101 protein-coding genes and 3 tRNA genes are annotated in these 115,343 nt (G+C 61.4%); 47 read left to right on the top strand and 57 right to left on the bottom strand.

Annotation, left to right across the window (positions count from 1 at the left end; translation table 11 throughout):
- Positions 1-386 precede the first annotated feature (386 nt).
- On the top strand, positions 387-2,456 hold the full coding sequence (locus AADW18_RS04195; protein ID WP_337342120.1) for a hypothetical protein: 2,070 nt from the start codon (positions 387-389) through the stop codon (positions 2,454-2,456).
- Between the two features lie 106 nt (positions 2,457-2,562).
- Here the strand turns inward: AADW18_RS04195 and AADW18_RS04200 are convergent, their stop codons facing one another.
- Genes AADW18_RS04200 through AADW18_RS04210 form a run of 3 tightly spaced genes read right to left on the bottom strand, consistent with a single transcriptional unit; the run spans position 2,563 to position 5,485 of the window.
- Entirely contained in the window at positions 2,563-3,567 is a 1,005-nt protein-coding gene (locus AADW18_RS04200; RefSeq protein ID WP_337342121.1) for a glycosyltransferase family A protein, read from the bottom strand.
- Positions 3,492-4,310 carry a glycosyltransferase family 2 protein gene (locus AADW18_RS04205; protein WP_337342122.1) on the bottom strand — a complete coding sequence of 273 codons (819 nt, stop codon included), beginning with the start codon at positions 4,308-4,310 and terminating at the stop codon, positions 3,492-3,494. The genes AADW18_RS04200 and AADW18_RS04205 overlap by 76 nt, the downstream gene beginning before the upstream one ends.
- Complete coding sequence (locus tag AADW18_RS04210; protein WP_337342123.1) at positions 4,307-5,485, bottom strand: hypothetical protein; 1,179 nt, start codon at positions 5,483-5,485, stop codon at positions 4,307-4,309. Before AADW18_RS04210 ends, AADW18_RS04205 begins: the two co-directional genes overlap by 4 nt.
- Here AADW18_RS04210 and AADW18_RS04215 point away from each other — a divergent pair.
- A complete protein-coding gene (locus AADW18_RS04215) occupies positions 5,466-5,768 on the top strand; it encodes a hypothetical protein (protein WP_337342124.1) in 303 nt (100 codons plus the stop codon). The genes AADW18_RS04210 and AADW18_RS04215 overlap by 20 nt on opposite strands.
- A gap of 784 nt (positions 5,769-6,552) precedes the next feature.
- Here AADW18_RS04215 and AADW18_RS04220 read toward each other — a convergent pair.
- The 6 genes from AADW18_RS04220 to AADW18_RS04245 are packed head-to-tail and all read right to left on the bottom strand — an operon-like array spanning position 6,553 to position 13,570.
- A complete protein-coding gene (locus tag AADW18_RS04220) occupies positions 6,553-7,191 on the bottom strand; it encodes a polysaccharide deacetylase family protein (protein ID WP_337342125.1) in 639 nt (212 codons plus the stop codon).
- Entirely contained in the window at positions 7,188-8,348 is a 1,161-nt protein-coding gene (locus AADW18_RS04225) for a glycosyltransferase (RefSeq protein ID WP_337342126.1), read from the bottom strand. The genes AADW18_RS04220 and AADW18_RS04225 overlap by 4 nt, the downstream gene beginning before the upstream one ends.
- A gap of 13 nt (positions 8,349-8,361) precedes the next feature.
- The gene (locus AADW18_RS04230; RefSeq protein ID WP_337342127.1) at positions 8,362-9,720 is read right to left on the bottom strand and encodes a phenylacetate--CoA ligase family protein; all 1,359 of its coding nucleotides are present in this window, start codon (positions 9,718-9,720) and stop codon (positions 8,362-8,364) included.
- Positions 9,717-11,273, bottom strand: a complete 1,557-nt coding sequence (locus AADW18_RS04235) for a polysaccharide biosynthesis C-terminal domain-containing protein (protein ID WP_337342128.1) — start codon at positions 11,271-11,273, stop codon at positions 9,717-9,719. Before AADW18_RS04235 ends, AADW18_RS04230 begins: the two co-directional genes overlap by 4 nt.
- On the bottom strand, positions 11,270-12,565 hold the full coding sequence (locus AADW18_RS04240; RefSeq protein ID WP_337342129.1) for an O-antigen ligase family protein: 1,296 nt from the start codon (positions 12,563-12,565) through the stop codon (positions 11,270-11,272). Before AADW18_RS04240 ends, AADW18_RS04235 begins: the two co-directional genes overlap by 4 nt.
- Before the next feature lie 18 nt (positions 12,566-12,583).
- Positions 12,584-13,570 (bottom strand): polysaccharide deacetylase family protein, encoded by a 987-nt coding sequence (locus tag AADW18_RS04245; RefSeq protein ID WP_337342130.1) that lies wholly within the window; start codon positions 13,568-13,570, stop codon positions 12,584-12,586.
- Between the two features lie 517 nt (positions 13,571-14,087).
- Here AADW18_RS04245 and bamE point away from each other — a divergent pair.
- From bamE to AADW18_RS04275, 6 genes are all read left to right on the top strand, one after another.
- Complete coding sequence (gene bamE / locus AADW18_RS04250) at positions 14,088-14,843, top strand: outer membrane protein assembly factor BamE (protein WP_337342131.1); 756 nt, start codon at positions 14,088-14,090, stop codon at positions 14,841-14,843.
- An 83-nt stretch (positions 14,844-14,926) separates the two neighbouring features.
- The gene (locus tag AADW18_RS04255) at positions 14,927-15,538 is read left to right on the top strand and encodes a class I SAM-dependent methyltransferase (RefSeq protein ID WP_337342132.1); all 612 of its coding nucleotides are present in this window, start codon (positions 14,927-14,929) and stop codon (positions 15,536-15,538) included.
- Positions 15,531-16,757, top strand: coding sequence for a glycosyltransferase (locus AADW18_RS04260; protein WP_337342133.1), 1,227 nt, complete (start codon positions 15,531-15,533; stop codon positions 16,755-16,757). Before AADW18_RS04255 ends, AADW18_RS04260 begins: the two co-directional genes overlap by 8 nt.
- The gene (locus tag AADW18_RS04265) at positions 16,747-18,807 is read left to right on the top strand and encodes an NAD-dependent epimerase/dehydratase family protein (RefSeq protein ID WP_337342134.1); all 2,061 of its coding nucleotides are present in this window, start codon (positions 16,747-16,749) and stop codon (positions 18,805-18,807) included. The genes AADW18_RS04260 and AADW18_RS04265 overlap by 11 nt, the downstream gene beginning before the upstream one ends.
- Positions 18,791-20,017: a GNAT family N-acetyltransferase gene (locus AADW18_RS04270; RefSeq protein ID WP_337342135.1), complete on the top strand. Its 1,227-nt coding sequence runs from the start codon at positions 18,791-18,793 to the stop codon at positions 20,015-20,017. Before AADW18_RS04265 ends, AADW18_RS04270 begins: the two co-directional genes overlap by 17 nt.
- 2 nt (positions 20,018-20,019) lie before the next feature.
- Positions 20,020-21,123, top strand: coding sequence for a GNAT family N-acetyltransferase (locus tag AADW18_RS04275; protein ID WP_337342136.1), 1,104 nt, complete (start codon positions 20,020-20,022; stop codon positions 21,121-21,123).
- Positions 21,124-21,303: 180 nt separating this feature from the next.
- On the opposite strand, the gene AADW18_RS04280 is transcribed toward AADW18_RS04275, so the two are convergent.
- The 9 genes from AADW18_RS04280 to AADW18_RS04320 all read right to left on the bottom strand — a co-directional run bounded on the left by AADW18_RS04280 (position 21,304) and on the right by AADW18_RS04320 (position 28,146).
- On the bottom strand, positions 21,304-21,663 hold the full coding sequence (locus AADW18_RS04280; protein ID WP_337342137.1) for a hypothetical protein: 360 nt from the start codon (positions 21,661-21,663) through the stop codon (positions 21,304-21,306).
- An 87-nt stretch (positions 21,664-21,750) separates the two neighbouring features.
- Entirely contained in the window at positions 21,751-22,122 is a 372-nt protein-coding gene (locus AADW18_RS04285; RefSeq protein WP_337342138.1) for a hypothetical protein, read from the bottom strand.
- 82 nt (positions 22,123-22,204) lie between these two features.
- Complete coding sequence (locus AADW18_RS04290; protein ID WP_337342139.1) at positions 22,205-22,522, bottom strand: hypothetical protein; 318 nt, start codon at positions 22,520-22,522, stop codon at positions 22,205-22,207.
- A 2-nt stretch (positions 22,523-22,524) separates the two neighbouring features.
- Entirely contained in the window at positions 22,525-23,448 is a 924-nt protein-coding gene (locus tag AADW18_RS04295) for an RHS repeat-associated core domain-containing protein (protein WP_337342140.1), read from the bottom strand.
- 353 nt (positions 23,449-23,801) lie between these two features.
- Positions 23,802-24,281: a hypothetical protein gene (locus AADW18_RS04300; RefSeq protein WP_337342141.1), complete on the bottom strand. Its 480-nt coding sequence runs from the start codon at positions 24,279-24,281 to the stop codon at positions 23,802-23,804.
- Complete coding sequence (locus AADW18_RS04305) at positions 24,271-24,720, bottom strand: hypothetical protein (RefSeq protein WP_337342142.1); 450 nt, start codon at positions 24,718-24,720, stop codon at positions 24,271-24,273. Before AADW18_RS04305 ends, AADW18_RS04300 begins: the two co-directional genes overlap by 11 nt.
- A gap of 217 nt (positions 24,721-24,937) precedes the next feature.
- Positions 24,938-25,567, bottom strand: coding sequence for a GNAT family N-acetyltransferase (locus AADW18_RS04310; protein WP_337342143.1), 630 nt, complete (start codon positions 25,565-25,567; stop codon positions 24,938-24,940).
- The gene (locus AADW18_RS04315; protein WP_337342144.1) at positions 25,560-27,059 is read right to left on the bottom strand and encodes an oligosaccharide flippase family protein; all 1,500 of its coding nucleotides are present in this window, start codon (positions 27,057-27,059) and stop codon (positions 25,560-25,562) included. The genes AADW18_RS04310 and AADW18_RS04315 overlap by 8 nt, the downstream gene beginning before the upstream one ends.
- A complete protein-coding gene (locus AADW18_RS04320) occupies positions 27,049-28,146 on the bottom strand; it encodes an acyltransferase (protein ID WP_337342145.1) in 1,098 nt (365 codons plus the stop codon). Before AADW18_RS04320 ends, AADW18_RS04315 begins: the two co-directional genes overlap by 11 nt.
- A gap of 82 nt (positions 28,147-28,228) precedes the next feature.
- Between AADW18_RS04320 and AADW18_RS04325 the strand changes: the two genes are divergently transcribed.
- The 3 genes from AADW18_RS04325 (at position 28,229) to AADW18_RS04335 (ending at position 32,506) form a co-directional block, all read left to right on the top strand.
- Entirely contained in the window at positions 28,229-29,407 is a 1,179-nt protein-coding gene (locus AADW18_RS04325) for a glycosyltransferase (protein ID WP_337342146.1), read from the top strand.
- 119 nt (positions 29,408-29,526) lie between these two features.
- A complete protein-coding gene (gene asnB / locus AADW18_RS04330) occupies positions 29,527-31,521 on the top strand; it encodes an asparagine synthase (glutamine-hydrolyzing) (protein WP_337342147.1) in 1,995 nt (664 codons plus the stop codon).
- A 34-nt stretch (positions 31,522-31,555) separates the two neighbouring features.
- On the top strand, positions 31,556-32,506 hold the full coding sequence (locus tag AADW18_RS04335) for a class I SAM-dependent methyltransferase (protein WP_337342148.1): 951 nt from the start codon (positions 31,556-31,558) through the stop codon (positions 32,504-32,506).
- 192 nt (positions 32,507-32,698) lie between these two features.
- On the opposite strand, the gene AADW18_RS04340 is transcribed toward AADW18_RS04335, so the two are convergent.
- The gene (locus AADW18_RS04340) at positions 32,699-33,901 is read right to left on the bottom strand and encodes a PQQ-dependent sugar dehydrogenase (protein WP_337342149.1); all 1,203 of its coding nucleotides are present in this window, start codon (positions 33,899-33,901) and stop codon (positions 32,699-32,701) included.
- Positions 33,902-34,099: 198 nt separating this feature from the next.
- Here AADW18_RS04340 and AADW18_RS04345 point away from each other — a divergent pair, with 198 nt between their 5' ends.
- From AADW18_RS04345 to AADW18_RS04360, 4 genes are read left to right on the top strand one after another with little or no spacing between them, the layout of a single operon-like run.
- Complete coding sequence (locus AADW18_RS04345) at positions 34,100-34,348, top strand: acyl carrier protein (RefSeq protein WP_337342150.1); 249 nt, start codon at positions 34,100-34,102, stop codon at positions 34,346-34,348.
- A gap of 13 nt (positions 34,349-34,361) precedes the next feature.
- A complete protein-coding gene (locus AADW18_RS04350) occupies positions 34,362-35,909 on the top strand; it encodes a class I adenylate-forming enzyme family protein (protein ID WP_337342151.1) in 1,548 nt (515 codons plus the stop codon).
- Positions 35,906-36,886: an NAD(+) synthase gene (gene nadE, locus AADW18_RS04355; RefSeq protein WP_337342152.1), complete on the top strand. Its 981-nt coding sequence runs from the start codon at positions 35,906-35,908 to the stop codon at positions 36,884-36,886. The genes AADW18_RS04350 and nadE overlap by 4 nt, the downstream gene beginning before the upstream one ends.
- 4 nt (positions 36,887-36,890) lie before the next feature.
- Positions 36,891-37,937, top strand: a complete 1,047-nt coding sequence (locus AADW18_RS04360; protein WP_337342153.1) for a hypothetical protein — start codon at positions 36,891-36,893, stop codon at positions 37,935-37,937.
- A gap of 162 nt (positions 37,938-38,099) precedes the next feature.
- On the opposite strand, the gene AADW18_RS04365 is transcribed toward AADW18_RS04360, so the two are convergent.
- Positions 38,100-39,119 (bottom strand): polysaccharide deacetylase family protein, encoded by a 1,020-nt coding sequence (locus AADW18_RS04365; protein WP_337342154.1) that lies wholly within the window; start codon positions 39,117-39,119, stop codon positions 38,100-38,102.
- On the opposite strand from AADW18_RS04365, the gene AADW18_RS04370 reads away from it, so the two are divergent.
- Positions 39,118-40,032 (top strand): glycosyltransferase family A protein, encoded by a 915-nt coding sequence (locus AADW18_RS04370; RefSeq protein ID WP_337342155.1) that lies wholly within the window; start codon positions 39,118-39,120, stop codon positions 40,030-40,032. The two genes, AADW18_RS04365 and AADW18_RS04370, sit on opposite strands and share 2 nt — an antisense overlap.
- A 24-nt stretch (positions 40,033-40,056) precedes the next feature.
- Here AADW18_RS04370 and AADW18_RS04375 read toward each other — a convergent pair whose 3' ends face one another.
- Both AADW18_RS04375 and AADW18_RS04380 read right to left on the bottom strand, forming a co-directional pair.
- On the bottom strand, positions 40,057-41,451 hold the full coding sequence (locus AADW18_RS04375; protein ID WP_337342156.1) for a TIGR03013 family XrtA/PEP-CTERM system glycosyltransferase: 1,395 nt from the start codon (positions 41,449-41,451) through the stop codon (positions 40,057-40,059).
- Positions 41,452-41,912: 461 nt separating this feature from the next.
- Complete coding sequence (locus AADW18_RS04380; RefSeq protein WP_337342157.1) at positions 41,913-43,472, bottom strand: NosD domain-containing protein; 1,560 nt, start codon at positions 43,470-43,472, stop codon at positions 41,913-41,915.
- 294 nt (positions 43,473-43,766) lie between these two features.
- Between AADW18_RS04380 and AADW18_RS04385 the strand changes: the two genes are divergently transcribed.
- Both AADW18_RS04385 and AADW18_RS04390 read left to right on the top strand, forming a co-directional pair.
- Positions 43,767-43,843, top strand: a tRNA-Arg gene (locus AADW18_RS04385).
- A 115-nt stretch (positions 43,844-43,958) separates the two neighbouring features.
- Entirely contained in the window at positions 43,959-44,165 is a 207-nt protein-coding gene (locus AADW18_RS04390) for a hypothetical protein (RefSeq protein ID WP_337342158.1), read from the top strand.
- A 181-nt stretch (positions 44,166-44,346) separates the two neighbouring features.
- On the opposite strand, the gene AADW18_RS04395 is transcribed toward AADW18_RS04390, so the two are convergent.
- From AADW18_RS04395 to AADW18_RS04430, 8 genes are all read right to left on the bottom strand, one after another.
- Positions 44,347-44,439: transfer RNA gene (locus AADW18_RS04395), tRNA-Ser, on the bottom strand.
- Between the two features lie 75 nt (positions 44,440-44,514).
- Entirely contained in the window at positions 44,515-44,721 is a 207-nt protein-coding gene (gene csrA, locus AADW18_RS04400) for a carbon storage regulator CsrA (RefSeq protein ID WP_337342159.1), read from the bottom strand.
- 146 nt (positions 44,722-44,867) lie between these two features.
- Positions 44,868-47,516, bottom strand: a complete 2,649-nt coding sequence (alaS, locus tag AADW18_RS04405) for an alanine--tRNA ligase (protein WP_337342720.1) — start codon at positions 47,514-47,516, stop codon at positions 44,868-44,870.
- A 93-nt stretch (positions 47,517-47,609) separates the two neighbouring features.
- Positions 47,610-48,122 (bottom strand): recombination regulator RecX, encoded by a 513-nt coding sequence (gene recX / locus AADW18_RS04410; RefSeq protein ID WP_337342160.1) that lies wholly within the window; start codon positions 48,120-48,122, stop codon positions 47,610-47,612.
- Between the two features lie 69 nt (positions 48,123-48,191).
- Positions 48,192-49,226 (bottom strand): recombinase RecA, encoded by a 1,035-nt coding sequence (gene recA, locus AADW18_RS04415; RefSeq protein WP_337342161.1) that lies wholly within the window; start codon positions 49,224-49,226, stop codon positions 48,192-48,194.
- A gap of 184 nt (positions 49,227-49,410) precedes the next feature.
- Positions 49,411-50,046, bottom strand: coding sequence for a transcriptional repressor LexA (gene lexA, locus AADW18_RS04420; RefSeq protein WP_337342162.1), 636 nt, complete (start codon positions 50,044-50,046; stop codon positions 49,411-49,413).
- A gap of 82 nt (positions 50,047-50,128) precedes the next feature.
- A complete protein-coding gene (locus tag AADW18_RS04425) occupies positions 50,129-50,626 on the bottom strand; it encodes a CinA family protein (protein ID WP_337342163.1) in 498 nt (165 codons plus the stop codon).
- 134 nt (positions 50,627-50,760) lie between these two features.
- On the bottom strand, positions 50,761-53,328 hold the full coding sequence (locus AADW18_RS04430; protein ID WP_337342164.1) for a TonB-dependent receptor: 2,568 nt from the start codon (positions 53,326-53,328) through the stop codon (positions 50,761-50,763).
- Between the two features lie 428 nt (positions 53,329-53,756).
- Between AADW18_RS04430 and mutS the strand changes: the two genes are divergently transcribed.
- The 3 genes from mutS to AADW18_RS04445 all read left to right on the top strand — a co-directional run bounded on the left by mutS (position 53,757) and on the right by AADW18_RS04445 (position 59,979).
- Complete coding sequence (gene mutS, locus AADW18_RS04435) at positions 53,757-56,348, top strand: DNA mismatch repair protein MutS (RefSeq protein WP_337342165.1); 2,592 nt, start codon at positions 53,757-53,759, stop codon at positions 56,346-56,348.
- Positions 56,349-56,904: 556 nt separating this feature from the next.
- Entirely contained in the window at positions 56,905-59,157 is a 2,253-nt protein-coding gene (katG, locus tag AADW18_RS04440) for a catalase/peroxidase HPI (protein ID WP_337342166.1), read from the top strand.
- Positions 59,158-59,367: 210 nt separating this feature from the next.
- On the top strand, positions 59,368-59,979 hold the full coding sequence (locus tag AADW18_RS04445) for a DUF937 domain-containing protein (protein ID WP_337342167.1): 612 nt from the start codon (positions 59,368-59,370) through the stop codon (positions 59,977-59,979).
- A gap of 53 nt (positions 59,980-60,032) precedes the next feature.
- Here the strand turns inward: AADW18_RS04445 and AADW18_RS04450 are convergent, their stop codons facing one another.
- From AADW18_RS04450 to ffh, 7 genes are all read right to left on the bottom strand, one after another.
- Complete coding sequence (locus AADW18_RS04450; protein WP_337342168.1) at positions 60,033-60,440, bottom strand: RNA-binding S4 domain-containing protein; 408 nt, start codon at positions 60,438-60,440, stop codon at positions 60,033-60,035.
- Between the two features lie 415 nt (positions 60,441-60,855).
- Complete coding sequence (gene rplS, locus AADW18_RS04455; protein WP_337342170.1) at positions 60,856-61,254, bottom strand: 50S ribosomal protein L19; 399 nt, start codon at positions 61,252-61,254, stop codon at positions 60,856-60,858.
- A gap of 173 nt (positions 61,255-61,427) precedes the next feature.
- Positions 61,428-62,183 carry a tRNA (guanosine(37)-N1)-methyltransferase TrmD gene (trmD, locus tag AADW18_RS04460; protein WP_337342171.1) on the bottom strand — a complete coding sequence of 252 codons (756 nt, stop codon included), beginning with the start codon at positions 62,181-62,183 and terminating at the stop codon, positions 61,428-61,430.
- Positions 62,184-62,292: 109 nt separating this feature from the next.
- A complete protein-coding gene (gene rimM, locus AADW18_RS04465) occupies positions 62,293-62,820 on the bottom strand; it encodes a ribosome maturation factor RimM (RefSeq protein WP_337342172.1) in 528 nt (175 codons plus the stop codon).
- 38 nt (positions 62,821-62,858) lie between these two features.
- Positions 62,859-63,116 (bottom strand): 30S ribosomal protein S16, encoded by a 258-nt coding sequence (gene rpsP / locus AADW18_RS04470; RefSeq protein WP_337342173.1) that lies wholly within the window; start codon positions 63,114-63,116, stop codon positions 62,859-62,861.
- Positions 63,117-63,215: 99 nt separating this feature from the next.
- Positions 63,216-64,013, bottom strand: coding sequence for an aminotransferase class IV family protein (locus AADW18_RS04475; RefSeq protein WP_337342174.1), 798 nt, complete (start codon positions 64,011-64,013; stop codon positions 63,216-63,218).
- Positions 64,014-64,148: 135 nt separating this feature from the next.
- Positions 64,149-65,522: a signal recognition particle protein gene (gene ffh, locus AADW18_RS04480; protein ID WP_337342175.1), complete on the bottom strand. Its 1,374-nt coding sequence runs from the start codon at positions 65,520-65,522 to the stop codon at positions 64,149-64,151.
- Positions 65,523-65,680: 158 nt separating this feature from the next.
- On the opposite strand from ffh, the gene ccsA reads away from it, so the two are divergent.
- Complete coding sequence (gene ccsA / locus AADW18_RS04485; protein WP_337342176.1) at positions 65,681-66,472, top strand: cytochrome c biogenesis protein CcsA; 792 nt, start codon at positions 65,681-65,683, stop codon at positions 66,470-66,472.
- A complete protein-coding gene (locus tag AADW18_RS04490; protein WP_337342177.1) occupies positions 66,469-66,984 on the top strand; it encodes a demethoxyubiquinone hydroxylase family protein in 516 nt (171 codons plus the stop codon). The genes ccsA and AADW18_RS04490 overlap by 4 nt, the downstream gene beginning before the upstream one ends.
- Before the next feature lie 194 nt (positions 66,985-67,178).
- Here AADW18_RS04490 and radA read toward each other — a convergent pair whose 3' ends face one another.
- Positions 67,179-68,570 (bottom strand): DNA repair protein RadA, encoded by a 1,392-nt coding sequence (gene radA, locus AADW18_RS04495; RefSeq protein ID WP_337342178.1) that lies wholly within the window; start codon positions 68,568-68,570, stop codon positions 67,179-67,181.
- Positions 68,571-68,720: 150 nt separating this feature from the next.
- Complete coding sequence (locus AADW18_RS04500; RefSeq protein ID WP_337342179.1) at positions 68,721-71,222, bottom strand: XVIPCD domain-containing protein; 2,502 nt, start codon at positions 71,220-71,222, stop codon at positions 68,721-68,723.
- A gap of 36 nt (positions 71,223-71,258) precedes the next feature.
- Between AADW18_RS04500 and AADW18_RS04505 the strand changes: the two genes are divergently transcribed.
- Entirely contained in the window at positions 71,259-72,230 is a 972-nt protein-coding gene (locus AADW18_RS04505; RefSeq protein ID WP_337342180.1) for an ankyrin repeat domain-containing protein, read from the top strand.
- On the opposite strand, the gene AADW18_RS04510 is transcribed toward AADW18_RS04505, so the two are convergent.
- Positions 72,225-74,936: a bifunctional acetate--CoA ligase family protein/GNAT family N-acetyltransferase gene (locus AADW18_RS04510; protein WP_337342181.1), complete on the bottom strand. Its 2,712-nt coding sequence runs from the start codon at positions 74,934-74,936 to the stop codon at positions 72,225-72,227. The two genes, AADW18_RS04505 and AADW18_RS04510, sit on opposite strands and share 6 nt — an antisense overlap.
- A 142-nt stretch (positions 74,937-75,078) precedes the next feature.
- Between AADW18_RS04510 and AADW18_RS04515 the strand changes: the two genes are divergently transcribed.
- A complete protein-coding gene (locus tag AADW18_RS04515; protein WP_337342182.1) occupies positions 75,079-75,477 on the top strand; it encodes a VOC family protein in 399 nt (132 codons plus the stop codon).
- 155 nt (positions 75,478-75,632) lie between these two features.
- Here AADW18_RS04515 and AADW18_RS04520 read toward each other — a convergent pair whose 3' ends face one another.
- A complete protein-coding gene (locus tag AADW18_RS04520) occupies positions 75,633-77,453 on the bottom strand; it encodes a diguanylate cyclase (protein WP_337342183.1) in 1,821 nt (606 codons plus the stop codon).
- Positions 77,454-77,895: 442 nt separating this feature from the next.
- Entirely contained in the window at positions 77,896-78,240 is a 345-nt protein-coding gene (locus tag AADW18_RS04525; RefSeq protein ID WP_337342184.1) for a DUF6678 family protein, read from the bottom strand.
- A gap of 98 nt (positions 78,241-78,338) precedes the next feature.
- On the opposite strand from AADW18_RS04525, the gene AADW18_RS04530 reads away from it, so the two are divergent.
- Positions 78,339-78,812, top strand: coding sequence for a DUF6265 family protein (locus tag AADW18_RS04530; protein WP_337342185.1), 474 nt, complete (start codon positions 78,339-78,341; stop codon positions 78,810-78,812).
- Between the two features lie 126 nt (positions 78,813-78,938).
- Here AADW18_RS04530 and AADW18_RS04535 read toward each other — a convergent pair.
- Positions 78,939-79,014: transfer RNA gene (locus AADW18_RS04535), tRNA-Thr, on the bottom strand.
- 341 nt (positions 79,015-79,355) lie between these two features.
- Between AADW18_RS04535 and AADW18_RS04540 the strand changes: the two genes are divergently transcribed.
- Both AADW18_RS04540 and AADW18_RS04545 read left to right on the top strand, forming a co-directional pair.
- Positions 79,356-79,850: a hypothetical protein gene (locus AADW18_RS04540; RefSeq protein WP_337342186.1), complete on the top strand. Its 495-nt coding sequence runs from the start codon at positions 79,356-79,358 to the stop codon at positions 79,848-79,850.
- A gap of 3 nt (positions 79,851-79,853) precedes the next feature.
- On the top strand, positions 79,854-80,507 hold the full coding sequence (locus AADW18_RS04545) for an MltR family transcriptional regulator (RefSeq protein ID WP_337342187.1): 654 nt from the start codon (positions 79,854-79,856) through the stop codon (positions 80,505-80,507).
- Positions 80,508-80,576: 69 nt separating this feature from the next.
- Here the strand turns inward: AADW18_RS04545 and AADW18_RS04550 are convergent, their stop codons facing one another.
- Positions 80,577-81,167 carry a hypothetical protein gene (locus AADW18_RS04550; protein ID WP_337342188.1) on the bottom strand — a complete coding sequence of 197 codons (591 nt, stop codon included), beginning with the start codon at positions 81,165-81,167 and terminating at the stop codon, positions 80,577-80,579.
- 224 nt (positions 81,168-81,391) lie between these two features.
- On the opposite strand from AADW18_RS04550, the gene AADW18_RS04555 reads away from it, so the two are divergent.
- From AADW18_RS04555 to AADW18_RS04570, 4 genes are all read left to right on the top strand, one after another.
- On the top strand, positions 81,392-82,510 hold the full coding sequence (locus AADW18_RS04555) for a hypothetical protein (protein WP_337342189.1): 1,119 nt from the start codon (positions 81,392-81,394) through the stop codon (positions 82,508-82,510).
- Between the two features lie 22 nt (positions 82,511-82,532).
- Entirely contained in the window at positions 82,533-82,979 is a 447-nt protein-coding gene (locus AADW18_RS04560; protein ID WP_337342190.1) for a hypothetical protein, read from the top strand.
- Between the two features lie 173 nt (positions 82,980-83,152).
- Positions 83,153-83,299: a hypothetical protein gene (locus AADW18_RS04565; protein WP_337342191.1), complete on the top strand. Its 147-nt coding sequence runs from the start codon at positions 83,153-83,155 to the stop codon at positions 83,297-83,299.
- Between the two features lie 146 nt (positions 83,300-83,445).
- Positions 83,446-85,269, top strand: a complete 1,824-nt coding sequence (locus AADW18_RS04570) for a hypothetical protein (protein WP_337342192.1) — start codon at positions 83,446-83,448, stop codon at positions 85,267-85,269.
- A 537-nt stretch (positions 85,270-85,806) separates the two neighbouring features.
- On the opposite strand, the gene AADW18_RS04575 is transcribed toward AADW18_RS04570, so the two are convergent.
- The 6 genes from AADW18_RS04575 to murJ all read right to left on the bottom strand — a co-directional run bounded on the left by AADW18_RS04575 (position 85,807) and on the right by murJ (position 94,988).
- Positions 85,807-87,405 (bottom strand): GMC oxidoreductase, encoded by a 1,599-nt coding sequence (locus AADW18_RS04575; RefSeq protein ID WP_337342193.1) that lies wholly within the window; start codon positions 87,403-87,405, stop codon positions 85,807-85,809.
- A 192-nt stretch (positions 87,406-87,597) separates the two neighbouring features.
- On the bottom strand, positions 87,598-88,548 hold the full coding sequence (gene ispH / locus AADW18_RS04580; RefSeq protein WP_337342194.1) for a 4-hydroxy-3-methylbut-2-enyl diphosphate reductase: 951 nt from the start codon (positions 88,546-88,548) through the stop codon (positions 87,598-87,600).
- A gap of 51 nt (positions 88,549-88,599) precedes the next feature.
- Positions 88,600-89,103, bottom strand: a complete 504-nt coding sequence (lspA, locus tag AADW18_RS04585) for a signal peptidase II (protein WP_337342195.1) — start codon at positions 89,101-89,103, stop codon at positions 88,600-88,602.
- Positions 89,104-89,237: 134 nt separating this feature from the next.
- Positions 89,238-92,069 (bottom strand): isoleucine--tRNA ligase, encoded by a 2,832-nt coding sequence (ileS, locus tag AADW18_RS04590; RefSeq protein ID WP_337342196.1) that lies wholly within the window; start codon positions 92,067-92,069, stop codon positions 89,238-89,240.
- Complete coding sequence (locus AADW18_RS04595) at positions 92,066-93,013, bottom strand: bifunctional riboflavin kinase/FAD synthetase (RefSeq protein ID WP_337342197.1); 948 nt, start codon at positions 93,011-93,013, stop codon at positions 92,066-92,068. Before AADW18_RS04595 ends, ileS begins: the two co-directional genes overlap by 4 nt.
- A 355-nt stretch (positions 93,014-93,368) precedes the next feature.
- The gene (gene murJ, locus AADW18_RS04600) at positions 93,369-94,988 is read right to left on the bottom strand and encodes a murein biosynthesis integral membrane protein MurJ (protein ID WP_337342198.1); all 1,620 of its coding nucleotides are present in this window, start codon (positions 94,986-94,988) and stop codon (positions 93,369-93,371) included.
- 113 nt (positions 94,989-95,101) lie between these two features.
- Between murJ and rpsT the strand changes: the two genes are divergently transcribed.
- On the top strand, positions 95,102-95,374 hold the full coding sequence (gene rpsT / locus AADW18_RS04605; protein WP_337342199.1) for a 30S ribosomal protein S20: 273 nt from the start codon (positions 95,102-95,104) through the stop codon (positions 95,372-95,374).
- A 184-nt stretch (positions 95,375-95,558) separates the two neighbouring features.
- On the opposite strand, the gene obgE is transcribed toward rpsT, so the two are convergent.
- The 3 genes from obgE to rplU all read right to left on the bottom strand — a co-directional run bounded on the left by obgE (position 95,559) and on the right by rplU (position 97,428).
- The gene (gene obgE, locus AADW18_RS04610; RefSeq protein WP_337342200.1) at positions 95,559-96,626 is read right to left on the bottom strand and encodes a GTPase ObgE; all 1,068 of its coding nucleotides are present in this window, start codon (positions 96,624-96,626) and stop codon (positions 95,559-95,561) included.
- A 208-nt stretch (positions 96,627-96,834) separates the two neighbouring features.
- Positions 96,835-97,095 carry a 50S ribosomal protein L27 gene (rpmA, locus tag AADW18_RS04615; RefSeq protein ID WP_337342201.1) on the bottom strand — a complete coding sequence of 87 codons (261 nt, stop codon included), beginning with the start codon at positions 97,093-97,095 and terminating at the stop codon, positions 96,835-96,837.
- A 12-nt stretch (positions 97,096-97,107) separates the two neighbouring features.
- Positions 97,108-97,428 carry a 50S ribosomal protein L21 gene (rplU, locus tag AADW18_RS04620; protein ID WP_337342202.1) on the bottom strand — a complete coding sequence of 107 codons (321 nt, stop codon included), beginning with the start codon at positions 97,426-97,428 and terminating at the stop codon, positions 97,108-97,110.
- 379 nt (positions 97,429-97,807) lie between these two features.
- Between rplU and uvrA the strand changes: the two genes are divergently transcribed.
- A complete protein-coding gene (gene uvrA, locus AADW18_RS04625) occupies positions 97,808-100,732 on the top strand; it encodes an excinuclease ABC subunit UvrA (protein WP_337342203.1) in 2,925 nt (974 codons plus the stop codon).
- 20 nt (positions 100,733-100,752) lie between these two features.
- Positions 100,753-101,157 carry a thioesterase family protein gene (locus AADW18_RS04630; protein WP_337342721.1) on the top strand — a complete coding sequence of 135 codons (405 nt, stop codon included), beginning with the start codon at positions 100,753-100,755 and terminating at the stop codon, positions 101,155-101,157.
- Between the two features lie 160 nt (positions 101,158-101,317).
- On the opposite strand, the gene AADW18_RS04635 is transcribed toward AADW18_RS04630, so the two are convergent.
- Entirely contained in the window at positions 101,318-101,857 is a 540-nt protein-coding gene (locus AADW18_RS04635; protein ID WP_337342204.1) for a copper chaperone PCu(A)C, read from the bottom strand.
- Here AADW18_RS04635 and AADW18_RS04640 point away from each other — a divergent pair.
- On the top strand, positions 101,828-102,604 hold the full coding sequence (locus AADW18_RS04640; protein WP_337342205.1) for an enoyl-CoA hydratase/isomerase family protein: 777 nt from the start codon (positions 101,828-101,830) through the stop codon (positions 102,602-102,604). The genes AADW18_RS04635 and AADW18_RS04640 overlap by 30 nt on opposite strands.
- Before the next feature lie 50 nt (positions 102,605-102,654).
- Positions 102,655-102,960, top strand: coding sequence for a YciI-like protein (locus AADW18_RS04645; protein WP_337342206.1), 306 nt, complete (start codon positions 102,655-102,657; stop codon positions 102,958-102,960).
- A gap of 61 nt (positions 102,961-103,021) precedes the next feature.
- Here AADW18_RS04645 and AADW18_RS04650 read toward each other — a convergent pair whose 3' ends face one another.
- The 3 genes from AADW18_RS04650 to AADW18_RS04660 form a co-directional block, all read right to left on the bottom strand.
- Positions 103,022-103,888 (bottom strand): sulfurtransferase, encoded by an 867-nt coding sequence (locus tag AADW18_RS04650; protein ID WP_337342207.1) that lies wholly within the window; start codon positions 103,886-103,888, stop codon positions 103,022-103,024.
- A complete protein-coding gene (locus tag AADW18_RS04655) occupies positions 103,885-104,685 on the bottom strand; it encodes a CoA pyrophosphatase (protein ID WP_337342208.1) in 801 nt (266 codons plus the stop codon). The genes AADW18_RS04650 and AADW18_RS04655 overlap by 4 nt, the downstream gene beginning before the upstream one ends.
- A gap of 323 nt (positions 104,686-105,008) precedes the next feature.
- Complete coding sequence (locus AADW18_RS04660; RefSeq protein WP_337342209.1) at positions 105,009-105,710, bottom strand: FKBP-type peptidyl-prolyl cis-trans isomerase N-terminal domain-containing protein; 702 nt, start codon at positions 105,708-105,710, stop codon at positions 105,009-105,011.
- A 162-nt stretch (positions 105,711-105,872) separates the two neighbouring features.
- Between AADW18_RS04660 and AADW18_RS04665 the strand changes: the two genes are divergently transcribed.
- The 10 genes from AADW18_RS04665 (at position 105,873) to phoU (ending at position 115,264) form a co-directional block, all read left to right on the top strand.
- A complete protein-coding gene (locus AADW18_RS04665) occupies positions 105,873-106,655 on the top strand; it encodes an enoyl-CoA hydratase-related protein (RefSeq protein WP_337342210.1) in 783 nt (260 codons plus the stop codon).
- A gap of 41 nt (positions 106,656-106,696) precedes the next feature.
- A complete protein-coding gene (locus AADW18_RS04670; protein ID WP_337342211.1) occupies positions 106,697-107,059 on the top strand; it encodes a hypothetical protein in 363 nt (120 codons plus the stop codon).
- Positions 107,056-107,721 (top strand): endonuclease III, encoded by a 666-nt coding sequence (nth, locus tag AADW18_RS04675; RefSeq protein ID WP_337342212.1) that lies wholly within the window; start codon positions 107,056-107,058, stop codon positions 107,719-107,721. The genes AADW18_RS04670 and nth overlap by 4 nt, the downstream gene beginning before the upstream one ends.
- A gap of 233 nt (positions 107,722-107,954) precedes the next feature.
- Positions 107,955-109,157, top strand: coding sequence for a porin (locus tag AADW18_RS04680; RefSeq protein WP_337342213.1), 1,203 nt, complete (start codon positions 107,955-107,957; stop codon positions 109,155-109,157).
- Positions 109,158-109,352: 195 nt separating this feature from the next.
- Positions 109,353-110,372 (top strand): phosphate ABC transporter substrate-binding protein PstS, encoded by a 1,020-nt coding sequence (gene pstS / locus AADW18_RS04685; protein WP_337342214.1) that lies wholly within the window; start codon positions 109,353-109,355, stop codon positions 110,370-110,372.
- A gap of 215 nt (positions 110,373-110,587) precedes the next feature.
- Positions 110,588-111,682 (top strand): phosphate ABC transporter substrate-binding protein PstS, encoded by a 1,095-nt coding sequence (pstS, locus tag AADW18_RS04690; protein WP_337342215.1) that lies wholly within the window; start codon positions 110,588-110,590, stop codon positions 111,680-111,682.
- Positions 111,683-111,782: 100 nt separating this feature from the next.
- Positions 111,783-112,754, top strand: a complete 972-nt coding sequence (pstC, locus tag AADW18_RS04695; RefSeq protein WP_337342216.1) for a phosphate ABC transporter permease subunit PstC — start codon at positions 111,783-111,785, stop codon at positions 112,752-112,754.
- Positions 112,754-113,605 (top strand): phosphate ABC transporter permease PstA, encoded by an 852-nt coding sequence (gene pstA, locus AADW18_RS04700; protein ID WP_337342217.1) that lies wholly within the window; start codon positions 112,754-112,756, stop codon positions 113,603-113,605. Before pstC ends, pstA begins: the two co-directional genes overlap by 1 nt.
- Positions 113,606-113,639: 34 nt before the next feature.
- Positions 113,640-114,452: a phosphate ABC transporter ATP-binding protein PstB gene (gene pstB / locus AADW18_RS04705; protein ID WP_337342218.1), complete on the top strand. Its 813-nt coding sequence runs from the start codon at positions 113,640-113,642 to the stop codon at positions 114,450-114,452.
- A gap of 101 nt (positions 114,453-114,553) precedes the next feature.
- Complete coding sequence (phoU, locus tag AADW18_RS04710; RefSeq protein WP_337342219.1) at positions 114,554-115,264, top strand: phosphate signaling complex protein PhoU; 711 nt, start codon at positions 114,554-114,556, stop codon at positions 115,262-115,264.
- Positions 115,265-115,343 lie beyond the last annotated feature (79 nt).

Below are 115,343 nucleotides of genomic sequence, written 5' to 3' on the forward strand. Positions count from 1 at the left end.
CTGCTACATCAACCTGAGCCTTGAATGTGTTACCCATGTCCCCGCACACCCGTTACCCAGGTCTCCGGTCCGTACACTCGTGCAAAGAAAAGTAACGCCCGCGGCAAGCGCGTAGATCGTCAACTCCGATGAGCTATCCGCGCCAGCGCCCAAGAATTAGACCTGGCGCACAAAACCCATAGCCATGGCAGTACGACCAGCCGGCCAATGCCGCAAAACATGCCTGATACAAGCTGAACAAGCTGAATTCAGGCCGGCCGGTAACGTCAAAACCTCACGTTATGATGCCGGCGCCAAAGCGCGTATCTGGCCTGGGGGGAGCCGTGGCGGGACGACAACTATCGTGTTTGTCGCCTGCCGCGCGGGGCGTTATCAGGAGAGAGTCCGTGTCGCGCAAGACCATTCCGGCTACAGCCGTCACTGCGCGTGCCTTTGCACGCGTCAAGCGCCTATCGGCGGCCCTGCTGATCGGCAGTGCAGCGTTGGCCACTATCACGGTTGCCAGCGCCGCCGGCGCCTTCGGCGACACTTGGCAGTCCCGCTCAATGCGGACCTGGCAGCAGGCACAGTTGCTCGCCGAGCGTTACGAAGACCTCGCCCGCGTGCAGCCGATCTTTTATTGGGTCATCACGCGCAAGCGGACCAGCGCGGCTGCAGTCGCTTCGGCCACGGCCCGCAAAACACCGGCCAACCGCACGGACTCCACCGCAAAACCCGGCAACCCAGCCGCTTCAGGCACCCGCCCGGTAAGCAGCACTGTCCCCTCTTCCGTTCCGTCCTACACACCCGTCGCGAGTGGCGGCGGCATGACATCCGCGAATTCTTCGCGGGCTCGCCTGGTCCGGTTGCCCACTACGCTGCCTTATGTCGACCGCAATTCCGCGGCTTATTCCCGCTTCAAGAGCTGGGTGGACAGCGCGGTAAATGGCAGCCCCGGCTACGGTTTCGCCGCCATCGAAGCAGCGCTGATGTACCAGCTGTCGCCTGAAGCCAAGTACTGCACGCTGGCCGTGCGCATGGTCGAGCAACAGGTAGCCGACGCCGAAGCGGTGATCGCCGGCGGTGGCCGACCCGCCATTTCAGGCGATTCCTATCTGGAAGTCGGCCCGATGATCGCCGACCTGGCAATGACGATGCAGACCTGCTCGGCGATGGTCACCGCCAGCCAGCGCACCCGCTGGTCGGCCTACGCGCAGCAGGCGGTCTGGAACCTCTGGAATCATGAAGCCGCGCAATGGGGCGGGCGTTCGTTTCCCTGGTCCGGCTGGTCGGTCAACAACCCCGGCAACAACTACTACTACAGCTTCGTCGAAGCGACCATGTACTGGGCGCTGGCCAGCAACAACGCCACCTGGATGAACGAGTTGCGTGGCCGCTTGCTGCCGGCGTTGGAAGCGTACTTCGCCAGACTGCCGGGGGGCGGCAGCAGCGAAGGCACCGGCTATGGCACCTCGCACATGCGCTTGTTCTCGATCTACCACCTGTGGCGCGAAGCCACCGGCGTGGATCTTGCCAACAGCAATCCGCATGCGACCGACAGCATCTACTACTGGATCCATGCCACCGTGCCGACGCGCGATCGCTTCGCGCCTATTGGCGACCAGGCGCGCAACTCGATGCCCGAGTTGTACGACTATCACCGCCGGCTGATGTTGCAAGCCCGTCTGAATACCTATAACGAAAGCGCGCAGCGTGAGGCCACCTGGTGGCTGGCGAACATCTCCGTGCCCCGCATGACCTCCGGGTTCAACTACCGGCACGACCTGATGCCCGCCGGCGCTGTCGCCACGCAACCCGCCGGATTGATCCACTACGCCCAAGGTACGGGACACCTGTTCGCGCGCACCGACTGGAGCACCTCGGCGATGTGGCTGGCCATCGTGGCCGGCCCGTACAACGAAAGTCACGCGCATCAGGACCAGGGATCTTTCACCTTGTTCGCGCAGGATTGGTTGGCGGTAACCGCCAATGTGTGGAGTGCGAGCGGCATCAATCAGGGCACCGACGTGCATAACCTGGTGCGCTTCGTCCGCAACGGCACCGTAGCGCGCCAGTGCGAATCCACCACGCGCAAATCCACGCTGGCCGTGACGCCAGGTTCCGGTGGCGCTTTCACTGCAGCGGCCAACCTGACGCCGGCGTTCTGCGACAACACCGCGGTGACGTCATGGCAGCGCCAGTTCACCTTCGGCAGCCGCAAGCTGACGGTACGTGATCAGTTCGCCATCACCAGCGGCACCACCGCGACCTTCCAGGTCAACGTGCCCGTGCAGCCGGTACTGGTCAACAGCCGCGAAGCCACCGCCGGCCGCCTGCGCGTCCGCGTGCTGGAACCGGCCAATGCCACCATCAATTCCAACTTCAGCACCGGCAAATATGTCGAAGGCGGCGGTCGGTTCCGGATTGATGTGACCGGCGGTACCACCGGTTATCTGGTCGAATTGACGGAAATCTGATCGAGCTGCTTGAGTTGATCGCGTTGGCGGAGTGCTGAGGGAAGAGCTCGCGGCGGGACGCCGCTCCTACCCGATTGCTTCCGCTTCGCCAAACGTCAAAGTTGTGTCAATGGCGCCTGCTGGCCAGCAGGCGCCGCCGCAAATTCATCACGCTGATCGGCACGAAGGTGGCCGACCAAAGACTGAATCTCTCCAGGTTCGGTTTGCGCCATAGCGGCTGCATCAGCATCCTGCGTGCCGCACGCGGCTGCCGTACATAAAGCAGATGGCGGCCGAAATCGGTGCGGATCGACAGGACCTTGCCGCGGATGATGCGCGGCTCCAAGCCGAGCGCCTTGCCCAGCGTCAAAGCGTTGTGCAGTTCCGCATGGGCGCAGCGTTCTATCCGGCTGGTGACGCTGCCCGCCGCTGGCGTGTAATGACCCAGAAGCTCCGGTCGCGCCAACACCGACCACCCCGCCCGCGCGATCCGCAACCATAGGTTGTAATCCTCCGCGCCCAGCAACGCGAGGTCTTCGTCGAAGCCACCGACCTGCTCGAAGGCGGTGCGCCGCACCACCGCCATCGATGTGCAGATGCGGTTTTGCCGCCATAAAGTGTCGAAATCCAGACGTGCCGGCAGCGGCGCCCGCCCCAGCAAGGCGCAACCATGCAACAGTCCTGCACGGGAATCGCTACTGAGTTCCATCTGGCGCTGCATCTTCTCCGGCAACCAGGCATCGTCCGCGTCCAGGAACGCGATCCATGGTGACGATGACGCACGAACGCCATCGTTGCGGGCGGCTGCCGGGCCACCGTTCCTGCGTTGCAGCAGGCAAACCCGTTGGCCGTAACGGGCGACGATGGCTTCGATCGCCACGCGATCCGGCGACCCGTCGTCGACCACTATCACTTCAGCGGGAAGCAGCGTCTGCGCGAACACACTCTCCAGCGCGCGCGCCAACGTGGCCGCGGCGTTGTAAGCAGGAATGACGACCGCATAATCGCCTGCATGTGGATGTGAAGCACGCGTTCTTGCATCGCCGGTGGTGTACATCAGGTCGCCACCGGCTTTCGCTTCCAAAGCGCATGGCGAATGTAATGCAGCATGTACCAGACCGAGCTCAGCCATGGCAGACGTTCCACCTGCCGATAGATGCGCCATTGCCAACCCGCCGCGCGTAGCTTGTTGGCCGAGATCGAGCCGGCGCGCACCAGGTAATAGGCCAGAGGACGATCATGTTGAACGCGAATCGCGCCGCCCGCGCTGCGCACTCGTTCCAACCAGAAAACGTAGTCCTCATGCCCGACGCGCTGGAATGCCACATCGCCCAGACGGCGATCGTAGACGCCGGTCAGATTGCCGATGTGATTGCTCTTGAGCATGTCGGTGTAAGTCAGCTGCGCGGGAGGATCAACCCGTGACAGTGGGCGGTCATCCTCGGCAACCCGCTGATACGCCGTGTACGACACCATCGCCCCGCTATCGCTCATCTGCGCAATCTGCAGTTCCAGCTTTCGGCTATCCCACCAATCGTCACTGTCCAGGAAGGCGATATGGCTGCCACGTGCGGCGCGCATGCCGGCATTGCGTGCTTCGGCAACGCCAGCATTGGCAGGCTGGCGCAGCGCTTTTACTCGCGCATCGGACTGCGCGTATTCGGCAATGATCGCAGGCGACTCGTCGGTCGATCCATCGTCTACCAGGATCAACTCCAGCGCGGGGAACGTCTGCTGCAGCACCGATTCGATCGAGCGCCGCATGGTCCGGCTGGCGTTGAATACGGGCATGACAACGCTGACCAGCACTTCGTCCGCGGCGTCACCCAACGGGGCCGCCGGCGCCGCCTCGGTTGGCAGAACAGCGGCGATCATGCCGCCTTCTGGCCAGCCCCGGCCCACGACGACAACGGCGGCGGCAGCACGTAGTCGCGATAGTCGTTGGGGTTGCCCACGCGGCCCGCTTCCGCCGCCTTGATGATGTTGTATACCTCGCGCGAGGTGACGTAATGCAGCACGTAGCGCTTGCCATCGTTATAGGTGCGCTCCAGATGGTCGTGCATCGCGTCGGTCGCCGGTCCCAGCAGCGTGTCCATGTCCGACTCCTGCGTGCCATGGGTGTGCACTTTGACGAACACCCAATCCGGTCGCCCTTCGACGTGTACGCCGGTACGCACCCACGCATCGACGCGTTCGGGCGTGGGCGGGCAGCCACGGCGCACGTCGGCATTCTCGATACGCGGCACCAGACCCATCCGACGCTCGCGCCAGTTGAGGCCCAGCGGCCCCTGCACGATCATCAGGTCGCCGGTGGGATGGCCGCCTACATGGACGGCTACACCGTCGTCGTGCGACTTGGGATGGCGCGGATCGTCGGTGGCGTAGTAGATCGAATTGATGGTCTTGGTCTGAGTGTCGCTGGGCGCGGACGGCAGGGTGAAGTCGGCATAGCAACCCAGCTCGCGCAGCAGGATCAGTTCGTTGTTGATGCCACACCAGCGACCGTCGCCGCGCGAGTTGTCCAGGCACCAGTTGCCGTGAATGAAGCCAAAGCGCAGCTCGCCTGTTTTCGGATCGCGGGACAGCGCGCCATGGCGCTGATGCAGCGTGCGGCAGAAACGCGAGATGCTTTCGCGGAAATTGTCTTCGGTGTCGTTGTCGTGGTGCAGATGGATCTCGATCTCGCCGAAACCATCCGCGCATAGCGACGCCAGCTTATCCAGATGCTCCTCGGCGTACTCTTCTTCCGGGTAGAAAAAACTGTGCTGCGGCGGACGCCCATCGGCATCGCGGTGCTGGGACGCCAATGCGCGGTAGTCGCGGCACCAACGGTCCACGCGTGCACGTTGCGTGGGCAGGTCGGCGCCATGCCACATGGGCTCGAAATGATCGACGAAGCAGAACATCACGTGCACCGGGCGGTCTTCCACCTTGGGCACGCGGCGGCGCAGATAGCTGCCGATCCAGATTTCCATATTGCGCGCACGCAGCAACCGCCAGACCACGAACGCCGCGGCTGCCGGCAACACCATGACGGCGATCAGCGCCATTTGCCAAAAACTGTCCAAGCCATCCCCTTTTGATCTTGCCCACGCGATGGGCTACGTCATTGATAACGCGGGGAGGAGGTGTGACCGGCCAGTGGGTGTTCCTTTCGTGTTGACCATGACAAATCGTCATCCCGGTCCAGGCGTCGGGTTTTCGCTCTTTAGCTACGGCGCTGGCGCGGCGAGTTCGCCTGGGCTGGTGATCTACGCGCCTGCCGCGGGCGTCACTTTGACCAGCCATTCGGCTGTTGAGAAGCGCTTCTTTGCTCGTGCAAAGAACAAGTAACCAAAAGAGGTGCTCTTCAACAGCCGAATGGCTGGTCAAGCACGCCCCTGGCGGCGCGTCCTTCGGGTGCGTGTCGCCGGTGGGAATTTTCGGAAGGCACATCCATGTGCCTGCCGAAAACGCCGCGCGTCCTGCGCGGCGCCCCAACGGGTTGTACCCACCGGCGCCACCGCGCCTTAAAGGGGACCCCAAAGCCAGAAGCAACCGCTAGAGCAAGAGCGAAAGGCAAGGCCTCTGCTTTGGTGCTCGCTATCGCTTGGCTTTGGCTTTGGCTGTGGCTTTTGATTCTTCGGGGCCCCGTTTAGGCGTGGCAAGCGGGACGGGTAAAACCCCGCAGGGGCGGCGCACAGGATGTGCGTCGTTTTTGGCAGGCACATGGATGTGCCTTCCAAAAATTCCCGGCCCGATTGCGAACCCCGAAGGGGCGCGCCGCCTGGGGCGTGTTTCTTTTGGTTACTTGTTCTTTGCACGAGCAAAGAAGCGCTTCTCAACAGCCGAATGGCTGGTCAAAGTGACGCCCGCGGCAGGCGCGTAGATCATCAACTCCGACGAGCCACCCGCGTCAGCGCCAAGAGCCACGAGCCACGAGCCACGAGCACGAAGTATCCGCTTGTAACGAAGCAGATGGCGAGTCACTGCCATTCCCTCATCCGCCCTCCGGGCACCTCGCTTCGCGCCCCAGCCCTGCGCAGCACGCAGGGCGTTCAGGCAAGCACGAGCCAATGGCTCGTAAGCCGCATGCCTTCACCCCGAGGGGAGAAGGAAAGCGCCCCGAGGGAACGAATCAACCTTCCTGCGGCAACGCCAACAACGAAAACCCTTCCGCCTTCCAAGCCGGAATCAACGACTCCAACATCTCCAGCGAAATAGTGCTGTCATCGTGCATCAGCACGATATCGCCCGCGCGCACCGGGTGCCGTTTGATGATGTCCACCAGCTCCGGCGCAGGCCGGCGACTGTAGTCCAGGCTGTCGTAGGACCAGTACGCGATCCGGCGGCGCTGGCGGATGAAGCGCAGCATCAACGGCAGTGGCAGCACTCCGCGCGGCGGGCGGAAGCCATGCTTGACGTGTCCGCTGACGGACGCCAACGCCCGGTCGGTCCGTTCAATCTCGTCGAACTGCGCATCCAGCGGCAGCGTATCGAACTGCGGATGGGTAAACGAATGATTGCCCAGCGTATGTCCTTCCTCGACGATCCGTCGCGCCAACGCCGAATGCCGATCGATCTGTTCCCCGATCAGGAAGAAAGTCGCCTTGGCGCCGTGCCGCGCCAGCAGGTCCAGCAGTGGGGGCGTGTGCTCCGGGTGCGGGCCATCGTCGAACGTCAGGTACAAGCCTTTTCGCGCGCGCGGTCCCGCCGTCTGGATCCAGGCGGCGGGCAGCCAGCGCAGTACGTTCAATCTTCTGGGTCTGGGATTCATAGGTTGGGCATGGCACGGTGCGGTGTGGACGAAACCGTTTGGCCCTCGCCGCTCGGCTGAGCATAAAGCCGCAGGTACCGTTCGGCCATGGTTCGCAGCGAGCCTTCCGCGAGCACCCATTTCCGGCCGGCGCGGCCCATTGTGCTGGTCAGTTCCGGGGCTTGCAGCAACCGCTCCAATGCCGCGGCCAGCGCATCGGGATCGGCGGCGGGAACCAGCAGGCCATTATTCTGGTCGCGGACGATTTCGCGGTTACCGCCCACATCGGTCGCCACGATCGGCAGGCCCGCCGCGCAGGCCTCAAGCAGCGCCACGGAATAGCCTTCGCTCAACGAAGACAGCGCGAAGATATCCAGTCCTCGCAACAACCGGTCCACGTCGCTGCGATCGCCAAGGAAACGCACTGCGTCGCCAAGTTTCAGTTCGGCGGCCAGCTGTTCCAGTTCGATGCGCAGCGTGCCGTCGCCGACCAGCAACAGGACGGCTTCAGGCACCCTCTCCCGCACACGTGCGAACGCATGCAGCAGGTTGGCCTGGTCCTTGACGGGCTGCATTCGTCCCACCGTGCCGATGACACGGCTACCCGGCGGCCATCCCAGTTCCGCGATCAGCGCTTCGCGTGCACGCACGCTGGCAGGCGCGAAGCGTTCGACACGAATGCCGTTGGGAACCGTCAGCAATCCCGCGCGCGGACGCACGCCGTCGCGGTCGAAGTGATCGCGCGCGGCTTCACACACGGCGGCGACGAAATCAGTGGCCGGCATCGCACGACGGTACAGCCATTCGCGGCGGCGGCTGGGCCCCATCACTCCCATGCCATGCCGGGTATTGACGATGCAGCGCAACGGCAGGCCGGCGGCCGCCAACACCGCGTGGTAGTGCGCCGCCGCGTTGTGAGTGTGCAGCACTCCGCCCGGCGGAGCTTCCTTCAGAAAGCGCCGCGCGCGCAGGACGGCGCCCAGGTCCGCGCCATTGCGCTTGCCGCAAGCCAATACCGGCACCTTGCGCGCATCCAACTCTTCGGCCAGCGCACCGCGCTCGAACAGGCAGATCACACGGCACGCATGGCCGGCGTCACGCTGCGCACCGATCAGGTCGATGACGGTACGCTCCAAACCTCCGCGTTCCAGGTTTTCAACAAAATGCGTGATGTTCACGCGTTCTCCTGATTCATGACAACTCCGAAATAGTGACGCGCAACTTTCCAGTAGCGGTTAATGGAATATCGTCCGCGTAACGGAAATCCAGCTGCACGCTGTCACCGACCACCTTGGCCAGCTCGCGCCGGATCAGATCGACTACCGACGGATCGAAGTCGGCATCGCGCACCAGTGAAATATCGAACGCATCCAGGCGCTTCTGCACCACTTGATAGCGCTTGATGCCGGTGGCGTGCAGAAAAGCGTAGACGATGTACTCGCCAGGTACGTAGCGGCCGTCCGGCGTCCGCAACGCATCCAGCTTGCGGCCGTTCACGCGGGTCAGCAGCGGCAGTCCGCGGCCGCAGGCGCAGGTTCCCGAACCGGCCGTAGCAAGATCGCCATTGATGTAGCGCAGCAGCGGCATGCCGTAGTTATGCAGATCGGTGACGATGATTTCGCGCGGCGTGTCCATGCTCGCATCCGCGCCGGCAGTGCCGACCGAGTCGCCCAGTTCCACGCACAGATGGTCGGCATTGACGTGCAGCCCTTTGTGCTCTTCGCACTCGGCGGCAATCAGCATGAACTCGCGGCAGCCATAGGTGTTGTATACCGGGCAGCCGAATGCTTCGCCAATGAGCTTGCGTTGCCCGTCATGCAGCGCCTCGGCCGCGCTCAGGATGCGCATCGGCCGATGGATGCGGCGGCCATTGGCGGTCAGCCATTCCGCCATCTTCATGATCGGCGCCACGTAGGAAACAATGGTTTCCGGGCGATAGCGGTCTATCGCATCGGCGTACTCGGCCATCCGCGCTTCGCTCATCTCGAACGCATTGAGCATGTGCCGGTTGAAGATGGCGTGATACATGCGGTCCTTGCGTTTTTGCGCACCGACCGGCGTTCCCCACAAGTACAGCGTGCGCTGGCCCAGCCGTGCGCCGCCCCAACCGTAGCCGCGCCACATGATCGCCAGACGGCGTTCGTAGCTCTCTCGGGTGTAGCCGAAACGCAGCGGCTCGCCGGTGGAGCCACCGGTGGTTTTGTACAACAGGCCATCGCGGTGATTGTCGGCAATCAGTTGATCGAAATGCGCGCGGATCTCCGGCTTGTCGATGACTGGCAGGCGTGCGTAATCTTCCGGGCCGCGGATATCTTCCGGACTGGCGATACCCAGCGGCTGCCAGCGTTGGCGGTAGTACGGCACGTGGTCCCAGCAATGGCGGATCAGCCGCTGGAGCTTCTCCCACTGCAAGCGCTGGATCTGTTCCGGCGCCAACCACTGGCTGCTTTCGTAATCACGCAGATGAGCCAATGTCTTGCGCCGCCGCAGCCCCGACTCGTAAGCCGGAAACAGCACGCGGCGGAACAGCGATTCATAGAGATCTTTCATGGCATCCCCTCCCCCTGTGCACGTCGCTCGGCCCAGGCCAGGAAACGTGCGCCGAAACGCGGCCGGCCTGCTGCGAAACGCTGGTGCAGCTGCTGCAGGTGGGCGATGTCCTCCCGACACCAACAGCCCAGCAACAGCGTCAGCGGCGCATACGCCAATACAAACACCATTCCACCCACCAGCACCGCCGCCAACGGCGCCAGCTGACCGCGCAACGGCCATGCGATCACTACCGCCAACAACGCGCTGGCCCAGATCCGCGCCAGCTTGTTCCAATCCGGCGAAGCGTGGCTGACTCGGATCGTCAGCCACATGTAAGCAATGGCGTTGATCAGCGCCACCGTGACGTAGGCGATCGCCGCGCCTGTCAAACCAAAATTCGCGATCAACACCGCATCCAGCACAACCTTCAATATTGCGCCACCCACCACCATTACCAGGATGCTGCGCTGACGATCGGCGCTGACCAGCAGGCTGGAGGCGCCCTGCGTCATGGCGACAAGACAGGTGCCGAGCAAGCAGGCGGCGAACACCGGACCGGCGGCGTCATAGGCCGGTCCATACATGACGTGGATGATGTCGCCACCGAACGCCAGCCCGAACGCGAACAGCGGCGCGGCCAGCAGCGTGAGATAGCCGGTGGTGGCGACGAAGCGGCGCGCCGCGACCTCGCGGCCCTGGCTCAGCGCGCCGGCCATCATCGGCAGCAGCAATGCACCGAATACGCCGGGCACCAGCGCTGCCGCGCCGACCGCCAATTGGTACGCCACCTTGAACTGACCCGCCGCGTGGCTATCGGCATACAGATTGAGGAACATCACCTCGACTTCGCTGGCTATCAGAAAGCCCACCGACACCGTCAGCGCGGTCCAGCCCATGTGGCGTTTCACACGTGCCATCAGAATTGGTGGCAAAAGGATGCCGGCTTGGCGCGGCGGTACCAACGGTGCGATCTGACGGAACGACATGCCGTAGAAGACCACCCCGGATGCCACGAATACCGCCAGCAACCATTCCACCGGCGCATCGAACTGCCAGGCCAGCACCACCAGCACCAGGTTGATGGGGGTGGAGACCAGCGCGATGATGGCGGTGGCGCGGAAGTTCTCGAAGCCCTTGGCAACGCCGATGTTGAACATGTAGGACGATCGCAACACTACCGCCACCACCAGAAAGCCGAGCAGCAGCTTGTGGTTCATGCCCGGCGCGATGTGGTCGCCGGCAAAGATGAAAACCGCGGCACCGGCCAGCAAAACGACCAATAGGAAGAGCCGCTGGGCACGGCGCAGATAGTCCAGCAGATGGGGCACCATTTCCGTTTGCCCGCTTCCGCGCAGTTCGGCCACGAATTTGATCGCTGCGCTGGCGGTACCGGAATTGGTGGTCGCCACGCCCATCGCCACCAGCCAGATCACCAGGCTGTAGGCGCCGAAACCATCGGGCCCCAGATGCCGGGCAATGATGATGGACGTGAGCATGCCAAGCACGTACTCGGTGTACAGGCCCACCGAGGAAAAGAACGTATTGTTGAGCGTGCGAGACCGACTACTCATGCCATTGCCAACAGAACCTTGACGGTGATGTACAACCCGATAACGCCGATTACGGCGTAAATCGGCCACCGGATAAGGTCGTTGGCCAGGCTGAAACGCGGCAGGCTGGGATAGGTTTCCTGCAGGCGCGTGTAGTGCGCGACCACCAGCGCCACCAGCAGATAGAGAATGACCACGTAGCTGCGGCTCAGAAAGAACGCCGCTGTGAAGAATCCGGTCAGCGACATCAGCAACGTCAGGGCGATGGCCCGGTCGGTACGCCAATCCTTCAGCGCCACCTCATCGGACACATCCATCGGCACGTCGTCGATGATGCCGTCGTTGCGCTTGAGGATCGTCAGCATCATCTTGAAGCAGTAGCCCACGATGGCCAGCCACAGCGTGAAACCGATGATTCCCATCTCCGCCAGCACCAGCACGAAGGAGTTATGCGCGGTCAGTTCGTGCCGGTCCGAATAGCCGCCGGCACCGATGCCGAACAATGGGCTGCCCATGAACATCTGGATCCCTTCGTACCACGAGTCCACCCGGCCCATCGCCGAGGCTTCCGATACGTCCATCTCCTGCATGCGCGAGGGCAGCATCATCAGTCCGCCCAGGGCCACCGCGCCCATGATGCCCGCGGTGAACATGCCGCGCTTCTGCCAGACATACACGCCCAGTACCGCGACCAGCGCCAGCAGCGTGCCGCGTGAATTGGTCAGATAGCAGCCCCAGACCAACACCACCATCACTGCCCACCAGAACAACCGATTGAAGCCCAGCAGGCCGCCTCGAGTACTCAGGTACAGCGCCATCGGCAGGCACATCACGAACAGCATGCCCAGGTCGTTGGGGTCATTGAAGATACCGACGTACTGGATGCGCGTACCCTGCGACATCTCCACGCCCGTCCAGCCAATGCCGGTATTGGCCTGGTCGATGCCATGTATCGCCAGCACCGCCGAACAGACCGCCAGCACGCCCATCACCACCTGCATGCGTTCGCGCGTGTGTGTCGCGTTGGCCAGCAGCACATAGGCCAACAGTACCGGCGCGAATATGAAGAAGACGAACAGCGCGCCGCCGGTCCAGCCGTTGACCACCTTGGAGAACATCGCCACCAGCAGGAACATCGGGATCAGCAGGTATTGCGGCGCCGCGAACGACTTGCGCGCGGACATCAGCCAAAGGCCACCGGCCAGCACCAGTGCGATGGATTGCATGGGCGGCCCGGGAGATTCGGCCACCGCGGGATAGTCCTGCGGCCGGATCAGCACCAGCGCCAGGTAGATCAGCATGAAAACAAACATCAGTACCCGCTACTCCGATCAGACACGTAATTTGGACGCATAACAAAACACTTCAGGCACCGTCACCATGGCTTCGAACCAGGCACGGTCCATCTCCCGCTCCACCGGCAAGCGCGGCAGCGCGTAGCGCGTGGCGGGCATCACATTGCCGGTGCCGGCCATGTAGCTGCAGGCCAGACGGAAACCAGCGGTACGCACCGTATCGACGGTTTCCTGATCGAAGGCATCCGGACCGCCGACCGGATACGAAAGCACGCCAGGAGCAACGCCCAACTCGCGCTCCAGCGCCTGCTTGGAACCGACCACTTCTTCGGCCATCTGTTCCAGCGGCAACTTGGCCAACATGCGGTGACCCACGCCATGGGAACCGACCTCCATGCCGGCGTGGTGCATCTCGCGCAACTGGTCCCATGTCATCGGACGGCAATCCGGATGACCGTTCTCGCGGGGCATCCGCCATTCCTCTTCGAGCCGCGCGATCAACCGTGCCTGGCCTGCATCGTCCAGCGTCTTGATCCGGTCCAGCAACTCGGAGGCACGCGCGCGTCGTTCTTCCAGTGTCGCGCCGAGAGTCCAGTCCAGGCCCAGTTCCGGCGCCAGCAGCCGCTCCACCGGCGCCGTGCACACCATGTGCACCAGCCAATCGTAGGCATAGGGCAGCCCGGAATCGATGTGCCCGGTGGAAACGAAGAACATCGCCGACATTTCCAGCTCGCGCAGGATGGGAAATGCGACGCGATAGTTGTCGTCATAGCCGTCATCGAACGTGACCAGCACCGCGCCCTTGGGCAATGGCCGGCCCGCATCGACACAAGCCAGCACCTCGTCAAAGCGCATCGGGTGGAAGTGCTTGCGCAGGAACAGCATCTGTTGGCGGAAGCCTTCCGCTGAAGCACTGATCAGTTCCGTATCGAAACTGAAGCCTGCCGGCTCCGCCGATTCCAGCACACGGTGATAAGCCAGCACGCGCAAATCATGCCGCGATACCGAACGCAGCCGCTTCATCAACGGCAACATCCCCGCCCGGTGGCACCAGCGCGCCAGGGTTTTCCGGCGGCCCGTCGTTTCCATCGTTTGTATAGACACTCCCCTGCCCGCCATGTCCGTAACCGGCCACCTTGCCTGATGCCTTTAGTACGGAGAATCCAGCAGCATCCGGCCATTGGTGGCGGTGCCCCGCAATGCCGATGGCCGGATGTGCCTGGAATCCTCGTCTTGCAATGTGGGGAGTTGTTGGCGGGAAGCGGGAGCGGCTGCTCTTTCCCTTCTCCCTCCGGGGTGAAGGCATGCGGCTTACGAGCCATTGGCTCGTGCATGCCTGAACGCGCTGCGTGCTGCGCAGGGCTGGGGCGCGCAGTGAGATGCCCGAAGGGGTGATGAGGAAATGGCAATGACTCGCCATTAGGTTTCCCGACAAGCGGACGCTCCATTCCCTCATCCGTCGCTGCGCGCCACCTTCTCCCGGAAGGAGAAGGAAAAGAACCTCCGAACCTAAAAAAAAGCCACCAGGAGCCACAAATCCATGTCGGACGACACCGACTTCGTCGCGCTTTACGATGAGCTGGGCCTGGATGCCGAATGCAGCATGGCGAGCTTCAAGCACGCCTATCGCCGCCGCATCGCCAAGCTGCATCCCGATCATTTCGGCGCGCCGTCCGACATCTCCCGGCTGCAACGCCTCAACCGGCTTTACTCGGCCGCACTGGAGTTCCACCGCCTGCATGGCCGCCTGCCGGGCGCCTCGCGACCCGTTCGCGTTGTCGGCGCCGCTCCCGTGCGAAATATCTACCCGGGCGACGGCCGCAACACCCACGGCGCACGCAATGAACGGCATGTCCAGCATGCCGCCAACGCCTCATCAGGATCCGCCTCGACAAGCACCGCGGAAGCAAATCCGGTGGCCGGTTTTCCCCGTCGTCGGCGTTATTTGCTGATGTTGGGACTGCTTGCGCTGTTGCTTTATTGGCTGGGTGCGCAGCGGACCTCGGTGCCCACATTGGATCCGGAAGGACCTGGCGATGCGGTGCAACCGGGTTTGCGTGCGCCCGATGCCGGCAAACGGATAGCCGTCGGCATGGATCGCGAGCAGGTCCGGCGCATTCTGGGAACCCCGCTAACCGAGCACGAACAACGCTGGGAATACGGGCCATCCTGGATTGAGTTCCGTTGCGGCAAGGTGACCAGCTGGTACGCCTCACCGCTATATCCGTTGCGGGTGGAAGACGACAGCGCTGCCGCCCAAGCGGAGGCGGCGCTGAAGGAGCCGCCGAGCTGCTAAAAAAGAATGCTGCTGAACAATAACGCCATTGAAACAGACGCAGTTGAGAACGTACGACGTTGGAAAATACAGGGGAAATCGCGATGTTCTCTGGCACCGCCAGGCTGCTGAAAAAAGCGCAAAGACGTTTATGGATGAAGTATGCGTTGCGCGGCGTCGGCGGTAGCGACAACCACTCGCGCCTGGACCTCGCCTACAGCCTCGAAGATCCCTGGAACATGGAATCGCAGCTGGAACAGGCGCGCTTCGAAGCCACCAATCGCATCATCGAGCAAGCATTCGGCCGGGTTGGATCGCTGCTGGAGATCGGTTGCGGCGAAGGCCATCAGACCCGCTATCTCGCCCGCGTCAGCGATCAGCAATTCGGCATCGACGTCAGTGCGCAGGCCGTCGAACGCGCACGTCTTCGGCTGCCTTCAGCCCAGTTCGCCGCAGCCGATCTCTTCCAGCAGCCCTGGGGCGAGCAGCGCCATCGTTTCGATCTGGTCACCGCATGCGAAGTGCTCTATTACCTGAGCGATCCCGCCGCCACCATCGAACGCATGCGCCACCTCGGCCGCAATGGCCTGGTGACCTTCTTCGCACCCGCCTGCGGCCGCATCGGCCCGCACCTGGATCGCATTCCCGGGCTGCACAAGGATTGGATCTATCACGGCGGTACGTCGTGGTTGATCGGGTGGTGGAAGGATGCTTGACGCGCGCGACACGCAGAAGGAAGAAGTACTGAAAGACGTCGGCGTCGTCTACTTCGGCAACGATTGGCATGCGGAGAACCGTACCAGCAGCCATCACGTGGCATCGCGCCTGGTCCGGACCATGCCGCTGCTGTACGTCGATTCGCCCGGCATGCGCGCGCCCAGTGCATCCGGCCGCGACTTCAAGCGGGCGTTCCGCAAGATCTTCGCTGCGCTGAAGCCGCCAGTGAAAGTCGCCGATAACTTCTGGCATTGCACGGTGCCGCAGCTGCCGTTCCGCCGCGTACCCGGCGTGGAGACCTTCAACCGCGTATTCAGTCGCTGGGCGGTGCGCCGCGCATTGCGACATGCCGGCATCACCCGGCGGATCTCGTGGTTCGTGGTGCCGCACCCGGGCTTCATGGCCAAGCACCTGGGCGAAGAGCTGTGCGTCTTCTACTGCATCGACGACTACGCCGCACATCCAGGCGTGGATGCCACCATGATTGCGCAGCGCGATGAAGCGCTCAGCCGCGACGCGGATCTGCTGTTCGTCGCGCCCCCCGCGCTGCTGGAAACCAAGCGCGCCTTGAATCCATCCACTACCTTCGCGCCGCATGGCGTGGACGTGGAACTGTTCCGCCGCGCCTGCGATCCGCAGACCGAAGTGCCCGCCGCCGCCCGCGGGCTTTCCGCGCCGGTGATCGGCTATATCGGCTCGGTGCACGAATGGATCGACCTGGAACTGATCGCCTGGCTGGCTACCGAACGTCCGCAGTGGTCGTTCCTGCTGGTGGGCCACGCCGCCGCCGATGTTTCCGCCTTGCGCGCCCTGCCCAACGTACACCTGGTCGGCGCGCAGCCTTACGTGACGTTGCCGGCATGGGCGAAGGCATTCGATGCCGCCATCATTCCGTACCGCCTGAATCGCCAGGTCGCCAACGCCAATCCGCTGAAACTGCGCGAATACCTGGCGACCGGAAAACCCGTCGTCAGTGTGCGCAACGCCGAGATCGAAAAGTTCGCGCGCTGGGTGCGCATCGCTGACGACCATGCCGGCTTTCTGGCCGCGCTGGATGCTGCCATCCACGATCAAGGCGAAGAAGCCACCGCCGCACGCATCGCCGCCGTCGCCGACCAGACCTGGGACCGCCGGGTCGAGGACGTGCTCGAAACGGTCGCGCAAGCGATGGCCCTACAGAATTCACCCCTCTCCTATCCGGTTACCCATGGCAACTGATTCCCTCCCCAAATTGCGCGTGGCCGTTGTCGGCGCGGGCTATGTCGCCACGCACCACCTTGCCGCATTGAAGGCGCTGGACTTCGTCGAGATCGTCGGCATTTGCGACACCCAGTTGCCTGCCGCGCAGGCGCTGGCGCAGCGGTTCGGCGTGCCGCTGGCCGCCGCGTCGCTGGCAGAACTGGCACCCGCGCGCCCGCAGGCGGTACATGTACTGACTCCTCCCTCCTCGCACGCAGCCATCGCGCTTGCGGCGATGGAAATGGGATGCCATGTGCTGGTCGAAAAGCCGATGGCCGATTCGGTCGCCGATTGCGAAGCCATGATTGCCCGTGCGCGCGAAAAGCGCCTGACCCTGGGCGTCAATCATTCCGACTTGTTCGACCCGGTGCTGCTGCAAGCACTGGATGCCGTGCGCAACGGTCGCATCGGCGAGGTGTTGTCGGTCGATATCGTGCGCAACTCGGAATATCCCGCTTACGCGGGTGGTCCGCTGCCGGGTTCGGTGACGCAAGGCTCGTATCCGTTTCGGGACCTGGGCGTGCATGGCCTCTACACCATCGAGGCATTCCTAGGGGAAGTGAAGCAACTGGACATCGCCTATCAGGCGCGCGGCACCGACCCCAATCTGCATTTCGACGAATGGCAGGCGCATGCCCACACCGCACGCGGCGTTGGCCGCCTGCTGTTGTCGTGGAACGCGCGCCCGATGGAAAACCGGCTTTTCGTCCGCGGCACGCGCGGCACCATCGAGGTGGATCGCTTCCTGCAGACCTGCCGCATCCATCGCGTGCTGCCCGGGCCGAAATTCATCGGCATCGTGATGAATTCGTTCTTCAGCGCCATCAAGGATGTCTTTCGTATTCCGTGGAATGTGGTTCGCTTCGCCACTGGCATGCTGCAGCCATCGCCCGGCATCCGTCGCGGTGCGCAAGAGTTCGCAAAAGCCGTTCGTCATCAGACGCAGCCGCCGTTCGGTGGCGAAGACGCTTTGCGTATCGCCAAGTTGCTGGAACCCGCATGTGCGGAGCCCGATCGCTTGCGCCTCAAGATGCTGGAAAGCAGCTACACGCCGCTTGAACCGGCCGATGCGCTGGTGACGGGCGCGGGCGGATTCCTGGGCCGTCGGCTGGTGGCTCGCCTGCGCAAGCGCGGACAGCGCGTGCGTGTGCTGGTGCGTCGCCCGGTGACCGAATACGCCAACGATTCCGGCATACAGATGGTGATCGGCGACCTGGGCGATCCGCGCATCGTGGCGCACGCGGTGGAAGGTGCGTGCGTGGTGTATCACGTGGGCGCCGCCATGCGCGGCAGCGTGCGCGACTTCGAAGCCGGCACGGTCTGGGGCACGCGCAACGTCATCGCCGCCTGCGTGAAGAGCAAACCCAAGCGTCTGGTTTATGTCAGCTCCATGAGCGTGTTCGACCACGCCGGCCGCGATCCGCAAGGCACGATGGTGGAAGCATCAGCATTCGAACCGCATCCCGAATGGCGCGGTGCCTATACGCAAACCAAGCTCAGCGCGGAACGCGATGTGCACGCTGCCATTCGCGACCATGGCGTGCCGGCGGTGATCCTGCGCCCCGGCCAGATTTTCGGACCGGGCGCGGAACGGGTGACGCCCAATGGCGTGATCGGACTGGCCGGGCGCTGGGTGGCGGTCGGCAGCGGCGCCATGACGCTTCCGTTGATCTATATCGAAGACGTCATCGACGCATTGTTGCAGGCAGCCGAAGCGCCCGATGCGGTGGGGCGCGTGTTCAATGTGGTCGACCCACACCCTGTCACGCAGCAGGCCTATCTGGACCGTTGTCGCCGCAAGTTGGGCGATGAGATCAAGGTCGTGCGCACGCCAGCGTGGGTGTTCATGATGTTGGGATTCGGCGTGGAGATACTCGGCAAGCTGCTGCGCCGCGACGTGCCCTTGACGCGCTACCGCGTGCGTTCGTTGCGGCCGCTGGCCAACTTCGACGTATCGGCCGCACGCGACGGTTTGGGCTGGACACCACGGATCGGTGTGGAAAAAGGCCTCGATGCTACCTTCGACTGAATCTCGCCATTCGCTAACGCTTGCTCTGCCACCGGAAGGCGATACACCGTGGTCTGGCGCCGTCGCCACTCCCGTGACGCTCGGACTTTCGTCCGCGGGCGGCGACTACTACGTCCGCTTGGAACGGCTGCCTGATCTTGACCGGCTGGAACTCAAGTGGCGTGAGCTGGAGCGCCAGGCGGACGTCAGTTATTTCGTCAGCTGGCATTGGATAGGGGCATGGCTGGCGCTGATCTGCCCGCGGCAGATCGCGCGCTTGGCCACGGTGTACCAGAACGGGCGCCGCGTGGCCTTTGGTGTGTTCACCGTGCGCCGCCGCTGGTTCGGCCTGGGCCCCATGCATTTGCTCCTGCATGAAGTCGGCGACCGGGTGCTGGATAATCTGACGATCGAATACAACGGCCTGCTGTGCGAACGCGGGCACGAACGCGAAGCGCTGGCGGCGGTGATCCGCTACCTCACTCGCGCCAATTCGCGTTGGCTGACGTTCTATCTGCCCGGCGTAGACGCCGACAGCGTGCCGTTCGACCGCATTCGGTCCGATGCGGTCGATACCCGCATCATGAAACGCTCCACGCATTATGTGGATCTGGCGGCATTGCGCGAAAGCGGCAGCGATTATCTTTCCACCGTGCTCAGCAGCAATGCGCGCAGCGCGGTGCGCCGTACTGCGCGCAAGCTGGAAAGCCAATTCGGTGAATTGTCGGTAACCGTCGCTGATACGCAGGAACAAAAGCTGGCGTTCTTCCATGAAATGGTGCGACTGCACCAAGCGCACTGGAGCGGCGAGCAGGATGAACACGGCGCCTTCGGCGACCCTCGCATTCTGCACTTCCACGAGAGTCTTATCGCTGACGCCACCATTGGCGAAGGCGAAGGCGCGCAGCTGGTGCGTCTCGATGCGGGCGGCCAAGTAGTGGGCTACGTGTACAACCTGGTGTGGCGCGGTGTGGTTTATTTCTATCAGGCTGGTATCGACTATCCCCGCTTCGGTGATTTCGGCAGCCCGGGCCTGCTGCTACTGAGCCGCACCATAGAACGCACATTGGCGGATGGCCACGCGCGTTTTGAGCTGATGGCCGGCGATTCCGAATACAAGCGCAAGCTCGGCATGGCCGAAGGCAAGATGATCTGGCTGTCACTCGACCGCATCGGCTGGACATCGCGGCTGCGGCGCGCGTGGTGGTCGTTGGCACGCAGGGATAGCTGAGCGTGAGCCTTAGCCTGAAGTGGCAGCCACTTGCCGATCTGGACGAAGCCGCCATCGCGTCCTGGAGCGAACTCGCGCGCAAGGCCGAAAAGCCTAATCCGTTCTCCGCGCCGGAGTTCGTATTACCCGCCGCGCGCTGGCTGACGCCCGAGCACACGCCGTGGATCGCATCGATATACCGGTCAGGCGAACTCATCGGCGTGGGCTGCTTTACCCCGGAGCGTGCGAACCTCTTCATACCGGTGCCGCATCTGCGCAGTTATCGCTGCGCTCATTCGTTCCGTTCCGGCCTGCTGCATCTGCCAGGAGAATCGGTTGCCGTCGCCGAGGCACTGCTGCGCTTTCTACACAACGACAAACCTCGCCGGCATGCACTGGCTTTCCACAACGTGATGGCCGATTGCCTGGTGATGGAAGCCATGCGTCGGCAACTTCGCACGACGGGTGGACGCTGGTTCGAACGCCACCGCTTCCACCGCCCGGTCCTGCGCTTGAACACGCGGCAGGAAGTCGTGAAGCGCCTTCCCTCGGCCGTGGTGAAAGACCTGCGCCGCCGTCATCGGCGTCTGCAAGGCCGGGGCGAAACCACCTTCCGCATCCTGCAAGGCCCACAAGCCAACGGCCGCGCCACACAGACACACCTGGAACTGGAACACGACGGTTGGAAAGGCGACGCCGGCAGCTCCATGCTCAGCTCGCAGGCACACACCCGCTTCTTCCAGGAAATGATGGAACGCTTCCGCCAAACCGGCGGCGCCGTATTCGCCGAGATCCTCTGCGGCGGAGAAGTCATCGCATCCAGCAGCAATCTGCTGCTCGGCGGGACATTGAATGGCTTCAAGACCGGCTGGCACCACGGCTACGCCGCCGCCAGCCCCGGCCGCTTGAACGAACTACTCCTGTTCGAACAAATGCCCACCCTATGGCCGCACGCCAACACCTTCGACAGCCAAGCGCAGCAGGATTCCTATCTCGCCAACATGCTGCCCGACCGCGAAACGATGTTGACGGGTGTGTTGACCACAACGCAGCTAGGCAGCCATGCGATGACGGCTGCAAGGTTCCTGCGGCCGCTGGCTTACAGATTGGAACGCGACGCCAGCTGACCGCGAGAGCATCTCGTAGAGCCGAGCTTGCTCGGCTGCTCTTGCTCCATGTTGCCTTGCTTCACGTAGAGCGGAGCTTGCTCCGCTGCTCTTCGTTCGCAACTGCTTAAAGGAAACGAACGTTTACGCCAAAGAAAGAACAGCGGAGCAAGCTCCGCTCTACGTGCGCCGCTTGAACGCTCACTTCGCCACATAGACACCCATTATTTTCGGCCGACCTGAATAACACTCGGTGTTGCTGACGATCACGTTGACAGGCTTACCGGATGAAAACGCCATCAACACAGCCGCGTAATAGGTCCTATAGCCAGGATGGCTCGTATCGGAAATATAACCATCAGGCATGGAACAGCCAGCTGGATTCAAAATTTCTTCGTCCGTCTCAATCGCAAAAGTATCCGAAGCCCAGCCGGTACGTATTCTCTTAATTGTCACTGCTCCAGTCTCCGCAGCTAATGCTTCCGCGGCCAGAATGCCGCAGACAAGAAAAGCTCCGGCAATGAGCGAGTATCTTCTTGCCGTTCCGTGGTCAGCTTTCATTCGCCTCTCTTTTGTGGACTGTCATGCCTAGGGAACCTTCAGGAAGCCAAGAACGCACCGCCGCCGGCGAGCACCGCCGCGGTCAGATCACGAACTAAGCATCGTATAAATCAACTCGCAGTCAGGCGTGCCTTCAATAACTCTTACACGGACATCCTTTCCCATAACGGACGCCGTTAGAAGCATCGAGTAAATTTCAGCGTGCCGCTTGTTGCTTTCTTTCAGTACAATGAATGCCCCTTGAAACAAGGTACAGTTGAGCGCGGACTTGTTGTCCGCGTCCATCTCTATGTATCCGTGCCCGGTTCCTCCATGCGGATAGAGGTTTTTCACCTTCCCTGTACAACCGGCTGGATCGCACGTTCCCGCGATTGCAAGCATAGGGATCTGTAACGCGAGAACGGCAAATATCTTCTTAATCGCTGCGAACCCCTTAGTAGTAGTCACTTTGCGGGACATCGCCATGCTTCAACTTGTGAAATGATGTTGGAATCCAGCTTGGAAAGCCCTGGGTGCGCTTCGCTTACCCAGGCTACGCTGGCTACGTAGCCTTACGAATAGCTCGTTTCTCAAAAAGCTGAGATATAGAATCCGTAAGATTGTTCCAATCAGTAGAAATAGCCATGCTAGCTAAACGTAGATTAATCAGCGAGCTGACTAAGCGATCTTCATCTCCGGAAACTAAAGCCAGCTCGACCATTTTTATGGCCTCGTCGAACCTGCCGAAGTCCTCAAACAACTCAGCGTCTGCCGACGCACAACTTTTAGCGATCTCATTCATCTCGTCGGCAGTGTACTTACCAGACGAGGCAGCCATTTCCCGCACTAGGTCAAATGCAGATGATAATTTTTCACTCATATTCAATCCTTAAGTCTACGACCAGCCTCAATTGCCGCCTCGGTCTTTTTTACGTTCGTTGTTCCATCCATATTAAGAACAGCTTTCGCTTTTCCAGTGCTATCAAATACCTCAATATGATCTTTGTGCTTTGCGTCCATGTACAACTGATCACCCTTCTTGAGAATTGAATTCTCAATCTTTTCCGTAACTTTGTAGATCGACTGTCCTTGATATTGACGTGATGTCTTTATCAAACTTCCTGCAATCGATTTACCAAACTCAGAACCTTTTAGAAATTTCCCGAAACTTGCAAATCTTCCTCCAGGCAGAATGCCAACGACGGCCAATGCGACACCTGTTTTATCCCGGTCTCGAACAGCATCTTTGAATGACAGAACGCTATCAACAGGCGCAACTCCTGTTCGCAACACTCGAATCCCTTCACCACTCCAAGCCTGATCGAATTCCTCTGAGGTCATGCACTCGCCGGTACTCGTGTAGCAACGCCCATCCGGATCAGTGAATTTATAGGGGTTGTTGGCAGCGTATCGATAACGATGAAAGTAGCCAACCCGGCTGCTCAATGCTGTGACAGGATCGACGCTCAGCATCATTCCAACGCCGGGATCGTAGTAACGCTGCTGCATATACGTCAGCCCAGTCGCCGCGTCCTGCACATGCCCGGTAAACCCAATACCACCATAGTTGGGCTGGCCAATGATGGCCCCATACGGTTCGTAATCAAGCCGCTCGATCACCTGACCCGCTTGGTTGGTCACCGCCACCGGACTGCCCAGCGCATCGGCATGGATGTACTCCACCGTGGTCTGCGCCTGCGCCACCCAGGCTACGCTGGCTGCGCTATAGGCCGCACAACCGGCAACATTGCAGGCCCGAGAGCGGAGCTTGCTCCGCTGTTCTTCGCTCCAGGAGGTCGAACGCAATAGGTCGCGTTGTAGGGTGTGGTGAGCGCAGCGCGAACGATGCGGTGCGGTGCGGTGCGGTGCGGTGCGGTGCGCCTACGGCTTACCGCATCATACGGGCTGGGCGAATCGCTTGCGGTGAGGGAAAGCTTTCTGGCGGGCGCGTCCGCAGCAGGAAGCGCCTGCCTAAAGAAAGCGAGCATACGGCGGCGACCTTGCGAAAACCCATTTCCCCGGGCGCGCACTGCGTTCCAGTCGGATCGCCAACAAATGGTTGATCTCACCATGAAAAACGTGGAGATACCTCAGACTCTGCCCCCTGTTTTTTCTGCGCAAAAGATGCGATACACCTGTGGTTTACTGCATCTCACAGGCTACTTCTCAGACATATTTTCGCTCTCCTGATAGCACATCACAGCAATGCGCTCTTTCGCAGAGTCTAGAAGCTTTGGTGAAAGACCGACGGCAGCAAGAGACTCGCTCATCCCATTTCTTGTAACGACAATTCCCTGGAAGCGCACTTTCCCAATGAATATAGCGTCCGGATTCTCCCAGTCTTGACCAAGGATACGCACCTCTGAACCGACCAATTCCTCAGGAAGATTCATCCCAATTTTTCTTGAAATGGCTCTCCTACCAGGCCCAATCAAACTTCCGCTTCGAAGATCGCTTTCGGTGAAACTTCGACCAAAAACCTCGCGATCAGCCCACTCACGCACCGCAAGGTAACTTTCTCCATCGGAAGCTAATCGGTAGTATTTTCCGCATTCAACCGCCTTACATCCACTCAGAGAAAGCATAGCTACTAATGCCACCGTCTTTATAGAGGCATACCCGTATCCACTAGTCACCATTACGCAACTCATTGTAGTGATAGCCAATCTCTGCAAAGAACAGACGCTGCAGCAAGTTACTTAACGTTCCTGCACCAGATACATTCCATATGCCAATCACGGCTCTCATCTCCGATATTCTGTCACCTGAGGCACTAAAAATTATGCCTTGCTTGATGTAGTTAAAATCACCACCTTTGAAAGGCCCAATCGAGGCTCCGGAAGAACTGGAGACCCTGTAACTTACTCCTCCAAATGCACCGAAGAACAGGGAGTCGCCGTAACGGGCTTCCCAAAGCGTTTCGCGCGCGGGAAGATTTTCATACCCTCCCCTCAGATCACTCCGCATTCTCGTGTGTGCCACCTCATAGTCCATCAGCTGACCAAACTCCACCATAGTTAGATCCACGAGCACTGCGCTGTGGGAAGTGCAGCAAGTAAATGCATATACCTGCGCCATCCAGATCGTTTCGGAGACACCGTCTCTTTCGGTCCATTTGATCTGGAAAGTTTGCTGGCAGGCGCGTCCGCATCAGGAATCGCTTACCTATGGAAAGCGAGCAAGTAGAACCGAGCTTGTTACATCCCTTAGGGGCCGGCTGCTTACTTGATTATCATGCGGAGAGCAGCGGAGCGAGCTCCGCTCTACGGGGAGCTGGCCGCGCTTGCCTGCGGGCTCAAGCGATCATCCCGCGATGCCATGCGCATTCTTCCGGATCCATCCACAACACGCGTTCTGTCGGACGCAATGCTTGTGGTGAAGGGAAGCCTTCTGGCGGGCGGCTGCGTAGCAGGAATCGCTTGCCTATGGACAGCGAACGCACGGTTGCGATTCTGCGGAATCCCATTTTCTCGTGCGCGCGCAATGAGGGGTAGTTGTAGGAGTCAACGTCGGACAGGAATTGCTGGGGGCCGCTATCGACGGTGGAGGCGTGTTCCATCAAGGCGGCGATCAGTCTTTGTCCACGATGTGCGGGCGCCACGAAAGCATCGCGTGCCCATGCCTGGCTGTTATCCAGGCTGATCATCCAACGCATCTCGTCCAGATAGCGCGGGACAGCGTGTGCTACCCAGAACCAGCCGATAAGACCTTCGTTTTCCTCAATAGCGAAATAGCGCAAACCATGTTGGAAGCGGCGCAGGATGCGGGCCATGTCGCCGCGGCGGCCGAAGCGACGGTCGGTTTGGGAGATTCGTTCCGCATCTTCCACCCGCAGTTCGATAAAGCGTTGTCCTTCCGCCAGCGCTTTGGTCGGCATGACGCCACGGATGCGGCTCAGCAGGACGATGCTATTGAGCTCAATCATTCGATGCACCTGTGGAAGCAACTAATTTTCCCTGCGAAAGTTCCGCTTTCCCGGAAGCGCTGAGTAGGCGCAGGACATCTTGCAGCAAACCATTTCCCAGGAAGGCCAGCGCGGCAGGATACAACGCGGCGCCCAGGGCGATCTCGCATACCAGCCGAAGCACCGGCCAGTCCTGCCAAGCGCTCACTGTTGTCCGCAGCAGTAGTACGCCGGCGACCATCACCGCGCACGCGGCCGTTACTCGCAACAGCGGGGCGCCCACTCCATGCAGATGCAAGCCATGCCGGCGACAGGCACTTATCGATAAGGCGAGTTGCACGACCAGCGCGATGCCCACAGCGATGGAGGCCGCCACCACGCCCCAGCGCGACAGCAGCGCAAGCGCTCCTATCAGTACCAGCACGGTGAGCAGTTCGATACGCAGCGCCGTGCCGTTTTCGCCCAATGCGCCCAGAAATGAAGCCAGCATGAAACTTGCCGGTGCCAGTACCGATACCGCGGCCAGCACGCTGAGTAGCGGCGCCACCTGCGACCACTCTGGCGGTAGCAACGCAGCGACCAAGGTCGACGCGCAGGCGGAAAGACCGAACGCCATCGGGAACAGCACCACGGCGGTCAATCCCAGCGCACGCACGATCAACGGCGCGCGCTCGACTGGTTGAGCACGGACGATCGCCGGCATCATCACTGTTCCAATATGTCCGCCGACATAGATCGCGGGCAATTGCGCCAGATTGAACGCCATGCCGTAGGCGCCAGCATTTTCTGCGCCCAGCAAGCGCAGCACCAGCGGTTTGTCCCAGTAGCGTGCGCCTTCGCTCAGGGTGATCTCGCCGGTGATTGGCGCGCCGAAGCGAAAGATGTCGCGAAACCGCGCCGCGCTGATCATCACCGGCGTCAGCCAGCTGCGCCAACCGGTACCCGCGATGGTGATGGCGGCAATCACGCTGGACTGCGCGATGAATCCCAGGATCATCGCCTGTCCGCCCAGTTGCGTTGTACTGACCAGCGTTACCGCGACCAATGCATAGGCCACATCGCCGAGAGCGGTGGCCAAGGCGATGCGAGTGAAGCGCAATTCGCGAGCGAGCAGTTTGTCCGGTATGGCGCCCAGGCGGCGGATGCCGATGCCCAGCAGTGCACCCGGTAGATATTCGACCAGTCGCGGCGTACTGAACCAGGCCGCCAGCGTCGGCGCCATCCACCAGAGTCCGGCGATCACCACCATGCCGAATACCAGATAGAACACGCTGGCGCCGAAGATAGCCTCCCTGCCCTCGCCACCACGCACGATGACGTACTGCCCGCAGCCCCAGGCGGAGATCCAATTGCCGGTCAAGGCAATGATCGTCGCCACCGTCACTTCGGCGACGATGCCAGGGCTCAGATGCCGTGCGATCAGCAGCGTGCCGATCAGTCCGACTCCGCGGCCGAGAAGACCAGCACCGATACTCCATGCCGCCGCGGAAACAATCTTCTGCTTATCCGTCAAACCGATGCTCCGCATTGCATGCCGCATGCGACGCATGGGCGCGCTGGTTGTGCTCCCGCACTTGCCAATCTGGCTTTCCCCGGCGCTGCCAGTTCGATCGGATCCAGCGCATGGCGGGTTTTTCCACGCCATAGCTCAGCAGCACCGCCAGCCCCATCGACGCGCCGGCCGCCAATAGGCAGGCAATCAAGCTGGATACGCCGGCGTGTTCCAGCCGATAGATCACGCTGAAGCCAATGGCCTGATGGATCAGGTACAGCGAATAAGAAATGCCGCCCAGGAAAACGAATAACCGCATATTGAGAAAGCGAAGGCGACCCAGCACGAACAGCGTGAAAATGGAGCAGGAGACCGTAGCCACCAACAGGAATATTGGCTGCTCGGCTATTGCGATCGCCAACAGGCACAGCGCGATCATTGCCAGGTTCAAACGCCGCTCCTGTGAATAGGAACGCAGGCGGAAGAACAAGATGCCCAGCGCGAAGAAGGGAATGTGGCGCAGGATCAGCAGTTCCCGGACCAGGTAAGGAAGGTGGCCGCCGCGATGCGTCACCACGCCATTGAGAACCGACAGAAACAGCCAGCCCGCGATTATCCAGTGAATGCGCTTGAGCTGGCCGACCAGGAACCAGAACAGCATCTGCACGTAGAAGAACAATTCCACCTGGAGTGTCCAGTAGGAGCCATCCAGGTGCTCGGCGCCCAGGATGTCCTGCACCATGGTGAGGTTGAGCAACAGGTCCGGCCACGGCAATGCCTGCTGGGGCAAGCCGACGCTGTAGACCACCAATGCGGTGATCGTCAATGCCACCCAATAGCCAGGAAACAGGCGGGAGAAGCGCGAGACCACGAAGTCCATGGCGCTGCGCGCGCGCTCCAGCGTCATGAAGATGACGAAGCCACTGATCAGGAAGAACAGATGCACGCCGTACTTGCCGGCCAGCAGACTGGGCAACGACCCGCCCAGGTGGCCTATCTCCTCCGTATACCGCGTTGTGTAGTGGTAAGCCACCACGGCCAGGGCGGCGATACCCCGCAAGGCATCCAGTTCCACCACACGCGAGGAAGGCGACGTTCCGTGATGCATCTTCTGCCCTCTACCAACTCGACTGCATGCTCCAGATAACGCTGCTTACGCGCGATATCGGCCAGCCCGAAGGAAACCGCGCATGCGCCTGTTGATCGTCACTTCGCAATTCCCCATCGCCGGGGAACCCAACCGCGGCCGCCCTGTGTACCAGACGATCCGAGAGCTGGCGCGCCTGGCCACCGTCAAAGTGGTCAGCCCCGTCGCCACGTATCCACGCTGGGCGCAGCCGCGCAGTTATTTGTTCAGGCCTTCTGACCCGCAGCAGTCGGTGCCTGGCTGCGAAGTCGAATACGTGCGCTACCCGGCGTTGCCGGCGTTGTCGCGTCCGTTCAATGGCTGGTTGTGTGGGCGAGCCATCGCCCCGGCGCTGCGCGATTTCGCACCCGACCTGGTGTTGTCCTATTGGCTTTATCCGGATGCCTACGGCGCGATGCTGGGCGCGCGCCAGGCAGGCATACCGCTGGTGGTGGGCGCACGCGGGTCGGACCTGCGGGTGCGCGACGCCATCAGTCGCCGCCTCACCCGCCCGGTGCTGCATGCCGCGCAGCGCCTGCTGGTGGTAAGCGAGGACTTGGGCCGCGTGGCCGTGCGCGGCTACGGCGCCGATGCGGCACGCATCCGTGCCATTCCCAATGGCTGCGATGCGGCCATCTTCCACCCGGCCGACCGCGCGGATGCGCGGGCATCGCTGGGTATTTCGGTCGACGATGAGCTCATCGTCTATGTCGGCCGCCTGGTGCCGGAAAAAGGTTTGCGCGAACTGCTTCAAGCAACACGCGAGTTGTCCGCCGCGCGGCCTCGTCTGCGGTTGGCGCTGGTGGGTGAAGGTCCACTGCAAGCCGAATTGTCCGCCGCCATCGCCGCGGACCCGTCTTTGCGAGTGACGTTGGCTGGCGCGCAGCCGCCGGCAGACGTCGCACGGTGGATGAGCGCGTCCAACCTGGTGACCTTGCCCAGCTATTCGGAAGGCCACCCCAATGTGCTGGTCGAAGCGCTGGCTTGCGGTCGCCCGGTGGTGTCGACGCCGGTGGGCGGGATTCCCGAAGTCGTGGATGAAACCTGCGGACTGCTGGTGCCTGCACGCGACCCGCAGGCGTTGGCGACGGGTCTTGCGCAGGCGCTGGATCGCGACTGGGATGAAAGCGCGCTGGCGCGCCGCTTCTCCCGCGATTGGCGCCAAGTGGCGCAGGACACGTACACCGCATGCGAAGAAGCCTTGGCCGAATCACGCGCCGCCGGCTCCGTGTTCGCAAGCTAGAGCATTTGTTTTTTAGGCGCTAACGGATGATCCTGGCCTCTGATCCTCAGTCTTCCCGTAAACAACTGAAACAAATGCACTAATTACTCTCGACGATCACGCCAGGAGCGACTCGACCGATGTGCGGAATTGCAGGCTTCAGCGGACCCGATGTCGTCACCGGCATCACACGCCCCTTGCTGGAGCGGATGATTCATTCGCTTGCCCATCGCGGGCCGGACGGCTACGGCTACCACGCCGAACCCGGCGTCGGCCTGGCCCACGCGCGGCTGTCGATCATCGATCTGGCCACCGGCGACCAGCCCATCCACAACCCGAGCCGCACGGTGTGGACCGTATTCAATGGCGAAATCTTCAACTACGTGGAGCTGCGCAAGGATCTTGAAGCCGCCGGCCACCGCTTCTACACGCAATCGGACACCGAAGTCATCGTCCACCTGTACGACCGCTACGGCGACGATTTCGTGCAGCACCTCAACGGACAGTTCGCCATCGCCTTGTGGGACAGCAGGCGCCAACGATTGCTGCTGGCACGCGATCGCGCCGGTATCCGGCCGCTGTTCTATACGCGCAGCCGCGGGCGCACCTGGTTTGGTTCCGAAGTAAAAGCGCTACTGGCGGTGCTGCCCGAATGCGCACGCTTGAATCCGCGTGCGCTGATGCAGACGCTGACCTATTGGTCGGCGGTGGACCCGGATACGTTGTACGAAGGCGTGCAGAGCCTGCCGCCAGGACATGTGCTGACGGTCGAACGCGATGGTCGGCAGCAGCTGAAGTCGTATTGGGATTGGACGTTTCCGCCCGCGGAAGAAACTTCGCCATCGCGTTATCCGCTCACCGTCGAACAGGCCACGGGTGAACTGCGCGAACTACTGGTGGACGCGGTGCGCCTGCAGTTGCGCGCCGATGTGCCGGTGGGTGCGTACCTCAGTGGAGGGCTGGATTCTTCCGGCATCGTCGCGCTGATCCGCCGTTTCACCGATACGCCGGTGCGCACGTTCTCGGTAGCGTTCGAAGACGGCGAGTACGACGAAAGCGAATATCAGCAGACGATGGTGCGGCACCTGGGCACCGACCACACCACGCTGCGCTGCACGCGACGCGATATTGGCGAAGCGTTTCCGCGGCTGATCCGCCACACCGAAACGCCGGTCCTGCGCACCGCGCCGGTACCGCTGATGTTGCTGGCCGGCAGCGTGCGCCAGCACGGTTACAAAGTGGTACTGACGGGCGAAGGCGCCGATGAAGTGTTCGGCGGCTACGACCTTTTCAAGGAAGCCAAGATCCGCCGCTTCTGGGCGCGCCAGCCGGACTCGAAGTTGCGGCCGCGATTACTGGAACGGCTGTATGGCTATCTTCGCAATTCGCCCGTCAGCAATCCGGCGTTCGCTCAGTCGTTCTTCGGTCAGGGCATGGAGCACCTGCATCGGCCGATCTTCGCGCACGTGCCGCGCTGGACCACGTCGCAACGTGCACTGTCGCTGCTGTCTTCCGATCTGCGTGCCACCGCCACCGCGTGGAACCCGTTGGACGCGTACGAACAAACGCTACCGCCGGATATCCATCGCTGGAGCGGTCTGGCGCGCGATCAGTATGTGGAAGCCAAGTCGCTGCTGGCGGGTTATCTGCTGTCCTCGCAGGGCGACCGTGTGGCGATGGCCAATTCGATCGAAGCGCGATTTCCTTTCCTGGATCATCGCGTCATCGAATTCGCCAATCGCCTGCCGCCCAGTTTCAAGATCCGCGGCATGACCGAGAAATACCTGCTGCGCCGCGCGCTGGCCGATCTGCTGCCCGACGAAATCGTGAACCGAACCAAGCAGCCTTATCGCGCGCCGGATAGCCAGAGCTTTTTCTTCGATGGAAAGCCGTTGGATTATGTGGCCGACCTGATGAGTGCGGACAGCATCCACGCTGCCGGTTATTTCGACCCGGCAGCGGTGAACCGATTGTTCGAGAAATGCCGCCAGGGCCGCAGCACGGGCTTTGCCGACAACCAGGCTTTCGTCGGTGTGCTGTCGACCATGCTGGTCCACCAGCAAATCCAGGCAGCCCCCACGGCGCGCGAGCCGCTGCTGCAGACCCCTGCACCGGCCGCAGTATCCGCGACCTGACCTTTCCACCTCCAGATCGGGACTTCCAGCGCATATGCATTGGCGAATCAAAGGTACGGTTCAGAAAGTCTTGGGCGTGATGCCGGGTGGCACTGCCCTGCACTATCGTCTGCAACGCAGGTTCGGTGGCCTGAGCAACTTCGAGCGAGAGTTGTCCATGAAAGTGGACGACTGGAAGATCATGGTCGGCCATTTGCGACAGACCGGTCTTCGCATCGAAGGCAGCCGCCTGTTCGAAATCGGCACCGGCTGGTATCCCACTTTTCCGCTCGCCTGCTATCTCGCCGGTGCGCGGCGAATCACCACCTACGATCTCAATCGCCATCTTCAACCCAACCTGTTGCGCGCCTGCATCGCCGGCCTGGAACGTTCGCTGGAGTTGATCGCGCAGACCAGCGGCGCGGAGGAAACCGATGTGCGCGCCCGATACGCGCGCTTGCAGTCCGCCATTGCCGAAGGTCAGGACCTGGAGCACGCTACCGAAGGTGTGGTGCATTATCGAGCCCCGGCCGACGCCACCCGCACGGCATTGGACGAAGGCGAAGTAGACGTCGTCTTCTCCAACAGCGTGCTGGAGCATGTGCCACCCCAAGTCATCGATGCCATGTATCGCGAGTCCCAACGCATCCTGGCGCCGGGCGGGCTGATGTTCCACTCGGTCAATTGCGGCGACCACTACGCCTATGTGGATCGCAGCATCCATCAGCTGAACTATCTGCGCTATTCGGATCGCCAGTGGAAATACTGGAACAACGCTTTCCTGTATCAGAACCGCATGCGCGCGCATGAGTTTGTCGAACGCGCCGCGGCGATGGGCTATGAGATATTGCTGGACACCTCCACCGCCCGGCCGCAACGCTTGCGGGAACTGGCGGAAATGCCGGTGCATCCGCAGTTCGCGTCGGTTCCCGCGGAGAAGCTTTGCATTACCAGCGTGGATTTCATTGCGCGGAAGCGGAAATCTCAGGAGAGCGCCGCGTCGTAGCAGATGACCATGTCACTGGCCGCAGATGAAGGCTGTTCCCTTCTCCCTCCGGGAGAAGGTGGCGCGCAGCGACGGATGAGGGAATGCAGTGTCCGCTTGTAACGAGTTCCACTAGCGAGTCGTTGCCATTCCCTCATCCGCCCTCCGAGCACCTTCTCCCGGAGGGAGAAGGACAGGCGCAACGCGAGAGTTCTAAGGTGCGGGCCGCATCCCGTCCGGTTGTGTCGCCGGGGTGATCTTCAACAACTTGCCATCCGGTGCATCGACCAATACGTAAAGCGCACCATCCGGGCCCTGCCGCACATCGCGGATGCGCTGCTGACGCTGGCCGAGCAGGCGTTCCTCGTGAACGATCTTGTCGCCGTCCAATTCCAGCCGGATCAATTCACTGGATGCAAGCGCGCCGAGAAAGAGATTCCCGCGCCACTGTGGGAACAAATCACCGGTATAGAACGCCATGCCGCTCAGCGCCGGCGACTTGGCCCAGACATGATGCGGCGGCACCATGCCAGGAGCGGTCTTGCCCACTGAACCGGGGACCGGCTTGCCGCTGTAGTCGACGCCATGGGTCACCACCGGCCAGCCGTAGTTGGCACCGGCTTGCGGCAGGTTCAACTCATCGCCACCCATGGGCCCGTGCTCGCTGGCCCACAGTTGACCGGTCTGCGGATGCAATGCGGCGCCCTGCATGTTGCGGTGGCCATAGGACCAGATTTCCGGGCGCGCGTTTTCTCGGCCAACGAATGGATTGTCCTGCGGGATTTCGCCGTCGGGCAGTATTCGCACCAGCTTGCCCTGCAATTTATCGAGCTCCTGCGCGGCCGCGGCAGCGACACGATTGTCGCCCTGGGTGACGAACAGATGTCCGCTGCCGTCGAACACGAGTCGCGAACCGACATGGGTGCCGTGGGACAGTTTGGGTTCCTGGCGATAGATCACTTCCACGTCCTGCAACGCGTCGCCTTGCAGGCGTCCACGCACGACGGCAGTGCCGGCCTTGTTACCGCGGAAGTTGGGTTCGGCGAACGACAGATAGACCCAGGGATCCGCGCTGAAATCCGGCGGCAGTGCGACATCCAGCAGGCCGGCCTGGCCATCGACGAAGATGTCCGGCAATCCGGTGATCGGCGTGGAGACCTGGCCGTCCGCGCCTATACGGCGCAGTCGGCCGGGGCGTTCCGTCACCAGCATTCCGCCGTCGGGCAGGAACGCCAGGCCCCAGGGATGAGCCAAGCCGGTGACAAGCTCGGTGACGGCGTAGCCGCCTTTTTCCGACACATAGGATTCCGGTGCCAGGTCTCGCACCGCCTGTGGCGCGACGACCGGCACAGGCCCGGATTCGCCGCCGCGGCAAGCCGACAGCCCCAGCAGAACAACCACAGCCAAACACCGCATGACCCGATCCCCATCCCGTGCCTTGGTGACGCGGATGTTAGCACCGGCCTGACCCCGACCAGCGCAGAACCATTCGTGGATATCGCACAGCCGCGGTGAGTGCCGGCTCACCGGTCCGACCGCACCGGCCGCTGGCCGGAAAGTGCCTCAAGCCGCGTTTCTGAAGACTAGTAAGACAGATAAATTCAGGGGCTCACCATGCAGCAACGGCGGCAAATCAAGAAATTCATTCTGGAAAATTTCCTGTTTTCGGAGGACGAGTCCGCCATTGCCGATCAGGATTCGCTGATCAGCGGCGGCATCATCGACTCCACCGGCATCCATGAGCTGATTTTCTTCCTGGAAGAAGAGTTCAAGCTCAGCATCGTGCCTGACGAGATGGTTCCGGCGAATTTCGATTCGATCCAGACCGTCGACGAATTCGTCAGCCGCAAGCTCGCCGGCTGACGCTGGAATCCACGTGAACACACTGCAGAAAAGCACCCTGCAGAAAAGCACGCTGCCGGAGCGCACGCTGTCGGAGCATGTCGCCCGCGTCGCACGGGAAACGCCTGGCCGCATTGCGATGGTCGATGGCGAACGCCGCATCGATTACTCGCAGTTGTGGGCGTACGCGCAGGGATTCGCCGCTCATTTGCGCGACCAAGGTTTGCAGGCAGGCGACCGCGTCGCCATCCTGCTGCCCAACCGCATCGAAGCCGCGGTGGCCTGTTATGGCACCTGGCTGGCTGGCGGCATCGCAGTGCCACTGAACGTTCAGGCGCGCGCGCGCGATTTCCTTCCCTGGTTGCGTCACTGCAATGCACGCCACGTGGTGTACGAACAAGGACACCGCGACGCCGAGCTGGCGCTGGAACAACTGGGCAACTCTACCGCCGCCACGGCCGCCGCCGATGCGCAGCCGCTCTGCCCTTCGTACAACGACACTGCGGAACCACCGCGGGTCGACGATCCCTCCGCGGCCGCACTGATCCTCTACACCTCCGGCACCACCGGTGCGCCGAAAGGCGTGGCGCTAAGCCACGCCAATCTGCTGGCCAATGCCGAAGCGGTAGTCGCCTATCTAGGCTTGAATGCTGACGACCGCGTACTGAGCGTGCTGCCGTTCTACTACGCGTATGGCGCATCGGTATTGCACACGCACCTGATGAGCGGCGCGTGCGTGGTGCTGGCACCGAATCTGCTATTTCCGCACCTGGTGCTGGAAGCTTTGGGGCGTGAACGCGCCACTGGATTTTCCGGCGTGCCTTCGACTTATGCGCTGCTGTTGGAACATGTCGCGTTAGGCGACTACAACCTGTCTTCGTTGCGTTATCTGACCCAGGCCGGCGGTGCGATGTCGCCCGCGCTGACACAGAAGTTGCGCACGGCGCTGCCGCAGCCGCGCTTGTTCGTCATGTACGGCCAGACGGAAGCGACCTCGCGGATCAGTTGGCTTCCGCCCGAGCGACTGGACGAAAAGCTGGGCTCGGTAGGCGTCCCGGTGCAAGGGGTTTCCTGGAAGATCCAGTGCGAAGACGGCAGCGACGCTGCGCCGGGCCACGACGGCGAAGTCTGGGTCCGCGGCCCGAGCGTGATGCTGGGCTATTGGAACAATCCCGAGGCGACCGCCGCCGTGCTGCGTGATGGCTGGCTGCATACCGGCGATATCGGCCGGCTGGATGCGGACGGATACCTGTTCCTGCATGGCCGGCGCAACGACATGATCAAGACCGGCGCACATCGCGTGCATCCCACCGACGTGGAAGAAGTCATCGCCGAGATGCCTTTTATCCGCGAAGTGGCGGTGGTGGGTGTGGACGATGCCATTCTTGGCCAGGTGATCAAGGCGTTCGTGGTGGCCGATGACATTCCGCCACGCGCCGAAGACCGTATCAAGGCGCATTGCCGTGCGCGCTTGGCGCCCTACAAGATTCCCCGCCACATCGCCTTCGTCGACGCCCTGCCCCGCACTGCTTCGGGCAAGGTCAGACGCGTCCAACTTATGGAACTAGAGACCATCCCATGACCGTACTAGAACGCAACGTCCTCGATATCGATTATCAACAGGAGGCCGACCGCATTGCGGAGCGCCTGCGCGAAATAACCGCGCGGCAGCTGCACAGGCGCGGGTTGGTGGTCGCCATTTCCGGCGGTATCGACAGCTCGGTCAGCGCCGCGCTGGCAGTACGAGCGCTGGGACCGGACCGGGTATTCACGCTGATCCTGCCTGAGCAGGATTCCTCCGACGACAGCGCCGCGCGTGCCCACATCCTGGCGCAACACCTGGGCGTGCGCACTGAAACCGTGGACATCGCACCGGCGCTGGCCGCCATTGGCTGCTACCGCCACCGCGATGCCGCGGTACGCAACGCGTTGCCCGAATACGGCGAAGGCTGGAAGTTCAAGATCGTTATCGACGGCGGCACCGAAGGACGTATCAACCGGTTTCGCCTGATCGCCGAATCTCTGGATGGCGCGCGCCACGAGCGCGAGCTGGCGCTGGCCGATTATCTGACCATCGTCGCCGCCACCAACTTCAAGCAACGCATCCGCAAGACGCTGGAATATTTCCACGCCGACCGCTTGAACTATGCGGTTGTCGGCACACCCAACCGCGTCGAGTACGACCAGGGTTTCTTCGTCAAAAATGGCGACGGCTCGGCTGACGTCAAGCCCATCGCGCACCTGTACAAATCGCAGGTATACGGCATGGCACGTTTTCTCGGCTTGCCTGAGCGCGTCTGCGCCGCCATTCCCACCACCGACACCTACAGCCTCAGCCAAGGCCAGGACGAGTTCTATTTCGCGCTGCCTTACCAGCAGATGGACCTGGCGCTGTGGTCGCTCAACCACGACGTGCCAGCCGCCAACCTGGCCATCGACTTGGGCATCAGTGAAGCTCAAGCACAGGCCGTGTACGACGACATCCGCAACAAGCGCCGGACCACGCGCTATCTGCACCTGCCTCCGGTCCTCATAACAGAAGTCGCGGAACTGGAGTGATCCGGTGACCACGCTGTCTCCGCCACCACAATATGTCGTGCATGCCGGCGATGCATTGCGCGAGCGCGAGACGGTGCAGGCGATATGGCGTGGCAATCTGGGGCAGCAGGACCGGATGGCAGCCAAGTACGACTGGTTCTATCTCTCCTGCCCGCATGGCCCGCCCTTGCTGCAGTTGCTTCGCCATGCCAGCGGCGATTGGGTGGGCACCGCCTGCGCCGGTCGCCGACGGATGCGCTGGCAGGGCCGCGACATCGCCGCGGGCGTGCTGGTCGATCTGGCCGTGCTGCCGGAACATCGTTCGCTCGGCCCTGCGCTGATTCTCCAACAGGGCCTGATCGAAGCCGGTGCACGCCAGGTGGATTTGCTATATGGCTTTCCCAATCCGAAGGCCGCCGCGGTATTCAAGCGCATCGGCTACAGCAAACTGACTGAAGCCGTGCGCTACGCACGTGTCCTGCGGCACCGTCGCTACTTTCGCGAGCGCATGCCGGCTTGGCTGGCGCTGCCACTGGGCGTAGCCGCGGATTTCGCCGTAGCCCTGCGTGACGGCTGGCGGCGCCTCAGCGGCGCATCTTTGCGCAGCGAATGGCGCGACCATGCCGATCCAAGAATGGACGCTTTGTGGGCGGAATCAGCGCCTGAGCAAGGCTTGGTCGCAATCCGGGACAGCCGGCATGTCAAATGGCGATTCGACGAATCTCCGCTGGCGCGCACGCGCTATCTGCTGATCTCCGCATCCAACGGCGAGAGCCTGTTCGCCTGGTTCGCGACACAAGAGGAAGGCGCCACTTTGCACATTCGCGATTTCTGGTCTCGGAACGGTGCCGCTGGCGATCAGGCGTATGTGCTTGCGCTGCTCGCTGCAGCGCGGACAGCGGGTTATGCGTCTGTATCGGTGGAAATCGCAGGCACGGCACCAGTGATTGCGAACTGGAGCGCCTGCGGTTTCGTCGCGCGCGGTCGCCGGCCGGTTTTCGGGCGGTGGAGCGGCGAACAGCAACATGAAGGTGCTGAGATGTTTCTTACCTCAGCTGATGAAGACGAATAGTGCTTGCCCTTCTCCCTTCGGGAGAAGGTGCCCGGAGGGCGGATGAGGGAATGGCAATGACCCGCTATCAAAGCTTTCTACATGCGGACACTGCACTCCCTCATCCGTCGCTGCGCGCCACCTTCTCCCGAGGGGAGAAGGAAAAGCTAACAGCCAAATCGCTCAGGCCAACCGCCGCGCCTCGCGCCGGAACAGATATAGCGCTAGCCAATCCGGGCGGAAGCGACCGCGCCGGTCCACGACGCTGTCAGTTTCAAAGCCCGTCCTGCCCAGCAACCAGCCCACCTGAGGCGCCACCGGATTCAACACCGGCACGCTGGTGAATATCAGTTCGTAACCTGCGTCATGAGCCTGCCGTGCGATCGCAGGTGTGAACGCGCCATGCGGGAACGACATGGATTCAGCGCTGGGTGCCCGTCCCAGCAGATTCCCCAATGCGGTGCGGGCGCCGGTCAGTTCCGCATCCAGATCCGGCGCCAGGGTCATCGGCGTATGCGTCTTGCCATGCAACCCAAGCGCTACGCCGCCGGCTTCCAACTGCTGCAGTTCGCTGATATCGACCATATGGCGAAGACCGTCGTCGAAAGCGGCCATGAAAGGTGCGAGCACGGTTTCGCGTTGTGTCGCCGGCAGTTGTTCGAGCAGGGTGATGGCTTCGCGCAAACTGCCGATCGACTCGTCGACGGGTGCCCATGCCGTCGTCAGGTGTGGCTGCAGCGCCGCCGCCAGATCGGCGACGCGCAGCGTATTGCGCCGCCACGCTGCGATCAGGCGCTCCTGGAAGAACGGCTGCGTCGTGCCTACGGCATCGGCCACCACGAACATCAGCGCGGGCAGCCCGGCGCGCTTGAGTTCCGGGAGCGCGTAGTCGGCATTGTCCGCCCAGCCGTCATCGAAGGTAATCAACAAAGCGCGCGGCGGCAGCGCGGTGCCGCTGCGGCGCGATGCCAGTACCTGCGCCAGCGACACTACGTTGTAGTGGTGCTTGAAGAAGGCCAGCGACTCCGCCAGCCATCCGGTGGCCAGGGTGTAATCGGGATCGCAGCTGTGCCAGCGGGGATCTTCCGGCTTCAGCGTGCGGTGGAACATCACCACGGTTAGACTGTCCGCGTTGCGGAAGCGGTGGTACAGGCCCAGTAGACCGCTGACATAAAGCAGCTTCTTGGAGAGATCCTTCAGCATGGCGTCAGCGATCGAAGTTTCGGCGATTATACCCACCTACAACCGGCGGGACCTGGTGATACGGGCCATCGAATCGGTGCTGGCCCAGACGCGGAGCGTCGAAGAAATCGTCGTGATCGACGATGGTTCGACCGACGGTACCGGAGAGCTGTTGCATGAACGCTACGGCGCGCGTATCCGATACGTCTACCAGTCCAACGCCGGCGTTTCCGCCGCACGCAATCACGGCATGTCGATCGCGCAAGGCGGATATTTCGCGCTGTTGGACAGCGACGACGAATGGCTGCCTGAAAAGACTGCGCGCCAGATCGAGTGGATGGAGGCGCACCCCGATTTCGGCATGGTGCTGTGCGACGTCGAGCGCATCGACGCGCAACGGCAGGTCATCGATATCTTTCATCGCCGCGAAGTGATCCGCGAAGATGGCTGGGCTCTGCGCTGGATCATCCGCAACCCGGCATTGGCGCCCGCGTCGGCGATTCTTCGCCGGGAAGTCTTCGAGGACGTCGGAGGTTTCGACGAGCACCTGCGCACGGCCGAAGATATCGACTTCCATCTGCGCGTCGCGCATCGCTGGCAGATCGGCGTGGTAGAGGCGCCACTGGTGCGGGCCATGCGAGGGCACGACGGACTGTCCGCCGAGTCCAGCACCTATGACGACTATGTCCGCGTGGTCGAGCGCGCGGTCGAAAACGCACGCGGCAAAGTGGATGCCGCGGAGCTGGATCGCGCGCTGGCGGCGACCTATGCGCGCAACGCGCGCGGCCTGTTGATCCAGAAGCGCTGGCGCGAGGGTTATCGGCTGGCGACGCAGGCGTGGCGGCTTACGCCGGATGCCACGCTGCGACGAGACCTGCTGCAGCTGATTCCCTTCGGCCTGCGCCGTGCGGTACGCGGACTGCTGCCGGGATAATCTGCCGGCGATAGAACCTGCCATTCAGCGGGCACCGCGACCGAACAGCACGACTTCGACCGTCTGTAACAGGATCATCAGGTCGAATACCAGACCGTGGTTCTTGACGTAGAACAGGTCGAACTTGAGTTTCTCTTCCGCATCCTTCACCGATGCGCCATAGGGATAGCGCAACTGCGCCCAGCCGGTCAGCCCGGGCTTCACGCAATGGCGCACGCCGTAGTAGCGGATTTCATCGTTCAAGAGATCGACAAAATGCGGGCGCTCCGGACGCGGCCCGACGAAACTCATATCGCCCCGCAGTACCGCGAACAACTGCGGCAGCTCGTCCAACCGAGTCAACCGAATGAAGCGGCCTACGCGGGTGCTGCGGTCGTCATTTTTGGTAGCCCACTGCGCCACGCCATCTTTCTCGGCGTCCACGCGCATGCTGCGGAACTTGGTCAAGACGAAATGCTCGCCGCGTTCACCGACGCGCGTCTGCCGATACAAAATGGGGGTGCCTGACTCCACCCAGACTGCCAACGCCACCACCAGCATCAACGGCCAGGCCAACAGCAGCAGCACGGTCGCCGCGACCAGGTCGAAAAAGCGCTTGCTCAGGCGACGGGGCGTGGAGTAGTCGAAGCCACCTGAAAACACCAGCCAGGACGGATCAACCACATTGAGCTGCACCATGCCGGCTTCGCGCTCGAAGAACGTGGAAAGATCGATGATCGAGACACCGCGCTGCACGCAGACCAGCATTTCCTCCATCGGCAGTCCGCCGCGGCGCTCGTCCGGCGCGATCACCACCTCATCGATCTGCAGGCGCTCAGTCAGTTCCGCCAACCCGTTCTGCGGCTGCAACAACAGATCTTCAGCGACCATCACCGGATGTCCCGCCACCGGCACGAACCCGACCACCACGAACGACCGCCGGTCCGACTGGCGGCGCATGCGGCTGTTGACCAGGTCCGCATTCTTGCCGGCGCCCAGGATCAGCACCCGCTGCTTGAGTACGTCCGCGCGGAACACATGAATGGAAAGCACGCGCGCGAGCACCACCGCCACCAAGCCGATCGCCAGCGACATGGCCAACACACCGCGGCCGATATACGTCTGCGGGACCAGGTAATAGAGCACCACCAGTCCTATGCCACCGAAGGCAAAGGACAGCGCGATGCGCAGCACGAAGTCCATGCGGTTGTGGCGTACGTGGACCTGGTAAAGCCCGAATGCCGCCATCGACCCGGTAACGAAGAGCGCTACCAGCATGGCGCGCAACGGTGCCTGCTCGACGAAGCTGACCTGGGTTTCCGGATCGTTATGGAAGCGGATCCAGGCGGCAATCAGCACCGCCAATACCAGCAGCACCACTTCGGCCATCCACAACAGCCGGGTAGCACGCGATTTGCGGCTCGCAGGATTGGCCTTCATCACGCGACTCCTCCTCTCGGAAAGCCCGCGGATAATCCATGGCAAGACCCCGCACCGAAGGACTCGCGGCCGTAGCCGCCCCGCAGTGTCACCAGCGTGTGCATATCGCCCCCTGTAGTACGCATTCCCAGACGCGACCGTTTCGCGCCAGAGCAGTGAGCCCTATTTCGACCATAAGGCAGCCCCGTGTTCCTGATGCAACACAGGCACTAACGGCGCAAAGGGAGCGATCCGGCCAAAGTACGGCGCGATGGGGGGCGTTTGGGAAGCGGGAATGGGGAACGGGGAACGGGGAATCGATATCCCGGAAGCGAGAGTCGGAAGCGAGAGCGAGAAAGGCTTTGCTTTGCCTCCCCCTTTGTAAAAAGGGGGATGACCCGCCATTCGGCGGTTGAAAAGCATTGGAGGGGGATTTGCTTCTGCTCCTTAAGTAACCCCCATCACCCGCCCTCTTTTTCTGCCTAAAGCATCTGCCTCACAACCCCGCGGCGATAGCGCTTCGCCGGACTCTGCCGCAAACGTTGCGACTGCCTTTTCACAGCGGGAGCCGGTGCCGTCTGCGCAGGTTGGCTTTGCGCAGAAGTGGCTTGGGAACGTGGCGGAATCAAGGGCTGCGAGCCGTTCACGCGGATCATCGCAGGCGCTTCGTCGATGTCGAATTGCTCCAGCGCACCGATATCGATCCGGTCCGCCAGCATCAAACGGGCATGCTGGTCGCCGATGGCCATCTTGGCGCGTAGCGGCGGGTCAAAGGCAGGCAGCGGCTGCGGTGATGGGAACGGAAAAGCCGCCGGCGTGGTGGGGGAATTGTTGCCGGCATTGATCAGCGGACTACCTGCTCGCGGACGCAGATTGCGCTGCGCCACGTTGGCGAACATCGGGTCGGCGCCCCGCAATGTGCCCGACCATTCGGCGGGCACCAACGTCGCCGCGCTTTGCACCCAGTTGTTGCTGCCGGCGACCTGACGCGTTCCGGACCAGGGCTCGCGGCTCTGTGGTTCGCAAAAATCAGGCTGGCCCACATCGCTGGCAGGATTTTCACGAACAATATTCGGCGTGCTGCCGGACGCCGTCTGATAAACCACGTTGTTGTGCATCTCCAGCGAACCCAGTCCCAACTGCACCATCACTGCGTTCGCCACGCCGCTGCGATCGAACACGATGGTGTTATTGACCATGCGCACCCGTCCTTGGCTGCGGCCGTCGAGGTCTCCGCCCGCGCGCACTGCGTTGCGCCAACTGTTGGTGTGCACGATGACATTGCCCACCACATCGGCATCCTCGCGCCGCAGGTTGGTTGTCCATCCGGCCTTCTGCGTATCGCAGTCGGGGCCGATCAGTTCCATCTCGCCATAGACGGCATTTTCGATCCAGTTGTAATAGATCAGGCTGCGCTCGTGGCGTGTGCGCACCAGCACGCCACCGGTGCCGTCGTGCACATAGTTGTAGTGCATCCGGAAAACCGAGTTCGGATACGTCACTTCGTCCGATTGCATGTAGATGGAGTGGCGCGTGGTGCTGGAACCGGAGCGCGCAATCTCGCTGTATTCCAGGGTAAACGAGCCGGAATTCTGATCCGCGCCGAGAATGCCGTGCGAAGGGCAGTCATGAATATAGGCATCGCGCACGGTGACGTTATGCGCCTCGCTGAACACGCAGGTGCTGGAGCCGCCAACGACTTCGAAACCTTCGAATACCACGTGGTTCGATTGTTCGAACTTGATGGTGTGGGTTCCTCCCTGCAGCACGGGGCGTGTAGCACCGGCCACGCGGCGCCAGCGGATGATGACGGGGCTGGCCTGGGTGCCTCCGTCATCGGAACCCACGACGATGTTTCCTGAATAAGTCGCGTTGCCATCGACCTCGACGATATCGCCGGGTGCAAGATTGTTGCTACTGAAGACTGCGGACAACTGGGTGTATTGACGGCCTGTCGGCCCTACGGTGAACGTGGCAGCCGCGGCTATTCCCGGGGCGGTCGCCAGTAGGCACAGACCTGCCCATTTCACTAAACCTTGCATCTTTTTTCGGACTCCTGTTGGCCTTCGATGGGCCGTTGTCGGCAAGCTTGGCGAACCATTAGATTGGCCATTCGCCGCCACATGGAAGCTCCACGCCACACTTAGCCGCACCCTCTCTGGGGCGCCATGACGCGTTATGAGACGTCTAAAAGGACAGAAAACCGGCCATCGATCAACCGTTGGCGGCCTTCGGGCTAAGCGGGTGTTTAGTCGTCCCGGGTATGGACCGACTTTGTTATGCCGGAATGATTGACGCCACGAATCAGTTCGTGCAAAATTCCGCTCCTACTCAATGCGCCCGTAGCTCAGCTGGATAGAGTACCTGGCTACGAACCAGGCGGTCGGGAGTTCGAATCTCTCCGGGCGCACCAGTATTAGAAAAGGACCACGAGGAAACTCGCTGGTCCTTTTTCTTTTTTTGTACTGGCGGGTCGCCGATTGCGCGACAAATGCCGAGTCCTTTCGCGCCCTCAAGCCAAATTCGCCATGACTCGCCATTCGGCAATTGAAGTGCGCCTCGGTCGCGAGCCGGAGGTGCGGCTTAACCCGCTCATCGGCATTGAAAAAAGCGAACTGACGTCGAATGCGGGGCCTACTGGTTCCCGGCACATGCCGGAGGCGCATGACGGGAATTTATCGATGGTGAGTCAGCAGCTGATACGAAAATGCTCCAGCTCGCGCGAGGCATTTTGATCGGCGATGGATGCCAGCGCAGCGTGCGCTTTGACGGTGCTGACTTCAGTTCGAGCGTCATTCGCACGCGGCAATCAGCAGATGAATCTGCGCGCCCAGGAGCGAAATATAGAAGAATCGCGGTGCGAAGATTCGCGCGATATTGGCCAGTCAGCCGCCTATGCAAGGAAGCTTGTACAACTGGCGGAGTGAGAGGGATTCGAACCCTCGATAAGGCTTTTGACCCTATACTCCCTTAGCAGGGGAGCCCCTTCAGCCGCTCGGGCATCACTCCGGATGTTGTTGCACGCTGCGGCATCGCCACGGCGGCCGCATAGGATAACGGCTGACCGTGATTGCGGCAACGAAATTAATCCGAGGGTGTACTTTCCGATGCGGGAGCCGAGGCTTCCTCACCACGTTGGATCCGTTGATAGATCTCTTCGCGATGTACGGCCACATCCTTGGGGGCGGTGATTCCGATCCGCACCTGATTTCCCTTGACGCCGAGGACGGTCACCGTGACCGAGTCGCCGATCATCAAGGTTTCGCCAACACGGCGGGTCAAAATCAACATGTTTCTTCTCCGTAATCCGGCGATATTACCGCCGGGGGTGCGTTTGCGCTGTCAAGGCGACAAACTGCTCCAGGTAAATTCATGAACGTAAAGCATGTTAGCGGGCCGAGCTGCCAGCCCGCAAGCAGTTCTCACATTAGCTAGTATTAGATGAGGCGCTCTTGAACCCAGTCAGGAATACCGCGAAGGGCTGAAGCAAGGGCGGGCCCATCCTCGCCACCACCCTGGGCGAGATCCGGACGGCCGCCGCCCTTGCCACCGATCTGACTCGCAACGTGCGCCAGGAGTTCCCCCGCCTTGACCTTGCCGGCCGCAGCGCCACTGACGCCCGCCACCAGCGCGGCTTTGCCTTCACTTGCGCCGGCCAGCACGATGACTGAATCGCCAAGTTGCTGCTTGAGGCGATCCACCGCGTCGCGCAGAGCTTTGGCGTCGAATCCTTCCAGTCGCGCGGCCAGGACCCGAACCCCGTGAATATCCTGCGCTGAGCCGGCCAGATCGGCCGTTGCTCCGGACGCGGCCTTGGACTTCAGGGCTTCCAGTTCCCGCTCCAGCTTCTTCTGGCGATCGGTCAATGCTCGGATCTTCTCCACCACATCGGTGGCGTTGCCGCCCAACAAGGCCGCCGCATCTCCCAAACGCCGCTCTTCGTCTGCTACGTAATCCAGGGCACCCTCCCCGGTCAGGGCCTCAATACGTCGAACACCTGCCGAGACTCCACCCTCACTGACGATCTTGAACAGACCGATATCGCCAGTCCGCCGCACGTGGGTCCCCCCGCAGAGCTCGGTGGAGTAATCACCCATCTTCAGCACACGCACGTTTTCTCCGTACTTTTCCCCGAACAGCGCCATGGCACCGAAATCCAGCGCTTCCTGCATGCCCATGTGATGCACTTCGGCTGCATGATTGGTGCGGATCTGTGCATTGACGAGCCGCTCAACCTCCGCGAGCTCAGCTGAGGTCATCGGCTGGAAGTGGGAGAAGTCGAAACGCAGCTTGTCGGGCGCAACTAACGAGCCCTTCTGCTGAACATGCGTACCCAGCACTTGCCGCAAGGCGGCATGCAGCAGGTGGGTGGCGGAATGGTTGAGGATGGTGGCGCCGCGACGCTGGGCGTCCACGGAGGCGACCACGTGGGCACCCAGCTTCAGCGAACCCTTGGCGATCTTGCCGACATGGCCATGGAACTGCCCCGCGAACTTCTGCGTATCGGCCACGTCGAACTCGACACCCTGCTCCGCCAGCACCCCGACATCACCGACCTGGCCACCCGACTCGGCGTAGAACGGTGTGCGGTCCAGAAACACCACCGCCTCATCGCCCGCGGAGACCATGTCGACCGGACGGCCGTCCTTCAGAATCGCCACCACCTGCAAACCACCGGCATCCAGATGGTCATAGCCCAGGAATTCCGTCGGCTTGAGCTGCGCCACCAACTCGGCTGGCAAACCAACACCTGAAGAGAACTTGCCCGCGGCGCGTGCTGTTTCGCGCTGCTGCTCCATGGCCGCCTCGAAGCCAGCCATATCGACCGACAAGCCACGTTCGCGTGCGATATCGGCAGTCAAATCGACCGGAAACCCATAGGTGTCGTACAAGCGGAAAGCGTCGACGCCCGGTATCACGCCGCGCGCGCGCGCGGAGATGTCATCGAAAATCCGCATGCCCGAATCCAGCGTCTCGGCAAAGCGCTCTTCCTCGGCGCGCAAAGCCCGCTCGACCAGATTTCGGGCGGCGAGTAATTCCGGATACGCATCGCCCATCAGTTCGGTCAGAGTGCCAACCAACTGGTGGAAGAACGGCTGGCGCACGCCCAGCATCCAGCCATGGCGCAATGCGCGGCGGATGATCCGGCGCAATACGTAGCCCCGGCCCTCATTGGAGGGCAATACGCCATCGACGATCAGGAATGCGCACGCGCGGATATGGTCGGCGATCACCCGCAGCGACTTGTTCTCAAGATCGCTGGTGTGGGTCAGCTCCGCGGCTTTGCTGATCAGCGCCTGGAAGACGTCGATCTCATAGTTGGTATGGACGTGCTGCAGGATCGCGGCCAGGCGCTCCAGACCCATACCGGTATCTACGCACGGCGCCGGCAGCGGCATCAGCGTGCCGTCGGGCTGGCGATCGAATTGCATGAACACCAGATTCCAGATTTCGATGAAACGGTCGCCATCCTCGTCCGGCGATCCGGGAGGACCGCCGGCGATGTGTTCGCCGTGATCATAGAAAATTTCGGTGCAGGGGCCGCAAGGACCGGTATCGGCCATCTGCCAGAAGTTGTCGGACGCATAGGGCGCGCCCTTGTTGTCGCCGATGCGAACGATGCGCTCAGCAGGCAGCCCGATATGGGTATGCCACAGGTCATATGCCTCGTCATCGGTGTGATACACCGTGACCAGCAATCGCTCCTTGGGCAGTTTCCAGACCTGGGTCAGCAGCTCCCAGGCCCATTCGATGGCTTCCTTCTTGAAATAGTCGCCGAAAGACCAGTTGCCCAGCATTTCGAAGAAGGTGTGGTGACGGGCGGTATAGCCCACCGAATCCAGATCGTTGTGCTTGCCACCGGCACGCAGGCACCGCTGCACGTCCGCCGCTCGCACGTAGCTGCGCTTTTCAGCGCCCAGGAACACGTCCTTGAACTGGACCATGCCCGAATTGGTGAACAACAGAGTGGGATCATTGCCCGGCACCAGCGGCGCGGACGGCACGATGGTGTGGCCCTTGCTGTTGAAGAACTCAAGGAAATCGCTGCGGATCTGGGACGTGCTGATTCTAGAAGGACTGGTCATCTGGCTGGCATTGGCTGGAGGGCGCATCCACGCGCCGCGTCTCCCGCAAGATGCGGGCGCGGGCTGGAGCAAGCAACCCAATGCCTTAGATTATCAGGCCGGACCCGTCCAGTCGTCAGGGTCCACCCGGGTCGCGGCGCGAATGCTGGCGCTATCGAACCCTCGGCGCGCCAGGAACTCGGCCGCCTTTCGTTGTTGTGCGAGATCATTTGGGCGAACCGGACCGAAACGGCGGCGGACGAGGTCGCACGCCGTTTCGGTCCAATCGCTTTCGAACGTCTCCATCGCGACCGCAATGGCTTCCCGGTCCAGACCATGGGTTGCCAATTCGGCGCGGATGCGCAGAGGGCCATAACCGCCGCCGGCCCGGGTCCGTACCAGGACCTCGGCAAAGCGGTTGTCGTCCTGCCAGCCCTCCCCTGCCAACCGTTCCACGGCGGCTTGCGCTTGTTCTGCCTCAATACCCCGCGCGGTCAACTTGCGCGTCAGCTCCTTGCGTGAGTGCTCCCGTCGTGTCAGCAAGCCCAAGGCGCGCTGCAAGGGCGTTTGCTCTTGTGCCTTGCCTCGGCGGCGCTCCTTGCGTCTGCCTTCGCTCTCACCTTCCATTTCATCGTCCCTCTTCCCTTCCCCAGGAGGGAAAGGGAAGAACGTTATCCGTCCGCTACTCGTCCAGGATCACTCTTCCAGAACCTCGGCAGCATCGCTGCCAATTATTTCGGCGGGCTGGAACTTCTCGCGCAATTCGGCTTCCAGTCTCGCGGCGATTTGCGGGTTCTCGCGCAGGAACGTGCGTGAATTGTCCTTGCCTTGGCCGATACGTTCGCTGCCGTAGCTGTACCAGGCACCGGCCTTATCCACCAGCTTGGCTTCCACGCCCATGTCGATCAGCTCGCCTTCGCGGCTGATGCCTTCGCCATAGAGGATTTCGGTGACGACCTGCTTGAACGGAGGCGCCAACTTGTTCTTGACCACCTTGATCTTGGTCTGGTTGCCGATGATCTCGTCGCCTTTCTTGATGGCACCGATACGGCGGATATCCAAGCGCACGGAGGCATAGAACTTCAACGCATTGCCGCCGGTGGTCACTTCCGGGCTCTGGCCCGGCATCATCACGCCGATCTTCATGCGCAACTGATTGATGAAGACCACGGTGGTATTGGAGCGCTTGATATTACCGGTCAGCTTGCGCAGGGCCTGGCTCATCAGACGCGCCTGCAAACCGGGCAATTGGTCGCCCATTTCGCCTTCGATTTCGGCCTTGGGCGTCAACGCCGCCACCGAGTCGATCACCACGATGTCGATGGATCCGGAGCGCACCAGCATGTCGGCGATTTCAAGCGCCTGCTCACCCGTATCCGGTTGCGAGAGCAGCAGATCGTCCACATTGACGCCCAACTTGGCGGCATAGATAGGATCCAGGGCATGCTCAGCGTCGATGAACGCAGCGGTGCCGCCCAGCTTTTGGGACTGTGCGATGGCTTGCAGAGTCAAAGTGGTCTTGCCGGAGGATTCCGGCCCGTAGATTTCAACGACGCGACCGCGCGGAAGACCGCCAATACCGAGCGCTATGTCCAGCATCAACGAACCGGTGGGAATGACTTCGACCGGCTCGATCACTCGGTCGCCCATGCGCATCACCGAGCCTTTGCCGAACTGGCGCTCGATCTGCGTCAGGGCCACGGAAAGGGCACGCTTCTTGTTCTCGTCCATCGTCGGATTCCTCGGTGAATTTAGGTTGATGCAAGGCTATCGGGCTCGGATCGCACGGACTGCGACGCTGGAGCCATGATTGGAATTATCGTGCTGGAGGCGGCGGATGCCATCGGAGAAATCCGCACGGGCAAGTCGGGAAACACCACGAGCGATGCCCGCAATGACCTGAGTATCGATGCACTCACCGATTTGGCCTCACCAAACCGCAGTAAAGCCCTTCGATGGCGAAATCCTGGTCCGGCAGCACGTCGATGGGCGCATAGTCCGGATTACGCGGCAACAGGCGGATGCGGTCCTTGCCTATCTTCAACAGCTTGACGGTGATCTCATCGTCGATGCGCGCCACCACGATCTGGCCGGAGCGGGCGTCGTGCGTGCGATGAACGCCAATCAGGTCGCCATCGAAGATGCCTTCGTCACGCATCGAGTCGCCCTTGACCTTCAGCAGATAGTCCGGCGGCGGCGCGAAAAAGGTCCGATCCAACAGCACGTAGTCGTGGTTGCCGGCATCGGCACCGATGGGAGCACCCGCTGCGACGCGCCCCAGGATGGGAACCCGCAAGGCGTTGTCGTCATTGATAACGTTGGCCACCGGTTCCGGCGTAGCCGGCTGCACCAGGCGAATGCCACGGGCCTGCCCCGGCACCCGTCGGATGGCGCCCGCCTGTTCCAGCGCTTCCAGATGGTATTGGGCGCCACGGACACCCTTGAAACCAAAAGCCCGGGCGATTTCGGTCTGCGAAGGCGGCACGCCTTCGCTACCGATCCGCTCGGTGATCAGGGCGAGAATGGCTTGCTGCGTATCGGTCAGATCCATGGTTAGTAGTAATACTACTAACTAGAAGAATCCGCAAGCGCCTTTTTTCCAGACGGCCACCAGCCCGGCCCGATGCCGAGCCTCAAGCCACCAGCACCCCCACACCTCGCAGCGCCGCGGCAACCGTCTGCCGGCGCACGGCCTCACGATCGCCGTCAAAATGGAAAGTCTCCGCGCGCGCATAGCCGCCGCGCCGCTTCCAACCTATCCAGACGGTGCCCACCGGTTTGTCGGCGCTGCCACCGCCCGGGCCCGCGATGCCCGTGACCGCGACCGCGACGCTGGCGCCGGAATTGACCAATGCCCCAGAGACCATTTCGATCACCGTTTCGCGACTGACGGCGCCAAAGTTTTCCAGCGTCTGCGGGCGCACGCCCAGCAATGCCTGCTTGGCTTCGTAGCTATAAGCCACCATGCCGCAATCGAACCAATCCGAGGAGCCGGCGATATCGGTCATGCACTTGGCGATCCAGCCCCCGGTACAGCTTTCCGCGGTGACCAGGTGTTCGCGCGCATCGCGCAGGCGTTCACCAAGTTGCTGCGCCAACTGGCGCAGTTCGCTATCGGACAATGTGGACATCAGCGGCGATCATCGGGGGGGGAAACCGCCGTTGTATCCGAAATCGGCGTAACTGTCTGCCTGTTCCTCGCCGGTTCGGGAAAAAGCAAAGCCCGCCACTTCCGTGACGGGCTTTGTCGATTACTTGGACTGACTCAGTAGCGTACGCGCAGCGTCATCCCGTACATCCTGGGTGCGCCCAGGAACGCGTTGTAGGTGTTGAACGGATTGCCCGGTGCTGGCGAGACGTTCTGCAACGGTCCGTCGAAGCCCACTTGTACATAGTCTTCGTCGAACAGGTTGGTGCTCCACAGCTCCAGCATCCAGCGCTGATCCTGTGCGCCGATGCCGAAGCGCGCATTGGCCACGGTGTACGCGTCCTGCATCTTCTCAACGTCGAGATCCGAGCCTGTGTTGTACTCGGACACGTACTTGGCACCAATGTTGAAGCGAGCCATGAGATCTCCGAAATCCCACTCGTAGGTCACCGAAGCCGAACCCGACCACTTGGGTGCGAAGCTCATCTGCCCGCCGGGCAACTTGTACAACTGTCCGGTCGGCGCGACGAAATCCCCGCCTGGAATGTTGTCGCCGTATTGCGTGTCGGCGTACATCAATCCGCTCTGCAGCATCAACCCGCGTATCGCACGCGGCTGCCAGAGAATTTCGGCATCAACGCCCTGCGACACCACTTCCGGGATGGAACGCACCACGAAGCTGGTACCCAGGAAACTGTTGAGCTGGAAGTCCTCGTATTTCTGATGGAACAGCGTGGCATTCAGCAACAAATTGCCGTCGGCCCAGGTGGTTTTGGCGCCCAGCTCGAAGCTGTCGACGAACTCGCCGGCGAAAGACGTATCGAGCACCGGCACGATCCCGGCACCGCCGCTGGACAAGCCATTCGACGACTGCACGCGGTCCAGATTGAAACCGCCGCCCTTGTAGCCGCGCGCGGCCGAGGCGTAGGTCATGACGTTCTCGTTCCACCGGTAGGCGGCCTTCAACGTGCCCGACCATTCCTTTTCCTCGCGGTCCTGCACGGTATCGCGCGTGGGCGAATTGTGCAGCGGATTGGCCCAAGGCAGACAGCCGTAGCCGATGACCTGGGGGATAACCGCTGGCAGCGCGGCCGCGGGCACGCCGCGCGCCATCAATGCCGAAGCGATACGCGCCTGGCCGCCAGGACCAAGCATCGCAGAGCAACCCGGACTGCCGTTGGGATTGCTGTAGTTGGAGATCAACTCCTTCTTTTCGCGGGTGTAGCGAAGCCCCAACGTGAGGTCCAAGGCATCGGTCGCGTGCCAGGTATTGTTGGTGAACAGTGCCGTGCTCTTGGCGCTTTGTTTATAGGTGTCCAACGCGCCGAGCCCAGCGAATACCGTTCCCGGCGCGAGGCCCGTGGCCTGAGACAGGAACAAGGGAGCCGTCGGCGAAGCACCGAGCGCAGGATTGACCAGCGACAGCAACGCCACCGACAAATACGGCTCATAGTGACGGCCGATGCTATACGTCTCGGTGCGGTCCAGGTCCTCGTCGGAGTAGAAGAGGCCCACCATCCAATCCAGCCGGTCGGTGGCGCCGGTCAGGCGAAACTCCTGGCTGAAAGTCTCGAAGCCGGTGAAGGATTCGCCTTCATCAGGATTGCGGTACAGAACGTCGGCGGTGCTGAAGTCGTAATCCAAGCCATTGATGGCCTGCCAATCGCGCGATGCGGTGATCGAAGTCAATGTCGCATTGCCGAACCATGACGTGTCCCAATTGACCTCGACCGAAACACCCTTGTCCTTGATGTCCTGGCTGGTGGGCCGATTGCTGTAGGCAACGCGATTGAAAGGATCGTCCCCGGGGCGGGCCAGCGCCTGGCCGCCCACCAGCGCATTGAGAATGTTCGCAGTGGCGCCTACCGTGGTCTGCACCGCGGTGCAGCAGTTTTCCTCGCGGCTGGTGAAGTCGCCGGTCAGCAGGATTTCCAGGTTCTCGGTGGGTTCCAGCAACAGCTTGCCGCGCAAGGTGTGGAAGTTCTGGTCGTAGTCCTCGGTTTCACGGCGCGGGCCGGTGCCGGTACGCACGTCCATCCAACCGTCGCGCTTGCGCTTGGCCGCGTAGATGTTGAATGCGCCAATCTCGCCCAGCGCATCATTGTAGCTACCCGACACACCCAGCGCGTTGTAGTTGCCTACGGTGACCTCGCCCTCGGCGCTTTGGGTGTAGCTGGGGCGGCGGGTAATCACGTTGATGACGCCAGCAGACGTGTTCTTGCCGAAGACGGTGCCCTGCGGTCCTTTCAGGACCTCGATGCGCTCCAACTGGCCGAGATCGCCGAAGCCCACGCTGTTGCGCGGCCGGTACACGCCATCGATGACGATGCCCACAGACGATTCCAGGCCGACGTTATCGCCCACGGTGCCGATGCCGCGAATGCGCGCAGTGGTGATCGCCTCGCTCTGCGTGCTGGTCACCGTCATGCCAGGCACCAGTACCTGAAGGTCCTTGATGTCGCGTACGCCGGTGTCTTGAAGCAGTTGCTCAGGCAACGCCGTGACCGAAATCGGCACGTCCTGCATCGCTTCTTCGCGCTTTTGCGCGGTCACCGTCATGGTGGCCAGCGTGGTGGGCTCTTCTTCCGCGGCAGCATTCTGTTGCGCGTAGGCCTGCGGCCCCATGCATAGCGCAGCGAATACGGCGAGTGTGAGCGTCCTCTTCTTTTGCTTTGCGATGACCATGTTGTCCCCTCCCCGGGTCATGTTCTTGCAGCAACTGCTCGACTTGGATTGTTCGACTGAATTGTCCGGCTTGGAGCCGGTAGATACGTACTTCCACCTTGGTTGGACGATTAACCGCTGTAGACCCCTACCCGGCCGACTGTACTCCGATTTCACAATTGGGCATCTTGCACTGCATCGATACCCAAGCTGTCAGCCAAGGATGGGCCCGACACGAGACTAACGGGCGCATCAGGTCGCCGCCACTGCCGAATTTCATACTCGGGCTTCAGCAGCGCTGGCGCACCGACTGGTGCGCCGCCAGGTTGCCGACGGAAAATGCCGCGTTCTGTTCAAGATCTGCACCGAAACAACGGCACGCCCTTGTGGAACGGGGACATCCTCGCCCGCTTTCCGGCACAATGCCGTGCGCGAAAACGTCAGGCTTTATGAGCATCGAGAAGACCCCCGAACACACCCCGCTGATGAAGCAATTCTTCAGCGCCAAGTCCGAATACCCCGATCTGCTGCTGTTCTTCCGCATGGGCGACTTTTACGAGTTGTTCTACGACGACGCGCGCAAAGCCGCACGATTGCTGGATATCACCCTGACCCAGCGCGGCAGTTCGGGCGGTGCGCCGATTCCCATGGCGGGTGTGCCGGTCCATGCCTACGAAGGCTACCTGGCACGGCTGGTGGCGCTAGGCGAATCGGTCGCCATCTGTGAACAGATCGGCGACCCTGCGCTGGCCAAGGGGCTGGTGGAGCGCAAGGTAGTGCGCATCGTCACCCCTGGGACGGTCACCGACGAAGCACTACTGAACGAAAGGCGGGATACGCTTCTGATGGCGATCGCCCGCGGCCGCAGCGGCTATGGCCTGGCCTGGGCCGACCTGGCCGGCGGCCGCTTCATGGTCAACGAAGTCGAGAACGACGACGCTCTGGAAGCGGAACTATCGCGCCTTGAGCCCGCCGAGCTGTTGATGCCGGACGAGGAAGGCTGGCCGGAGTTCCTGCGCCAGCGCAGCGGCGTTCGTCGCCGCGCGCCATGGCTGTTCGATCCGGATAGCGGGCGCAGGCAGCTGCTGCAGTTCTTCGGCCTGCACGATCTGACAGGTTTTGGCATCGACGACAAACCCTTAGCGACCGCCGCCGCAGGCGCGTTGCTGGGGTATGTCGAAGAAACCCAAAAGCAGCGCCTACCGCATCTGACCGCCATCGCGGTGGAATCAGCTGGCGACGCGATAGCGATGAACGCAGCCACTCGGCGCCACCTGGAACTGGATACCCGCGTTGACGGCGATACCAAGCACACCTTGCTGGGTGTGCTGGATTCCACCGTCTCGCCGATGGGCGGACGGCTGCTGCGGCGCTGGCTGCACCGGCCCTTGCGCGACCGCCGCGTACTGGCCGAACGGCACCAAGCCGTTGATACCTTGATCCGGCAAGGCGCGGATCGCGATCTGCGCGATCGTTTCCGCGCACTGGGCGATCTGGAGCGCATCCTCACTCGCGTCGCGTTGCGTTCGGCACGTCCGCGTGACCTATCCACTCTGCGCGACGGTTTGGCGCTGCTGCCCGCCATACGCCAAGTCATTGCGCCGCTGGATTCGCCAAGGTTGAACGCCCTAGCGGCGGAACTTGGCGAACACGACGACACCGCCGCGATGCTGATGAGTGCCGTGGCCGAACAGCCACCGCTGAAACTCAGCGATGGCGGTGTCATCGCGACCGGTTTCGATGGCGAACTGGATGAACTGCGGCGCCTCAGCACGCATGCCGATCAATTCCTGATCGATCTTGAAATCCGCGAACGCGAAAGCAGTGGTATTCCGACGTTGAAAGTCGGCTACAACCGGGTGCACGGCTATTACATCGAAATCAGCAAGGGTCAATCGGATAAGGCACCGGTGCACTATACCCGGCGGCAAACGCTGACCAATGCGGAGCGCTACATCACCGAAGAACTGAAAAACTTCGAGGACAAAGTGCTGTCGGCGCGCGAACGTTCGCTTTCACGCGAGAAGCTGCTGTATGAAGGCGTGTTGGACACGTTGAACCAGAATCTCGAGCCATTGAAACGCTGCGCGGCGGCGCTCAGCGAACTCGATGTGCTGGCAGGCTTCGCGGAACGTGCGCAGGCGTTGGATTGGTCGCAGCCGGAACTGCGCGAAGCGCCCGGTCTGGAAATCGAACGCGGCCGCCATCCCGTGGTGGAAGCGGTGCGGCAGGAACCGTTCGAACCCAATGATCTGGTCTTGCGCGAAGACCGTCGCATGCTGGTCATCACCGGCCCCAATATGGGTGGTAAATCGACCTATATGCGCCAGAACGCATTGATCGTGCTGTTGGCGCACATCGGCAGTTTCGTGCCGGCCTCGCGCGCCAGCATCGGTCCCATTGACCGCATCCTGACGCGTATCGGTGCCGGCGACGACCTGGCTCGCGGCCAGTCGACCTTCATGGTGGAGATGGCTGAAACCAGCTACATCCTTCATCACGCCACGCCGCACTCGCTGGTGTTGATGGATGAGATCGGTCGCGGCACCTCCACTTATGACGGCTTGGCCCTGGCGGACGCAGTGGCGCGCCACCTGGCGTCCAACAACCGCTGTTACACCTTGTTCGCCACGCATTACTTCGAACTGACCGCACTCGCTGAGCCCGGCAGTGGCATCGCCAACGTACATCTGGATGCAGTGGAGCACCACGACAAAGATCGCGGCGACACGTTGGTATTCATGCATGCGGTGAAAGACGGCCCGGCAGATCGCAGTTTCGGCTTGCAAGTCGCTGCGCTGGCGGGCTTGCCCAAGTCCGCCGTACAGCAGGCGCGTCGGCGCCTGGCGGAACTGGAACAGCGGGGACGCGAGACGCACGCTTCAGACATGGCGCCCCAGGCCCTGGATGCTCCGCAGCAGTTCGGATTGTTCGCACCTGCGACGTCTGCGTCGCTGGAGGCCTTGGCAGCCATCGATCCGGATGAGCTCACGCCCAAGCAGGCCTTGGAAGCCCTGTATCGTTTGAAGTCGCTGTTGTAGCGATATCCCATCACTTAGTGCATTTTTCTGCAGAGCCGAGCTGTGCCCCGCATAGGCCGAATTGGTAGCAACTATGCCGTCGCAACGGCAGGCAATAACGAATAGCCGTCTGTCGCAGACCAAGCTTGTGCTTGCCCCCTTGTGGGGCTCGGCTAATTGGCCACCGGAACCATTGCGATAAGAAGAGCAGCGGAGCAAGCTCCGCTTTACGAGAGCGGGCGGCTCTCATGTGACTCCGCCTGTTGTGACATTGTCATAGCCCCTCTCTATCGAACGGTTCACCACAAACGATTTTCACAAATCGTTCAACAGGGCTAGGCTGTTTTGACTTCCTAGAACAGCGAGAACTAGGAAAACAGCCCGGCTCCCGAAGCCGCTCCAGTCAGTACCCGTGCATGGACAGCAACCAGAATCGCCAAACAACGAAACGGCGGTCCGTTGCTCCAGGACTGGCCAAAGATGGGTGCATCGTTAGATCGCATCAAAAAAGATTCCACCGGTACTCGAACTCCAAATCCGGATCGAGTTGGATGCAAACACTACAAGGAGCAGAACCATGTCATCAGAAGCAAAATGCCCGTTCAAGCACAGCGCCGGCGTCGGTCCCTCGAACCGGGACTGGTGGCCGAATCAACTTCGGCTTGATCTGCTGCATCAGCACTCGTCCAAGTCAGATCCGATGGGTGAGGACTTCGACTACGCCAAGGAGTTCAAGAGCCTCGACCTGGCCGCCTTGAAAAAGGATCTCGCCGCGCTGATGACCGACTCCCAGGACTGGTGGCCGGCGGACTTTGGTCATTACGGCCCGTTGTTCATCCGCATGGCGTGGCACAGCGCCGGCACCTACCGCATCGGCGACGGTCGCGGCGGCGGCGGGCGTGGCCAGCAGCGCTTCGCGCCTCTCAATAGTTGGCCCGATAACGCCAGCCTGGACAAAGCACGCCGTCTGCTTTGGCCGATCAAGCAAAAGTATGGCCGCAAGATTTCCTGGGCCGACCTGATGATTCTCACCGGCAACGTCGCCCTGGAAACGATGGGATTCAAGACCTTCGGTTTCGCTGGTGGACGCGAGGATGTGTGGGAGCCGGATATGGACGTGTACTGGGGTCGCGAAACCACATGGCTCGGAGGCGACGAACGCTACGCGCACGGTTCCGAAGGCGTCGAGAAGGAAGGCGGCGTGCTGGTGACAGAGAACGCGGCGGACGGGGACGTGCATACACGCAATCTGGAAAACCCGCTGGCTGCCGTGCAGATGGGTCTTATCTACGTCAACCCGGAAGGGCCTGACGGCAACCCGGACCCCATTGCCGCTGCACGTGATATTCGCGAAACCTTTGCGCGCATGGCGATGAACGATGAGGAGACCGTTGCACTGATCGCTGGCGGACACAGCTTCGGCAAGACACATGGTGCGAGCGCCGCTTCACACGTGGCGGCCGAACCCGAAGCCGGCGATATCGAGGACCAAGGCTTCGGCTGGAAGAACAGCTTTGGCAAAGGCGCGGGTGCCGACACCATCACCAGCGGCCTTGAGGTCACCTGGACCACGACACCGACCAAGTGGAGCAACGACTTTTTCCAGCACCTGTTCGGCTACGAATGGGAACTGACCAAGAGCCCGGCCGGCGCGCATCAATGGCAGCCAAAAGCGGGGGCCGGTGCTGATACGGTTCCGGATGCGCATGATGGTTCGAAGCGGCGCGCTCCCAATATGCTGACCACGGATCTTTCCTTGCGATTGGACCCCGCCTACGAAAAGATCTCGCGCCGTTTCCTGGAAAATCCGGATCAGTTCGCGGACGCTTTCGCCCGCGCATGGTTCAAGTTGACCCATCGCGATATGGGCCCGCTTGCGCGATATCTCGGCCCGGAAGTACCTGCTGAAGAGCTTATCTGGCAGGACCCCCTTCCCAAGGCCAAACACAAGCCCATCGACGAGCAGGATGCTGCTTCCCTCAAGGAAAAGATCCTGGCTTCGGGCTTGTCGGTCTCCCAACTGGTTTCCGCCGCGTGGGCCTCGGCTTCCACCTTCCGTGGCTCCGACAAGCGCGGCGGTGCCAACGGCGCTCGCGTTCGCCTGGCGCCGCAAAAGGATTGGGCGGTCAACCAGCCCGCGCAGTTGGCGAACGTGCTGAAGACGTTGGAAGGTATCCAGAACGACTTCAACACTGCGCAAGCGGGTGACAAGAAGGTGTCCCTGGCCGACTTGATCGTACTGGCCGGTTGCGCAGGCATCGAGCAGGCTGCGAAGAATGCGGGCCACGCGGTAACGGTTCCCTTCTCGCCGGGACGCACCGATGCCACGCAGGAACAGACCGACGTGGATTCGTTTGCGCCACTCGAACCCGCCGCAGATGGCTTCCGCAACTATCTCAAGGGCCGGTACAGCGTCCCCGCCGAGGCCCTGCTGATCGACAAAGCACAGTTGCTGACGCTGACCGCGCCGGAGATGACGGTTCTTATTGGCGGCATGCGTGTATTGAATGCGAATGCCGGTCAATCCCAACACGGTGTCTTCACCCAACGGCCGGAAGCACTCACCAACGACTTCTTCGTGAACCTGCTCGACATGCGCACGGAGTGGAAAGCGGTTTCCAATGACAAGAACGTGTTCGAAGGACGCGATCGCAAAACCGGCGAACTCAAGTGGACGGGGACTCGAGCCGATCTGGTATTCGGCTCCAACTCCCAACTGCGCGCCTTGGCTGAGGTCTACGCAAGCTCGGACGCACAGGAGAAGTTCGTCGGTGATTTCGTGGCGACCTGGAACAAGGTGATGAACCTCGATCGCTTTGATCTTGCTTGATCCCGGAAGTGGTCGTCTCGGAGAGTAGACCGTAGAGATTGGCCCCGACCGATAAGGCGAATATAAGAGCCGCGTGCCGTCAGGTATGCGGCTCTTTCTTGTTGCGGATGCCCGCCGGTCGGGCAGTGTCTGTTTCGCTTCGGCGGATGCCTGGATTAGCGCTAGCATGGCCGCTCGCTTTACCCCAAACGTCCAGGAGGACGGCCGACCATGAGCAACCATGCATCTTTGACTGAACAGCTCTCCGCGCAACTTCAAGGCGCCCCGTTGCAGCAACTCTCTCAGCAGCTCGGTATCGACCAGAATCAGGCCTCGAGCGCGGTCAGTGCTGCGCTACCCTTGCTTATGGGCGCATTGGGCCGCAACAGCGCTCAACCGCAGGGCGCTGAAGCATTGTTCGGAGCATTGCAGCGCAACCACAGCGGCTTGGACATCGGCAGCGTACTGGGGGCGGTGATGGGTGGTTCCAGTACTCCGCAAACCAACGGCGCCGGCATGCTCGGGCATATTTTCGGCGGCAATCAGCCTCGTGCCGAGCAGGGTTTAGCCCAGGCCACAGGTCTTGACGGCGATCGTGCCGGCCAACTGTTGAAGACGCTGGCACCCATCGTGATGGCTTTTCTGGCACAACGAATGACGCAAGGCGGGCAAGACGCCACCGGCCTCAGTCGCACTCTGGGCCAGGAACAGCAGCAAATCGCACAGCAGGGCGGTGTAGGTGGCGGTCTGCTGGGCGCGGTACTGGATCAGGACGGTGACGGCCAGCTGGGATTAGGCGACCTGTTGAAGATTGGCGGCGGACTGTTGGGCGGCCGCCGCTGAGGAGTGGCGGTTGAAAGCCTGCGACCGGAGCGCATGCTGTGCGCTTCGGTCGTTTACAACGCGTCGATGTCGCCTAATGCGCGGATCAGACGTCTTGCCCGTTTATCGGGCTTGGACTGCGGTGCCTGGTAGCCGGTGCGCTCGGCGCGACGCTGCGCGGCCGCGGCTTCCCGCTTGATACGCGAGTCTTCGCTCTCGTGATAGAGCGTCCTTGCAAAGATCGCGGGACCTCGCTGGTCACTGAGTGCCGTGACCTGAACCTCGAACACTTCTTCGCCGCGCGCGATCTTCAATTCATCGCCTGACCGAACGCCGCGCGCGGGCTTCGCGCGTTGGCCGCCGATCTCGACCTTCCCCGTCTCCACGGCCTGCTTGGCCAATGCGCGGGTCTTATAGAAACGTGCGGACCACAGCCAGATATCGAGGCGGATGCTGGGTGTAGGAGCGGGAATATCTGTCATACGGTGTTCGGTTTGCAGTATCGAAAGATGGCTCAGGACGGCGGCTTGCCTGCTGGGAGCCGGATTTCGGCGGATTGCTCGTAAGCCTGCTGGCACGCCTTGGACATGTGGTAGTCGCGAACCGCTTCCCGCTGTTCCCTACTGGCATCGACGGGTAACGGCTGCGATGCGACAGCGCGCGCCTCATCAGCGCACCAGAGGTGCGGCGGCGGCGGGGACGCGTCCTGGACACCATATCCGCCGCTGGCACAGCCTGCGGTGAAGCCAGTCAGAGACAGCAAAACCAAGAACATCTTCCTGTACATGGAGTCGGCTCCGACGATCCGGGTAGCAGCAGTTTGCTCCCGTCGGCCACGGATCACAAACGCGAACGGCCACCCGAAGGTGGCCGTTGCTGCGACACCGAAAACGCCGATTACTTGGCGGCGGCAGCGGCGGCTTGGCGAGCCTGCTTGGCAGCGGCGTTGCCGGCCAGATCTTCCTTGATGCGGGCAGCCTTGCCTTCCAGCTCGCGCAGGTAGTACAGCTTGCCGGCGCGAACCTTGCCGCGACGCTTCACTTCGACCGAGTCGATGATGTGGCTGTGGGTCTGGAACACGCGCTCAACGCCGTAACCGTGCGAGATCTTGCGCACAGTGAAGGCGGAGTTCAGGCCGGCGTTCTTCTTGGCGATGACCACGCCTTCGTACGCCTGCACACGTTCGCGGTTGCCTTCCTTAACCTTGACGTTGACGACAACCGTGTCGCCGGGGCCAAACGCAGGCAGCTCACGCTGGATCTGGGCGGCTTCGAATTCCTGGATGAGATTGCTCATGATGGCACCGTTACTTGTTAGCGTGGTTGTGTCGTTCGACAACAAAAACTGATGCAGTCGCCGAATTGCGCTGCACGATATTCTTATGGGGTTCCGCCGGCCGGTCGTGGCCTAGGAACCGCGCATATTACCCGATTTCCGGCTCGTGTGGCTAGATTGCCCCTTAATCTGGCCTATTCCTGGCCGCTTTCCCGCCATTCCTGCCGGAACGCCTCCAAGAGGGTGCGGTCGGCCTTGGACAACCCGGTCTCGTCCAGCAGGTCCGGGCGGCGCAACCAGGTCCGGCCCAGCGATTGCTGGCGCCGCCAGCGAGCAATGGCAGCGTGGTCGCCAGACCGCAGCACCGCAGGTACTTCGCCCAGCGGATGGACGCTGGGATGGGTGTAGTGCGGGCAATCCAGCAGACCATCGCCTTCGAAGCTGTCCTGAACCGCGGACTCCGCGTCATTCAGAACCCCATCCTGTAGCCGTGCGACCGCGTCGATGACGACCGCCGCCGCCAGTTCGCCGCCGGACAGCACGTAGTCGCCGATCGAAATCTCTTCGTCCACCTCGGCCGCCAACAGGCGTTCGTCCACGCCCTCGTAGCGTCCGCACAACAGAATCAAACGCGGACGAGTGGCCAATTCGCGAACCTTCCGCTGGGTGAGCGGCTGGCCTTGCGGGCTCAAATACACCACCGGTGCCGGCTCTGGGTCGGCCCCACGCGTGGCCGAAAGACAGGCCAGCAGCGGCTCGATCATCATCACCATGCCCGGACCGCCACCGAAGGGCCGATCGTCGACGCGGCGATAACCGCCTACGGCATAGTCGCGCGGATTCCAACCTTGCAGCGCCAGAAGACCACGCTCCTGCGCCCGGCCAACGACGCCGAAGCCCGCGCATTGCGCGACGAATTCTGGAAACAAGCTGACGACGTCGATGCGCATGGCGGGGAAGCAGTAAAGAGTTAAGGGTAAATAGTGAAGGGTAAAAGCAGATGCCTGGCTTCTCTAGGCTATCTACCCTTGGCTATTTACTCTTCACCATTTGGCCACTTCAAAAATCCGGATCCCAGTCAACCGTCACTACGCCCGCTTCGAAATCCACCGATTTGACGAATTCGGGCTCGACGAACGGAATCAATCGCTCACGTTCCCCGCGCGCCACCAGCACGTCGTTGGCACCGGTCGAGAATAAGTGCGAAACATGGCCGAAGTCGGTGCCGTCCGCATTCATTACCCGCAACCCCTCCAAATCCACCCAGTAAAACTCACCGGGCTTTGGGGGCGGCAGCGCCGAACGCGGTACATGGATTTCGGTGCCGCGCAGTGCTTCCACCGCATCGCGGTCTTCCACACCTGGAAACGTCGCAACCAGATGCTTGCCCGAGTCCTTTCCGCGTGCACCGCTCAGTTCGCGCTCGTTGCCGGCCGCATCGCGCAGCGTCCATGGTTGATAGCGAAAAATCGCGTCGCGCGGTTCGGTCCAGGATTCGATCTTGATCTGGCCGCGCACACCAAAAGCGCCCACTACCCGCCCCAACAGAATCGTTTTCTGCTGGGCGGTGGGGCGCTCGGTATTCATTACGTTCGGAGGATGCGCCGCCGCAGCGGCGCCACCGCTTAGGCCGAAACCTGAGTCTTGGCCGCTTCCTTGTACAGGCTGCGGACTTTCTCGGTCAGCTGGGCGCCATTGCCCACCCAATGATCAACGCGGGCGATGTCCAGCTCGACGCGCTTTTCGTTGCCGGCGGCGACAGGGTTGTAATAACCCACGCGCTCGATATTGCGGCCGTCACGCGCGCTGCGCGAGTCGGTGACGATGATGTGGTAGAAGGGACGCTTCTTCGCGCCGCCACGGGTGAGACGGATCTTGACCATTGCTTTGTTTTCCAGTGTTGCCCAGTCGCCAGAATGGCGAGGTAAGCCGGATATTCTAAGCCATTGAATGCTTGAAGGAAACCGGGGAATGCGCCTGTTCTAGCTGATCGCCTGCCAGGGCTGGCTGGCCAAGGCGGCCTTCAGCCGCGCCATTAGCGTCTCACTGCTACCGAAGACGACCCCATCAACGCCCAGCACCGGCTGGATTCCGCTGGCATTGACGGCGAAACCGGCGCGAAACCCCTTCGCCTCCCCCAGCGTCACCCGACGATGCTGCTGCGCCACCCCAAGATGGCTCAAGCCTGCCTGAAGCAGCTGTTCACCTACGCCGCGCAGGGCGGGCGCTTCAGGCCAGACCACGCTCGCACCATCCCAAAAGCCAATGTTCCAGATGGAGCCTTCCGAAACAGCCCCGTCCGGGGTAACGAACAATGCGTCGTCGGATCCGGCCTGTATCGCCAGCCGCCGGTAGTGGAACAAGGAAAACGTACCCACGTGCTTGATGTGCGGCAGTGGACGGACGAACGGATACGACTTGAGCTGCAAGGCCGGCTTTTCCGGATCCGCAGGCGGCGATAACGACACCAGCACATCCGGCAGAAACGCACCGGCAGGATGCCGGTAGTCGAAGGCACGGGCGAATACTGTCAGACGGAGCGAGCAATCCGGTTCGCCGGTGTCCAGCGCGATGCGCAGGTTGTCCAGGATGCGTGCTGTTGGCAGATCGCTGTCGAACAATTCGCGCGTGGCGCTTTGCAATCGGCGCAGGTGCAAGTCCAGGCCCTGCACCGCGCGGCCGCGCACCTGCATCGACGTGAAGTGGCCGTAGTTGGTCAGCGCCAGCGCACGCAGATCATCGGCACTGGCGGAGTGACCGTTGAGGAAGGCGATGGACATGGGGTGAGCAGTGTCTCCGATGTGCGCGATCTCAGCCTTGCCTGCGGAAGTGATGCCAGCGTGCTGCGGCACCAGACCACGATGATCAACCAGATATCGAATCGCGACTCACGTCGCTCCTACAAGAGAAGCGCATCAACGGAACGGCATGCCGCCGCGTGCGCCGCCCATCATGCCCTTCATGCCGCGCATCAACCCTTTCATTCCGCCACCAGCGAGCTTGCCCATCATTTTTTCCATCTGCTGATACTGCTTCATCAGCTTGTTGACGTCCGCCGGCGTAGTGCCGGACCCGCGCGCGATGCGGGCGCGGCGCGAGCCGTTGAGCAACGCCGGATTGCGGCGCTCCTTCTTGGTCATGGAATTGATGATGGCAACCATGCGCGGCACTTCCTTTCCTGCCGCCACCTGCTGCTTCACATGGTCGGGAATCTGCCCCATGCCGGGCAGCTTATCCATCAGGCCGCTCAAGCCGCCCATGTTCTGCATTTGCTCCAACTGATCGCGCATGTCGTTGAGGTCGAACTTCTTGCCCTTGGCGACCTTGGCCGCCAGCTTGGCGGCTTTTTCCTGATCGACGTTCTGCTCGACCTGCTCCACCAGCGACAGCACGTCGCCCATGTCCAGGATGCGGTTGGCCAGGCGCTCGGGATGGAACACGTCCAGGCCGTCTGGTTTTTCGCCCACACCGATGAACTTGATGGGCTTGCCGGTGATGTAGCGCACCGAAAGCGCCGCACCGCCGCGCGCATCGCCGTCGGTCTTGGTCAGCACCACGCCCGTCAACGGCAACGCCTCGGAGAATGCCTTGGCAGTGTTGGCAGCGTCCTGGCCGGTCATGGCGTCGACGACGAACAGCGTCTCCACCGGCTTGACCGCCGCATGCAGTGCCTTGATCTCGGCCATCATTGCTTCGTCGATCGCCAGGCGGCCGGCGGTGTCGACGATCAGCACGTCGGCGAAGGACTTGCGGGCATCGTCGATGGCGGCGCGCACGATGTCTTCCGGCTTCTGCCCGGCATCGGACGGGAAGAACAGCACGTCCACCTGCTGGGCCAGCGTCTTGAGCTGCTCGATGGCGGCCGGGCGATAGACGTCGGCGCTGACCACCATCACCTTCTTCTTGCGGCGTTCCTTCAGGTGCTTGGCGAGCTTGGCCGCGGTGGTGGTCTTGCCCGCGCCCTGCAGGCCGGCCATCAGGATCACCGCCGGCGCCGGAACGTTGAGGTTCAGGTCGCTAGCGCTGGAACCCATCACCGTGGTCAGTTCGTCGCGGACGATCTTGATCAGCGCCTGGCCGGGCGTCAGGCTCTTCAGCACTTCCTGGCCGACCGCACGCACCTTGATGCGCTCGATCAGTGCCTGCACCACCGGCAGCGCCACGTCGGCCTCAAGCAGCGCGATGCGTACTTCGCGCGTGGCTTCGCGGATGTTTTCCTCGCTCAGGCGGCCGCGGCCGCGCAGGCGCTCGATGGTGCCGGAAAGACGCTGGGTGAGGGATTCGAACATGGAGGCGTACTGCGGACGGTAAACGGACGCGGATTATAGCCCGGCGAAGCCAAGGCCCTTTCGAAGCGGCCAGCAGGACTGGGCGGAAAGAGCCTTGGGCGGGTTCGCAGCCAGCAGGCGCCCCTTGAAGGGCAATGCCGATATGCGACACTTCCGGGATGACAATAATTCTCATCGCGATAGCGCTCTATCTCCTGGCGACGGGGCTGCTGGTCCGGGTCGTGATCCAGGACAGTGGCAATAGGCCGCGTCTCTGGTTACTGCCGGCGTTGGCGGCGGTACTGCTGCATGGCGGCTATCACCTGTGGGTCGCGTGGGGCACGTCAGGCGGGCCGGACATGCACTTTTTCGCCGCGCTCTCGCTGGTCGGCCTGGGTATGGCGGCCATGACATCGGTGGTGGGCGCGCAGGGTCGCATGGCGGCAGTGGGCGTGGTTGCATTCCCGTTGGCGGCGCTGCTCCTGTTCACGTATCACGCCAACGGCCATGTCTCCGCTCCCGCCCTGGATTGGCGTTTGCAATTGCATGCTTGGCTGGCGCTGCTGGCCTACGCCACGTTGGCGATCGCGGCGCTGCTGGCGGTGATGCTGTGGGCACAGGAACGTGCGCTTCGCCGGCGCGAATTTCACGCCTGGCTACGTGCCCTGCCCCCGCTGACCGAACTGGAAGATCTGCTGTTCCGCACTATCGCGGTCGGTTTCGCGCTGCTGACCGTGACGTTGTTGACCGGCATTTTGTTCGTGGAGAACTTTTTCGCGCAGCACCTGGCGCACAAAACCGTGCTTAGCATTCTCTCGTGGCTCGCTTTCGGCGCCCTGTTGATGGGCCGCTGGCGCTACGGTTGGCGTGGCGGCAAAGCGGTGGGCTGGACGCTGGTGGCGATGACACTGTTGGTGCTTGCGTTCTTCGGCAGCAAATTCGTGCTTGAGTTGGTGCTGCAGCGGGAATGACAACCACACGGGGTAGCCGAATCCTCAAGGTGAACCACGCTGGCGAGAACGGAGCGGTGAACATCTATCGAGCGCAGATAGTGGTTTCCCGATTTTCCGCCCCCCATATGACTGACATGCTGCGCGAATTTCTGTCGCACGAGGTTCGCCACCGCGCATTATTTTGGGAACGCCTGCAAGCGCGAAGAGTGCGCAGGTGCCGCAGCTACTTGTTGTGCGGCCTGGGTGGGTTCGCATTGGGTTTATTCACCGCCATGTTGGGCGGTGGCGCGATTGCCGCCACTACCCATGCTGTCGAGAGCGTGGTTCTTGAGCATCTGGAAAGGCAGATGGCGGAATTGCGAGATCAGGACCCGACGGCTTACACCGCTATCGCCGATATCGTCGCCGACGAGCGCGAACACCACGACCATAGCAAGCGCCTGACTCGTGTCGGATTTTGGCCGTTGCTGATTTCGCCGATTGTTCGTGCATCAACCGAAGCCGTTATCTGGCTGGGGATGCGCCTTTAGGCAGCGAAGCTTCGTAGAGCGGAGCTTGCTCCGCTGCTCTTGGCGCACCGCTCCGGAAGCATCCGGCATATCAGGTTCGGGATGAAAAGCAGCGGAGCAAGCTCCGCTCTACGAGAACGGCGCCGTTGCTGCTGATCGGACCTATCGCGAGGCGCAGCTCCGTTCTACGTAGGGCGAGGCGGGCCTTGCGTACCCTACTCCGCTGCCGCCTCCAACGCCTGCGATAGCCGTTCCACCGCGACCACTTCCAATCCTTTGAATGCACCTGATTTCGGTGCATTGCCCTTGGGCACGATGGCCCGCTTGAAGCCATGGGTCGCGGCTTCGCGCAAGCGCTCCTCGCCGTTGGGTACTGGGCGAATTTCACCGGAGAGGCCCACTTCGCCGAACGCGACCGTCTTGTCTGCAAGCGGCCGATCGCGCAGCGATGACAGCACCGCCAGCAACACCGGCAGATCGGCCGCGGTTTCCTGCACGCGGATGCCACCGACGACGTTCACGAACACGTCCTGGTCGCCGACCACCACGCCCCCATGCCGATGCAGCACGGCAAGCAGCATCGCCAGGCGGTTCTGTTCCAGGCCAACCGCCACGCGGCGTGGGTTGGACAAGGGTGATGAATCGACCAACGCCTGCACTTCCACCATCAGTGGACGCGTGCCTTCGCGCGTCACCAGCACGCAGCTGCCGGGTTGCTGGGTGCTGCCGCCCGACAGGAAGATGGCCGATGGATTCGGCACTTCCTTCAGCCCCTTCTCGCCCATGGCGAAGACGCCGAGTTCGTTCACCGCTCCGAAGCGATTCTTGAATGCGCGCAACACCCGGAAACGACTGCCGCTTTCGCCTTCGAAGTACAGCACCGCGTCGACCATGTGCTCGAGCACTCGCGGACCGGCGATGCCACCTTCCTTGGTTACGTGGCCGACCAGGAATACGGCCGTGCCGGTTTCCTTCGCATAGCGCACCAGCCGAGCCGCGCTCTCGCGCACCTGGCTGACCGACCCTGGCGCGGCGGTCAGTGATTCGGTCCACAGCGTCTGCACTGAATCGGCCACGATCAGCTTGGGCCGAGTGGCAACCGCCTGGTCCAGGATCTTCTCAATGCCGGTTTCGGCCAGTGCCTGCAAGTCATCCAGCGGCAGGCCCAGACGCACGGCGCGCCCCGCCACCTGCGCCAGCGATTCTTCGCCGGTCACGTACAGCGCAGGGAAATTCGCCGACATCGCCGCCAGCGCTTGCAGCAGCAAGGTGGATTTGCCGATGCCCGGATCGCCACCGACCAATACCACGGCGCCTTCCACCAGGCCGCCGCCCAGCACTCGGTCGAACTCGCCGATGCCCGTGGAAACGCGTGCTTCTTCGCTATGGCGCACGTCTTTCAGCGCCGTGATCTTCGGCGCGTCCGCTTTACCTGCCCATCCCGAACGTCGTGCTGCGGGCGGTGCGCTGCCGGCGGCCTCCAACACGATTTCCGAAAGTGAATTCCACGCACCGCATTCGCCGCACTGGCCTTGCCACTTGTTGAAATCGGCGCCGCATTCGCCGCAGACATACGCTGTCTTGGTCGCCGTCTTACTCTTGGCCATAAATTTCCATCGTGCTTGACGGCGTACAGAATAGCCGCGTCACGTCGCAGTGCGCGAGACACAGCGCCCACGGCGGCTAGCAGGCGCCAGCGTCGTCGGCATGACGCGAATGGATGGGGTTTTTATCTGGCCGGCTCGCGGGCCCGCAAGTCAGGCAAATCGTAGCGAACGATTGACTGTTTCTTGTTCTTGTTGCTGATCCCGCGTCTGGATGCGTGTTTGCTCGACCTGCTCACCGCGGACCTCCGCCATCCGTTGGGTACTGTGAGCCAACGAGGTATTCAATCCCTGCGTGGTGTCCACCGAGGCGCGTTGGTGCGCTGGATCTTCCAGCCGCCCCTGGATTGCGAAAGTGCGGCTGGCGTCATGGCTCAGGACGACATGATCGATAGCGCTGAGGCCTTCTCGTTTGGCTGCCACAGCCAAGTGTCCGCTGAGCTGATCGCTACGCAGATCGGGAACACGATTCGCCTGCGCATCGAGTGCATAGACACCTTCGGCGGCGGTACGGAACAAGGAATAGTCGGGGTGGCTTGGCTGATTGAGCAGTAGCCCGGTCTTAATGGGAGTATCCGAAACACCGGCGCCGCCAGAAGGCGCCTGCTGATGAGATTCTGTTGCTGGCGAGACGTTCTGCCGCTCCTGCAGCGCGCGGAAGCGCGCCAGCTGCTCGACAGCCTCGTGCTCCAGCGCCATCGTGCGTGCGTCCAGGCTGGGAATGGCGGTACTGGTCATGCCATGACGCAGTACGGCTTCCGCCGCGGCGTCCTTGCCCTGAGTGACCACTACGCCGGTTTTGGCGAGATTGATCCAACTGATTGGTCCGTTGGTCAGATAAGTGGCCTGGGCCGCTCCCAACGTTCCCACTACCGCGCCAGTCGCAGCGAGCGCCGTAGGCGCATGTTCGGAAGCGCCGCGAATACTGCGCCCGGCTTCGTCGAGTGCAAGATTTACCTTGAGTCCCGCCTGCTCGTTGACGCGGCGCAAGTCAGCGCCAACGCTGTTGGCGGATTGTTGTATGCCCTGTGCACCTTGGTCTGCCCATCCGCGAATACCTTGAGCGTCCTGCCGCGCGGCCTCGATGCTGTGCGCCGCTTGCTCGCGCTTGTCTTCGCAGAATGCGTCCGTGGCGCGCTCGCGCCGTTCGACCAATTGGTCGATTCCAGGAAACAGCCGGTCAGCGAACGGAATCTTGTCCACCGCCCGCAGCAACCCATTGGTAGTCTCGTTGCTCCATTGCGCACCCGCGCATTGCACTATCGGCAGCGCAGCACCCAGATAGCCGGCGCCAAGCCGTACCTGCGCCACCGCCTCACCGCCCTGGCGTACCTGCCAACCGGCTACCTGGCCGATGGTCTGCGCGCCCAGTTCCGCCGTCTGGCCAGCGATCTTCCCAGTTACCTGGTAACCGTCTCCGAACTTGTCCAGCACCACCTCGGTGACTCGTCCGCCCTGGGCGATCGCTCCGCCGGCATATTTGCCCGCCTGCGCGCCGACAAGCGCTCCGGTCAACACATTCAATAGGGGTCCGGCATCCCTGCCGACGTCGCTCAGCGCCAACTCGGCTGGGCGATCAACCAGTTGGCCATTGGCATCGCGCATTTTCGCCGGCAACGTGGGCTGCACTTGTCCAGCGGCGGTAGGAACACGCTGGAGGATTTGATTGCCAGAGTTTTCCGCCAGGTAATCGATCAACCCCAACGCGTCTTGCTGCGCTCGCGTGCTGTGCGGGAATGACTGCTCGATTAAATCCTCCACCCGCTCGCGCGCACCGGGAAGGCGGGAAACATCGGCGGCCATGTTGGCAACCACACCCAGTTGCATGCGGCGCAAGCCGCTCAACTGCCCTACTCCGGTTTGCACGTCGGTCAGCACCTCGCCTTGTATCTGGATCGCGGTAACCGTCTGTTGGGTATCGAATACAGTCAGGCCATTGCTTTGGGCAAAGCGCAGCGCAGTGTTGGTGTGAAGTCCCGCGGAATTGATGGTGGTAGCGGGAATACCGGTCACGGCCGAGGCGGCGGAAGCCAAGCCGCCACCGAGCGAGTGGCCGACGATTTCGAAGCGACTACCTACAGCGGTGCCACTTAAATCGGAAGCCAATCTCATGGCTCGATTGTAGTAGTCGCTTTCCAGACCAGTACCTTGCAGCCCGTTATTCAGCCAATCCTCCGGCGCCGATTCGCGCCGCATTGGATTTCCCTGCTCATCCCGAGCCACGACCGGTCCGTTGGAGCCCTTGTAGCAAATCACTGGCCTGGCATCAGCCCCAAAAACAGCGGGGTCGGGCAGATAGATTTCGGCGCGAAAGTTGGAGTCGTTGGGTTGCAGATACTGGCCTATCTGTTCGTCAGTCCAGTTCACGCCCGCCTGCCGCAGCAACTCCGGGTGTTCGCTGGCGCGCCGCCAGCCAAACTGTAGTGGCGGTTCATGCGCGGCGGATCGATAGACATCGTCAGCAAGCCCGGCCATCTCCCGAGTGTGGTACTGGCGTTCCAACTGGTCAGCGTGCTCCACCAGTTCCGGATCATCCGACGTGCGCAGGCTCGCGACAAACGATTGCTGTTGCCGGATCTGAAGTGCCTTTTCTTCGAGCGAACGCGGTTCCTGCAAAGGAAGCTCCGGCTCGATTCGGACGGCGGGCGTTGGCATGGCCTGGCTCCTTGTCTTGGGTTGACACCACCGGCAATGCTCGCCAACCTGCCAGCGTTGCTTAGGGTTGTCAACGCAACGGAACCATTGCCCACTTTAACAATTGCCCCGGACTGCATGCCTATGCCTCCGCAACGGATGCGATTATCGCTACTGGCCTTGCTGGCCATTGTGGGATTGCTCGCCAACCTCACAGCCTGCTGGGCGGTACCGCCCACCGAACGGACCACGCCGCGTTTCACTGCCGAGCGTTACTTCGAAGGCAAAGCGCTGGAACTGGCGAAGGCGGTCGACCGCAACGACGCGACTGCGATCCGACGTTTGATCAAGGAAGAAGACGTCAACCCCGACACTATCTTCACGGATCAGGCGATGCCGATGGTGGCTTGGCCTGTCCTAAATAGGAACCTGACCGGGCTACGGTTGTTGCTGGAAGCCGGCGCTGACCCCAATGCTCGCCGCATCGATGCGAAGCGCAAAAGTGGCCAGCAGCGTAACAACGCGATGGTGCTGGCGGCTTCTGAGCCGGACTCCCGCTATCTGGCGATGCTGCTGGATCATGGAGGCGATCCGAACACTCATAATTCCAATGGCGAAGCGCTGACCTATGTTGCCTACTTGCGCAACCAATGGCCAAACGTGCAGTTATTGATCGAGCGCGGCGCCAATATCAATGAAGGCCTGTACGAAGCAGGCAGCTACAACACGGTCGTCGGTTGGTACTCAAGCTTTGGCAATTTCGATAAAGTCCATTGGCTTCTCAAAAAAGGACCTGACGTTACCAGGACAACGCCGACGCAACCTGGATCGGCTAATCCCACCCGTATGCCCATCGTCGATGAAATCTATTGGCTGCCGGTCAAACCCGAGATGGTGGAGTGGCAACGCAAGTGCCAGCACTGGCTCCGCGACCGCGGCATCGAACGACCGCCCATGCCCATATACCTGAAAGAACGCAGGCAAAAGCTCGGCCTGCCCAGCGAAGAAAAGGACATCCCGCTGCTATAGGTGTTCGGTCACCGGGTCTTCCCGGACCGACAGCACCACGTCCACCAGCAGAGCATCATCCGGATCGGGCACGACCCGAAAACCGAGCTGCTGGCACATCGCCAGCATGGTGCGGTTTTCGCGCAGCACCTGTCCTTCGACGACACGCAGCCCCAGCCAGTGCGCATATTCGATCATGATCTGCATCAGCTGCCAGCCGATCCCCTGCCCCTTGAGATCGGAGCGCACGAGGATGCCGTATTCGCCGCGGTCGTAGTCGGCGTCGGCATGCAAACGTACCGCGCCCAACATCTCGCCGCTCTCGGGATCGATGGCGACCAAGGCGATCGAGCGCGCGTAATCCATCTGTGTCAATCGGGCGATGAATTCGTGGCTGAAATGCCGCACCGCCTGGAAGAAACGCAGGCGCAGATCATCTTCGGTCACCTTCGCGAAAAAATCGCGGAACATCGCGTCGTCCTCAGGGCGCACCGGGCGGACGAATGCTGGATGGCCATCAGCGCGGATGATCGTCCTTTCCCATTCCTTCGGATAAGGCAGGATGGCGAAACGGGAGTGCCCGCGACCTTTGTGCAGGCGGCGAGGCTTGGAAATCGCCACACGGGCATCGACCGCGACAACACCATGTTTGTCGGCCAGTAGCGGATTGATATCGAGCTCGCGGATTTCCGGGATATCCGCTGCAAGTTGCGCCAGTTTCACCAGCACGAGCGCCACGGCGCGCTCATCCGCGGCGGGCATGTCGCGGTACGCCTTCAACAGCCGCGACACGCGAGTGCGCCCGATTAACTCATGCGCCAACCGCAGATCCAGCGGCGGCAATGCCAACGCTTTGTCATCGATGATTTCGACCGCCGTGCCGCCACGCCCGAATACGATCACCGGACCAAAGGTCGGATCATCCGCGATGCCGACGATCAACTCCCGCGCCTTCGGCCGGACCATCATTGGCTGCACCACCACGCCTTCTATGCGCGCCTGTGGCCTGAGTGCGCGAGCGCGGGACAGAATGGATTCTGCTGCCGTGCGCACCGCCTCTTCGCTGACCAGATTCAACCGCACGCCGTCGACATCGGATTTATGCGGAATGTCCGGTGACAGCACCTTGACGGCAACGGCTTCACCGCGAGCCAATAGCGGCGCCGCCATGATCACGGCGGCGTCGGGATTGTCCGCCACTGCAACCGGAACAACCGGAATCCCGTACGCATCCAGAAGGCGAACGGTCGCCTGGGGACCCAACCACGTTTGGCCAACCGCGAGCGCTTCCGCCACGATGGCTTGTGCTGCGGCGAGGTCGACGCTGAAATCCTCGGGCAAGCTGGGCGGTGTTTCGATCAATGCCTGCTGCGCCTCCCGGTAACGCACCAAATGCATGAATCCACGTACCGCGTCGGCTTCCGTCGGATAGCTGGGTATTCGCGCTGCATTGAGGGTCTCGATCGCCCCGTCGTCACCCAGCCAGACCGCAAACACAGGTTTGCCGCCGGAATGCCGGGGACGTTCGCCGGTCACGCGCGTCAATGCCTGTGCCGTTTCGATGGAAGACGAAAGCGCGGTGGGCACATTGACCACCAGCACGGCGTCGTTGTCCGGGTCGGTCAGCACCGCCTCCAGCGCGGCCTCGTAATCTGTCTTGTCGGTATCGCCGACGATGTCGATTGGATTGGAACGCGACCAAGCCGCCGGCAGCGTCTTGTCCAGACGGCGCACCGTTTCGTCCGACAGCGTCGCCAGGGTCCCGCCGAGGTCGACGAGGCGATCGGCCGCCAATGCCCCTACACCGCCGCCGTTGGTGACGATCGCCAGCCGGCGCCCGGGAAACGTGCTGAGCCGGTGCAAGGTTTCGGCTGCAGCGAACAATTCGTCCAACGCCATGACCCGCAGCAGGCCCGCACGCCGGAACGCCGCGTCGTAGACCGCGTCAGGACGCGCCAACGCCGAGGTATGCGTGAACGTCTCGCCTATCACCGGCATATGGCGGCCCGACTTGACCACGACGACGGGTTTGGCGCGGGCCGCGGCGCGGGCCGCGGACATGAACTTACGTGCGTCTTTTATTGATTCGACGTACAGCAGGATCGCGCGCGTATGCGAATCGGTGGCGAAAAAATCGAGCAAGTCGCCGAAATCGACATCCAGCGAACCGCCCAATGAAACCGCCGCGGAAAATCCGATCGAACGTGCCATGCCCCATTCGACCAACCCCGCGGCAATTGCGCCGGACTGCGAGATCAGCGCCAAGTCGCCCGGTGGCGGGCAACGTGCCGCGATGCTGGCGTTCAACGCGGCACGTGGCGCCATGATGCCGAAACTGCCCGGCCCGACGATGCGCAGGCTCCTGGAACGCGCAAGCGCTTCGAGTTGTTCGGCGATGGAACCCGGCCCTTCACCCAGGCCTCCGGTGAGCACCACGGCAGCGGAAGCCCCCTTGTCCGCGGCGGCGCGGATAGCATCCGGCAGCACCTGCGGCGGCACGGTGATCACCACCAGTTCGGGCGTCCACGGCAAATCGCCGATGCGCGATACTGCGCCGACGCCATCGATCTCGCGATGGCGCGGATTGACCAGACCGATGGGCCCGGCAAACCCGCCTTCGCGCAAATTCCGCAGCACGATGCGGCCCACCGAACGCTCGCGCGGGCTTCCGCCGACAATCGCCACCGACTCCGGCTGGAAGACCGACTGCAGTCGATATGTGCTCATCTTGGGCCTGCCACGGTGTGCGCCAAAGATACACCGCCGTGCCGCCATTGCCATCAGCCACGGACTCGGCAGCGGAACCGACACGGCTTCGCTCTACGCTCCCTTCATGCCCGCTGACCTAACGTGAACCTGAAACGGAAACATGTGCGAGGTCTTCCACGTGCATCGCAGCAGGCTCGGGCAAATCATCATCGATTGCCAAGTCACCGACCTCGATAACGCCGCGGACTTTTGGTCGTCGGCGCTGGGATACGAGTGCCGACACCTCAAGGACCCGGCAGATGCGCATTATCGGCAACTGATCACTGAGGAGGGGCAGCTGTGCATTCTGCTGCAGGCGGTAAACCACCCAAGCCGCGTGCATCTGGACATTGAATCGACCGACGTCGAAGCCGAAGTACAACGGCTGGAAGCGCTGGGCGCTCGCCGCGTCCAGCAAATCCGCACATGGTGGATCATGGAAGCACCGACCGGGCACCGATTCTGCGTGGTTCGCCGGCAACGTCCCGGCCTGGAGGAACATGGCCATCAGTGGCAATAAAGCAAAATCGGAGAGGGCACGTTCCTGTAGGAGCGGCGTCCCGCCGCGAGCTCTTCCTGCCCGATCGCGAAAGAAGCAAAATCTCTCGCCAAGGGCGGAGGCGCTAGAAATCTATCGGGGAGCGGTGCGCACGAGCACGCGGGTGCAGTCGCGACTTACGTCGCTCCTACAACATGGCTGCCCTTTCCTGTTTCAATGACCCTGTATCCGTCTCGCCCGCCCTCCTTGGCCGCATAGAGGGCATCATCCGCACCCACCATCAAATCCTCCGCGACCACGTTCCCCGCGGCAAACGCCACTCCAATACTGGTAGTGATCGTCAGCGCAGTTGCGCCTATCTCAACCGGCTCCCTCATTGCCTTGAGTATCTTGGCGGCGATCGCTTCAGCGGCCTGCAGTCGTGTCACGTCCTCCATGAGGATGACAAACTCGTCGCCACCTAGCCGAACCACCAAATCCGTGGCCCGAACGTTCGACATAAGCCGTTGCGCGAACGTCTGGATCACCCGGTCTCCGGCCGCATGACCGTAGGTGTCATTGATTCGCTTGAAGTGGTCGATATCCAAGTACATCAAGGCAACCGGCCTTCCGCTGCGTTCGAGGCGCGAGATCGCCAAAGGCAAGCGTTGTTCCAGTTGCCGGCGATTGGCCACTCCTGTCAACGCATCCACTTGACTCAGGCGCTCCAGCTCACGCCGGCTTGCCTCCAGGGCTTCTTCAGCGGCCACCCTGCGGCTGATGTCGCGGCCCGCAAGAATCAGATCCTTGTCGCCGATCTGTTGCTCGCCAGGTATGGGGCTCATGATGACTTCCATCCACAAGTAGTGACCTTCCTTGTGGCGGGCGCGATACCTGAGCGTCTGCGGCTCTCCGGAGGTCAGTACTTCGTTCATGGCCGCCCGCTGCTTTTCGCGATCGGCGGGATGGACCAGGTCCCAGCGCTGGCCCAGCATTTCAGATGGCTGCCAACCCAGTATGTCGCTCGATGACGGTGATACGTAGACACGCTCACCGGTCGCGGTGAGTCGAACGATCAGGTCCCCGGAATAGTCGGCAAGCAACCGATACCTGCGTTCACTCTCGCGCATGCGGGTGTTGAGCCGGTCCCTTTCGGCCATGGCCAGCACCACGGGGATCGTCATCAGGCAACCACCCGCGATATACAACTGAAGCAGCGCGATCCTCCCCGCGCTCCCGATGTCTTCCAGGAGCCACAAAGGACCATGGCCCGCCGACGTGAAGGCGCTGCCGATCGTGGCCAAGAGAATGACGCCACCGGCCACGCCCAGGAACCGGTGCCGAAAGGCCCCCAGTAGTAATGGCGGATACGTCATGAAAAGCAGAGGATAGTCGGACAGGAACACCGCGACCCCGATGACCGCGATGAGCGCCATGCTGATGATGAAACTGAATCGTTTGCCTGATGGCGCGAGAGTGCGGAATCCCTGGCGATGAATGGCCAACGTGGTGGTTGCGATGATCACCATGCCGACAACGTGCGCGGCGTACCAACTGACGAAGTTGGTCCAGAACGTGCTGCCGTAGACAAACCAGGTCACGGCGGATGCGAGTGAGCCCGACAAGGCACACGCCACCAACGTGCTGGCGGTGGCAACGCCTCCCAGGCTGACCCAGCGCTTAGGGTCACCCACATCGGGAATCTTGTAGCGAACCGCGCCCGCTACCGTAAGCACTTCGATGAGATCGCAAAGGCTTATCAGTACGGCATAGAGCCCCGAGCTGCCGGACAGGAGCTCGGCGGCGATACCGGCCAGGAAGCCCGTAACCAGGTATGCAGGCCAGGCGGAGGTTGGCTTGGAAAGCAACCAACCCGTGAATATGCCGTTGCCGATCCAGATCGCAGCGAGTTCGCCGGGCCCCTTCGCCAACGTCAGGGACAACCATGCGGTAGCCCCTATCAGGAACCCCATCGTGAGCTGGTCCACCCACGGGCGTGTTGGCAACTTGAATGGCATTCGGTAGATCCGCCGCTAGGTGCGTTCGAATACTAAGCTAATAGTCCAGCGTTCTGAATCGGTTAGGCCTCCGCGAGAAGGCATCCCCAACGGCTCGCACAAACCTGCAATCCACACGAGTGCAGTCATCACATTCCCGCAAGCCCGGAACGGTCACGGATTTCACCGGCTCGATATCGATCACCGGCAATGACGCTCGCATCGGCGTCTTCCCGAATGTCAGCAACTGATACGCCCGCCACGTTGTGGCTTTGCGGCTGACGCGAATCCAATCAGGCGGACACGGGCTTGGTGGCGATTACGGCATCCTGACGACGTGGCAGACTTGCCAACCGGTACATGGAAGCTGTCGCTGATTTCGTTGCAAGAGAAACAATGGCAACGAGAGCACGAGCACGCAAGTAGAGACATCAGATTGGGGTACGAGTTTCTGCTCCACAAATCAGGGATTCGCCGTGCGCCCCGGAATCCGTACGCTGTCGCTCTCAACGATGCTCTCCACGCCCAACGCCGCAATGCGGGACTGCAGTTCCGCAGACATATCTTCAATGAGCGGGGTGACAAGACGCCCTCGCTCGGTAATGCGCAGAGGATTGACATCGATCCACTCGACATCCGGGAATGGAACAGGACCACAGGGTGAGGATTCCAGGTATCCCGGAACAGGAACGATCAGAAATGACGTCCACCTGCCAGGCAGCTCGAGCCCTCGGCACTTGACGCGGACTTCGAGCCGCAAGTCCCCGACCACCTCAACCACGTCATCCCACTTCATCTGCACCAGCATCCCCGAAAGCCCCTACACTTCAGCCAAGCGGCCTGCCTGGGACCACTGAAATAATAACGAACCGTCGCCATCGCTCTTCACGGATCAATAGGATAATCATGCGCCAGATCCTCTTGCTCGCAATGTTGTTGGTCGGCGCCGTGCCTGGCGACCTGCAGGCCGCGGATGCGCCTGCGCAGCTGCAGAAGATGGCTTGGCTCGCAGGTACCTGGCAACGTGTCGACCTGCCTGAGGGTCAGAGCGGTTACGAGCGTTGGACATACGACGGCGCGCAGGGTTTCGCGGGTGTTGGCGTAACCGAGCGCGACGGCAAGACCACGTTCGAGGAAAAACTGCGCATCGTGCCGAAAGACGGCACGGTCTATTACGTGGCCGATGTTCCGGAAAATGCGCAGCCGGTTTACTTCAAGCTTACCGAGCTCAGTACAAGTGGATTCTCATTCGAGAATCCCGCGCACGATTTTCCGCAGAAGATCGAATATAAAAAAGACGGCCGACAGTTGCACGTCAGGGTTTCGGCCGGCAATAAAGCCGAGGACTTCAAGTTCGAACGCGAGCTGCGACACGATTGACGCTGAGAACCGCGGATCAGCCACTAAGCGCCGACCGCAAGAACGCACACCATCTCGCATCCAGCATTGCCATTTCACGAAAGCCCAAAAAACAAAAGCCCCGCATCAGCGGGGCTTTGCTTAACCTGGTGCCGGAAATAGGAATCGAACCTACGACCTACGCATTACGAATGCGCCGCTCTACCAACTGAGCTATTCCGGCGGGGCTGCAGATTCTAGGCGTCGCGCGGGATATGGTCAATTCGGGATCGTCCGCGGATTGGCCCCGTTCACAGCAGAACCCGCAGATGGTCGGCCAGGCCCAGGCTCATGGACACCAGAGCCAACGCGCCAAGTGTCTGATGTCCAAGGGCCAGAGGGGCCTTGCTCCTCGATGGGACCGGGTGTGCCTTCGGCTGATCAATCGTCTGGGATATGGCGGCCCGCGCCGGATCGGGGGCATCATGGCAACGGGGATTGGGGCGTGTGCCAGCCTGTCGGGGCTGGGATAAGCCTCTGGTAAACCGGGGACATGCCTCAGTCCTACAAGAGGCGAGGAACGCAATGTCAAAAATCACCATTCCCATCGCCGTCCGGAAGATGCTCGCAGTCGTAGACGAGCTATGCAACGCCTACCCAAAAAAGAAGTTCACCCTAGATGGTCGTCTGGTGGGGGATATCGGCGAAATCCTTGTTGAGGAGGCGTACCAGCTTGAGCTTTTTCCTGACATGCAGAAGCATCACGATGCGAAAACAAGCGACGGAAGGCTCGTCCAGATAAAGGCATCTATGAGAGGGAAATTTAGCTTTCCTTGTGATCACATCCCGAGCTACTACCTGGCAGTGCATGTGCACCCAGATGGTTCCTTTGATGAAATATTTAACGGTCCCGGTGAGATCGCTTGGCAGGCCGTTATGAACAGAAAGCTGTCCAAGACGAACTTACATCAGATCTCAGCAGCAGCCCTTCGGCATCTCCAAGAAAAAGTACAAGCTGGGGATCGGATCCCACTGCGAACCACTATTGTTAGGCCGGATCAATCTAAGCAAGGCACGTAGAACATGGCAAAGAGAGAATCTTTCAAGATCGACGTAGACGAATTCAATGCCCGCCTGCGCGAAGAAACCGATCGGGCATGTGCCATTCTCGGCGCAGCAATGCTTGATGCACGTCTGGAGTCGTTGTTTCGATCGAGACTGATTGGTCAGCCTGACGAGCTTCTTGCAAATGGAAGACCACTGGGAAGCTTCTCCGTCAAGATCAGACTAAGCCATTCACTGGGATGGATTAGCGATGATGCCTTCAAAGATCTGAACATAGTGCGCGAGGTGCGAAATCGGTTTGCGCATAGCTTTGATCATGGCCTGACGTTCGATGATCAATCTATTCGCGACCAGTGCTCCAACTTTAGGTCGATAAGCTCGTACTTTGCCGGCACGGAAAAGGCAAGATCCGCTTTACGGAAAAACCTCAGCGACGCAGTTATTGACGCGATGCGTGGCGTCCTCAAACCTCCGCGCGCCGCATTCCAGGGGGCAGTCGATTTCCTTCGGCAGTACCTAGACGCTGTTCCCGACGATGCGCTGGAGTATTTGGGCCCAGACTTGGCAATGGAAGTATACGATTTGGCAGCCAGTACCCGGATCAAGTTCAGTGCAACTGGAACCATTGGACCGGCACCAGCTCAACAAAACGGAGAGGCAGGTAAAACCTGATTGCCCGCAGTTCTGTAGTTTCACCCTTCTGACATCATGCACAACACAGAACTGTTCATCACATGACACTCAGCGGATGCGTGGCACGTACTTCATATCCCCAGAGGTGGGTGGCTTGATATCCGTTCTCGCGGGGGACTCCGCTTCCTTGGCCGGTACGGCAGTAGGGTCGTCGAACAGCCGCATGACTTCCTTGATGCCCACCAGATCTTCCCCGGTAAGTTGGAACTCGTCCCGACAGATCCTGTACTCAACCTTCTGTGCATCAGCCAATTGCTGAAACTGTTCACGGGATAGGCCCATGTACACCACTTCCAAGACCGACACTGTCCCTCCCCTCACCACTTCTCCGCGATGAGCTGCCGGCTCGATGGGCTTCATAGGCTCACCGTCGATCAACCAATCGAAAGAATGGCAATTCAAGTATCGCCACTCTCTCGCTACGGTCATGAAGATCGCGCCGTAGGTGACTTGGCCCGTCTTTTCTTGCACCACCTTGAACACACGTATGGGCGTCTGCAGGTCACCCTTGGCCGGGCTGACGGTATTGGACACGGAGCGTTTCCCCGTGAATCTGTCGTTCTGGACTTCTATGCCTTGCGACGGGCCGGCGATGCTCATGCCGACCAACGCCACAATGATGGGCAACCAGATGCGCATGCTCAGTTCCTCAAGATCAGGAATGCAATGAAGTCGTAACGGCCCAACGGGGGAGTGACATGTCCACGGAAGGCAACATTTAGCGCACGCCCCCCTCGCTTCAGTATCCCTCAGGCGAGCGGGATCATCCACAAACGCCCGAGAAGGCGCATCATTGCACCCGGGGTGGCCCAGCAATTGCATGCCATAGCGCCAAAGTACTGATCTGTAAGGGGACAACAAGGATGCGCACCAGATTCACTGCCTTTGCCGTGGGCTTCACTATTGCGTTGGGCTCGCTGCCTTCCATCGCGGCCACTCTGAAGGAACCGGCCCCGATATCGATAAACCCGCAACGGCATCCATTGCAGCTGCTGGGCGTTGCCCTCGAAGCCGTCAAGTCGTCCAAGAACGACTGGAAGGTGGATGGCTCATACGGGATGACCGAGGTTCCGGGCGGCTACCGCATGCGGGTCACCAAGGAATGGAATAACCGGCATGTGATCTATGCCTATCTGACGACCACTCCCCAGTCGGTATCTGTTACCTATGCCGACAGTCGGGAACTGGACTTCAAGCAGGGCTCTAACGGCGAACGCAAGATCCACGGTTCGTACAACGACTTCACCAAGCTGCTGACCAACGAGATCGCCGCGTCACTGTCCACAATGTGCAGCGACTTCAGCTTCCTACAGAGTTCGAAGGACACGCCCTATGTGGCGATCTCGGCGAGCCAGCCGCTTGCACGCATGCCTCGCACAACCGAGCAGATCCCCGGCACGGGCTTCGTCATCCGTGAGTACACCGGCTTCCTGGCCAATGGGCTGCCCTACAACTGCGGACCAGTAGTTGCGGTGTTTCGAGACGACAAGCTGACCGATGCCTATGGTGGAACTGCTGCCCTTGCGAAGCTGAACATCCAAGGCGAGCTAATCAGCCAAAGGCATGCATCCGGGCAAATCTCCTACGGCCAGGCTGCGGTCGAGTACAAGGAAGCCGAACTCGACTTTTCCCAGGCATTGGAGGCCCATCGCCAGAAGCAACTGGTCACCTACTACCGCCTGTTGGCCTCCCGGCTTGCCAAGAAGGAAATTTCGGTCGAGGAGTTCGACTACCTCGCTATCGAGAAGGAAGCAGAGATCAGGGATCAGCAGGACGCCATCCAGCAGAAGCAAATGTTTGAACGGGGCCTAATTGCTGCCGAACGCGAAAAGGCCATGGCAATGCAGGATCAAGCCGCTGCGATGCAGTCCCAAGCGCGCGCGCAGCAGCAAGCAAACTTTCAAAGTTTCTTGAACAGCCTTAAGACGGTGACTTGCAGAACGGTAGGCTACGGGAACTCGGCGACCACAACTTGCAATTAGGCCAATCTAAGCCGGAACCACAATGGACAGCATAGCGCCGGACGGCTCAACCAGTGACCGCGAAGGCCAGATGATGATCTATCAGATCACCGTCAATGACCTAACCTACTTCAAGTCCCAGCAGTGGTCCTTGACCAATCATTCCTTCCTGTTACTGGCTGCACTGGTAGGTACAAAACAGCTACTTGGTGAAAGCACTACACCATTCGAACATATCATCCTCGCCGGGCTCGCCGTCCTCGTGGTCACGGCGGGCCAGATTCTTCTCACGAAGCTTCAGAGCTCCATCGTTGTCAGACAAGCGCGACTGGATGCTGCACGGGACAAGCTGGGATTCCAGTTCTACAAGACGTGGGCGACGAAGGACAAAGGCACCGAATACATCCATTCCATTTGGATTCTTCGTTCGGCACTGCTGATTGGCGGCTCGGTAGCGTGCTGGGTTCTAGTAAGACCGCTAGTGCTTTGATTCTTCCATAGCCATCCCTATGCGAGCCCGACCCCTGACCTTGATCTGCATCGCGGCCTTGGCATCCTGCACGATGGACAGTGGCTCATCTCTGGATGCCCCGAGAAAATTCTTTGCAACGCACAAATCAGGCGCATTCCCTGATTACGGAACCATCAAGTTTGGCAATCCAGATGAACCACGTCATCACCGTCCATGGCTTTATGGACGATGCCGTATCGTGCAAAGAAGTGACCGAGGCATTGAACGCCAATGCTTGCAAAGATACCGACGGCCAGCAGTGCTTGAATCCCTATTCCTGCGTAGCACTGAATGAGTAGCCAAGTCACCACTCCTCGGTACACTCATTTACCAACACCTGAATGCACTTGACTTCCATCACATTCGGGTAGAGGATCGGCCAATCCGCTTTCGGGAAGCACGGAAAGCATCTTGCGTTGCTGGGGAGCAACCATGCGGACAAGCCATGCTTAATACTGATGACATCGTCCCATATTGCGGCGTTGTGCTCGCCGCAGCCGACAAGCCAATCGGGCTTACCTTAGTCGTGCAGACCCTAAAGAAAAGGGTCAATCAACAACTCAAGGCAACTTGGATATCGCACGATCATGACAACGCGCATGGCGGAAGATATCTAACGTGCTTCTTCTCTCACCAGCGACCACCACATTGGGCACCGAAATCTGGGGTTCTCGAAGTAACGTACGCCTACTTCACTGTCGGGTTAGCGAACGGCTACCTTGTATTCCACTGTTCGGACAACGACGTCCGGGAGATAGTTCTAGACCTCCTCGAAGGGGATACATTTCCGGTATCAAAAGTGTCCAGAGAAGTATTGAACTATGCGTTCATTGAAGGAAGCGCAGTAAAGACCCTGTGGCTGCACGGCATACACAACAAAACGTCGGTCAAGGCAGATAGCAAAGCATTAACCGGATCTGATTTGCGAATGGCGCTCGATCCTAGCGGCGACCAAAGTTACTCGTACAACTCTCTGCGCGGCAATGTCGAGCTTTTTCACAAGGACAGAACTTTCGGCGTAAACCTCACCGAGGCATACATCTGGCTATATCGGATGAACACTTGGCCGGAATTTCTTGCCGCTTGCGACGCGCTAACGGACATACTCCACAAAGCGAAAGGAACTTCATCAAGCACACCACTGGATACCGTCTCACACCCCATCAGCAACACAGCTTCAATGAAGGGTGCCTACGATTTCGCAATCATCGATCCGACCAACTTCAGCGGATCAGGGTTCGGCACAGCCAGGATCGCTCTCCTCGACAAGATTGCCTCCGAGTATGAATTCGAATCAATTCATCAAGTTGTCCAGGACAATCTAATTCGCGTGCGAGTCCACCATAAGCACAATGGCCTTCTTTCATACATTGGCGAGGTTCACGCGGAGCCGACGCTTTCCCGCAGCCAGCTAAAGTTCGCAACCGCGAAGGTGAACACGCAGAAGGGACAGTCTGGAAAGCTAGAGGAGTTCGCCAGAATCTTTTACCATCCGCCTCTTGTTCAGGCTTGGTACGACAGTGGCCATGCCATTACGGGCGGTGGCTGTTATGAGGTCAGCTACAAGAACGCGCCCTTCAATAGCATGTATTGGGCAGATTTCTCTGGCTTTGACGTATTAAAAGAGAAGCCATTGAAACCCGCGATAGGCGCCTTCTTGTCCAATATTGGAAGTGCTGGAGAAGACTCGCTGTTCTCGTGGATCTATCATGCATTAAAGCGCGGAACAAAAGCGAAGCGCCTTTCACACTTGAAGATGACTGAACAACCGGATTGGCTCCTTTGCGATGACGGCTCCGGCGAAATCTCTGATTTCATACATGCAACCACACTAGACAACCACCACCACCTGACGTTGATACACGTCAAGGCTGCAGGATCAGATCAGCCAAGTCGCCTGATATCGGTATCGGCACATGACGTTGTGATCAACCAAGCGATCAAGAACATCAGTAGCTTAAACAAAGCAAATGTCGTTGCAGCATTAGATGCCAGAGTGCCAGCCAACAGCCAGAAGCCAGCCTGGAATGTCAAAAATGGCGCGGCAACCGTACTGCCAGCCGCGGACTTCATTAAGCACATCTCAACTTGGAATTCGGGAAGAATCAACTTCCATGTTGTGATCGTTCAGCCACACACCCTGCGACCCGTTTTCCGAAATCCTGGAAATTCCAAGCCTCACGCACAGCTTTGCACGTTGCTGAACAGCGCCTCTCACCAAATAGCCGGCTTGGGCGGAGCTTTAACCGTCATTGGTGCGCGTGGCTGAGCGACGCTTCGACCAGATTCCCTGTATGGAGTGCACCCACCCTGCCCTCCACTTCGGCGCGCTCGGGGTAGCAGTTCCAGCACCGTTCTAGGACTTCCATATTCCTACTGAGGGCAATTCCCACCAAGTCGATTCGAACGCTAGTCTTCCGAAGTCCGGACAATGCTGTAACCGTCTTTGGCATACAACCCTTCGGTTCTGCCATCGATGGAGCACATCCGTACCGAATAGCCTTTGCTGAAGACATACCGGTACACGTCTTCAACGTCATCTAACTGCAACTGGTTTTCCACCTTGTTGGCGCCCGCCCTTCAGCAACTCGGTACGTGACGCGCCGGGTCTTGTTGTCCCGCAGCTTGTATGGGTACAAGCGTTCCCCGGAACTATGTTCAAACCAGAATCGTCGGCTTAGTCGTTCATCGAGTGCAGTTGGCATTACTTGCGTGTCCGTCCGTAACGAGGATCATCCTCGTCGGGATCATACGGCAGAGCGGCGCATACTTGATGCGTCGCCCCAAACGCTGGGTTTAACCCTAATCACAACAAAAGCACCAAGTGGTCCGCCAGGCGCAGGCTCATGGATACCAGGGTGAACGTGGGAAACGCCCACCCGCCGGTGGGGAATACCGAGCTGCCAGCGACATAAAGATTGCTCATGCCGTGGACGCGGGAGTTGAGGTCGACCACGCCCTGGCGGGGGTGTTCGGCCATGCGCGTGGTGCCTATGTGGTGGGCGGTTCCCTGGATTTGCGGGCTTTCATCGCGTCCACTGGCCAGCCAAGGCTGGAGTTGGAAGTGACCGTTGCAGGCGCGCGCCAGCTCGGATCCGAACACTGCAGCAGCGGTCCGATAGGTGTGCCAATCGAGCGAGGTCAGCCGCCAGTCTATGCACACCTTGCGCTGACCCAATGCATCGACTTCTCGCCCGAGCGTTATCCGGCTGTCCGGATTGGGGGCTTGTTCGAAAAAGCCCACCACGTCGACGCGCTCGGTTTCCACGGCGGGCTTTCCGGCCTTCTTGCGCAGCATGGCCCGGGCGATGTCTCCCAGTCCTACGCCGATATCCAGCGCCAACGAGCCTATCGTTCGCGCCGGCTGCGGTTCGTCGGAACCCGCCATGCCTGTGCCGGTGTGGATCTTTCCTTCCAACGCCATCGAATCGTCGCGCGTGGGCTTACGCAAGGCTTTACGCAAACCACGCAAAGCGGCCAGGCCCCGGGGAACCGGACCCTCCACCGCAATCGGCCGGACCCGGCCGCTTAGAAGGCGATTTTCGCGTTGCGCTGGCTCGGACAGGCAAAGTTCCGGAAAGGCCGGGGCGATGCCTTTTCCGCCCTTCCGGTTATAGGCCCGGGTTACCGACTCCGGGGCGCCGGTGGTCAAGGTTCCCAAGGTTCCACTGGGGTGATCCATGAAATAGCGACCGACCAGGTCATGGTCATTGCCCAGCCCCGCTGTTGCCACCGAATCCGAAAGTAACAGCAGCCGTGCGTTTTCTATTCCACCGCCGGCCAGGACGTACTGCTTCGCGCGCACGATTCCACGCTGCCCGTGGAGCGAGGAGACGCGCACCTGGCGAACGCTCCGCGCATCAGGGCAACTCTCCAGTTCCAGTGCGTTGACGTGCAGGAACACCTGGATATTGGGTGCGCGCTTTAGATCGTCTCCGTAGGTTTCGGCGAAGTAGACCGGGCTGAGAACGAAATTGCGGTTGATCAGCTTGTCTTCGTCGAAAGACGGAGGCTTCCGCGCAGGGGGCGTATGAAAAGAACCTTCGCCGAAGTCGTGCCCGTCGATCTTCAATAGCGAGCGGGCGCGGGAATAGAAAGGCTGCAGCTGTTCATAGCTCAGCGGCCAGCCACTATGCGGAACCCAATGGCGGGCTTCGAGGTCGAGATTGGACAATGGGATACAGCCGCCGCCCCACACATTGGTGCTGCCGCCAAAGGCACGCATGCGGCAGTTGGCGGCATTGAAGGAGGCCTGGCCGATCGAACTTCCTTCGCACAGCATCTGGCTGGTTGTTTCAGCGCCCGTGCCGCCGCTTTCCAGCACGCAAACGGTCACCGACCCGCCGAGGAATCGTCGGGCGATGGTGATGCCCGCCGGGCCGGCGCCGATGATGCAAAGATCCACTTCGATCTCCGAAAACGGATCGCTTCGATAGTCGGATATCACCTCGCCTCCCGTTCGAATGGCCGAAAGCTATTTTCGGGCCGAACCTAACTAGCAGAGACGAAAAAGCCGGCGATGGCCGGCCAATGGGCAGGTAAATGGAATACTCAAGGTCCGGCAGAGCGGCCCGGCGCCCGCAGGGGAGCGCTTCCGCTAGCTTACCAACCGCAGCCGCAGTTCCTTGGGCAAGGCGAACACCATGTTCTCCGGCTCGCCTTCCAACTCGCCGACACCACTGGCCCCCAGCTCCCGCAGGCGCTGGATGACACCTTCGATCAGCACATCGGGGGCGGAGGCGCCGGCGGTTACACCGATGCGCTGCTTTCCCGTGACCCAGGTGGGGTCGATTTCCTGCGCACCGTCGATCAGGTAGGCCTCCACGCCATCACGCTCCGCCAGCTCGCGCAGGCGATTGGAGTTGGAACTGTTGGGCGAACCAACCACCAGCACCAGATCACATTGCTTGGCCAGATCGCGCACGGCATCTTGCCGGTTCTGAGTGGCGTAGCAGATGTCGTCGTTCTTGGGTCCCTGCATCTTCGGGAACTTGTCCTGCAGCGCTCGGATGATGCCGACGGTATCGTCTACCGACAGCGTCGTCTGAGTGGTGTAGGCGAGGTTTTCCGGCTGCCCGACCTGCAAGGAAGCCACCTGATCGATGTCTTCGACCAGATAGATGTGCCCGGTGCCGCCCTCGGCGCTCCACTGCCCCATGGTGCCTTCGACTTCCGGATGACCGGCGTGTCCGATCAGCACCACGTCGCGACCCGCGCGGCAATGGCGTGCGACTTCGAAATGCACCTTGGTGACCAGCGGGCAAGTCGCATCGAACACCTTCAGACCGCGTTGCTCGGCTTCCTTCCGCACGGCTTGAGATACGCCATGCGCGCTGAAGATCACGGTGGCGCCATCCGGCACCTCATCCAGCTCTTCCACGAAGATCGCGCCACGTTGTTTCAGATCGTCCACGACGAATCGGTTGTGCACCACTTCATGGCGAACGTAGATGGGCGCACCCAACGTTTCAATGGCGCGCTTGACGATTTCGATGGCGCGGTCGACACCGGCGCAGAAACCGCGGGGATTGGCGAGCAGGACTTTCATAGGGAGACCGTCCGGTCAGGCGGATTCTTCAACAGGGACGTTGGCATGCCATTATCCCGCTTTCTTACTACGCTTGCCGTCAAACAGCCCGAACAGGGCGATACCGACCGCACCGGCCACGATGGCCGAATCGGCCAGGTTGAACGCGGGCCAATAGTGATCGCGCCAGTGCCACTGGATGAAGTCGATCACGTGACCATGCATCAGCCGGTCGATGACATTGCCCAGGGCCCCGCCAATCACCAGCGAGTACGGCAACGCCTGGCGCCAGTCGCCACGGGCGGCACGCGAAAGCCAAAATGCCAGCAATCCGCTGATCGCCACGGCCAGGCCAGTGAAGAACCATATCTGCCAACCACCGGCGTCGCTCAGAAAGCTGAATGCAGCGCCGGTGTTGTAGGTACGAAACCAATTCCAGAAACCTTCGATGACGGGGATCGAGGTGTACTCCGGCAATTCACGCAGCACCCAGGCTTTCGACCATTGGTCCAACACGATGACGACCACCGACAGAATCAGCCAGATCAACGCGTTGGGTTTTGGATGTTTGGACATAAGGCCTTTACTTTTAATCCCTCTCCCTCCGGGAGAAGGCGCCCGAAGGCGGATGAGGGAATGGGCTATCGGGTCACCGAAAGCGTGCTGCAGGAATACGAACGGACGACTCCCTCAAGCGGAGACAGCACGACTCAGAACCACTTCCGGTCTTCTCCCGGTCCTTCCACATTGCTCACGCAGCGCCCGCACAACTCCGGATGCTCGGCGTGCACGCCGACATCGGTGCGGTGATGCCAGCAGCGCACGCACTTCGTCTTCTTGGTCGGTTCGGCCAGAACGAAGACTTCGTCCGCGTCCACCGGCGTTACCGTAACGTCGCCGCTGATGAAGAGGAAACGCAGTTCTTCGGCCAACGGCTGCCACTTGGCGGCTGTCGCGGCGTTGACGGAAATTGCGATCTCCGCCTCCAACGCGGCGCCAATCAATCCGTTGGCGCGCATCGGCTCCAACACCTTGGAAACCTGTTCGCGCAACGCCAGCAGCTGATCGAAGTCTTCCGCGGACAACGCACCATCCGCCGGCATCGGCGCCAGACCGTCGTACCACGTGGCGAACAGCACATTGCCGGCGTGTTTGCCGGGCAAGTAATTCCACATCTCGTCGGCGGTGAAGCTGAGTACCGGCGCGATCCAACGTACGAAGGCTTCGGCGATGTGGTACATCGCGCTCTGCGCCGAACGGCGGCCGCGCGAGTCCTCGCGCATGGTGTACAGACGATCCTTGGTGACGTCCAGGTACAGCGAACCCAGGTCGACACTGCAGAAATTCAACAGCGCCTGCACGATCTCGGCGAAATCGTAGCGCTCGTAGGCAGCGACGATCTTCTGCTGGGTCTCCCAGGCGCGGTGCACGATCCAGCGGTCCAGCGCCACCATGTCTTCCAGCGGGCATAGATCGCCCGCGGGCTCGAATCCATGCAGATTGCCCAACAGGAAGCGCGCGGTGTTGCGTAGGCGGCGATAGGCGTCGGCATTGCGCTTCAGGATTTCCTGCGACAGCGACATCTCGTTGCTGTAGTCCGCCGAGGCGATCCACAGGCGCAGGATGTCCGCGCCCAGGTTCTTCATGATGTCCTGCGGCTCGATACCATTGCCCAACGACTTGGACATCTTGCGGCCGTGCTCATCCACGGTGAAACCGTGCGTCAAGCATTGCTTGTACGGCGCACGCTTGTCGATGGCCACACCGGTAAGCAAGGACGACTGGAACCAACCGCGGTGCTGATCCGAACCTTCCAGGTACAAGTCGGCTGGTTTGCCCAATCCTCGTTCCAGCAGCACGCCTTCATGGGTCACGCCAGAGTCGAACCAGACATCCAGGATGTCGGTGATCTTGTCGTAGTCGGCGGCTTCGGCGCCCAACAGTTCAGCCGTGTCCAGCGTGTACCAGACATCCACGCCGCCCTGCTCTACTCGGTCGGCAACGGCATGCATCAGTTCCACGCTGCGCGGATGCGGCTCACCGGTTTCGCGATGGACGAACAAGGCGATCGGCACACCCCAGGTGCGCTGGCGCGAGATGGTCCAATCCGGGCGACCTTCCACCATGCCGGCGATGCGTGCCTGGCCCCATTGCGGAAACCAGCCCACATGCTTGATCGCTTCCAGCGCATCGGCGCGCAGATTGGCCTGCTCCATCGAAATGAACCACTGCGGTGTGGCACGGAATGCGATGGGAGTTTTGTGGCGCCAGCAATGCGGATAGCTGTGCTCGAACTTGGCGAATGCCAGCAGCGATCCGTTCTCGCGCAGTACGTCGACAAGCACGTCATTCGCTTTCCAGATATGCAGGCCGGCTAGTTCGACGCCATTCGCAGGCGGTGTCGAAGGCAGATACACGCCACGGCCGTCCACCGGATTGAGCTGCGCCGCCGTGTACTTTTCGAGCAGGCCATATTGCTTGCCCACCACGTAGTCGTCCTGGCCATGGCCAGGCGCCGTGTGGACGGCGCCGGTGCCGTCTTCAGCGGACACGTGATCGCCCAGCACGACGGGAATGTCGCGTTCGGCATAGAACGGATGCGCCAGCAGCTGGTTTTCCAATGCCGTACCGCTAACGCGCGCATGCACGACGGCTTCCTGCACGCCATATCGCTGCAGCGCGCGCGCCGCGAGGGCATCAGCCAGTATCAACCAGCGGCGATGTCCGTCATGCGGGGGACCTTCGACCAGGGCATATTCCAGATCACCGCCTAAAGACACCGCCAGCGAAGCCGGGAGCGTCCAGGGCGTGGTGGTCCAGATGGGCAGCGCGATATCGACGCCCGCCGGCAGCTCCACGCCGAATATCCGCGCCAGCGCCTGGCTATCGCGCGCCGCATAGGCGACATCGACCGCAGGCGAAACCTTGTCCTGGTATTCGATTTCCGCTTCGGCCAGTGCCGAACCGCAATCGAAACACCAGTGCACCGGTTTCACGCCACGCGTCAGGTGACCGTTGGCGACCACCTTGGCAAGCGCGCGTATCTCGTTGGCTTCGAAGCGGAAGTCGAGCGTTTTATACGGGTTTTCCCAATCACCGATCACACCCAGGCGCTTGAAGTCCTTGCGTTGGATATCGATCTGCCCATTGGCGTATTCGCGGCACTTCTGCCGGAACTCCACCGCATCCAGCTTCACGCCCACCTTGCCGTACTTTTTTTCGATGGCGATCTCGATCGGCAAACCGTGGCAATCCCAACCCGGAATGTAGGGCGCGTCGAAGCCAGCCAGGTATTTGGACTTGACGATGATGTCCTTGAGGATCTTGTTGACCGCATGGCCCAAGTGGATCGTGCCGTTGGCATAGGGCGGGCCGTCGTGCAGCACGAACAGCGGACGGCCTTTGGCGTTGTCACGCAGTTGCGCGTACAAGCCATCGGCTTCCCAGCGCGCCAAAGTATCCGGCTCGCGCTTGGGCAGGTCGCCACGCATCGGGAATTCCGTTGCGGGTAGATTTAGTGTGGCTTTGTAGTCCTGGGTCACGCCGTCGCTCGTTGTTTTTCTGCAGTAAGGAGACGACGCGCAGTTTCGGCGTCGCGTTGCATCTGCTCGGTCAGGCTGGGCAGATCTGGGAATTTCAACTCGTCGCGCAGCTTGGCGACGAACTCGACTTCGATATGGCGGCCGTACAGATCGCCATCAAAATCGAATAGATGCGCTTCCAGCAGGGGCTCCACGCCCTCCACCGTCGGCCGGGTGCCGAAGCTGGAAACCGAAGGCATCGGATGGTCGCCCACGCCATGCACCCAAGTGGCATAGATGCCGGACAAGGCGGGCGTTTTCGGAAAGCGCAAGTTGGCGGTGGGGAAGCCCAGCGTGCGGCCCAACTGCTTGCCCCGCACCACGCGTCCGCCGATAGCGTACGGGCGACCCAGCAGGCGTGCCGCGCTGGTGAAATCGCCGTTGCGCAGCGCTTCGCGGATACGAGTGCTGGAGACGCGCTCGCCTTGCAGATGCACGGGCTCGATTTCGCCAGCGGAGAAACCCAGCTCGGCGCCCATGCGCTGCAACAGGGGAAGGTCGCCGCCGCGGCGATGGCCGAATCGGAATTCGGGGCCGATCCACACTTCCCGCGCCTTCAAGCGCTTTGCCAACACCGTGCTGACGAAATCCTCTGCGCTCATCGCCGACAGGGCGGCGTTGAAACGCAGCAGACCGACCAGGTCCGCGCCCAATGCGTGCAGCCCTTCGACCTTGGCGCGAGCGAGCGTCAGTCGCGGTGGCGGATTATCTCTGGCGAAGAATTCCCGCGGCAGCGGCTCGAAGGTCAGGGCCGCAGCCGTCGCGCCGCATTCGCGCGCGCGCGCGACCGCATGGCGCACCAGCGCGCGATGACCCGAATGGAGGCCATCGAAGGCGCCGATGCAGACCACGCTTCCCTGCGGACACAAAGGCCCGCCATCGACGTCACGAAACAGCCTGCTCATTAGGGCCTGTTAACACTTATGGAGCATGCCGCGCCGGGCCTGTGGGCGTGCGAGGCAAGGAAGAACGAGGGCGCGTATGTCGATACGCAACCGAGTGATGACGCGGCCACGCGCGTCCACAGGCCCGGCCCTTCGGGTTGTTTTCCAATGGCCACCATGCGGCGCCGCGCAGCTTGACCTGGCCACCAGCAAGGCGCGGCGCTGCGCAACACCACATGGCGGCCATTGGAAAACAACGCGGCATACTCCATAAGTGTTAACAGGCCCTGGACTCTTGATTGGTGTGGTGCGACCGAACGGCCGAACCGAGGCGAAAATGCGCACATCCCATGAAGTATAGCCGGCCCGTCCAGTCTCAATGCCCCTTCAGATCGCGCAGGCGGATGCCTTGCAGCCAGAGCAGCGCCGCATACAGCACACCACCGGAGCCGACCAGTACCGCCAAGTGCCAACCGCGCTCCCACCAGGCCCAGTCCGACCAGTCCGGCCAGAGCAGCCGAAAGGCGATCAGTACCACGGCCATGGCCAGAGAGGCGGCGCCGATCTGACGCAGGAAACGGCCCCAGCCAGGCTGGCGCTGATAGACACCGGCGCGGCGCAGATACCACGCCAACTGCACCGCATTGGTCCAGCCAGCCACCGCAATCGCCAGCGCCAGCAATGCATGCGCACCGGGGATGTGGGCTAGCGCGTCCAAGTACCGGCCGTCCGCCTTCACCAGCGCAGCCTGCCCGGCCTCAGTCAGCGTCAGCAGACCGACGAAGAACAGAACGGTGGCCACCACGTTCACCAACACCGAGACCACGGCCGCCTTCACCGGCGTGCGCGTGTCCTGACGCGAGTAGAACGCCGGCGCCAGCACTTTCACCAGCAGAAAGGCAGGCACCGCAGTGGACTGGGCCATCAGGCTCCAACTGATCATGCGCGTGTCTTCTGCGGTCAGATTGCCATATTGGAACAGCGTCGCGAACAGCGGTTCGGCGCTGAGAATCAAGCCCAAACAAGCCGGAATGCCGATGAGCAGGCAAAGGCGGAAACCCCAGTCCAGCCCTTTGGAAAAACCTTCCGGATCGGTGACTGCATGGCGGCTGGATAGATGCGGCAGGATCACCGTGCCGATGGCTACGCCGAACATGCCCAGGGGGAACTCCAGCAGACGGTCGCTGTAGTACAGCCAGGTCATGCTGCCGCCGATCAGGAACGACGCCGCCATGGTGTTGAACAGCAGGTTGAACTGCACCACGGACGAGCCAAACAGCGTTGGCACCATCAGCTTCATGATCTTGCGAACGCCGGCATGGGCAGCACCCCACTTGGGGCGCGGCAGCAATCCCAACTTGGCAAGGGCTGGCAACTGGAACAACAACTGAAGGATGCCCGCGAAGAACACGCCCCAGGCCAACGCCATGACGGAACCATCCATCAGCGGAGCCAAGCCTAGAGCAGCGGCGATCATCGCCAGGTTGAGCAGGACTGGCGACAGTGCGGGAATGGCAAAGCGCTGATAGCTGTTCAGGATGCTGCCAACCAGCGAGGCCAGCGAGATGAACAACGCGTACGGGAAGGTGAGGCGCAGCATCTCGATCAGCAACTGGTGCTTCTCGCCGCCCGCATCGAAGCCTGGCGCTATGACCTGGGTGAGCCAAGGTGCGAAGGCGATAACCAGCGCGGTCATGACCACCAGCGCGGCAGTCAAGGTGCCGGTAACCCGGTCGATCAACTCCCGCACGGCCTCGGGTCCATGCTTTTCCTTGTACTCGGCCAGCACCGGTACGAAAGCCATCGAAAACGAGCCTTCGGCCGAAAGCCGCCGCATGAAGTTGGGAATCCGGAACGCGGCAATGAATACGTCCATGGCCGGATTCGCCCCGAACACGATGGCGTATATCTGGTCGCGGACCAGTCCCGAAACCCGCGAAATGAAAGTCATCGCGCTGAAAATGACCGAGGACCGCAGCAGGCGGTGGCCGCTCATCGGGCACTCCCCGCGGCCGGACGACCCGGGTTGACCCAAACCCCTGAATAGTCCATACTTTTCTGTCTAATTTCCCGCAATTTCATCTCTACCCCAGCTTTCAGGAACCCACCGTGGCCAATATCAAGTCCGCCAAGAAGCGCGCCAAGCAGACCGTCGTGCGCAATGCGCGCAACGCAGGTCAGCGTTCGATGCTGCGCACCGCCGTCAAGAAAGTGCTCAAGGCCCTTGACTCCAACGACGCCGCTGGCGCCCAAGCCGCTTTCGCCGTGGCCCAGCCGATTCTGGACCGCTTCAGCTCGCGCGGCCTGATCCACAAGAACAAGGCTGCTCGCCATAAGAGCCGCCTGACCGCCCGCATCAAGGCCCTTCAGGTCGCCGCCTGATACGGCATTGACGGGAAAACAAAAAAGCCCGGCTTCGGCCGGGTTTTTTGTTGTCTTTGCTCCGCCATGAATACGTAGCGCGGAGCTTGCTCCGCTGCTCTGGTCGTCACGGCGGGCAGAAGAGAAAGAGCAGCGGAGCAAGCTCCGCTCTACGAGGAAGGTCGGCTGGCTTGTTCTAGCCGGCTCAACCATCGTTCTGCGCGGCCTCTTGCGCTTCTTCGCGCTGACGGTCGAAGAACGCCATCACGTCCTGCATGATCGGCCAGGTGCCTTCACGCGAGATCGCCGAGACCAAGTACCAGGGACCCTTCCAGCCTAGCTCGTCGATGATTTCGCGAGCACGTGCCTGCGCTTCATCCTCGAACATCAGATCGGCTTTGTTGAGCACCAACCATCGCGGTTTCTGCAGCAGTTCCGGATCGTGCCGCTGCAGTTCGCGCTCGATAGCGCGCACCTGCTCTGCCGGCGAAGCAACCACGCCGCTGTCGGCGAATTCTTCCGAAACCGGCGCCATATCCACCAGGTGCAGCAGCAGACGGGTACGCTGCAGATGGCGCAGGAACTGCGCACCCAGGCCAGCGCCGTCGGCCGCGCCTTCGATCAGGCCGGGAATGTCGGCGATCACAAAGCTGCGATGTGCCTCAACGCTAACCACGCCCAGGTTCGGGTATAGCGTGGTGAAAGGATAGTCCGCCACTTTTGGCGTCGCCGCGGACACAGCGCGGATGAAGGTGCTCTTGCCAGCATTGGGAAAGCCCAGCAGGCCCACATCGGCCAGCAACTTCAGCTCCATCTTCAATAGGCGCTGCTCGCCCTCTTCGCCCGGCGTTGCCTTGCGCGGCGCGCGAGTGATCGAACTCTTGAAATGCATATTGCCAAGGCCGCCCTTGCCGCCCTTGGCCACCAGCAGGCGATCGCCATGCCGGGTCAGGTCGCCGATGACTTCATCGGTCTCGACGTTAATGATGACGGTGCCTACCGGCACGGTGATGACCAGGTCGTCTCCCGCTTTGCCGTACATCTGCCGACCCATACCGTTTTCGCCGCGCTGGGCACGGAACTGCTTCTGGTGGCGGAAGTCGACCAGCGTATTCAGGTTTTCGTCGGCGACCACCCAGACATTGCCACCGTTGCCGCCATCGCCGCCATCCGGCCCACCCAGGGGAATGAATTTCTCCCGCCGGAAGCCAATGCAACCATTGCCGCCATTGCCGGCGATGACTTGAATTTCTGCTTCGTCTACGAGTTTCATGGGATAAGACCGGGAATGGGGAGTCGAGAATCGGGAATGGGAAAAGCGGCTCGCCCGGATTCGGAAAGTCTATCGGGCGTGCGGTGATGGTGCAGGCGTCAGGAAACCGCAGTTACGATTCCCCATTCTCGACTCCCCATTCCCGGCATCCCAAACGAAAAACCCCGCCGAAGCGGGGCTTTCCAGTGTGCAGTGCGAACCGAAGGGCTTACGCCTCGGTAACGACACTGACGGTGCGGCGCTTCTTCAGACCCTTGGTCGAAAACTCGACCTTGCCATCGACCAACGCGAACAGCGTGTGGTCGCGGCCCAGGCCGACGCCCGGACCCGGATGGAACTGGGTGCCGCGCTGGCGCACGATGATGTTGCCCGCGTCGATGGCCTGGCCGCCATAAACCTTGACGCCCAGCATCTTCGGGTTGGAGTCGCGGCCGTTGCGCGATGAGCCTACGCCCTTTTTATGTGCCATGACTGCTTCTCCTTACTTGCTGTCGCCACCGGCAATGCCGGTGATCTCGATTTCGGTGTAGTACTGCCGATGCCCCTGCTGCTTCTTGTGGTGCTTACGGCGACGGAACTTGATGATGCGGACCTTGTCGGCACGGCCTTGCGACTTGACGGTAGCGGTGACGGTGGCGCCTTTCAGCGCATCGCCCAGCTTCACGCCTTCGCCATCGCCCAACATCAGGATGTTGTCGAAGGTGATCTCGTTGCCGGCCTCGACGTCGAGCTTCTCGACGCGCAAGGTTTCGCCCTTCATCACGCGGTATTGCTTACCGCCGGTGACTAGAACTGCGTACATGGGTGTTTCCTCTTCTGTAGTTATTTTATGCCCTGCCCGCCATCGAGGGCAGACAGGAGCGGAATTGTAGAGCTTTCATGGGGTTAGGGTCAACATACCCCGTGGATCGGTGATGGCGCGCTCCGTTCAGCCTCCCGGCGGCCCGGCCCGGCATTTCCGGACCGGGGAGCCGGAAGCGAAGCGAGCTCGGCGGAAAAAGCGGCGGTCGCACGGCCTGCCGACAACTCCACCCCGCCCTGCCAGGTGCCCGCCTGCGGCCTCGCTGATCTTCCCCAGCCGGTGCTGACTGCCGCGGCCCGTGCTCGCTGGTAAATCAGGTATTTGCCCCCAGATCGGGAGACCGCTACGCTTCCTTGTTCGCTTTCCGGACCCCCACCCGATGGCTATGGATTTCATCCGCATTCGCGGCGCTCGTACGCACAACCTGAAGAACATCGATCTCGATCTGCCGCGCGACAAGCTGATCGTGATCACCGGCCTGTCCGGGTCCGGCAAATCGTCGCTGGCGTTCGACACGATTTATGCCGAAGGCCAGCGCCGCTACGTCGAATCGCTATCGGCCTACGCGCGGCAGTTCCTGTCGGTGATGGAAAAGCCCGATGTCGACCACATTGAAGGCCTGTCGCCAGCGATTTCGATCGAGCAGAAATCGACCTCGCACAACCCACGTTCCACCGTCGGCACCATCACGGAAATCTACGACTACCTGCGCTTGCTATACGCCCGGGTCGGTTTGCCGCGCTGCCCGGATCATGGCTATCCGCTGGAAGCGCAGACGGTCAGCCAGATGGTCGACCAAGTGCTGGCATTGGATCCCGAACAGCGCTACATGCTGCTGGCGCCGGTGATCCGCGAGCGCAAGGGCGAACATGCGCAGGTGTTCGACCAACTGCGTGCGCAGGGATTCGTGCGCGTGCGGGTGGATGGTGAGCTGTACGAGATCGATGCCGTGCCGCCGCTGGCGTTGCGCCAGAAGCACACCATCGAAGCGGTGATCGATCGCTTCAAACCGCGTGAAGAAATCAAACAACGCCTGGCCGAAAGTTTCGAGACCGCGCTTAAGCTTGGCGACGGCATGGCATCGGTGCAGTCTCTTGATAATGCGGCAAGCGTGCCGCTGCTGTTCTCGTCCAAATACAGCTGCCCGGTTTGCGATTATTCGCTGCCGGAGCTGGAACCCCGCCTGTTTTCGTTCAACTCGCCGGTCGGCGCGTGTCCCACTTGCGATGGCTTGGGTGTGGCGCAGTTCTTCGACCCTGGCCGCGTGGTCGTGCATCCGGAACTGTCGCTGTCCGCTGGCGCGGTGCGTGGCTGGGACCGGCGCAACGCCTACTACTTCCAGTTGATCGCTTCGCTGGCCAAGCACTACCGCTTCGACGTGGATGCGCCTTGGCAGTCGTTGCCTGAGAACGTCCAACAGGCCGTGCTGTACGGCAGCGGCAGCGACATCATCACCTTCACCTACCTCACCGAATCTGGTGGCCGCACTCAGCGCAAGCACAAGTTCGAAGGCATCGTGCCGAACCTGGAGCGACGCTATCGCGAAACCGAATCGTCCGCGGTGCGAGAGGAATTGGCCAAGTACATCAGCGAACAGCCCTGCCCGACCTGCGGTGGCGCTCGCCTCAACAAGTCGGCGCGTAACGTCTTCGTCGCGGATCGTCCACTATCCGACCTGGTCGTGCTGCCGGTGGATGAAGCGCTGAAGTTCTTCCGCGAGCTGTCGTTGCCTGGTTGGCGCGGCGAGATCGCCGCGAAGATCGTCAAGGAAATCGCCGAGCGCCTGGGCTTCCTGGTCGACGTCGGCCTGGACTACCTGACACTGGAACGCAAGGCCGATACGTTGTCCGGCGGCGAAGCCCAGCGCATTCGCCTGGCATCGCAGATCGGCGCCGGATTGGTCGGCGTGATGTACGTGCTGGACGAACCCAGTATCGGCCTGCATCAGCGCGACAACGAACGGCTGCTGGGTACGCTGACGCGCCTGCGCGATCTCGGCAACACGGTAATCGTGGTGGAACACGATGAAGATGCGATCCGCGCCGCCGACTACATTCTGGACATCGGTCCGGGTGCCGGCGTGCACGGTGGCGAGATCGTGGGCGAAGGCCAACTGGACGACATCCTGAAAGCGCCACGCTCGCTGACCGGCCAGTACCTGTCCGGCAAACGCCAGATCGAGGTTCCGAAAGTACGGCACAAGCCGAACCCAAAGATGTCGCTGCATTTGCGTGGCGCCAGCGGCAACAATCTGAAAGATGTCGATCTGGATATCTCATCGGGATTGTTCACCTGCATTACCGGCGTGTCCGGCTCAGGCAAGTCGACGCTGATCAATGACACGCTGTATGCGCTGGCCGCCAACGAAATCAATGGCGCTTCGCACAAGCCGGCACCGTACCGCGAAGTGAAAGGACTGGACCTGTTCGACAAAGTGGTCGATATCGATCAGTCGCCGATCGGCCGCACGCCACGATCCAACCCGGCGACCTATACCGGACTGTTCACGCCATTGCGCGAACTGTTCGCGCAGGTGCCGGAATCGCGCGCGCGTGGCTACTCGCCGGGCCGCTTCAGCTTCAACGTGCGCGGCGGCCGCTGCGAAGCCTGTCAGGGCGACGGTCTGATCAAGGTGGAGATGCACTTCCTGCCGGACGTATATGTGCCTTGCGATGTTTGCCACGGCAAACGCTACAACCGCGAGACGCTGGAGATTCTGTACAAGGGCTTCAACATCAACGACGTGCTGGAAATGACGGTCGAGGATGCGCTGAAGTTGTTCGAGCCGGTGCCCAGCATCGCGCGCAAGCTGGAAACGCTGATGGATGTCGGCCTGAGCTACATCAAGCTGGGCCAGAGCGCGACCACGCTGTCCGGCGGCGAAGCGCAGCGCGTCAAGTTGTCCAAGGAATTGTCGCGCAGGGATACCGGTCGCACGCTCTACATTCTGGATGAACCCACCACAGGCCTGCACTTCCACGATATCGAGCATCTGCTCGCCGTGCTGCACAAACTGCGCGACGACGGCAATACCATCGTGGTGATCGAACACAACCTGGACGTCATCAAGACTGCTGACTGGGTGGTGGATCTGGGGCCGGAGGGCGGTCATCGCGGCGGCCGGATCTTGGCTACCGGCACGCCGGAAGACATCGCCGCACATCCTGATTCGCATACCGGTCAATTCCTGGCCAAGCTGCTGCCGACATCGAAAGCGGCGAAGGCCAGCAAGCCCGCCGCTATCGCAAAGCCCGACGTGCTTCCGCCCAGGAAATCCGCCACCAAGAAGAAGGCTGCACGATGAGTCCCGCCACTGACGATACGATTCCGCCACGCAAGCTCCTGGCGCGCATTCCGATCAGCGTGCGTTGGCGCGACATGGACAGCATGGGCCACGTCAACAACGCCAAGTTCATTTCCTATCTGGAAGAAGCGCGCGTGCGCTGGATGCTGACCGTGCCCGGTGTATCGATGACCGATCGGATTGCGCCGGTGGTGGCCGCCAACAACATCAACTACAAGCGCCCGCTGACATGGCCGAACGACGTCGCCGTTGAGCTTTACGTCGACCGCTTGGGCACCACCAGCGTGACCATCGGCCATCGCATCGTATCGGCAAGCGACGGATCCGTGCTGTATTCGGATGGCAATGTGGTGGTGGTGTGGATGGATACCCAGACCGGGCACAGCGCGCCGTTGCCGGACGCGATTCGCGCGGCTTCCCTATAAATCCGGATCACCTGTAGGAGCGGCGTCTCGCCGCGAGCTTTGACCAGCTTCGCTGTTGAAGAGCCTTTCGCCTCTGTCGCAACCTGACGGGAAGAGCTCGCGGCGAGACGCCGCTCCTACATGGCAAGGTCGCTCGTACACGGGCTCACGTCTCAGCAGATTAGGGTTTCGCCTTGCGAACCGAAAATGTGACCGGAATCGATCGCCCATCCTGCAATTTCAAAGCGATCACTGCTTCGTCGCCTTCCTTCAGCGCTTCATACGGCTGATAGAGCATCAGATGCATGCCGCCGGGCTTCAACTCGACCGCTTTGCCTGGCTCGACACGCAACTGTTGTACTTCGCGCATCTTGTTGACGCCATCCACTTCGGTCGTTTCGTGGACACTCACTTCGCCGAAGGAAAGGCTTTCCGCTGAAACGATCACCACTGCCTGGGCACACGGGTTTTCGATCCGTACGAAGCCGGCCATCATCGGCATTGCCACCGGCGGTAGCCGTATCCAGCCCTCGCCTGCCTTGGGCAGGCAGCCGGCGGCACGGGCAGGAAGGGCCAGCAACAACGGAGCTAATAACAGCGCAGCGGCAAGAAGGCGACGGACAGGATGGTGGCTCATGGCCCTATGATATCCGTCCGCGAACATATCCGCCCGCAAACACGGAGAAGGTAAATGACCGACCTTATCGAGGTAGTCGTCCACGGCGATATCCGGGAAATCAGACTGGCGCGGCCGCCGGTCAACGCCCTCAATACCGAGTTGTGCCGGGCGCTGATCGCGGCCTTGAATTCGGCCATGGGCGAAGGCGTGCTCGGCATCGTGCTGTCGGGCAACGCGAAGATTTTTTCGGCCGGCATGGATGTGCCGTACCTGATGTCGGTGGGCGAGGATCGCCATGCGCTGATGGACAGCTGGCAGGCCTTCTTCGGCGCCGCACGCACGCTGGCCGAATCGAGAATTCCGGTCGTCGCGGCCATTTCCGGGCATGCGCCGGCTGGCGGCTGCGTGCTGGCGTTGTGCTGCGACTATCGCATCATGGCGCGCAGCATCGACCCGGCTCGCCCATTCGCCATCGGGCTCAACGAAACCCAGGTGGGCCTTGTGGTTCCTGAGGGCATCCAGCGCCTGCTGCGCCGTGTGGTGGGGCCCTACCGCGCCGAACGATTGTTGGTGGCCGGTGAAATGGTACCGGCGGAGCGAGCATTGGAAATTGGACTGGTAGACGAACTGACGGACCAATCCGGAGTTCCCGCCCGCGCGGTCGCCTGGCTGCAGGATCTGATCCGCCTGCCCCACCATCCCATGCTGCAAACGCGCGCCATCGCGCGTCGTGATCTGGTGGAAGCGATGAGCCCCGATCTCATCCAGCTGGATCGCTTCATTGATGCGTGGCACGCACCGGATACGCAGGCCGCGTTGCAAGCCTTGGTGGCCAAACTCAAGAAATAACGGCGCGCTTCAACGGTTGCCCTTCACGGACAAACAGCGGAGACATCAGAATGCACTACGTCATGATTTACGACTGCGCGCCGGATTATCTGACGCGACGTGCTGAGTTTCGTGCGGAACACTTGAAGCTCGCATGGGAGGCGCATGCACGCGGCGAACTGGTGCTGGCCGGTGCCATGGATGATCCGCTGGATGGCGCGTTGCTGCTTTTCCAATGCGATTCGCCTGCCATCCCCGAGGCTTTCGCAAAGGCGGATCCTTACGTTAGAAATGGCCTGATCACAAAGTGGCGCATCCGGACCTGGCATACGGTGGTGGGTACGGATGCGACTCAGCCGATTCGGCCGGCGACGTGAACGACATTTTTAGGGCGCCCGCTTCATTCGATGGCGGGTCAAGACCCGCCCTACTTCGCGACTAATCGCCTTGTGCGATCGGACGCGTCGGGTCGCTGATCCAGCCGCTCCACGAGCCGGCATAGATCTTCGCGCCGTGCAATCCGGCATGTTCGAATGCCAGCAGGAGGTGGCAGGCGGTAACGCCGGAGCCGCACATGAGAACCGTATCGGAAGGATCCCGGCCGGCCAGCATGGGGATCAGTTCCTCGCGTAATTTTTCCGAAGGCTTGAATCGACCGTTCTCAAGGTTTTCTGCGTACGGGCGATTGATTGCGCCTGGTATGTGGCCGGCCACCGGATCGATAGGCTCGACTTCACCGCGGAATCGCTCGGCCGCGCGTGCGTCGAATAGCCAGCCGCTGTCTTCGTCCAGTCGCTCGCGTACTTCATCAGCTGTCGCGATGCGGTGCCCGTTGAAGTGCGCCGGATAGCTCGGCACGGACGGAAATTCTGAAGTGGCGTCGGTTTCCGGCAGTCCCTGCTCACGCCATGCGGCCAAGCCACCATCCAGCACCGCAACATGCGAGTGCCCCAGCAGCTTCAGCATCCACCAAAGACGCGCGGCGGCCATGCTGCCGTCACCAGCGTCATAGACCACGACCCGATGTTCAGGGCCGATACCCCACTCGCCGAGCTTGTCGGCAAACGCCGTGTCGTCTGGCAAAGGGTGACGCCCCACGCCGCGCTTACCCAGGTCGGAAAGATCCTGGTTGAGGTCGGCGTACACCGCACCCGGGAGATGCGATTGCGCGTAGCCTGCGCGGCCAGCGCCTGGATCGGACAGCGCGAAGCGCGCATCGACGATTCGCAACATGCCATCGCCCAACGCCGCCGCCAGATCGGCAGCGCTTACCAAGGTGGTCTCGTCGTTGACGAGCTCTTTCATAAGGAACCCTCCAGACGCTGTCGCAGATTGAACAAGATGGCCGCCGTCGCTCCCCATATCCGGTGGCCGGGCCAATCGTATTCCAGCACCACGCGTCGACGCTCGCGATACTCCATTTCTACTTGGCGCAGATTGCCTGGCGACATCAGATATTCCAGAGGCACCTCGAACACATCCGCGACTTCGCCCGGTTGCGGTTTGGCGACGTAACCAGGATCGATCGCAGCCACGACCGGCGTAACGCGGAAACCGCTGATGGTTGTGAAAGGATCCAGGAAACCCAACGGCGCGGCCTGCGCCGGTGCCAGGGCGATTTCCTCCTGGCTTTCCCGCAAGGCGGCGACGACCACATTGGCATCGCTGGGTTCGACGCGGCCACCGGGAAAGCTCACCTGCCCAGCGTGGTGGCGCAGGCTATCGGTGCGGCGGGTCAGCAGCACATGCGTGCCCTTCGGGCGCGGCACCAGACCGACGAGCACCGCCGCCTCAGCCGGCTCGCCAGGCGGCAGCAGATCGGCCAGTTCCTCATGATTCCAGCCACGGCCGATTGGCGTGGCGTTGAGCGGATACAACGCTTTTCGTAGGGCGGAAGCCTCGGAAAGCTCCGCCACAAACGGCGCGCGCGCATGTCCGCGGGCCGGCAGGGTTTCCATCAAACGCAAGCGTTCGTCGTCATTCATCTGCGACCAGCGTGCAATCTCGGCAGTCGTACGCAAGCAACCTTCGCACAATCCGTCGTCTCTCAGCGTACAAACGCCGATGCACGGGCTGAGCACGGCGCGAAAAGCGCTATTCATGGACTCTGGCACCTGGGGGACACGACACGCAACGCCCCGCCTTTAAAGCATTGCGCCGGCACTAGGCCGGCGCAATGGATGAAGCTGAAAGCCATTGGGTTCCGCCACGTGGCGGTTGAGAAGCGCTTCCTGCTTGACCCGCCATTCGGCGATTGAAAGCCGCGGGGATGACGCAACGGCAAAGGCTCTGGATCCCCGCCTGCGCGGGGATGACGCAACGGCAAAGGCGGGCGCTGTGCGCCCGTGAACATTACCGCTGGATCCCCGCCTGCGCGGGGATGACGCAACGGCAAAGGCGGGCGCTGTGCGCCCGCGCCGTTGCGTCACTTGACGCTGATCAGCTTGATTTCGAACACTACCGCCAAGTTGGGCGGGAAGCCGGTGCGCGGGTCGGCGCCATATGCCTTGTCCGGCGGCAGGGCGATTTCCCACTTGGAACCGGCTGGCATCTGCAGCAAGGTTTCGCGCATGGCCGCCATTTCGACCGCGCTGACCTTCAGGTCCTTCATCTGCTGCGGGGGACGTGCCTCGGCTGGACGCTGGCCGAAGGGGAACGGGCCAGCGACTTCCAACTCAACCGTACTGGCCTGGGTCGGCTTGGCGCCCTTGCCTGCTTCGATCACGCGGTACTGCACGCCGCTGGGCAGCGTCTGCACGCCGGGCTTGGCCTTGTTTCCGGCCAGGAACTGATCGCTCTTGGTCTTGTTCTCGCCTGCCACCTTGTCGTAATCGGCCTTGGCCTTCTCGGCCCGGGCCTGCTCACGCTTCTGGAAAGCTTCCAGCGCCGGACGCAACTGGTCGGCGGTCAGCGCTGGCTGCTTCTTGCCATACGCGTCCTGCAAGCCCTTGATCACCGTGTTGATGTCGAGCTGTTCGCCTCGGCCAGTCAGTTCGGCGAGGTTATTGCCATAGTCGTAGCCGAAGTAATAACTCAGCTTGCCTTTCTCGGACGTGGTGTCCTGAGCCAAGGCGCTGCCGGCCATGGCGAATGCCGCAACAGCGACCACTAACGAACGCAACTTCATCAAACGATTCTCCGGGTGGTGGCGGACATACCGCCTGGAATGACGCGCTAGGATAGCCGTCGAAGCGCTTAACCGCCACTGCACGACCGGTTCTTGCGACCGCGGCTGGTATGGAAGAGTTCCCTTTTACTTAATATTTACAAGTTGCCAGAGATTTTCCCTATGTCCGATATTCCTGTCGCCATCTCCAACCAAGGCGCGATCCGCCGCATCACCGTCAACCGTCCGGAAAAACTGAACGCCTTGAACGCCGCCACCCTGGACGCGCTGTCGCAGGCGTTCGAGCAGGCCGCAAAGGACGCCGCAGTGCGGGTGGTGGTACTGACCGGGGCTGGTCAGAAAGCCTTCGTGGCCGGTGCCGATATCGCCGAAATGGCGGATCTGCGGCCGACCGAAGGCCGCGACTTCTCGTTGCGTGGCCAGCGCCTGATGCGCCGTATCGAGACCCTGCCCAAACCGGTGATCGGCATGATCAACGGATTTGCGCTGGGTGGCGGGCTGGAGCTGGCCATGGCCTGCCATCTGCGCATCGCGGCGGACAGCGCCAAAGTCGGCCAACCCGAAATCAACCTGGGACTGATACCTGGCTTCGGGGGCAGCCAACGGCTTTTGCGGCTGGCGGGCCGTGCCGCGGCATTGGAACTGTGCCTGCTCGGCGCGCCGATCACGGCCGAGCGGGCGTTGCAGCTGGGCATCGTCAATAAAGTGGTATCTGCCGCCGAACTGGAAGCCGAAACCCAAAAGCTGGCGGAACAATTAGCCAGTGCCGCGCCACTGGCGCTGCGCGGCACGTTGGACATTATCAACGTGGGTGGTGAATGCGGCATCGAAGAAGGACTGCAGTACGAGTCGGCTCAATTCGGGCTCATGTTCTCCACCGATGATATGCGTGAAGGCACGCGTGCTTTCCTGGAGCGTCGCAAACCCGAATTCACTGGACATTGAGTTGAACGGCTGCACCAAGAATTATCGTGAGCGGAATGTCCATGCATAGTTGCCAGCCTGACCTGTCGCCACAGACGTTGCTGCGCCTGTTGCAACGTGACGATGCGGATGCCGCCATCGAAGCCGGTCTGATGCGCTTTCGTCCCTGCTCAGCCTGCGAACGGGAAGTTGCTGGCTACACGTCGTTGTGCGCACCGATCATGGAGGCGCAACAGCGCCTTGACCGATCGTGGGCAGCTCGTGATCGCTACCGCGCGCGCCAAGCACGGCTCGCCAGACAGGCGGCGGCACGCGACGCACGACGCACACCAGCGCCAGTCGAGAAAGAGAAAGCCGCGCTGCCGCCCAGTGCCGCCGCTATCCTGGCGCGTGCCAAGGCCAAGGCCGCGGAACGACACCAATGACGGTGAAGACCAGGCGCAGCAAAACACTGGCACGTGAAGAAATCCGAGAACTGTTCTCGCGCCTTTCCGAACTCAATCCCAAGCCGACGACGGAACTGGCGTATTCCACGCCCTTCGAATTGCTGGTCGCGGTGATCCTGTCAGCGCAAGCGACCGATGTGGGCGTCAACAAGGCCACCCGTCGATTGTTCCCGGTCGCCAACACGCCCGAGAAGATCCTCGCACTGGGCGAAGAAGAGTTGAAGCGCTACATCTCGACCATTGGCCTGTTCAACGCAAAGGCCAAGAACGTGATCGCCGCATGCCGCATGCTGGTCGAACAGCATGGCGGCGAAGTGCCGCGCTCGCGTGAGGCCTTGGAAGCCTTGCCCGGTGTTGGCCGCAAGACCGCCAACGTGGTGTTGAACACCGCGTTCGGCGAACCGACTATCGCGGTGGACACGCATATCTTCCGTGTGTCCAACCGCACCGGCTTGGCGCCGGGCAAGGACGTACGCGCGGTGGAAGATAAATTGTTGAAAGTGGTGCCGGACGAGTTCAAACAGGATGCGCATCATTGGTTGATCCTGCACGGCCGCTACGTCTGCAAAGCGCGCAAACCGGATTGCCCGCAGTGTGTGATTCGCGACATCTGCCGGTTTCCCGACAAAACCGTCGCCTAGTCCACCCTACGCCAATACCGAATCCGTCATCTGTCCGTCATAGAACCGACAGATTGCGCCGCCATGCTCCCGCGGACTGGCAACACTGGCGGCGCATCGGCCGGTCGCAGCGTTTAGCGCCGGTGGCGCGGTCCTGCCCTGCGAAATGACAAATAAGACAAGTTGTCACAATAACGCAATCTTCACGGATTAGCCTGCGCAGCGTTCTCCACATGCGCCCAAAGGGCTGACCGATGAAACTTACCCGCCATTCTCTTGCTGTTGCTCTGCTCGCCGCCATCGCGGCGCCCGCCGCCCATGCTGAGATCGCCATCGACGTGATCGGCGGTTCCGAAGTCAGCTTCGAAGGCCTGGTGCAAGCCGATTTCTACAAGTTCGACACCGACGTCATCGACTACGGAACCGACTCGTCCTCCGATCTGGACGGTGACGACTACCTGCAGGAACTGCGCCGTGCCGAGCTGGTGCTCAAGGGCAAGGGTCCGGGCAACATCGAATGGGTACTGGGTTATGACGCCAAGGACGACAAGTTCCTGGACGTCAACGCCAAGTACAAGTTCGGCAACAACGCCAACCACTACATTCAGTTCGGCCAGTTCAAGCAGCCGGGCGCGACGATGGAAGAACTGTCCAGCACCAAGAACAACGACTTCATCTCCAAGTCATCGATTACCAACAGCCTGGGGACTCCGCGCCGCGTGGGCGTGCAATACAACATCGGCGACGCTGCCTGGGGCCTGACCGCGAGCTACTTCAGCCGCGAACTGACCCGCAATCGCGAGCACGGCAATGGCTACGCGATGCGCGGCTACTGGGCACCGATCAATGAGGCCGGCAACATCCTGCATTTGGGTGTGTCGTACACCGACAAGGACACCGACGCGGACGCCATCCGCCTGCGCGCCCGCCCGATGGCCGACATGGTCGGTTACCGCTATGTCGACGCCAATCTGAATCGCAGCGACCGCAGCAGCGTCATCGGCGTGGAAGGTCTGTGGGTCACCGGTCCGGTCAAGCTGCAAGCTGAGTACATGTCCACTGACGTCAAGCGCTACGGTGGCGTCGACGACTTCAGTGGCGATGGCTACTACGTCTCCGGCCTGTGGAACATCACGGGCGAAACCTGGGGCTACAAGGCCGGCGTGCCGACCACCGGGCTGCCGGACGATCCGGGCAAGGGCCTGTGGCAGCTTGGCCTGCGCTACGACACCATCGATCTCACCGATGGTGCCGTCATTGGCGGCGAAATGGACAGCCTGACGGCCGGCGTGAACTGGTACTGGCGCTCCAACTTCAAGTTCATGTTGAACTACGTGATGGTCGACCAGGAGCGTCTGGGCGCCCGGACACCGGCCACCGGCGTGACGCCTCCCAACACGATCGTTTCGGAAGACAACCCGAACATCATCGAAGCCCGCATGCAGTTCTACTGGTAAGCCACTGCTGGCCTAAAGCCATTGGCCTGCATAGAGAAAACGAAGCGCGGCTCAGGCCGCGTTTCGTCTTCCTGGGAACCCCGGCCATCACTGTCATTCCATTGTCATAAACCCGACATGCCGCTGTCACGAAAACGTCGTGCAATGCCGGCATCGGACTTATCCGTCTGTTCCACCTTCCATCAGGAGCTTTCCGTGTTCAACTCGCTCAAAACCCGCGTGGCCGTGCTGGCCATCGCCGCAACGTTCTCGGCCAATGCCGCAGCCGTTGACGTGACTGGCGCCGGCGCTTCGTTCGTCTATCCGGTGATGTCCAAGTGGTCGGCAGACTATGCCAAGGCCACCAGCAAGAAGGTGAACTATCAGTCCATCGGCTCCGGTGGCGGTATCGCCCAGATCAAGGCCGCCACGGTTGATTTCGGTTCGTCCGATGCGCCGATGAAGCCGGAAGAACTGGCCAAGTTCAACCTGGCGCAATTCCCGTCGGTGATCGGCGGCGTGGTGCCGGTGATCAACGTACCGGGCGTGGCCTCCGGCGCGTTGAAGCTGGACGGCGCGGTACTGGCCGATATCTTCCTGGGCAAGATCAAGAAGTGGAACGATCCGGCGATCGTCGCGCTGAACGGCGGCGTGCAGCTGCCTGATCAGAAGATCACCGTCGTGCACCGCTCCGATGGCTCGGGCACCACTTTCAATTTCGTCAACTACCTGTCCAAGGTCAACCCGGAGTGGAAGACCAAGGTAGGCGAAGGTACGTCCGTGCAATGGCCGATCGGTATCGGTGGCAAGGGCAATGAAGGCGTCGCCGCCTACGTCAAGCAGATCAAGGGCAGCATCGGCTACGTCGAACTGTCCACCGCGCTGCAGAACAAGATGGCCTATGCGCGACTGAAGAACGCCGCCGGCAACTATGTGCTGCCCAGCGACGAAACCTTCGCCGCCGCGGCTGCCAGCGCCGAATGGGGCACCGCCAAGGACTTCTACCTGGTCATGACCAATGCACCGGGCGAAAAATCCTGGCCGATCACCGCCACCAACTTCATCCTGGTCAGCAAGCAGCCGAAGAACCCGAACGGCGCCAAGGCCGCGAAGGAGTTCTTCAAGTGGGTGTACGCCAATGGCGACGCTCAAGCCAAGTCGCTGGACTACGTGCCGCTACCCGATGCCTTGGTCGGCCAGATCGAAACGTACTGGTCGCAGAACCTGAAGTACTGAGTTCCAAGGACCCGTCCGCGCCTCTCCCTCCCTCCGGCGCGGACGGGTCCTTTTTCTACTCGCTGCTCCCAGCGGGCCTTCGGGCCCGCTTTTTTTATGCCGGTCGTTTTTGCTTGCTGGAACGCGACGGCCGTCACTTTCCAAACCGCTGTCATGACGCTGTAACAAAAACATCATTTCATAGGCGGCATCCAATCCGTTGCCTTGGAATCGCCATGCCAGCCGTCAAACCGGTCCGTATCGCCCTGCTCGCCTTCGCCGCTGCCGCTTTCGTGGCCGGCTGCAAGCCCGCCGCCGATGCCCCCCTCCCAGGCAAGGACGCAACCGGGACCACCGCACCTGCCGCGGGCGAGCGCGTCACCGCTGAAATTACGGGCGCAGGCGCGACCTTTATCTATCCGCTGCTGTCGCGCTGGTCGGCCGACTACAACAAGAGCACCGGCGCCAAGATCAACTATCAGTCCATCGGTTCCGGCGGCGGCATTGCACAGATCAAGGCCGGCACGGTCGATTTCGGTTCATCCGACAAACCCCTGACGCCGGAAGAGCTCGCTCAAGCCGGCCTGGGCCAGTTCCCATCCGCCATTGGCGGCGTGGTGCCGGTGGTTAACCTGGAAGGCGTCGAACCGGGCAAGCTGCGCCTGACCGGTCCCTTGGTCGCCGATATTTTCCTGGGCAAGGTCGCCAAGTGGAACGACCCTGCCATCGCCACGGCAAACCCGGGCGTGAAGCTGCCTGATGGCAAGATCACCGTCGTACACCGCTCCGATGGCTCAGGTACCACCTTCAACTTCGTCAACTATCTGGCCAAGACCAGCCCGGAATGGAAGACCAAGGTAGGCGAAGGCACGTCGGTCAACTGGCCCACCGGCGTGGGCGGCAAGGGTAACGAAGGCGTCGCGGCGTACGTGAAGCAGATCAAGGGATCGATCGGTTACGTCGAACTGGCGTACGCCACCCAGAACGGCATGTCGTACACCAGCATGCAGAACGCGGCCGGCAGTTGGGTGCAGCCCAGCGCCGAGAGCTTCCAGGCCGCCGCGGCCACCGCCGACTGGGCCAATGCCAAGGATTTCAGCCTGATCATCACCAACGCCAGCGGTGCTGATGCCTGGCCGATCGCCGCGACCAATTTCATCCTAATGTACAAGCAGCCGAAGGATGCCAAGCGTTCGAAGGATGCGATGAACTTCTTCAAGTGGGCACTGGAGAACGGCCAGCCCCAAGCCAACGAGCTGCATTTCGTGCCTTTGCCCAATCCTCTGGTCGATCAAGTCGAAGCCTATTGGGCTTCCGAGTTCAAACTGTAATCGGCATGAAATGAGGCGCCGGCGATGATGATCGTCGGCGCTTACGCATTTTCGGCCCACGCGGGTCGGCTTCTCTCACGAATCGGTCATTGGCCCAACGATGAATGCCGCAACACTCCCGGTAGCGAAAATATCCGACCGCGACATCAAAGACACGCGCGCCGACAACGGCTTCCGTTGGCTGGTCACCGGCGCCGGTCTGCTGGTACTGCTGTCGCTTGCAGCCGCCGCGTTCTCCATGCTGTGGGGCGGTCGCGCCGCTTTCGAGAAATTCGGCCTGGCATTTCTCTGGCGTGATGCCTGGGATCCGGTACTGCAGGATTTCGGCGCGCTGGTGCCGATCTACGGCACGTTGGTCACCGCGTTCATCGCGATGATCATCGCCGTGCCGATCAGCTTCGGCATCGCGATGTTCCTGACCGAGATTTCGCCCAAATGGCTGCGCGGTCCCATTGGCGCTGCGATCGAACTGCTTGCGGGCATTCCCTCGATCATCTACGGCATGTGGGGCCTGTTCGTACTGGTGCCTTTCCTGGCCGAACACGTCTATCCGTGGGTCGACGAAAACATGGGCCAGCTACCGCTGGTCGGCACGTTGTTCGCTGGTCCGCCGCTGGGCCTGGGCATGGGCACCGCGGGCCTGGTGCTGGCCATCATGGTCATCCCCTTCATTTCGTCGGTGATGCGCGAGGTCTTTCTGACCGTACCCGGACGATTGAAGGAATCCGCTTACGCGCTGGGTTCCACCCGCTGGGAGGTGGTGTGGGATGTCGTACTGCCCTACACCCGCTCGGCGGTGATCGGCGGCATCTTCCTGGGCCTGGGCCGCGCATTGGGCGAAACCATGGCGGTGACCTTCGTACTGGGCAATGCGCACAGCCTGACCATGTCGCTGCTGGAACCGGGCAACTCGATTGCCGCCACCATCGCCAACGAATTCGCCGAGGCCGATTCGCCGATGTATCTGTCGTCGCTGATCGCGTTGGGCTTTGTTTTGTTCCTGGTGACTTTCATCGTGCTCGCCATCGCACGCCTGATGCTGCGCCAACTTTCCAAGCGGGAGGGCAACTGATGAGCGCCTCGCTCTACGGCATTCGCCGTGCGAAAAACATCGCAGCCCAGACATTGGCGATCCTGGCCACCATCTTCGGCCTGTTCTGGCTGATATGGATCATCTGGACCACGCTGACCAAAGGCCTGGGTTCGCTGAACGTCGCGCTGTTCACTCAAATGACGCCACCGCCTGGCGATACCGGCGGCATGCTCAACGCGTTCTTCGGCAGTGTGGTGATGAGCTTGCTGGGCATCGCCATCGGCGCCCCGGTGGGAGTACTGGCCGGCACCTTCCTGGCCGAATACTCGCAGAAGAGCTGGATCGGCGAAGCGGTGCGCTTCGTCAACGACATCCTGCTGTCGGCGCCTTCCATCGTGCTGGGCTTGTTCGTCTACACGCTTGTGGTGGCGCAGATGGGCCACTTCTCCGCGCTGGCCGGTGCTATCGCATTGGCGTTCATCGTATTGCCGGTGGTGGTGCGCACCACCGATGAGATGCTTCGCTTGGTGCCTTCGCAGATGCGCGAGGCCGCGCTGTCGCTGGGCGTGCCGCAGTGGAAGGTGATCGTGCAGGTGCTGTACCGCTCGTCGCTACCCGGAATCGTCACCGGCATCCTGCTGGCGTTGGCGCGCATCAGTGGCGAAACCGCACCGTTGCTGTTCACCGCTCTGAACAACCAGTACTGGACCACGGATGTATTCTCGCCCATGGCGAACGTACCGGTGGTGATCTTCCAGTACGCCATGAGCCCGTACGAAAACTGGCACACGCTGGCCTGGGCCGGCGCCTTCATCCTGACCATGTTCGTGCTGGTCGTCAGCCTGCTCGCCCGCGCCATCGTCCTGCGGAACAAGATCACTCATGAATGACCTCACCCACCCCATCGCAGCCCGGACCCCGGCCATGAACGACGCACGCTTGAATCTCGCCACAACCGAGCGCATCCAGCCAGCCGAAAAGGCTCCGGTCAAGCTCGCCGCACGCGACCTGAACTTCTACTACGGCGATTACCAGGCGCTGAAGGAGATCAACCTGGAGATTCCGGAAAAGCGCGTTACCGCGTTGATCGGTCCTTCCGGCTGCGGCAAGTCCACGCTGTTGCGCATCTTCAACCGCATCTACGCGCTTTATCCCAAGCTGGAAGCACGTGGACAGGTGTTGTTGGATGGCCAGAACATCCTGGATCCGAAGTATCCGATGAACCGCCTGCGCAGCAAGGTCGGCATGGTGTTCCAGAAGCCGGTGCCGTTTCCCATGACCATCTACGAAAACGTCGCCTACGGCATCCGCCACCACGAGCGGATTTCCAAGGCCGACATGGATGTGCGCGTCGAACAGGCATTGCGCCAGGCGGCGCTGTGGGAAGAAGCCAAGGACAAGCTGAAGCAGAGCGCGCTGGGCCTGTCCGGCGGCCAGCAGCAACGCCTGTGTATAGCCCGCGCCATCGCGTTGCGTCCGGACGTACTGCTACTGGATGAACCCACTTCGGCGCTGGATCCGATCTCGACCAGCAAGATCGAGCAGCTGATCGAAGACCTGAAACACGACTACACCATCGCCATCGTCACCCACAACATGCAGCAGGCCGCGCGCGTTTCCGACTACACCGCCTTCATGTATCTGGGCGAGCTGATCGAACACGATGCGACTTCCACCATCTTCTCCAAGCCCAGCAAGCAACAGACCGAGGATTACATCACCGGTCGCTTCGGGTAAGCACTGGGAATCGAGAATGGAGAATCGGGAATCGAACTCTCTCCCCGATACCCCTTCTCCTTTCCATTCCCTACTCCCCATTCCCCATTCTCGGCATTCCTATGAGCACCCAACCGCACGACCACATCGTTAAAAGCTACGACGAAGAACAGCGCCGCCTGGCGGGTGAAATCGTGCGCATGGGCGAAACCGCTGTCGCGCAGTTGGAAGCGGCACTGGACGTGGTGGAACGCCGCGATGATCGCGCAGCGCAACGCATCATCGCCAACGACGAAGCCATCGACGGGATGGAGCGCACGATCAGCCATGACGTCATGCAGCTGGCCTTGCGCGGCCCGTTGGCACGCGATCTTCGCGAAATACTCGCGGCGCTTCGCATTCCGGCCGATATCGAACGTATCGGCGATTACGCGGCGAATGTGGCCAAGCGCTCCATCGCCCTGAATGTGTCGCCGCCCATGCCGCAAATCCTGGGACTGCGAGCCCTGGGCAAACTGGCGGCGCGCCAGGTCCGCGATGTGCTTTCCGCCTACCAGAACGGGGATGCGGCCTACGCCTTGCAGGTTCGCGAACGCGATGCGGAGCTGGACGCCCACTACACCGCGCTGTTCCGCGAGTTGCTGACCTACATGATGGAAGATCCGCGCAACATCACTCCCTGCACGCACCTGCTGTTCATGGCCAAGAATCTGGAACGCATCGGCGACCACGCGACCAACATCGCCGAGAATGTCTGGTTCCTGGTCCATGGTGACCAGCCACTGCCGCCACGCGACAAGCGGGACGAAACCAGCACGACGGGCAAGGTCTGACCACGACGAAGTGATCGGGTGTCTGACCGAATGATCTGATCGGGCAATCTGATCAGCGTTTCAGCATGAATATGGCTTA

The organism is Pseudoxanthomonas sp. CCNWLY206-1, from assembly GCF_039710385.1.
Lineage (GTDB): Bacteria > Pseudomonadota > Gammaproteobacteria > Xanthomonadales > Xanthomonadaceae > Pseudoxanthomonas_A.

Coding starts and splice junctions, on each gene's coding strand:
- AADW18_RS04200 (WP_337342121.1), bottom strand. CDS start 3,567: ATGGCTGAGCTCGGTCTGGTACATGCTGCATTACATTCGCCATGCGCT.
- AADW18_RS04205 (WP_337342122.1), bottom strand. CDS start 4,310: ATGATCGCCGCTGTTCTGCCAACCGAGGCGGCGCCGGCGGCCCCGTTG.
- AADW18_RS04215 (WP_337342124.1), top strand. CDS start 5,466: ATGACGGCGATCAGCGCCATTTGCCAAAAACTGTCCAAGCCATCCCCT.
- AADW18_RS04210 (WP_337342123.1), bottom strand. CDS start 5,485: ATGGCGCTGATCGCCGTCATGGTGTTGCCGGCAGCCGCGGCGTTCGTG.
- AADW18_RS04220 (WP_337342125.1), bottom strand. CDS start 7,191: ATGAATCCCAGACCCAGAAGATTGAACGTACTGCGCTGGCTGCCCGCC.
- AADW18_RS04230 (WP_337342127.1), bottom strand. CDS start 9,720: ATGAAAGATCTCTATGAATCGCTGTTCCGCCGCGTGCTGTTTCCGGCT.
- AADW18_RS04235 (WP_337342128.1), bottom strand. CDS start 11,273: ATGAGTAGTCGGTCTCGCACGCTCAACAATACGTTCTTTTCCTCGGTG.
- AADW18_RS04240 (WP_337342129.1), bottom strand. CDS start 12,565: ATGTTTGTTTTCATGCTGATCTACCTGGCGCTGGTGCTGATCCGGCCG.
- AADW18_RS04245 (WP_337342130.1), bottom strand. CDS start 13,570: ATGAAGCGGCTGCGTTCGGTATCGCGGCATGATTTGCGCGTGCTGGCT.
- bamE (WP_337342131.1), top strand. CDS start 14,088: ATGTCGGACGACACCGACTTCGTCGCGCTTTACGATGAGCTGGGCCTG.
- AADW18_RS04255 (WP_337342132.1), top strand. CDS start 14,927: ATGTTCTCTGGCACCGCCAGGCTGCTGAAAAAAGCGCAAAGACGTTTA.
- AADW18_RS04260 (WP_337342133.1), top strand. CDS start 15,531: ATGCTTGACGCGCGCGACACGCAGAAGGAAGAAGTACTGAAAGACGTC.
- AADW18_RS04265 (WP_337342134.1), top strand. CDS start 16,747: ATGGCAACTGATTCCCTCCCCAAATTGCGCGTGGCCGTTGTCGGCGCG.
- AADW18_RS04270 (WP_337342135.1), top strand. CDS start 18,791: ATGCTACCTTCGACTGAATCTCGCCATTCGCTAACGCTTGCTCTGCCA.
- AADW18_RS04280 (WP_337342137.1), bottom strand. CDS start 21,663: ATGAAAGCTGACCACGGAACGGCAAGAAGATACTCGCTCATTGCCGGA.
- AADW18_RS04285 (WP_337342138.1), bottom strand. CDS start 22,122: ATGTCCCGCAAAGTGACTACTACTAAGGGGTTCGCAGCGATTAAGAAG.
- AADW18_RS04290 (WP_337342139.1), bottom strand. CDS start 22,522: ATGAGTGAAAAATTATCATCTGCATTTGACCTAGTGCGGGAAATGGCT.
- AADW18_RS04300 (WP_337342141.1), bottom strand. CDS start 24,281: ATGGTGACTAGTGGATACGGGTATGCCTCTATAAAGACGGTGGCATTA.
- AADW18_RS04305 (WP_337342142.1), bottom strand. CDS start 24,720: ATGGCGCAGGTATATGCATTTACTTGCTGCACTTCCCACAGCGCAGTG.
- AADW18_RS04310 (WP_337342143.1), bottom strand. CDS start 25,567: ATGATTGAGCTCAATAGCATCGTCCTGCTGAGCCGCATCCGTGGCGTC.
- AADW18_RS04320 (WP_337342145.1), bottom strand. CDS start 28,146: ATGCATCACGGAACGTCGCCTTCCTCGCGTGTGGTGGAACTGGATGCC.
- AADW18_RS04325 (WP_337342146.1), top strand. CDS start 28,229: ATGCGCCTGTTGATCGTCACTTCGCAATTCCCCATCGCCGGGGAACCC.
- asnB (WP_337342147.1), top strand. CDS start 29,527: ATGTGCGGAATTGCAGGCTTCAGCGGACCCGATGTCGTCACCGGCATC.
- AADW18_RS04335 (WP_337342148.1), top strand. CDS start 31,556: ATGCATTGGCGAATCAAAGGTACGGTTCAGAAAGTCTTGGGCGTGATG.
- AADW18_RS04340 (WP_337342149.1), bottom strand. CDS start 33,901: ATGCGGTGTTTGGCTGTGGTTGTTCTGCTGGGGCTGTCGGCTTGCCGC.
- AADW18_RS04345 (WP_337342150.1), top strand. CDS start 34,100: ATGCAGCAACGGCGGCAAATCAAGAAATTCATTCTGGAAAATTTCCTG.
- nadE (WP_337342152.1), top strand. CDS start 35,906: ATGACCGTACTAGAACGCAACGTCCTCGATATCGATTATCAACAGGAG.
- AADW18_RS04370 (WP_337342155.1), top strand. CDS start 39,118: ATGGCGTCAGCGATCGAAGTTTCGGCGATTATACCCACCTACAACCGG.
- AADW18_RS04365 (WP_337342154.1), bottom strand. CDS start 39,119: ATGCTGAAGGATCTCTCCAAGAAGCTGCTTTATGTCAGCGGTCTACTG.
- AADW18_RS04375 (WP_337342156.1), bottom strand. CDS start 41,451: ATGAAGGCCAATCCTGCGAGCCGCAAATCGCGTGCTACCCGGCTGTTG.
- AADW18_RS04380 (WP_337342157.1), bottom strand. CDS start 43,472: ATGCAAGGTTTAGTGAAATGGGCAGGTCTGTGCCTACTGGCGACCGCC.
- AADW18_RS04390 (WP_337342158.1), top strand. CDS start 43,959: ATGACTCGCCATTCGGCAATTGAAGTGCGCCTCGGTCGCGAGCCGGAG.
- csrA (WP_337342159.1), bottom strand. CDS start 44,721: ATGTTGATTTTGACCCGCCGTGTTGGCGAAACCTTGATGATCGGCGAC.
- alaS (WP_337342720.1), bottom strand. CDS start 47,516: ATGACCAGTCCTTCTAGAATCAGCACGTCCCAGATCCGCAGCGATTTC.
- recX (WP_337342160.1), bottom strand. CDS start 48,122: ATGGAAGGTGAGAGCGAAGGCAGACGCAAGGAGCGCCGCCGAGGCAAG.
- recA (WP_337342161.1), bottom strand. CDS start 49,226: ATGGACGAGAACAAGAAGCGTGCCCTTTCCGTGGCCCTGACGCAGATC.
- lexA (WP_337342162.1), bottom strand. CDS start 50,046: ATGGATCTGACCGATACGCAGCAAGCCATTCTCGCCCTGATCACCGAG.
- AADW18_RS04425 (WP_337342163.1), bottom strand. CDS start 50,626: ATGTCCACATTGTCCGATAGCGAACTGCGCCAGTTGGCGCAGCAACTT.
- AADW18_RS04430 (WP_337342164.1), bottom strand. CDS start 53,328: ATGGTCATCGCAAAGCAAAAGAAGAGGACGCTCACACTCGCCGTATTC.
- mutS (WP_337342165.1), top strand. CDS start 53,757: ATGAGCATCGAGAAGACCCCCGAACACACCCCGCTGATGAAGCAATTC.
- katG (WP_337342166.1), top strand. CDS start 56,905: ATGTCATCAGAAGCAAAATGCCCGTTCAAGCACAGCGCCGGCGTCGGT.
- AADW18_RS04445 (WP_337342167.1), top strand. CDS start 59,368: ATGAGCAACCATGCATCTTTGACTGAACAGCTCTCCGCGCAACTTCAA.
- AADW18_RS04450 (WP_337342168.1), bottom strand. CDS start 60,440: ATGACAGATATTCCCGCTCCTACACCCAGCATCCGCCTCGATATCTGG.
- rplS (WP_337342170.1), bottom strand. CDS start 61,254: ATGAGCAATCTCATCCAGGAATTCGAAGCCGCCCAGATCCAGCGTGAG.
- trmD (WP_337342171.1), bottom strand. CDS start 62,183: ATGCGCATCGACGTCGTCAGCTTGTTTCCAGAATTCGTCGCGCAATGC.
- rimM (WP_337342172.1), bottom strand. CDS start 62,820: ATGAATACCGAGCGCCCCACCGCCCAGCAGAAAACGATTCTGTTGGGG.
- rpsP (WP_337342173.1), bottom strand. CDS start 63,116: ATGGTCAAGATCCGTCTCACCCGTGGCGGCGCGAAGAAGCGTCCCTTC.
- AADW18_RS04475 (WP_337342174.1), bottom strand. CDS start 64,013: ATGTCCATCGCCTTCCTCAACGGTCACTCCGCCAGTGCCGATGATCTG.
- ffh (WP_337342175.1), bottom strand. CDS start 65,522: ATGTTCGAATCCCTCACCCAGCGTCTTTCCGGCACCATCGAGCGCCTG.
- ccsA (WP_337342176.1), top strand. CDS start 65,681: ATGACAATAATTCTCATCGCGATAGCGCTCTATCTCCTGGCGACGGGG.
- AADW18_RS04490 (WP_337342177.1), top strand. CDS start 66,469: ATGACAACCACACGGGGTAGCCGAATCCTCAAGGTGAACCACGCTGGC.
- radA (WP_337342178.1), bottom strand. CDS start 68,570: ATGGCCAAGAGTAAGACGGCGACCAAGACAGCGTATGTCTGCGGCGAA.
- AADW18_RS04500 (WP_337342179.1), bottom strand. CDS start 71,222: ATGCCAACGCCCGCCGTCCGAATCGAGCCGGAGCTTCCTTTGCAGGAA.
- AADW18_RS04505 (WP_337342180.1), top strand. CDS start 71,259: ATGCTCGCCAACCTGCCAGCGTTGCTTAGGGTTGTCAACGCAACGGAA.
- AADW18_RS04510 (WP_337342181.1), bottom strand. CDS start 74,936: ATGAGCACATATCGACTGCAGTCGGTCTTCCAGCCGGAGTCGGTGGCG.
- AADW18_RS04515 (WP_337342182.1), top strand. CDS start 75,079: ATGTGCGAGGTCTTCCACGTGCATCGCAGCAGGCTCGGGCAAATCATC.
- AADW18_RS04520 (WP_337342183.1), bottom strand. CDS start 77,453: ATGCCATTCAAGTTGCCAACACGCCCGTGGGTGGACCAGCTCACGATG.
- AADW18_RS04525 (WP_337342184.1), bottom strand. CDS start 78,240: ATGCTGGTGCAGATGAAGTGGGATGACGTGGTTGAGGTGGTCGGGGAC.
- AADW18_RS04530 (WP_337342185.1), top strand. CDS start 78,339: ATGCGCCAGATCCTCTTGCTCGCAATGTTGTTGGTCGGCGCCGTGCCT.
- AADW18_RS04540 (WP_337342186.1), top strand. CDS start 79,356: ATGTCAAAAATCACCATTCCCATCGCCGTCCGGAAGATGCTCGCAGTC.
- AADW18_RS04545 (WP_337342187.1), top strand. CDS start 79,854: ATGGCAAAGAGAGAATCTTTCAAGATCGACGTAGACGAATTCAATGCC.
- AADW18_RS04550 (WP_337342188.1), bottom strand. CDS start 81,167: ATGCGCATCTGGTTGCCCATCATTGTGGCGTTGGTCGGCATGAGCATC.
- AADW18_RS04555 (WP_337342189.1), top strand. CDS start 81,392: ATGCGCACCAGATTCACTGCCTTTGCCGTGGGCTTCACTATTGCGTTG.
- AADW18_RS04560 (WP_337342190.1), top strand. CDS start 82,533: ATGGACAGCATAGCGCCGGACGGCTCAACCAGTGACCGCGAAGGCCAG.
- AADW18_RS04565 (WP_337342191.1), top strand. CDS start 83,153: ATGAACCACGTCATCACCGTCCATGGCTTTATGGACGATGCCGTATCG.
- AADW18_RS04570 (WP_337342192.1), top strand. CDS start 83,446: ATGCTTAATACTGATGACATCGTCCCATATTGCGGCGTTGTGCTCGCC.
- ispH (WP_337342194.1), bottom strand. CDS start 88,548: ATGAAAGTCCTGCTCGCCAATCCCCGCGGTTTCTGCGCCGGTGTCGAC.
- lspA (WP_337342195.1), bottom strand. CDS start 89,103: ATGTCCAAACATCCAAAACCCAACGCGTTGATCTGGCTGATTCTGTCG.
- AADW18_RS04595 (WP_337342197.1), bottom strand. CDS start 93,013: ATGAGCAGGCTGTTTCGTGACGTCGATGGCGGGCCTTTGTGTCCGCAG.
- murJ (WP_337342198.1), bottom strand. CDS start 94,988: ATGAGCGGCCACCGCCTGCTGCGGTCCTCGGTCATTTTCAGCGCGATG.
- obgE (WP_337342200.1), bottom strand. CDS start 96,626: ATGAAACTCGTAGACGAAGCAGAAATTCAAGTCATCGCCGGCAATGGC.
- rpmA (WP_337342201.1), bottom strand. CDS start 97,095: ATGGCACATAAAAAGGGCGTAGGCTCATCGCGCAACGGCCGCGACTCC.
- rplU (WP_337342202.1), bottom strand. CDS start 97,428: ATGTACGCAGTTCTAGTCACCGGCGGTAAGCAATACCGCGTGATGAAG.
- uvrA (WP_337342203.1), top strand. CDS start 97,808: ATGGCTATGGATTTCATCCGCATTCGCGGCGCTCGTACGCACAACCTG.
- AADW18_RS04640 (WP_337342205.1), top strand. CDS start 101,828: ATGACCGACCTTATCGAGGTAGTCGTCCACGGCGATATCCGGGAAATC.
- AADW18_RS04645 (WP_337342206.1), top strand. CDS start 102,655: ATGCACTACGTCATGATTTACGACTGCGCGCCGGATTATCTGACGCGA.
- AADW18_RS04650 (WP_337342207.1), bottom strand. CDS start 103,888: ATGAAAGAGCTCGTCAACGACGAGACCACCTTGGTAAGCGCTGCCGAT.
- AADW18_RS04655 (WP_337342208.1), bottom strand. CDS start 104,685: ATGAATAGCGCTTTTCGCGCCGTGCTCAGCCCGTGCATCGGCGTTTGT.
- AADW18_RS04660 (WP_337342209.1), bottom strand. CDS start 105,710: ATGAAGTTGCGTTCGTTAGTGGTCGCTGTTGCGGCATTCGCCATGGCC.
- AADW18_RS04665 (WP_337342210.1), top strand. CDS start 105,873: ATGTCCGATATTCCTGTCGCCATCTCCAACCAAGGCGCGATCCGCCGC.
- AADW18_RS04670 (WP_337342211.1), top strand. CDS start 106,697: ATGCATAGTTGCCAGCCTGACCTGTCGCCACAGACGTTGCTGCGCCTG.
- nth (WP_337342212.1), top strand. CDS start 107,056: ATGACGGTGAAGACCAGGCGCAGCAAAACACTGGCACGTGAAGAAATC.
- AADW18_RS04680 (WP_337342213.1), top strand. CDS start 107,955: ATGAAACTTACCCGCCATTCTCTTGCTGTTGCTCTGCTCGCCGCCATC.
- pstS (WP_337342215.1), top strand. CDS start 110,588: ATGCCAGCCGTCAAACCGGTCCGTATCGCCCTGCTCGCCTTCGCCGCT.
- pstC (WP_337342216.1), top strand. CDS start 111,783: ATGAATGCCGCAACACTCCCGGTAGCGAAAATATCCGACCGCGACATC.
- pstA (WP_337342217.1), top strand. CDS start 112,754: ATGAGCGCCTCGCTCTACGGCATTCGCCGTGCGAAAAACATCGCAGCC.
- pstB (WP_337342218.1), top strand. CDS start 113,640: ATGAACGACGCACGCTTGAATCTCGCCACAACCGAGCGCATCCAGCCA.
- phoU (WP_337342219.1), top strand. CDS start 114,554: ATGAGCACCCAACCGCACGACCACATCGTTAAAAGCTACGACGAAGAA.